This is a genomic window from Neobacillus sp. SAB-20_R2A, from assembly GCF_049568635.1.
In the GTDB taxonomy this organism is placed as follows: Bacteria; Bacillota; Bacilli; order Bacillales; family Cytobacillaceae; genus Neobacillus; species Neobacillus citreus.
In genome coordinates this window covers 1-87,500 of sequence record NZ_CP145895.1, presented here as the reverse complement: position 1 = coordinate 87,500, position 87,500 = coordinate 1, and the positions used below count along the sequence as shown (strand labels likewise).

The 87,500-nt window shown below is 43.7% G+C and carries 75 protein-coding genes, 5 tRNA genes, 7 rRNA genes, 1 other RNA gene and 1 other annotated feature (1 of these 89 running past the window's edge); of the genes, 5 read left to right on the top strand and 83 right to left on the bottom strand.

Features of this window, described 5'->3' with window-relative positions; translation table 11 throughout:
- The 43 genes from V5M37_RS00440 to metG form a co-directional block, all read right to left on the bottom strand.
- Positions 1-1,520 (bottom strand): 16S ribosomal RNA (locus tag V5M37_RS00440); it reaches 30 nt to the left of the window's first position.
- A 353-nt stretch (positions 1,521-1,873) separates the two neighbouring features.
- Positions 1,874-3,370 carry a lysine--tRNA ligase gene (lysS, locus tag V5M37_RS00435; protein ID WP_423800316.1) on the bottom strand — a complete coding sequence of 499 codons (1,497 nt, stop codon included), beginning with the start codon at positions 3,368-3,370 and terminating at the stop codon, positions 1,874-1,876.
- Between the two features lie 179 nt (positions 3,371-3,549).
- Entirely contained in the window at positions 3,550-4,551 is a 1,002-nt protein-coding gene (gene dusB, locus V5M37_RS00430; RefSeq protein ID WP_423800315.1) for a tRNA dihydrouridine synthase DusB, read from the bottom strand.
- A gap of 35 nt (positions 4,552-4,586) precedes the next feature.
- Positions 4,587-4,793, bottom strand: coding sequence for a helix-turn-helix domain-containing protein (locus V5M37_RS00425; RefSeq protein ID WP_213121119.1), 207 nt, complete (start codon positions 4,791-4,793; stop codon positions 4,587-4,589).
- Positions 4,745-5,272, bottom strand: a complete 528-nt coding sequence (gene folK, locus V5M37_RS00420; RefSeq protein WP_423800314.1) for a 2-amino-4-hydroxy-6-hydroxymethyldihydropteridine diphosphokinase — start codon at positions 5,270-5,272, stop codon at positions 4,745-4,747. Before folK ends, V5M37_RS00425 begins: the two co-directional genes overlap by 49 nt.
- A 2-nt stretch (positions 5,273-5,274) precedes the next feature.
- Positions 5,275-5,634, bottom strand: coding sequence for a dihydroneopterin aldolase (gene folB / locus V5M37_RS00415; protein ID WP_213148306.1), 360 nt, complete (start codon positions 5,632-5,634; stop codon positions 5,275-5,277).
- Positions 5,627-6,472, bottom strand: coding sequence for a dihydropteroate synthase (folP, locus tag V5M37_RS00410; protein WP_423800313.1), 846 nt, complete (start codon positions 6,470-6,472; stop codon positions 5,627-5,629). Before folP ends, folB begins: the two co-directional genes overlap by 8 nt.
- 108 nt (positions 6,473-6,580) lie before the next feature.
- Positions 6,581-7,510 (bottom strand): cysteine synthase A, encoded by a 930-nt coding sequence (gene cysK / locus V5M37_RS00405; protein ID WP_213148308.1) that lies wholly within the window; start codon positions 7,508-7,510, stop codon positions 6,581-6,583.
- Between the two features lie 163 nt (positions 7,511-7,673).
- Positions 7,674-8,573, bottom strand: a complete 900-nt coding sequence (locus V5M37_RS00400) for a peptidyl-prolyl cis-trans isomerase (protein WP_423800312.1) — start codon at positions 8,571-8,573, stop codon at positions 7,674-7,676.
- Between the two features lie 24 nt (positions 8,574-8,597).
- On the bottom strand, positions 8,598-9,476 hold the full coding sequence (gene hslO, locus V5M37_RS00395; RefSeq protein WP_423800311.1) for an Hsp33 family molecular chaperone HslO: 879 nt from the start codon (positions 9,474-9,476) through the stop codon (positions 8,598-8,600).
- A 13-nt stretch (positions 9,477-9,489) separates the two neighbouring features.
- Complete coding sequence (locus tag V5M37_RS00390; RefSeq protein ID WP_423800310.1) at positions 9,490-10,275, bottom strand: type III pantothenate kinase; 786 nt, start codon at positions 10,273-10,275, stop codon at positions 9,490-9,492.
- 111 nt (positions 10,276-10,386) lie between these two features.
- Positions 10,387-12,327, bottom strand: a complete 1,941-nt coding sequence (gene ftsH, locus V5M37_RS00385) for an ATP-dependent zinc metalloprotease FtsH (RefSeq protein WP_213148312.1) — start codon at positions 12,325-12,327, stop codon at positions 10,387-10,389.
- 135 nt (positions 12,328-12,462) lie between these two features.
- On the bottom strand, positions 12,463-13,002 hold the full coding sequence (gene hpt, locus V5M37_RS00380; RefSeq protein WP_423800309.1) for a hypoxanthine phosphoribosyltransferase: 540 nt from the start codon (positions 13,000-13,002) through the stop codon (positions 12,463-12,465).
- A gap of 25 nt (positions 13,003-13,027) precedes the next feature.
- On the bottom strand, positions 13,028-14,413 hold the full coding sequence (tilS, locus tag V5M37_RS00375) for a tRNA lysidine(34) synthetase TilS (protein WP_423800308.1): 1,386 nt from the start codon (positions 14,411-14,413) through the stop codon (positions 13,028-13,030).
- 164 nt (positions 14,414-14,577) lie between these two features.
- Positions 14,578-15,591: a protein kinase domain-containing protein gene (locus V5M37_RS00370; RefSeq protein WP_423800307.1), complete on the bottom strand. Its 1,014-nt coding sequence runs from the start codon at positions 15,589-15,591 to the stop codon at positions 14,578-14,580.
- On the bottom strand, positions 15,560-16,297 hold the full coding sequence (locus V5M37_RS00365; RefSeq protein WP_423800306.1) for a VWA domain-containing protein: 738 nt from the start codon (positions 16,295-16,297) through the stop codon (positions 15,560-15,562). The genes V5M37_RS00370 and V5M37_RS00365 overlap by 32 nt, the downstream gene beginning before the upstream one ends.
- Positions 16,298-16,390: 93 nt before the next feature.
- Positions 16,391-18,865 (bottom strand): stage II sporulation protein E, encoded by a 2,475-nt coding sequence (gene spoIIE, locus V5M37_RS00360; RefSeq protein ID WP_213148316.1) that lies wholly within the window; start codon positions 18,863-18,865, stop codon positions 16,391-16,393.
- Positions 18,866-19,197: 332 nt separating this feature from the next.
- Positions 19,198-19,635 (bottom strand): S1 domain-containing RNA-binding protein, encoded by a 438-nt coding sequence (locus V5M37_RS00355; protein ID WP_423800305.1) that lies wholly within the window; start codon positions 19,633-19,635, stop codon positions 19,198-19,200.
- A gap of 93 nt (positions 19,636-19,728) precedes the next feature.
- Entirely contained in the window at positions 19,729-20,112 is a 384-nt protein-coding gene (locus V5M37_RS00350; protein WP_423800304.1) for an FtsB family cell division protein, read from the bottom strand.
- Positions 20,113-20,124: 12 nt separating this feature from the next.
- Positions 20,125-20,757 carry a spore cortex biosynthesis protein YabQ gene (gene yabQ, locus V5M37_RS00345; protein WP_423800303.1) on the bottom strand — a complete coding sequence of 211 codons (633 nt, stop codon included), beginning with the start codon at positions 20,755-20,757 and terminating at the stop codon, positions 20,125-20,127.
- Positions 20,754-21,056: a sporulation protein YabP gene (gene yabP / locus V5M37_RS00340; RefSeq protein ID WP_213148319.1), complete on the bottom strand. Its 303-nt coding sequence runs from the start codon at positions 21,054-21,056 to the stop codon at positions 20,754-20,756. Before yabP ends, yabQ begins: the two co-directional genes overlap by 4 nt.
- A gap of 113 nt (positions 21,057-21,169) precedes the next feature.
- On the bottom strand, positions 21,170-21,448 hold the full coding sequence (locus V5M37_RS00335; protein ID WP_213148320.1) for an RNA-binding S4 domain-containing protein: 279 nt from the start codon (positions 21,446-21,448) through the stop codon (positions 21,170-21,172).
- 77 nt (positions 21,449-21,525) lie between these two features.
- The gene (gene mazG, locus V5M37_RS00330; protein ID WP_423800302.1) at positions 21,526-22,998 is read right to left on the bottom strand and encodes a nucleoside triphosphate pyrophosphohydrolase; all 1,473 of its coding nucleotides are present in this window, start codon (positions 22,996-22,998) and stop codon (positions 21,526-21,528) included.
- Between the two features lies 1 nt (position 22,999).
- Positions 23,000-24,622 carry a putative polysaccharide biosynthesis protein gene (locus tag V5M37_RS00325; RefSeq protein ID WP_423800301.1) on the bottom strand — a complete coding sequence of 541 codons (1,623 nt, stop codon included), beginning with the start codon at positions 24,620-24,622 and terminating at the stop codon, positions 23,000-23,002.
- A gap of 79 nt (positions 24,623-24,701) precedes the next feature.
- Positions 24,702-25,238, bottom strand: coding sequence for a stage V sporulation protein T (gene spoVT, locus V5M37_RS00320; RefSeq protein ID WP_423800300.1), 537 nt, complete (start codon positions 25,236-25,238; stop codon positions 24,702-24,704).
- Positions 25,239-25,460: 222 nt separating this feature from the next.
- A complete protein-coding gene (mfd, locus tag V5M37_RS00315) occupies positions 25,461-28,997 on the bottom strand; it encodes a transcription-repair coupling factor (protein WP_423800299.1) in 3,537 nt (1,178 codons plus the stop codon).
- Positions 28,998-29,083: 86 nt separating this feature from the next.
- Complete coding sequence (locus V5M37_RS00310) at positions 29,084-29,314, bottom strand: anti-sigma-F factor Fin family protein (protein WP_213148323.1); 231 nt, start codon at positions 29,312-29,314, stop codon at positions 29,084-29,086.
- A 125-nt stretch (positions 29,315-29,439) separates the two neighbouring features.
- Positions 29,440-30,003 carry an aminoacyl-tRNA hydrolase gene (gene pth, locus V5M37_RS00305; protein ID WP_423802554.1) on the bottom strand — a complete coding sequence of 188 codons (564 nt, stop codon included), beginning with the start codon at positions 30,001-30,003 and terminating at the stop codon, positions 29,440-29,442.
- Between the two features lie 238 nt (positions 30,004-30,241).
- Entirely contained in the window at positions 30,242-30,877 is a 636-nt protein-coding gene (locus V5M37_RS00300; protein ID WP_423800298.1) for a 50S ribosomal protein L25/general stress protein Ctc, read from the bottom strand.
- Between the two features lie 119 nt (positions 30,878-30,996).
- Complete coding sequence (locus tag V5M37_RS00295; protein ID WP_213121142.1) at positions 30,997-31,953, bottom strand: ribose-phosphate diphosphokinase; 957 nt, start codon at positions 31,951-31,953, stop codon at positions 30,997-30,999.
- A gap of 24 nt (positions 31,954-31,977) precedes the next feature.
- Positions 31,978-33,351, bottom strand: a complete 1,374-nt coding sequence (gene glmU, locus V5M37_RS00290) for a bifunctional UDP-N-acetylglucosamine diphosphorylase/glucosamine-1-phosphate N-acetyltransferase GlmU (RefSeq protein ID WP_423800297.1) — start codon at positions 33,349-33,351, stop codon at positions 31,978-31,980.
- 320 nt (positions 33,352-33,671) lie between these two features.
- The gene (gene spoVG, locus V5M37_RS00285) at positions 33,672-33,962 is read right to left on the bottom strand and encodes a septation regulator SpoVG (RefSeq protein ID WP_003347151.1); all 291 of its coding nucleotides are present in this window, start codon (positions 33,960-33,962) and stop codon (positions 33,672-33,674) included.
- Between the two features lie 151 nt (positions 33,963-34,113).
- On the bottom strand, positions 34,114-34,488 hold the full coding sequence (ridA, locus tag V5M37_RS00280) for a 2-iminobutanoate/2-iminopropanoate deaminase (RefSeq protein ID WP_423800296.1): 375 nt from the start codon (positions 34,486-34,488) through the stop codon (positions 34,114-34,116).
- Between the two features lie 16 nt (positions 34,489-34,504).
- Positions 34,505-35,323, bottom strand: a complete 819-nt coding sequence (purR, locus tag V5M37_RS00275) for a pur operon repressor (RefSeq protein ID WP_423800295.1) — start codon at positions 35,321-35,323, stop codon at positions 34,505-34,507.
- 54 nt (positions 35,324-35,377) lie between these two features.
- Positions 35,378-36,247: a 4-(cytidine 5'-diphospho)-2-C-methyl-D-erythritol kinase gene (gene ispE, locus V5M37_RS00270; RefSeq protein ID WP_213148329.1), complete on the bottom strand. Its 870-nt coding sequence runs from the start codon at positions 36,245-36,247 to the stop codon at positions 35,378-35,380.
- A gap of 258 nt (positions 36,248-36,505) precedes the next feature.
- On the bottom strand, positions 36,506-36,694 hold the full coding sequence (locus tag V5M37_RS00265) for a small, acid-soluble spore protein, alpha/beta type (protein ID WP_423800294.1): 189 nt from the start codon (positions 36,692-36,694) through the stop codon (positions 36,506-36,508).
- Positions 36,695-36,884: 190 nt separating this feature from the next.
- Positions 36,885-37,148: a biofilm formation stimulator Veg gene (gene veg, locus V5M37_RS00260; RefSeq protein ID WP_213121148.1), complete on the bottom strand. Its 264-nt coding sequence runs from the start codon at positions 37,146-37,148 to the stop codon at positions 36,885-36,887.
- A gap of 243 nt (positions 37,149-37,391) precedes the next feature.
- Positions 37,392-38,282 (bottom strand): sporulation peptidase YabG, encoded by an 891-nt coding sequence (gene yabG, locus V5M37_RS00255; protein ID WP_423800293.1) that lies wholly within the window; start codon positions 38,280-38,282, stop codon positions 37,392-37,394.
- A gap of 98 nt (positions 38,283-38,380) precedes the next feature.
- Complete coding sequence (gene rsmA / locus V5M37_RS00250) at positions 38,381-39,259, bottom strand: 16S rRNA (adenine(1518)-N(6)/adenine(1519)-N(6))-dimethyltransferase RsmA (protein WP_423800292.1); 879 nt, start codon at positions 39,257-39,259, stop codon at positions 38,381-38,383.
- Positions 39,252-39,812 (bottom strand): ribonuclease M5, encoded by a 561-nt coding sequence (rnmV, locus tag V5M37_RS00245; RefSeq protein ID WP_423800291.1) that lies wholly within the window; start codon positions 39,810-39,812, stop codon positions 39,252-39,254. The genes rsmA and rnmV overlap by 8 nt, the downstream gene beginning before the upstream one ends.
- A gap of 181 nt (positions 39,813-39,993) precedes the next feature.
- Positions 39,994-41,175 (bottom strand): ubiquitin-like domain-containing protein, encoded by a 1,182-nt coding sequence (locus tag V5M37_RS00240; protein ID WP_423800290.1) that lies wholly within the window; start codon positions 41,173-41,175, stop codon positions 39,994-39,996.
- Between the two features lie 237 nt (positions 41,176-41,412).
- On the bottom strand, positions 41,413-42,180 hold the full coding sequence (locus V5M37_RS00235; protein WP_423800289.1) for a TatD family hydrolase: 768 nt from the start codon (positions 42,178-42,180) through the stop codon (positions 41,413-41,415).
- A gap of 112 nt (positions 42,181-42,292) precedes the next feature.
- The gene (gene metG, locus V5M37_RS00230; protein WP_423800288.1) at positions 42,293-44,251 is read right to left on the bottom strand and encodes a methionine--tRNA ligase; all 1,959 of its coding nucleotides are present in this window, start codon (positions 44,249-44,251) and stop codon (positions 42,293-42,295) included.
- Positions 44,252-44,736: 485 nt separating this feature from the next.
- Between metG and V5M37_RS00225 the strand changes: the two genes are divergently transcribed.
- Positions 44,737-45,021, top strand: a complete 285-nt coding sequence (locus V5M37_RS00225) for an AbrB/MazE/SpoVT family DNA-binding domain-containing protein (protein WP_423800287.1) — start codon at positions 44,737-44,739, stop codon at positions 45,019-45,021.
- Between the two features lie 74 nt (positions 45,022-45,095).
- Here V5M37_RS00225 and rsmI read toward each other — a convergent pair whose 3' ends face one another.
- The 22 genes from rsmI to tadA all read right to left on the bottom strand — a co-directional run bounded on the left by rsmI (position 45,096) and on the right by tadA (position 62,268).
- On the bottom strand, positions 45,096-45,974 hold the full coding sequence (gene rsmI, locus V5M37_RS00220) for a 16S rRNA (cytidine(1402)-2'-O)-methyltransferase (RefSeq protein WP_423802553.1): 879 nt from the start codon (positions 45,972-45,974) through the stop codon (positions 45,096-45,098).
- Positions 45,946-46,239, bottom strand: coding sequence for a GIY-YIG nuclease family protein (locus V5M37_RS00215; protein ID WP_423800286.1), 294 nt, complete (start codon positions 46,237-46,239; stop codon positions 45,946-45,948). The genes rsmI and V5M37_RS00215 overlap by 29 nt, the downstream gene beginning before the upstream one ends.
- On the bottom strand, positions 46,226-46,969 hold the full coding sequence (locus V5M37_RS00210; protein ID WP_213121157.1) for a tRNA1(Val) (adenine(37)-N6)-methyltransferase: 744 nt from the start codon (positions 46,967-46,969) through the stop codon (positions 46,226-46,228). Before V5M37_RS00210 ends, V5M37_RS00215 begins: the two co-directional genes overlap by 14 nt.
- A 61-nt stretch (positions 46,970-47,030) precedes the next feature.
- The gene (yabA, locus tag V5M37_RS00205; protein WP_423800285.1) at positions 47,031-47,405 is read right to left on the bottom strand and encodes a DNA replication initiation control protein YabA; all 375 of its coding nucleotides are present in this window, start codon (positions 47,403-47,405) and stop codon (positions 47,031-47,033) included.
- Between the two features lie 13 nt (positions 47,406-47,418).
- Positions 47,419-48,246 (bottom strand): PSP1 domain-containing protein, encoded by an 828-nt coding sequence (locus tag V5M37_RS00200; protein ID WP_423800284.1) that lies wholly within the window; start codon positions 48,244-48,246, stop codon positions 47,419-47,421.
- A 2-nt stretch (positions 48,247-48,248) separates the two neighbouring features.
- Entirely contained in the window at positions 48,249-49,247 is a 999-nt protein-coding gene (gene holB, locus V5M37_RS00195) for a DNA polymerase III subunit delta' (RefSeq protein WP_423800283.1), read from the bottom strand.
- A gap of 30 nt (positions 49,248-49,277) precedes the next feature.
- Positions 49,278-49,607: a cyclic-di-AMP receptor gene (locus tag V5M37_RS00190; protein ID WP_213121161.1), complete on the bottom strand. Its 330-nt coding sequence runs from the start codon at positions 49,605-49,607 to the stop codon at positions 49,278-49,280.
- Positions 49,608-49,726: 119 nt separating this feature from the next.
- The gene (tmk, locus tag V5M37_RS00185; RefSeq protein ID WP_423800282.1) at positions 49,727-50,362 is read right to left on the bottom strand and encodes a dTMP kinase; all 636 of its coding nucleotides are present in this window, start codon (positions 50,360-50,362) and stop codon (positions 49,727-49,729) included.
- Positions 50,363-50,388: 26 nt separating this feature from the next.
- On the bottom strand, positions 50,389-51,834 hold the full coding sequence (locus V5M37_RS00180; RefSeq protein WP_423800281.1) for an aminotransferase class I/II-fold pyridoxal phosphate-dependent enzyme: 1,446 nt from the start codon (positions 51,832-51,834) through the stop codon (positions 50,389-50,391).
- Positions 51,835-51,911: 77 nt separating this feature from the next.
- On the bottom strand, positions 51,912-52,130 hold the full coding sequence (locus V5M37_RS00175; protein WP_378588543.1) for a sigma factor G inhibitor Gin: 219 nt from the start codon (positions 52,128-52,130) through the stop codon (positions 51,912-51,914).
- A gap of 203 nt (positions 52,131-52,333) precedes the next feature.
- Positions 52,334-52,450: ribosomal RNA gene (gene rrf / locus V5M37_RS00170) — 5S ribosomal RNA — on the bottom strand.
- An 86-nt stretch (positions 52,451-52,536) separates the two neighbouring features.
- Positions 52,537-55,471 (bottom strand): 23S ribosomal RNA (locus tag V5M37_RS00165).
- Between the two features lie 110 nt (positions 55,472-55,581).
- Positions 55,582-55,657, bottom strand: a tRNA-Ala gene (locus V5M37_RS00160).
- A 21-nt stretch (positions 55,658-55,678) separates the two neighbouring features.
- A tRNA-Ile gene (locus V5M37_RS00155) sits at positions 55,679-55,755 on the bottom strand.
- Positions 55,756-55,850: 95 nt separating this feature from the next.
- Positions 55,851-57,400: ribosomal RNA gene (locus tag V5M37_RS00150) — 16S ribosomal RNA — on the bottom strand.
- Together the 16S, 23S and 5S rRNA genes with 2 tRNA genes alongside form the textbook arrangement of a ribosomal RNA operon.
- A 281-nt stretch (positions 57,401-57,681) precedes the next feature.
- Positions 57,682-57,945, bottom strand: coding sequence for a pro-sigmaK processing inhibitor BofA family protein (locus tag V5M37_RS00145; RefSeq protein ID WP_423800280.1), 264 nt, complete (start codon positions 57,943-57,945; stop codon positions 57,682-57,684).
- A gap of 108 nt (positions 57,946-58,053) precedes the next feature.
- Entirely contained in the window at positions 58,054-58,272 is a 219-nt protein-coding gene (locus tag V5M37_RS00140; protein ID WP_423800279.1) for a YaaL family protein, read from the bottom strand.
- A gap of 49 nt (positions 58,273-58,321) precedes the next feature.
- On the bottom strand, positions 58,322-58,918 hold the full coding sequence (gene recR, locus V5M37_RS00135) for a recombination mediator RecR (protein ID WP_213121203.1): 597 nt from the start codon (positions 58,916-58,918) through the stop codon (positions 58,322-58,324).
- An 82-nt stretch (positions 58,919-59,000) separates the two neighbouring features.
- Complete coding sequence (locus tag V5M37_RS00130) at positions 59,001-59,318, bottom strand: YbaB/EbfC family nucleoid-associated protein (RefSeq protein ID WP_213148382.1); 318 nt, start codon at positions 59,316-59,318, stop codon at positions 59,001-59,003.
- 75 nt (positions 59,319-59,393) lie between these two features.
- Complete coding sequence (gene dnaX, locus V5M37_RS00125) at positions 59,394-61,082, bottom strand: DNA polymerase III subunit gamma/tau (protein WP_423800278.1); 1,689 nt, start codon at positions 61,080-61,082, stop codon at positions 59,394-59,396.
- A gap of 320 nt (positions 61,083-61,402) precedes the next feature.
- Positions 61,403-61,667: signal recognition particle sRNA large type (gene ffs, locus V5M37_RS00120), an RNA gene on the bottom strand.
- A gap of 91 nt (positions 61,668-61,758) precedes the next feature.
- The gene (gene tadA / locus V5M37_RS00115; protein ID WP_423800277.1) at positions 61,759-62,268 is read right to left on the bottom strand and encodes a tRNA adenosine(34) deaminase TadA; all 510 of its coding nucleotides are present in this window, start codon (positions 62,266-62,268) and stop codon (positions 61,759-61,761) included.
- A gap of 119 nt (positions 62,269-62,387) precedes the next feature.
- Here tadA and V5M37_RS00110 point away from each other — a divergent pair, with 119 nt between their 5' ends.
- The 3 genes from V5M37_RS00110 (at position 62,388) to V5M37_RS00100 (ending at position 65,312) form a co-directional block, all read left to right on the top strand.
- The gene (locus V5M37_RS00110) at positions 62,388-63,692 is read left to right on the top strand and encodes a glycosyl hydrolase family 18 protein (protein ID WP_423800276.1); all 1,305 of its coding nucleotides are present in this window, start codon (positions 62,388-62,390) and stop codon (positions 63,690-63,692) included.
- A 260-nt stretch (positions 63,693-63,952) separates the two neighbouring features.
- Complete coding sequence (locus tag V5M37_RS00105; protein WP_378585779.1) at positions 63,953-64,600, top strand: deoxynucleoside kinase; 648 nt, start codon at positions 63,953-63,955, stop codon at positions 64,598-64,600.
- Between the two features lie 10 nt (positions 64,601-64,610).
- Entirely contained in the window at positions 64,611-65,312 is a 702-nt protein-coding gene (locus V5M37_RS00100) for a deoxynucleoside kinase (RefSeq protein WP_423800275.1), read from the top strand.
- A gap of 98 nt (positions 65,313-65,410) precedes the next feature.
- Here V5M37_RS00100 and V5M37_RS00095 read toward each other — a convergent pair.
- The 6 genes from V5M37_RS00095 to guaB form a co-directional block, all read right to left on the bottom strand.
- Positions 65,411-65,503, bottom strand: a tRNA-Ser gene (locus V5M37_RS00095).
- A 100-nt stretch (positions 65,504-65,603) separates the two neighbouring features.
- Entirely contained in the window at positions 65,604-66,881 is a 1,278-nt protein-coding gene (serS, locus tag V5M37_RS00090) for a serine--tRNA ligase (protein WP_423800274.1), read from the bottom strand.
- Positions 66,882-66,937: 56 nt separating this feature from the next.
- Positions 66,938-67,160: a binding site (T-box leader), on the bottom strand.
- Positions 67,161-67,216: 56 nt separating this feature from the next.
- Positions 67,217-67,810, bottom strand: coding sequence for a pyridoxal 5'-phosphate synthase glutaminase subunit PdxT (gene pdxT / locus V5M37_RS00085; protein ID WP_423800273.1), 594 nt, complete (start codon positions 67,808-67,810; stop codon positions 67,217-67,219).
- A gap of 1 nt (position 67,811) precedes the next feature.
- Positions 67,812-68,693, bottom strand: coding sequence for a pyridoxal 5'-phosphate synthase lyase subunit PdxS (gene pdxS, locus V5M37_RS00080; RefSeq protein WP_213148390.1), 882 nt, complete (start codon positions 68,691-68,693; stop codon positions 67,812-67,814).
- A gap of 168 nt (positions 68,694-68,861) precedes the next feature.
- Entirely contained in the window at positions 68,862-70,187 is a 1,326-nt protein-coding gene (locus V5M37_RS00075; RefSeq protein ID WP_423802552.1) for a D-alanyl-D-alanine carboxypeptidase family protein, read from the bottom strand.
- 256 nt (positions 70,188-70,443) lie between these two features.
- A complete protein-coding gene (gene guaB, locus V5M37_RS00070; RefSeq protein WP_423800272.1) occupies positions 70,444-71,907 on the bottom strand; it encodes an IMP dehydrogenase in 1,464 nt (487 codons plus the stop codon).
- Between the two features lie 106 nt (positions 71,908-72,013).
- On the opposite strand from guaB, the gene V5M37_RS00065 reads away from it, so the two are divergent.
- On the top strand, positions 72,014-72,961 hold the full coding sequence (locus V5M37_RS00065) for a YaaC family protein (RefSeq protein ID WP_423800271.1): 948 nt from the start codon (positions 72,014-72,016) through the stop codon (positions 72,959-72,961).
- Positions 72,962-73,044: 83 nt separating this feature from the next.
- Here the strand turns inward: V5M37_RS00065 and rrf (V5M37_RS00060) are convergent.
- From rrf (V5M37_RS00060) to dnaA, 12 genes are all read right to left on the bottom strand, one after another.
- Positions 73,045-73,161 (bottom strand): 5S ribosomal RNA (gene rrf, locus V5M37_RS00060).
- Between the two features lie 87 nt (positions 73,162-73,248).
- A 23S ribosomal RNA gene (locus tag V5M37_RS00055) occupies positions 73,249-76,183 on the bottom strand.
- Positions 76,184-76,296: 113 nt separating this feature from the next.
- Positions 76,297-76,372 (bottom strand) — tRNA-Ala (locus V5M37_RS00050).
- Positions 76,373-76,393: 21 nt separating this feature from the next.
- Positions 76,394-76,470, bottom strand: a tRNA-Ile gene (locus tag V5M37_RS00045).
- 95 nt (positions 76,471-76,565) lie between these two features.
- Positions 76,566-78,115 (bottom strand): 16S ribosomal RNA (locus tag V5M37_RS00040).
- Positions 78,116-78,370: 255 nt separating this feature from the next.
- Positions 78,371-80,893, bottom strand: a complete 2,523-nt coding sequence (gene gyrA / locus V5M37_RS00035) for a DNA gyrase subunit A (RefSeq protein ID WP_423800270.1) — start codon at positions 80,891-80,893, stop codon at positions 78,371-78,373.
- Between the two features lie 191 nt (positions 80,894-81,084).
- Positions 81,085-83,007, bottom strand: a complete 1,923-nt coding sequence (gene gyrB / locus V5M37_RS00030) for a DNA topoisomerase (ATP-hydrolyzing) subunit B (RefSeq protein ID WP_423800269.1) — start codon at positions 83,005-83,007, stop codon at positions 81,085-81,087.
- A gap of 65 nt (positions 83,008-83,072) precedes the next feature.
- Positions 83,073-83,321: an extracellular matrix regulator RemB gene (gene remB / locus V5M37_RS00025; RefSeq protein WP_213116948.1), complete on the bottom strand. Its 249-nt coding sequence runs from the start codon at positions 83,319-83,321 to the stop codon at positions 83,073-83,075.
- An 8-nt stretch (positions 83,322-83,329) separates the two neighbouring features.
- Entirely contained in the window at positions 83,330-84,448 is a 1,119-nt protein-coding gene (recF, locus tag V5M37_RS00020; RefSeq protein WP_423800268.1) for a DNA replication/repair protein RecF, read from the bottom strand.
- A gap of 18 nt (positions 84,449-84,466) precedes the next feature.
- The gene (gene yaaA, locus V5M37_RS00015; RefSeq protein WP_423800267.1) at positions 84,467-84,682 is read right to left on the bottom strand and encodes a S4 domain-containing protein YaaA; all 216 of its coding nucleotides are present in this window, start codon (positions 84,680-84,682) and stop codon (positions 84,467-84,469) included.
- A gap of 150 nt (positions 84,683-84,832) precedes the next feature.
- Complete coding sequence (gene dnaN / locus V5M37_RS00010) at positions 84,833-85,969, bottom strand: DNA polymerase III subunit beta (protein WP_423800266.1); 1,137 nt, start codon at positions 85,967-85,969, stop codon at positions 84,833-84,835.
- 184 nt (positions 85,970-86,153) lie between these two features.
- Positions 86,154-87,500: a chromosomal replication initiator protein DnaA gene (dnaA, locus tag V5M37_RS00005; RefSeq protein WP_423800265.1), complete on the bottom strand. Its 1,347-nt coding sequence runs from the start codon at positions 87,498-87,500 to the stop codon at positions 86,154-86,156.

Below are 87,500 nucleotides of genomic sequence, written 5' to 3'. Positions count from 1 at the left end.
ACGGCTACCTTGTTACGACTTCACCCCAATCATCTGTCCCACCTTAGGCGGCTGGCTCCTTACGGTTACCCCACCGACTTCGGGTGTTACAAACTCTCGTGGTGTGACGGGCGGTGTGTACAAGGCCCGGGAACGTATTCACCGCGGCATGCTGATCCGCGATTACTAGCGATTCCGGCTTCATGCAGGCGAGTTGCAGCCTGCAATCCGAACTGAGAATGGTTTTATGGGATTGGCTCCACCTCGCGGCTTCGCTGCCCTTTGTACCATCCATTGTAGCACGTGTGTAGCCCAGGTCATAAGGGGCATGATGATTTGACGTCATCCCCACCTTCCTCCGGTTTGTCACCGGCAGTCACCTTAGAGTGCCCAACTGAATGCTGGCAACTAAGATCAAGGGTTGCGCTCGTTGCGGGACTTAACCCAACATCTCACGACACGAGCTGACGACAACCATGCACCACCTGTCACTCTGTCCCCCGAAGGGGAAATTCCTATCTCTAGGAGTGTCAGAGGATGTCAAGACCTGGTAAGGTTCTTCGCGTTGCTTCGAATTAAACCACATGCTCCACCGCTTGTGCGGGCCCCCGTCAATTCCTTTGAGTTTCAGCCTTGCGGCCGTACTCCCCAGGCGGAGTGCTTAATGCGTTAGCTGCAGCACTAAAGGGCGGAAACCCTCTAACACTTAGCACTCATCGTTTACGGCGTGGACTACCAGGGTATCTAATCCTGTTTGCTCCCCACGCTTTCGCGCCTCAGCGTCAGTTACAGACCAGAAAGCCGCCTTCGCCACTGGTGTTCCTCCACATCTCTACGCATTTCACCGCTACACGTGGAATTCCGCTTTCCTCTTCTGCACTCAAGTCCCCCAGTTTCCAATGACCCTCCACGGTTGAGCCGTGGGCTTTCACATCAGACTTAAAGGACCGCCTGCGCGCGCTTTACGCCCAATAATTCCGGACAACGCTTGCCACCTACGTATTACCGCGGCTGCTGGCACGTAGTTAGCCGTGGCTTTCTGGTCAGGTACCGTCAAGGTACCGGCAGTTACTCCGATACTTGTTCTTCCCTGACAACAGAGCTTTACGACCCGAAGGCCTTCATCGCTCACGCGGCGTTGCTCCATCAGACTTTCGTCCATTGTGGAAGATTCCCTACTGCTGCCTCCCGTAGGAGTCTGGGCCGTGTCTCAGTCCCAGTGTGGCCGATCACCCTCTCAGGTCGGCTACGCATCGTCGCCTTGGTGAGCCGTTACCTCACCAACTAGCTAATGCGCCGCGGGCCCATCTGTAAGTGTCAGCCGAAACCGACTTTCAACCTTCCCTCATGCGAGGGAAGAAATTATCCGGTATTAGCTCCGGTTTCCCGAAGTTATCCCAGTCTTACAGGCAGGTTGCCCACGTGTTACTCACCCGTCCGCCGCTAATCACCGGGAGCAAGCTCCCAGTGATTCGCTCGACTTGCATGTATTAGGCACGCCGCCAGCGTTCGTCCTGAGCCAGGATCAAACTCTCCAATAAAGTTGAGTTGATTAGCTCAAAAATGTTACGTTGGCTTCATTTCAAAAGAAATGAATAATTATTGTTTGTTGACGTTTTTGTTTGTTTAGTTTTCAAAGAACTATTTAACCCGCCGCCCAAAAGCGACTTTCTTATCATACCAAGTTATCAACTTAATGTCAACAACTTTTTTTGAAATCTTTTGTCGAAGACTTACTGTCTCGCAACAACAGATATTAATATACCACCATTAATAATTTCGTGCAATAGTTTTTATCAGTTTTTATTAACCTAAATGGAAGTTTGAATATTCACTCTATTTATTAAAAAATAAAAGGAAAAGCGCCGTCTTAACAGCACTTTTCCATTACAAGTTACTTATGACGCATTAGCGGGAATAACAGAACATCACGAATCGATGGTGAGTTTGTCAATAACATTACTAAACGGTCAATACCGATTCCTAGACCGCCTGTTGGAGGCATTCCATATTCCAATGCCTCTACGAAATCTTCATCCATCTCGTGCGCTTCATCATTACCCTGCTCGCGTTCTTTTAACTGTGCTTCAAAACGCTCACGCTGATCAATCGGGTCGTTCAACTCTGTAAAAGCATTAGCATGCTCACGGGCAACGATAAACAGCTCAAAACGGTCTGTAAAGCGCGAGTCCTCGTCATTTTTCTTCGCAAGCGGAGAAATTTCAACCGGATGGCCATATATGAATGTAGGTTGTATCAACTTTTCTTCTACTTTTTGCTCAAAGAATTCATTAACGATATGACCATACAGCATATGCTCAGTAATTTCTACACCATGTTCCTTCGCAAGCTGACGGGCTTCCTCAACGCTCGTCTCTTTCCAGAAATCAGCACCAGTGTATTCTTTGATGGCGTCAACCATGTGGAGTCTTTTCCACTCCGGCTTGAGGTCTACTTCATATTCTCCGTACTGTACAGTTGTTGTACCCAATACTTCTTGCGCAATATGAGCGATGAGGTTTTCTGTCAAACTCATAATATCGCGATAGTCAGCATATGCCTCATATAATTCGATCATCGTAAACTCAGGATTATGGCGTGTAGAAACACCTTCGTTACGGAATACCCGACCGATTTCATAAACCTTTTCAAGACCGCCGACAATCAAACGCTTCAAATGAAGCTCAATTGCAATTCGCATGAACAGCGGCATATCAAGAGCATTATGATGTGTGATAAATGGTCTCGCAGATGCTCCGCCAGCAATGGCATGCATCATCGGTGTTTCAACCTCTAGATAACCATGGTCATCTAAATAACGGCGCATTGATTGAATGATTTTACTGCGGGTAATAAAGGTTTCTTTGCTTTCCTGGCTCATGATTAAATCTAAGTAACGCTGACGGTAGCGCTGTTCAACGTCCTTTAAGCCATGGAATTTATCCGGCAGCGGGCGGAGTGCTTTCGTCAAGAACACAAAGTTATCAACTTTAACAGATAACTCGCCAACTTTCGTTTTAAATAAGGTTCCGTGTGCTGCTACAATATCGCCTAAGTCAGCTGAATCAAAAATCTCATATGACTCTTCGCCAATTGCGTCCTGTCTTACGTATAATTGAATTTGGCCAGTTAAATCCTGGATATGGGCAAATCCAGCTTTCCCTTTGCCGCGTTTCGTCATAATTCTCCCGGCAATAGCAACAGTCACATTTAGGGTTTCCAATTCCTCTTTATCAACTTCGCCATATTGACTGATTAACTCTTGACTGCTATGTGTACGATCAAAACGTTTACCAAAGGGATCTAGCCCTTTTTCCCGCATCGAATGCATTTTTTCACGTCTGACCTTTAATTGGTCATTTAATTCTTCACTCACAACTATCAACTCCATTAATCATTTTATGTAAAACGCATGTTTAACCGCGCATCTGCATACTTCTATTATTTTACACAAACTGAAGAATTCAGACATCTAAAAAAGATAGAATACAATAAAAACTGCCAGTAACCCACTGGCAGTCTTAACATCAAACAAAATAATTATAGAAAATGGCACAATTTATGTCAAATTCAGCCTACTATTGCCTGGCTTTGTTCTTTTGCCTCTGCGTCTACTACTAATTCGTTTAACAAGGAAACGAGCTGTTCACGTGTAAGACACTCATTGACGGCGTTACGCGCCTTGGCATTGCCGCGGATACCTTTTAAATACCAAGCAGCATGCTTGCGCATTTCACGGACTGCGATATCCTCGTTTTTCAACGCAATCAAACGATCGAGGTGAAGGATACAGACATCAATTTTTTCACGGACAGATGGTTCGCCCATTAAATTCCCCGTTTCTAAATATTGAACCGTACGATAAATCATCCACGGGTTTCCAAGTGCAGCCCGGCCAATCATGACGCCGTCAACACCTGTTTCATCGAGCATTCTTTTGGCATCCTGTGGTGTTTCCACATCACCGTTGCCGATGACAGGAATATTTACTGACTGCTTTACTTCACGGATAATATCCCAATTCGCTTTTCCTTCGTACATTTGGACGCGCGTTCTACCGTGCAGCGCAACAGCTTTCCCGCCTGCCTTTTCAACCATTTGTGCGTTTTTAACCGCAAAGATATGGTCTTCATCCCAGCCCATCCTCATTTTAACCGTAACAGGCTTTTCAACCGCATCTACTACAGCCGAAACCATTTCATAGATTTTATTAGGATCAAGCAGCCATTTCGCACCTGCATCACATTTTGTGATTTTTGGAACTGGACAGCCCATATTAATATCGATAATATCAGCGTTCGTATTTTTATCGACGAATCTTGCTGCCTCGACAAGCGTTTCTTTTTCGCCGCCAAAAATTTGCAGGCTCAATGGTTTTTCCCGCTCATCAATATAAAGCATGTTCATTGTTTTTTCATTTTTAAAAACTATACCTTTGTCGCTGACCATTTCGGCGCAGACCAATCCGGCGCCAAACTCTTTTACCGTAAGACGGAATGCCGAGTTACAGACTCCAGCCATAGGCGCCAAGACGACAGGGTTCTTCATTTCAATATTGCCAATTTTCAGCATTAAACGTCCTCCTTAACTAAAATTTTTCTATCCAACTATTCCTTTGGTGCTAAATCTTCCTTGGTTATTTTTAAAGACAGTGCAATTTTCTCCAGCAGCTCCTCTGCTGGCAGACGGTTGCCCCGCTCAATTTCTCCCAAAATGGAAACTGATACCCCCAGTTCCTTTGAAAAGCTCTCTTGTGTAAAACCTTTTAGCTTCCGATAGGCTCGAATCCGCCTTCCCCACTTTTCTGCTTCCATATTCGGACTCCTTCTTTATCTTGTAATTCAACCATATATGCTCTAAGAGGCTTCTTCATCCCCGAAATATGAATATCTGGATTTATTTCAAAAAGCGGAATCATCACAAACGCCCGTTCCAGCATCCGCGGGTGCGGAACGATAAGCTTCTCTGTTTCAATATTTTCGTGATTGAATGTCAAAATGTCAAGGTCAATCGTCCGCGGGCCCCATCTGATCTCCCTTTTCCTGCCAAGTTCCTGCTCGGTTTTTAAACATGTATCCAATAGTTCATTGGCGTTTAAGACTGTTTTAACCTCGATTACCATATTTAAAAATAAATCCTGATCCTCATAGCCGATAGGATCTGTCTCGTATATAGAGGACTTATTTACCAACTGAATTCCCGGATGATTGGTTAAGATTTGGATAGCCTTCGCCATATTATCATAACGGTTTCCGATATTTGAGCCAAGGGCAATAAATGCTGTATTTTCCACTTTTATCTTCTCCTTGTAATCTCGACAGCAACGGATTCGTAATGGCCGGGAATAGGAGGATCAGGCTTTATCACCTTCACCGTAACCTCTTCAACTAAAGGAAATCCTAATAAGACACTTCCGGCAATTTTCTCAGCGACTGCCTCGACCAACTTTTTAGGTTCACCCTCGACTACTTCCTTACATAATTGATAAAGCTCACCGTAATGAACAGAATGTTCAAGCGCGTCAGTTTCACCTGCTGCTTTTAAATCCAATGAGACCGACAAATCGACAGAAAAGCGCTGTCCCAATACGGTTTCTTCGGGAAAAACGCCGTGGTACCCGTAAAACTCCATACCATTAACATATATTTTATCCAAGCATGTCACCCTTTCCCATCATTGCATCCATCATTTTTGCCATCCTGCTCATTTCTTTGACATCGTGAACACGGATCATTTGGCAGCCTTTTTGAATGCCGTAACAGATGGTTGCCCCTGTACCCTCCATTCTTTCATTAACAGGCAGATTTAAGGCCTGTCCAATCATCGTTTTTCGGGAGGTTGCCAAGAGAACCGGGTAGCCAAGCATCACAAGCTTATCCAAATTTTGCATCATCAACAGATTTTCTTGATAGTCCTTAGCAAAACCAATGCCCGGGTCGAGAATAATATTTTCATCCTTCACACCCGCTTTTTTAACAATCGCGATGCTTTCATATAAATCATTGATGACATCCCTTACAAACAATTGATAATTTCGATCAGGGCGATTGTGCATGAGGATAATTGGAACATCATATTCCGCCGCAACCTCACCCATCCGTTCATCCGCCTTTGCCCCCCAGATATCATTAATAATATGGGCACCAGCTTGGATCGCCTGCCTGGCCACTTCCGCTTTGTATGTATCAATCGAAATTGGCACTTGAACTTGTTTGGCAATGGCCTCAATAATTGGAACTACCCGCTTAATTTCTTCCTCCTCAGGAACCACCGCAAAGCCAGGACGGGTAGATTCTCCTCCGATATCAATAATATCTGCGCCAGCTTCAACCAGTTTCTTAGCATGTTCAACAGCCTTGTCAATATTATTAAATCTACCGCCGTCGGAGAATGAATCTGGTGTGGCATTGAGGATTCCCATCACAATGGTTTTTTTGCTCATGTCCAATGTGTATGGCCCGCAATGGATGTTTTGTTCAAAAGCTGCATTCATCCCATTCCCTCCTAAAAACTCTTATCCTTTAATCATACAATAAAAGAGGACCAGGACACAAAAAAAAAGAGGACGCCGGCAATTGCCGACGACCCCCTGTCCGTTCACTTATTCTACATCGTATTGATATAGAGGAGTACTTAAATAACGCTCGCCGTTATCAGGTATAATTGCTAATACTTTTTTGCCTTTTCCAAGTTCCTTTGCCACTTTTAATGCTGCAGAAATAGCAGCGCCGGAAGAAATACCGCCAAGAATTCCTTCTTCTCTGGCCGCGCGGCGGGAAGCATCAAATGCTTCTTCCGTGCTAATTTGAACAACTTCATCATAAATTTCTGTATTTAATGTATCAGGCACGAAGCCAGCACCAAGGCCTTGCAGCTTATGCGGACCTGGCTTACCGCCAGATAGAATTGCTGAATCCTGCGGCTCAACAGCATAGATTTTTACATTAGGGAATTTTTCACGGATAACACTGCCGGCACCTGAAATAGTTCCGCCTGTACCAATACCGGAAACAAATCCATCAAGCTGATCCATTTGCTCGACAATTTCTTTCCCTGTTGTTTTGCGGTGAACCTCAGGGTTGGCTTCGTTTTTGAACTGTTGCGGCATAAAGTATCCGTTTTCAGCAACTAAAGCTTCTGCGCGAGCAATAGCTCCCTTCATTCCTTCTGGTCCTGGTGTAAGAACTAATTCAGCACCATAGGCGCGAAGCAGATTCCGTCTTTCTAAGCTCATTGTTTCTGGCATTACAAAAACAGCTTTATAGCCCTTTGCAGCAGCTACCATCGCAAGTCCGATACCTGTATTGCCGCTTGTAGGCTCAACAATTGTATCGACACCTGGTTTGATTAAGCCTTTTTCTTCTGCAGCTTCAATCATTGCTAATCCGATACGGTCTTTTACACTGCTACCTGGATTAAAGTATTCAAGCTTTAAATAAACATCTGCGCTATTTTCATCAACTAATTTGTTAAGCTTTACAATCGGTGTTTGCCCAATTAATTCTGTAATGGAATTTGCCACACGAACCATCTGAAATCTCTCTCCATTCTATTCCGAGTATTTTTATTGGATTTATATATATTGAATTTACCAGTTTTATACTTGTTTTGTCAATCATTTTGACTAGGGAATTTTGTGAAAATTTTCGAAACAGATTTGCCTAAAAGAAAAACACAAGATGGATTCCTGTGCTTTAATTTGTTTCGTTATTTTTCCCGTAAAACCAGTTTACCTTGGCTTCTTTCCAGAAGGAAGAAGCAGAGGCTGGGGTCTTCATCTGCTCTAAGGCCAATTGGCGGCGGACTTGTTTTTTTACCTCCTCGAAGGAGTACTTTTTACCGCTGATTTTGCCTTCCATTTTGATGATGGCGTACCCATCGTCAATCTTAAATGGTTTACTATAAGCTTTTTTCTTTAATTTTTTTGCCGTGTCAATATAACTTTCTGGGTATCGCTCATCGCCATCATTAATATATCCAATATCTCCGCCTTCATTCGCGGAGAATTCATCAATGGAACGCTCCATGGCCAAAGCTGAAAAACTCGACCCTTGCGCCAATTCTTTTATCGCCTTATTCGCTTCTTCCTTGGTTTTCACTACAATATGGGATAGATGATAAATTTCCGGAACATCGTATAAATCCTTGTTCTTTTGGTAATAGCTCTGTAATTCTTTATCAGAAATGATTACATCTTTTGTCAAAAGCTCTTGCAGGAGAAGACTGTCCTGAATTTGTTCCTTCCACCTTTTCTCATCAAGCTGATTTTTTTGGCTGAATGCGCTATTCGTGGCCTGCAGGAGCCGAAATTCACGTTCAACCTCTTGGTCTGAGATTTTAATGTCATACTTCTTTGCCATCTCACGAATAACCTTTTGGTCAATCAACTCTTTTAAGATATCTTTCCCATATCTTTTTTCCAATTCATTTAGCCATTCCTGCCTTGTAACTGACTGCTTCCCCACGGTCGCCACAGCTTCATCATTTATTGCAGTCCCGCCATCTTCGGTTCCCTTTGCCAGAAAAAAGGCGATGGTTAAACAATTCAGCATGATAAGGCCGGCGATTACCATCCACAGTTGCTTTTTCCCCAAGCCTAATTCTCTCCCCATAAACGATTATTTAGCTGATTCTTTCAATTCCTCCAGCTCTTCTTTTGTAAAGAGGTATTTCTCGTTACAGAAATGGCAATGAGCCTCTGCCTGTCCATCCTCTTCAATCATCGCGGTAATCTCATGGGCACCTAATCCGACGATGGCATCAGCAAAGCGCTGTTTTGAACAAGTGCATTGAAATTTGACGGGCATGGTCTCCAAGATTTTCACATTCTCTTGTCCAAAAAGTTCATTTAAAATTTCTTCAGGGGTTAAACCCTTTTCCACCAATTTCGAAATAGGCGGAATCGTCTTTAACCGTTCCTCCAATTTGGTAATAACAGCATCTTCTGTTCCAGGCAGGATTTGCAGGATAAAGCCGCCAGCTGCCAGAATGGAATCATCAGGATTCACCAAGACACCCACACCTACTGAGGACGGGACTTGCTCAGATGTTGCAAAATAATATGTAAAATCCTCTCCGAGTTCTCCTGAAACAAGCGGAACCTGGCCGGAAAAGAAATCCCTGAGGCCAATATCCTTTACAATCGCTAATGTCCCGTCCGTTCCGACCGCGCGGCGGACATCAAGCTTACCATGCTCGTTCGATTCAAAATCAACCTCTGGGTTGGTCACATATCCGCGCACCTCACCGCTTGCGTTACTATCGACGAGAATCGGACCAAGCGGGCCGCCTCCGTCGATTTTGATGGTCAGCTTTTCGTCGCCCTTAAGCATCGCCCCCATCATCACCCCTGCGGTCATTGCGCGGCCAAGCGCGGCTGAAGCCGTTCTCCATGTTTGATGGCGTCTTTGCGCCTCACTGACTGTTTCCGTCGTGCGGACGGCATATGCCCTTATATTTCCATCATAAGCAAGCGCCTTAACTAAATAATCGTTCATGTTAAACCCCTTTCTAGTTGCTATTCTTTATATTATCCATATTCCGTTTATAGATAAGGTGAAGCCCCTTTAAAGTTAAAAATGGATCGACTACATCTATAACGGTTGACTCTTGAGCAATTAAACTGGCAAGCCCGCCAGTTGCAATAACAGTCGGCTTTTTCTCACTATGCTCTGTCATCCGTCTGACAATGCCTTCAACCTGTCCAACATAGCCATAAACAATGCCAGCCTGCATAGCAGCAACGGTGTTTTTCCCAATAACTCCTTCCGGACGGGCAATCTCAATACGCGGCAGCTTTGCTGCTCTTGAATACAAAGCTTCAGTAGAAATGCCAATTCCCGGTGCAATCGCACCGCCCATGTACTGGCGTTCCTCATTTACATAGCAATAAGTAGTGGCTGTTCCGAAATCAACAATTACTAATGGACTGCCGTACTCATGGATCGCTGCAACAGCGTTTACAATTCTGTCTGCTCCAACCTCACGAGGGTTTTCATATTTGATATTTAGGCCTGTTTTAATGCCAGGACCAACAACCAGCGGTTTCACATGAAAATACTTATGACACATTCTCTCTAAGGCGAACATGATTGGCGGAACAACAGATGAGATAATAATTCCATCTATTTCAGAAAAAGCAAGGCCTGAATAATCAAACAAAGACTTAATATTCATCCCGAATTCATCTTCTGTACGGTTCCGGCTTGTTTCCACCCGCCAATGGTATTTGAGCTCTTCTCCTTTGTAAACACCAAGGACAATATTTGTATTCCCCACATCAATAACGAAAATCACATCTATCACTCACTTTTTAGGAAATTTTCATTTATATGCAAACATAATACCATATTTACATTGCCGGTGAAAAAAAATAAGAGTGCTTCTGCTGAAGCACTCTTCTTCATTTTATTTATTTTCAGGATCGTTAGGAGCATCTTCCTTAACGTCTTCATCCTTTTTCATGTTAATATTTACCTTCACATCATCTGCTTTTTTAGTATCTAAGCGAACAGATTCTAATTCAGCAGGATTTTCCGGCAAATGGCCATTTTCAATCAAATACTTAATTTGCTCTGCATTTAGTGTTTCCACTTCTAGCAGGGTTTTTGCAATAAGGTCAAGTTTATCACGATTTTCAGTAAGGATTTGTCGGCATCTTTCATAAGATTCCTTTATAATCCGTTGAATCTCAAGGTCAATTTCATAGGCAATGGCATCAGAATAATTCTGTTCATTATGAAGGTCACGCCCTAAGAACACCTGACCGCCTTGCGCCTGGCCAAATTGAAGAGGCCCAAGCTTATCGCTCATTCCAAACTCCGTAACCATTCTACGGGCAATGCCAGTCGCACGCTGGAAGTCGTTATGAGCGCCGGTGCTTACCTCACCAAACACAATCTCTTCTGCAACCCGTCCTCCCAATAAACCAACAATCTTATCAAGAAGTTCTGGCTTTGTCATGAAATAGCGGTCTTCTCTCGGAAGCATCACGGCATAACCGCCTGCCTGCCCGCGCGGCACAATCGTTACCTTGTGAACCATATCCGCTTCATCCAGGACTAAGCCGATAACAGTATGGCCGCCTTCGTGGAAAGCAACAATCCGTCTTTCCTTTTCTGAAATGACCCGGCTCTTTTTCGCTGGTCCAGCAATCACGCGGTCGGTTGCTTCATCGATATCAACCATCTCGATTTTCTTTTTATTTTGACGGGCGGCAACAAGGGCTGCCTCATTCAATAAGTTTTCCAGGTCTGCACCGGAAAAACCAGGTGTACGCATCGCAATATTTTTTAAATTAACAGCTTCATCCAACGGCTTATTGCGGGCATGGACTTTAAGCACTGCCTCACGGCCATTGACATCCGGACGGTCTACCGTAATCTGACGATCAAAACGTCCTGGACGAAGTAATGCAGGGTCTAAAATATCTGGTCTGTTGGTAGCTGCAATGATAATGATTCCTTCATTGGCACCAAAGCCATCCATTTCGACAAGCAATTGGTTCAATGTCTGTTCGCGTTCATCATGCCCGCCACCTAGACCGGCGCCACGCTGACGTCCTACAGCATCAATTTCATCGATAAAAATAATACATGGTGCGTTTTTCTTCGCATTTTCAAACAAATCACGCACGCGGGATGCACCGACCCCGACGAACATTTCTACGAAATCAGAACCGCTGATCGAGAAGAACGGAACGCCTGCTTCACCGGCTACTGCCCGGGCAAGCAAGGTTTTACCTGTTCCTGGAGGTCCGACTAACAGAACTCCTTTAGGAATCCGCGCACCAAGCTCAGCAAACTTACGAGGGTCTTTTAAGAATTCAACGACTTCCACTAACTCGGCCTTCTCTTCATCTGCACCGGCAACATCTCTAAAACGGACCTTTTTCTTATCGTCGTTATAAAGTCTTGCTTTTGATTTCCCAAAGTTCATAACTCGGCTGCCGCCGCCTTGGGCTTGGTTTAATAAAAAGAAGAATAAAATAAAGATAATCACAAACGGAATGATCGAAGTAAAGAAAGTTACCCAGCCGCTTGTTTCTTTAGCAGGCATTACTTCTACCTTGGAATCAGCTTTATCAATGCGATCAAGGATTTTTTCGCTGTTTGGAATATAGGTAATAAATTTTTTATCCCCAGCTTCCAACACTCCACGAACCTCATATACTCCCCGCTCAGGCTGCATCGAAAATGATTTAACTTCACCATTTTCCAGTTGTGTTACGAACTTATCATAGGAAATATGATCGGTTGGTTCATTGCTGCCATTAAAAAAACTGACTACGCCAATAATGACTAAAAATATTAATAAATAAAAGATGGTATTACGGAAAATCCGATTCATCTCTTACCTCCTCCCGCGGGTAAAGACTATATTAAATAGTATCATAGAAAATCCTGTTAATTCAAGGAATTGCCCTCGCCATAATAGGTTTTGGACAGCGAGAATAATGCCTTATTTTTTGGTTCCGATTAATGATTATTTGCTATATACTTCCGGCTTTAAAACACCAATATATGGAAGGTTTCGGTATTTTTCCATGTAATCCAAACCATAGCCTACCACAAATTCATCAGGAACAATAAAACCAACAACATCAGCTTGTATCTTGCTTTTTCTACCCGCCGGCTTATCCAGGAGCGTGACAATTTTTATGGATTTTGCCTTACGGTAATGGAATAAATCGACTAAATAGCTGAGTGTTAAACCGCTGTCGATAATATCTTCGATAATTAGGATGTCTCTTCCTTCTACAGATGTATCCAAATCCTTAATTATCTTTACCTCTCCGGAGGAAACCATCGCGTTTCCGTAACTGGAAACATCCATAAAATCCATTTCCAAATAGCAATCCATTCGTTTTAACAAATCAGCCATAAAAGGCAATGCACCTTTTAAGACTCCAATTGCAAGGGGGAAGCGATCTTTATATTCCTCGGTTAATTGAGCCGCTAACTCCTTTACTTTTTTTTGTATTTCCTCTTCTGATACTAATACTTCCTTAATATCCTGGTTCATTATTAGTGTGCCCCCTAGAAGATGTTTACTTAATATATGTAAGTAGTATATATTGTTTAGCTGACATTTCTATACCTTCAAATGATGACTTTTTAAGACCTGGCAGCCATAGGATACTCCCTTCCCTGTCTGTTATGACCGGCCATGTATCCCTGTCATGAAGCGGGATTTTTTGGTCAATAAAGATATCTTTTAACTTTTTGGAACCTGTCATCCCTTTTAAGGTCATTCGGTCGCCTTTTTTTCTTGTCCGAATGATAATCGGAAAGGTTACTCTCTCGGTGTCAAACACCGCCATGTTGACAGGAATATCAGCATTATCTAAACCGGTATACTCTACCTTAACAGTGGTGCCATTAGGCAGATTAATCATTCCAGGCTCATTCACCTCAAAAAGGTATTGTTCCACTTTAACGGGCTTAAATTCAAAGGATAATTCCTGATAAGAACGGATTACTTTTAACCCGCCTGGAAAATCCAATTTCCCCGATGGTCCGCCGCGCTGGATTAGATTAAAAACTTGGTCGATATGGATGGCTGAAAGATCTGCGCACTTTTTTTTGTAAAGATAGTTTAATATTAGTTGAATACCCCTTCTTTGTAAAGGCAAAGGCAATTCGAGAAATTTCCCAATGTCAATCAAAATTTTATCGGCTTTCCTTTGTTTTTCTACTGTATTCATTTTTTCAATCGTTAATTCCTGAAGAAACGATTCATCCGCTTGCAGGTCTTCGCTAAATCGCTGAAACTGTTCATGGACAAGAGGATTTTCCAATTTTAAAAAAGGAAGAACTTCACTGCGAAACCGATTTCTACTGTATACACCCTTTTTATTGCTTGGGTCGATTCTTGGTGTAAGCTGATGCTTTTGGCAATACTGTTCAATTTCACCCTTTGTTACACATAAGAACGGGCGAAATATTGTGCCGAAATAGAAGGGGCGGGAGAAAGGAATGCCAGCCCTGGCCAATCCTGTACTGCCCCTTGTAAAGCGCATGAGAATCGTTTCGATTTGATCATCACCATGATGTCCAAGAGCCAAATAGGGGGCTTGATACTTTTCCATAACTTGCGAATAAAAGGAGTATCGTACTTCCCTGCCAGCTACCTGTGAGCTTTTCCCTTCCTTCTTCATGATGTCCGTTACATTAACCCGGATCATTTCAAAAGGAACTCCATACTGTTGACAAAATTCCTTAACGAACATAGCATCCTCATAGGATTCCTGGCCACGAAACATATGGTCAACATGGGCAACTATAATCGTCAGGTTCTGTTTTTCCTTCTTCCTTAGCAGGAAGTCGAGCAGCGCCAACGAATCAGGCCCGCCTGAAACCCCGACAACAATTCTTTTATCTTTAAGCTTAAATGAATGCCGGTTAAGAAAGTCCTCAACCTTGGCTTCTAACATACAGATACACACTCTCTAAAATCAATGTTTTTAGAAAAACTTAAGTTTAGAATACCACTCTTTTAGAGTAACTATCAAAATTATAGGCCCGTTTGAAAAAGAAATATTTCATAAAAACCTGAACTCTTGTTATTTACGGAGAAAGAATAAAAAAGTTTCATTTTTTACAGCAGTTTTAAAAAAATATATAACCCATACAATACACTTAGGACTATGGCGATAAAGAAAAATTCCAGCCAGCCGCTTTTTTTCTTTTTCTTTCGGAAATCGCGGCGGGAAATGTTAATATTCCCTTTTGGGGATTGTGCTGAATGCTGGCCGGGTCTGACCCCTTTGGATACCGGTTTGGAATCCTTTTTTGGCTGGTCGCTGATGGTGTCCAATAGGTCTGATCTCATTTGGCTGGCACTAGGATAATGTCCCATTAAAGCCTTTAGGATAACCCGTTCATAGCGATGCAGTTCCGGTTTTAAACGAATCGCCTCCCTTAATTGCTCTATTCCGCCTGTAGTTTTTTTAAAACGCTTAGGATATGCAGTATTAATCATCATCATCGCTGCCGAGAACAAATCATAGGTTGCTTCGGCCTTTCTGGAGCCCAAGCCCCAATAGCCGCGATCATAGAACTCCGTGAATTCTTTAATGGCTCTTCCCTCAATTGTTGTTCCGCCGACATCAATGCACCTGATTTTCGGAGGAGGGCCAGTCACAATCAGGTTTTCCGGTTTTAAGTCCCCAAAAATCCAGCCGCTGCCATGCAGCCTATCCAGATCACTTAATAATTGCAGGAACAAAATCGGCATCCATGATTTTCCCTTCTGCTCTAAAAAGGAAAGCAAATCGGGTCCCTGAATATATTCCATCACATAAAACGAAATAGGGCGGGAGTTCCCTCTGCCAACTTGCCAATCATCCACATCAAACAAAGAAGGCCCAAGGGTTTCTTGGCCCTGGACCTTTGCAAAGGATTTTAAAACGTTTACCTCAGACGTGATGGACATACCGTTATCACTCATTTTTAGAGCGACCTGTGTATTATTATTCTTTGCAAGGTAGACCACCCCGTTTGCTCCAAATCCTAGTTCCTTTATGATTTTATATTGTTTGGAATGCCATCTCCCTGTAACATTTGTTCCCGGACTGATTTTATATTGATTCTTCCATGTATGATTCATCATCGTCTGATAAGAGACTCCTTAATGATCGTTTTTGATTAAAGGACGTTAAAGCAGTCCGGATGGCTGGCCCTGTCGGGGTTATTCCCCCCGTGGTCAATTTGGAAAAGATGCTTGTCAAATTTTGTAGGTTTGGCGTCCAATCCAACAATCTTTCGACATCATTCTTTTTCCCGGGAAATACATAAACAGAAAATTGGTTATCTCCTGTCCTTGCGTTTAAGCTTAGTGAAAGGTCAAGCAGCGCCTCTTTTACGGTCGGAAGCTTTTGCTTCATGCTCGCGCTTGTATCGACAAGAATCAACACCTCTAATTCGACAGTCTCGCCGAGTTCGTCGACAACCTCCATCACTTCGCCTCTTTTTTCCGGAGGCAGGTCCTCCATTGTCTTGGAACGGCCGAGGATTTGCTGCAATTCCCGATTTACCACCCCTTGGATGGTTTGGTTCATTGCTTTTCTTGTGACCATTTGAACCGTTTGTGAGAGCGCCTCTGCATAGACTATCTGGCTCACGCCGCCGCCTGAAGCAGCGATTCCTTCTATTTCTGTCATTCCTTTTTCATCAATCACATCATGCTCCATTACACCAATGACATTGACGGTTATTCCCTGTTCATGAGCTAGTGCAGCCATCGCAATCGGGTCCTCACCCTGATTGGAGCAGCCATCTGTAAATAATAGGATTTGGCGAATCTTCCCTGTGTACATAACCTTCTCCCTCCACAAATGAATTGGTATCATTGTCGACGAGGGAAAAAGTATTTATACATAAATTAGCAGAATCCAGTGTAAAATAATTAGTTACGCTTGGCGCTTCATCTTTTGAACAGGAATAGTTGCCCATTTCGGTGTATTATGTCTGATCTTTGCCACCATGACGGTCATATCATCGTCAATTATTTCCGATTTGGAGCGAATCACATCTTCTAGGATTAAATCAGCTACCTCTTGAGGGTCATCTGTTTCCAATTCAAGGATTTTCCGTTTCATCCATAAATCATAATTTTCTACATGCTTCGGCCCCTCAAAGACACCGTCGCTCATCATAATTAACAAGTCCCCTGCCTTTAACTGTTCATCCACTACATCTACCTCAAAATCTTGAAGAATTCCCATCGGCAGGTTGCTTGCCTGTATCTTAATGACTTTTTTCCCCCTTTTAATAAAGCTCGGCGTAGATCCTATTTTAAGAAATTTGGCAGATGCGTTTTTTAAATCAATCATCGCCAAGTCCAATGTCGAGAATATTTCATCCGTTGTCCGCAGTGAGAGGATGGAGTTAACCGATTTGATGGCGATTTTTTCTTCAATGCCTGATTGGAGAATTTTTTGCAACAGCTTTAGTGTTTCATCACTCTCATAATGAGCCCGTTCGCCATTACCCATTCCGTCACTGATGGCGAGTGCCATTTTTCCAAGTCCCAGTTCAATCGTGGAATGGCTGTCACCGGACACTAAACCGCCATCCTTGGCAGCATGGGCTACACCCGTGTCGACCGTATAGGCCTTTGAAGACCTAAAGACAACATGGCAGAAGCCATTTGGATAGGTTGCACATTCCTCCAATCTAACCACAATCGTTTCCCCAAGAATATCGGACAGCATGGGAGCAATTAACTTTTCACACTCCCCGTGGCCATTACAAAACGGAACAGACATTTCAATATCAACATTTCCCGGCTCCAAGCTGTAAATTTCCACCTGTTCAATATGGATGCCAAATCCTTGCATGGCCTCCATGATTTGCTCCTCCTGTTTGTAGTAATTTTCCCGTTCACGCTGGATTTCCTTGGCGAAATTGTTCATCACTTCAGAAACACCTAAAAGTTGGTCCGCAACCAGCTTTCGACTTTCGTGTACTTTTTTCTTCAATTTTATATTGGCCTGGTAAAAAGTCAGTTCCTGGGCAATTGTTTCATACACCTTTTTCGGCCGCGAACAAAGCTTTTCCCATTCTCTTGACATCCTTAAAGAAATATTGCCGTCGTTTTGATCCATTTCATGAATAATTTCCTCCATGCAGGCATAGGTTGTACTAAAATTCTTTGCCCAGCATTGTTCTTTTTTAAAGCACGTTTGGCATGTCTTTTCGGTTACATGACTCATGAAGTAATCCATTTCCCGCTCATCTTCATTTTCAACAGGAAATGCATCCGTTTGTGAAAAGCTTTTGGAGAGGGCATGAAAGACATTTGAAAATTGCGAAACCCTTTGGGCCGTTACATCGCGCATTTTTCTCATATATTTTTGCTGCTCAGCCATATGCTCGGGTGTTCCGGGTATATACTTTGCCAGTCTGGAGGTTAAGCTTTGGGGTGTTAACAGGAATAAACAAATAGCTGCCGCTGTTTCATAGATTGTCAACAGCAGTGAGCCGCCCCCTTCACCGTACATGCCAATCAGCAGGGTAGCGATAAACAAGCCGACTGATACACCAATCTTTTTCCCTTCCTTGAGAAGGCCCCCTAAAACACCTGAGAAGGCTAATAGACTCATATGATAGAAACTCGACACACTTGCCAGGCTGAAAATTAGACCAGTGACAACTCCAACCGTTGATCCGACAGTTGCCCCTGCTATAAAAGAAAAGACGAGAACCAAATAACGGGACAAGACATGTTCAAGCGATAGATCATAGACCTTCCAGCCAATCGTTCCCGTCATTATCGAGGCCAGCATAATGATTAAGCAGACGATTTCTTCTGTTTTTAATAGCTGCCTGCGTTTATTAGCCGTTAGCAGTGGAATGCTCTGCAGGAAAATCATCGTCAAAATAAAAGCAAGGCTGGCCTGAACCCCAACCATCATGACATCATAAAGGGTTATTGCTCGGGAGAGAATAAAGGCTTCAGCCAATTTCGAAAGCCCTAAAATAATTCCCACAAAAAAGGGCAGCGCTCTCATCTCATTGTTCAGCCATTTTTGACTGATACGGTAAATGAATAAGAACAGAAAAGTGACAATAAAGGTAAAGGCGGCATTTCCTAATGACAGGGTAGCAGCCCCTGTAACCAGTCCAATCAGGGCAAGCGGTGCCCGATCCTTTTTAATAAAATAAACAGCGGCAAAAAAGGGCAGACTAAACGGAGTCAGCTTTGCCAATATCAGGGCTCGTCCAAGTAAAAATCCTACGATTAATAATAGAAATCCTTTTTTAATGAAAAAGGACTCTAGCATAAATTGAAGCTTTTTAAATCCATAGTTCAAATTCCATTTTGGCGTGTGAAGATTGACTTCCCCGATCGGTTCTATTAAACTCGCATTTGGCTTTTCCATATATCCACACTCCCGATTCATTATTGTTAGAATCTATTATAAGTTTGCTAGATTTAAAAGTTTGTCAAAATAGTGAACGAGTTCAAAGAATCGTTCGACGGTTTTCACTATTTTCATTCAAATAATATTATCAATCTTAATTTGCTGTCATTATTTCAAAGTTTTTAATATATATTGGTACATAAATGAAAACTCGCCGATTGGCGAGTCCGATAGGACGAAGACAGAGGGGTAGTTGAATTTATACTTTCTTATTAGCTAAAAAAAGACAGGCCATTATGACCTGTCTTTTTGTAAAGCCTGCTCTATTTGATTAAAAAGTCTGCAGCAAGTTAACCCCGTTTAGCTCCTCTTCCGCCACGCTTGGACTCGGTGTGCCGCTTTAGGGAAGATAAACGATCTTCACTGTCTTTTAAAAATCTTGCCATTTTTTGCTCGAAGGATTCCGGCCTATTATTATTATTACGATCGTTTGCCCTTCCTTGACGAGGACGTTGTGAATGGGAATGCGAATGTTTTTTCTCTGGTTCCGGTCTATCTTTAGCCTTCTTGATGGATAGTCCAATCTTTCCATCTTTCTCAACATTAAGAACCTTCACTTCAACCTGGTCGCCAACTTTAAGATGGTCATTAATATCTTTTACATAGTTGTCTGCGACCTCACTGATGTGAACGAGTCCTGTTGAACCATCCGGCAGCTCCACAAACGCTCCGAAATTAGTAATGCCTGTCACCTTTCCCTGTAACTTGCTGCCTACTTCGATTGACATAAAAAAAATGTTCCTCCTTAAAAATTTAAAAATCAACTTACTATATATTATACAGAAGGGGAAAATTGAGTGTCAATAACACTACTTATTGGTTCATTTTTCCTTCTTTTCGTCTGGAATATTAAAGATTATTTCGTTCTTGTCCGAGAAAAAATACTCTTTGCGGGCAAGCTTCGCAATGTAATCATCATCATTTAATTTGACGATGTTCTCTTTTAATATCTTCTCTTGCTTTTTTAAATCTGCCAGCTGATGATCAAGCTTCCGCTTCTCCGCCACTTTCGCCTCCAAGATTCTTGTTTGGGAAAGATAACTGGATATCATAAAATAAGAAAGCAAACAGGCAAACACAAAAAACAGCGACAGCCTTCTAAGAAGCAGCTTTTTCCTGCGTGCTGATGCAATTTCAGCATATTCCTGCTGCTGGACATAAGCTGTTTGGATTTTTGATACTGCTTTTTGTCGTTCTGCTCCCATTTATATCCTTCCTTACTCTTTTCTTTTTCTCAACTTGTCCATCCACTTACTAATATAATTCACGATTTCCTTGGATTTTCCTGCCGTTCTATTATATAACTTCTCGACGGATTTTTTAATACCTTTCGGCAAAAGTTTCCAAAAAACAAACAAAATCTTCTTCACAATGACAAATAGCACGTTCAGGATATAAAGAAGGACCTTCCAAATAAATTTGACAAGGGATAATAACCCCCTGCCAAATGTTAAGAGGATGGCGATGACAAGCTGGATTAGTCCGACAATTGGTTTATAAATTAAGAGGAGGAAAGTTCTTTTTGTAAATTGGGAGACGGAGATGACAGTCTCAATCAAAAGCTCCAGGAGCCTCAGGTACATCGCTTTTATTAAGCTTTGATAAGCGGCGAATCCACATAGAAGAGCAATAAAAATATAGAACCGCAATTCTCCGTTATTCGCTAAAAATAACGCGTAAAATATTAGTAAGGCTTGAATCATCCAAAATAACAGATCATTTAAAAATACAATCCAGCCTTTTCGATGGGGCCTCTTTAAAAACCGATGGTACGTGTCAAGCATGGCGCCAAATAATGACCCCATGCCAATCATAGAAAGCATCGTCAGAAATTGCGTAGAAAGGGTCATTTGAATAACTTGCTAAAGAATCCCTTAGCTTTCTCCCCATGGTGTTCATCAAGATAGACCAAATCGAATATTTTCCCTTTAATTGAAACGATTCCTTTTTCAACATCGAGGTTTTTCATTTGCAGGTTTTGTCCCTTGATCGCTAAAAAGCCCATTGAAGTTTCTAATAAAAACTCCTCATTATCAAAGCTTTCCACTTGCTTTACACCGGTAATATCTAGAAGCTTTCTCCCTCTCATAATCACATCATGGTCAGGAATACTGCTTTTAGCAGGAGTATTATCATAATATTGGCTCATCCTTCATCCCTCACAATCATTTGTCCAGCTTCAGCGCCAAGGCGCTTGAGCTTTTCTATTTGTACAACCTTTTTGTACATTTCTATGTGTGAGGTAAAAGAATTAGAACATCATTAGTCGTTTTGCTCCTCGGAATAGCCAACGCGTTCTTCTTTTAGAATTGTATACATTTCCGCTGCTTCTTCCTTACGGGTAGTCTCCTGAATTCGTTCAATTTTGACGGTAATTCTCCTAGGACCGAGGCGGAGTGTTAATTCATCTCCGACCTTTACCGTGGAACTTGCCTTTGCTTCCTTGCCGTTGATTTCAATTCTTCCTTGGTCTGACACTTCTTTTGCCAGCGTTCTTCTTTTAATTAACCTTGATACCTTTAAAAATTTATCTAAGCGCATGTTAACTCTACCCCTTCTAAAACCCCTTAAATTTTGGGTTAATTCCAGCATTGATGCATGAGAACCGTCCCCATGCATCATAGCCCTTTTAATTTTGCCTCATCCCAGTATTGGTCCAATTCCTTTAGGGAATGGGCTCCGATCGCTTTTCCGCTCATTTTTACCTTCTCTTCAATGTACTGAAAACGCCGGATAAACTTTTCATTTGTTGCAAACAAAGCTTCTTCCGGATTAATTTTTAAAAATCGGGCGACATTGACAAACGCAAACAATAAATCGCCGAATTCTTTATTTGCACGGGCACGGCCTTCTTCCGTTCCATCAAGTTCGGCAATAAATTCATCCAGCTCCTCTTTAACTTTCTCCAAAGCAGGGCCGATTTCCTTCCAATCAAAACCTACCTTTGCCGCTTTCTTTTGAAGCTCATAGGCACGCAGCAAATTAGGCAGGGCCAGCGAAACTCCAGCAAGCAAGGAGACATCAGCATGTTCCTCCCCTTTTTCCTGCTTCTTAATCTCCTGCCAATTCTTGACCACCTCATCGGCATTGGCCGCTTCAGCATTTCCAAAAACATGAGGATGGCGGCGGACCATCTTCGCGGACAAGCCTTCAATCACATCCTCAATGGAAAAATATCCATCATCCTCGCCAATTTGCGCGTGCAGCATAACCTGCAACAGAACATCTCCCAATTCTTCGATGAGATGGTCAATATCCTCGCTATTAATCGCCTCAATCACTTCATACGTTTCTTCAATTAAATATTTCTTTAATGACTCATGGGTTTGTTCTTTATCCCATGGGCAGCCATTTGGTCCCCTCAAGACGGCAATAATGTTGCGCAGCTTGGGGAAGGTTCTCCATAAAATTTCTTCCTCCTGTACCGGAGGAACATAGATGGACCTTAAATTATCAATAGATAAATTCCGGTCTAATTCATATAAAGGTATTTTCATAATTGACTCTTCCTGACTGCCTGCTGCCGAGACAATATATACCTCATAATCATCCGGGAGCTGCTCCATTAAGGTTAATTTCACATTCGAAGCAACAAAGGCATCATAAACCTGGCTGATGATGATATGCTGGTCTATTTGGATCTGGCCAGCCTGAAGCGAAGTGCCGTCTAACAGCTGAAACCCGTCGATGGGGTCAATTTTTAAAGAAGTGAATAAGGCATCGATAAAGCTTTGACCTCCGCCAATGATGATTTCAACCCCGGCCTTTGCCCCATTTTCCAAAAGAATTTGGACCGTCCGCTCTGCCACAAGGGGATGCCCCGGCACAGCATAGGTTACTGATTCCGATTGCGCCTTCTCCAGCAAGGTTTCGGCAATTTCCTGATAGACATCCTCAAACTGCTCATGCTTTTCATAAACGGAATCAAACGAAGTATAAACCATTCCTTCTTTTACTAACTCTGCGACTACCGGATGCTCCTTTGTTCGCAAAAAAAGCCGCTGTCCTTTAATAAGTTTTCGATATACGCCGACCTGCAGCTGCTCCAGGTCGCCCGCACCTAAGCCGACAATTTCAATTTTTTTCGCCATATTATCTTCGATCCTTTCGAGCCATAAAATGAATGAGTTTGCTGCCAAACGGGAAAAGGGCAAGCTCTTCCTCAAGAAAAGTGCGTCCTCTAATAATAATCAACGTAAATAGAATTCCACCGGAAAATACCGCACTTAAAGACTGGATAGCTGCACCGAAGCGGCTTAATCCAAGTGGTTCTAATAGATGTTCTGCCAGAAACAGCCAGCCTTTCAAAAATAGAACCATGGCTAGCGCCGCAAAAAAAACAGTCCCTATTAAGCGAAGATTAAAAAGCGGGAAGGCCGCTATTTTTTTAAAATGAATAATTAATAAAATGATAATAATGCCAAGCGACAACAAAGTAGAAAGAGCTGCCCCCATTGTTCCTAACATTGGTACGAATATCATATTTAGTACATACTTAACGGGAAATATTGCAGCTACCGCCAAAGCTGGAAGGGCAAAACTGCCTAATCCCTGGAGAATGGCGACAATTGTTGCAATCAATGATGTAAACAAAATAACAAAACTAAGCATCCCTAAAACATCTGAACCATAATCATTCTCAAACAGCATAGTGTTGGCCGGGCGAATAATCGCCCATAATCCAGCCGAAGCCCCTACGCCAATAACGATACTTACCTTTAGCGCCAATTGAATTTTGTGTTGTAAAAATTCCGGTTTGGAAGTAAGCCTCTCGCGGCTGATCAACGGCACCAGGGTTAACGACATCGAAGAAGCTGCAATCGTTCCCAGCTGGATGAGCGGCTGACCGCGGTCAAAGATTCCTTTTAAGCTTTTTGCCATATCCCCGGGCGTTCCATTTGAAACGAGCAGAGAATAGAGGTTTAAAGAATCCGCCATTTGAATAAAAATCATCAGCATGCCGCTGACACAAATAGTAAGTCCTTGAAACGTGAGCGCCTTAAAAATCCGCTTTACCTGAAGGGCGTTTGTCTTTAAATTCCCTTTATTTGGTTCCATTAGCTTCCATTCTTTACGAATCCACAAGAACATAAACAAAATAAGGCCTGAAACCAAACTGCCTGTAATCGACCCAAACATTGCTCCCCCGCCGACAAGATAGAGAGAAACCCCCTTTTCCATTAATAGCCATGATAGAAAAAGAATCGTAACAACGCGGATTGTTTGTTCTGCCACTTGAGATAAAGCGGTCGGTACCATATCTCCTTTTCCCTGATAATAGCCCCGCAAAACGGAGACAAATGGAAAGGTTAAAAAAACGATCGAAACCACCCGGATGATGACGGCCAGATGAGGATCCTTCATCCAAATAGACAGCTGGCCGGCCCCAAAATAAAGAACAAGAAAACAAAGAAGACCGAATATCTGCAAATAGATAAACGATAAAAAAAGAAGAAGGCGAGATTTTTCCTGGTCGCCTTTTTCCAGCAGCTCAGCATACAGCTTTGATATGACAACCGGAAATCCGGTAGTAGAAAGAACAACAGCCACCCCGTAAAAGGGATAAACCTGCTGATATATGTAAAAACCGATATCCCCGACAATGTTTTGAAAGGGAATACGGTAAAAGGCACTTAAAATTTTGGTGATCAGTGCCGATAAAGCTAAAATAAAGGCCCCTTTAAACACAGCCTTTGAAGGATTGATATTTTTCACAGTTTCACCTGCCTAATAATAAGCATAAGCGGAACCATTATAACATTAAAAAAGGCAGCGCTGGCTGCCTTTTTTAATATTATTGCTCCATTTGCCTAGCGAGGAATCCTGCGGCCGTTTCAACAGCCTTTTGCTCGACCTCTCCGAGGGAGCCTTCCTTTGAAAAAATGATAACTGCTCCAATCGGGTCGCCATTTGCAATTATTGGCCCGATTGTATAAGATGTTACTGGTTCCTCGTTACCCTCAACCAAGGCAACATCGCCCTGCTGGGTACTGAGCATGGAGTTGCGATCCTCCATTGTTTTCTCGACTAAATCACTGATATTTTTATTTAAATAATCTTTCTTAGAACCGCCTGCAACAGCAATATACGCATCTCTATCACAAATTAAAACAGGATTACCGAGGCTATCAAATAGGGCTTCTGCATATTCTTTGGCAAAATCGCTTAACTCGCTGATTGGTGAATATTTTTTTAAAATGACTTCTCCGTCTCGATCCACAAAAATCTCTAACGGATCCCCTTCACGGATACGCAAGGTTCTGCGTATTTCTTTAGGAATAACAACACGACCCAAATCATCGATTCGACGAACAATTCCAGTTGCTTTCATCCAATGTTGCCTCACTTTCATCTGATGATTTTTCAACTTGGTGAGTGACTTAATTTCCTTTAATTGAAATCATCACCAACTTTGAACTTAGTATCTTTCAACTGGAAAGTTCTATTCACATAGGACATATTTTTTTCACATATTCAGGAAAGATTCCCAACATCACATAAAAGGGCATAACCCCCGCTTTAATGCGTTAATGTTGGGGTCAGGCCCTTTTCGTTAATTCACAGGATTTCCCTGTTCTTTTTTCGCCAAAGAAATTCCCTTGATCATTTCAAACACAATATTAAGCCATTGTGCAGTCTCAAGGTCCTTTGTTTTAATCATGATTTTCAGCTTACGTCCTTCCATACCCGGGGTAACGGCCCTTCCGAAGCGGTTGCCAATATGGAAAAGCTTGCTGCCTTCAATCGTGTTTGTCATTTCTTCCGATAATAAAATCGTGACATCCTGCTTGACCTGTTTAATCAGCTCTACGCCATTTTGGATGGCGTATACCTTCATTTCGGCAATTTGGAATAGGTAGCCGACCTCGTCAGGATATTCGCCAAAGCGGTCAAGCATCTCAGACTGCAGCTCTTCAATATCCTCCAGTGCCACAGCTCCTCTAAAGCGTTTATACATTTCGATTTTTTGATGGCCGTCCCGGATATAGGAATCTGGAATATAAGCATCAATTTCAAGGTCAATTTCTACTGTTGGTTTAGCCTCAGCCTTAAGGTCGCCCTTCCGTTCCTCAATTGCCTCTTTGAGCATTTGCGAATAAAGGTCAAATCCTACCGAATCAATAAATCCATGCTGTTGGGCACCAAGTAAATTTCCCGCACCTCGGATGGACAGGTCCCGCATTGCAATTTTAAAACCGGAACCTAACTCGGTAAATTCTTTTATCGCCTCAAGCCGTTTTTCAGCTACCTCTGTCAAAACCTTATCCTTTCGATAGGTGAAATAAGCATAGGCCACCCTGTTCGATCTTCCGACCCTGCCGCGGAGCTGATAAAGCTGGGAGAGTCCCATGCGGTCGGCATCATGGACAATCAATGTATTAACATTCGGTATATCGACACCAGTTTCAATGATGGTCGTACTGACAAGAACATCGAAATCACCCGCCAAGAAACCCAGCATCACTGATTCAAGCTCGTTTTCCGACATCTGGCCATGGGCAAAGGCGACCCTTGCGTCCGGGACCAGCATGGAAATTTCCTCTGCCTTCCGGTCGATATCCTCAACGCGGTTATATAAAAAGTATACTTGTCCGTCGCGGGCAAGCTCGCGCTCAATAGCTTCCCTGACTAAAGAACCGTTGTATTCCATCACATAGGTTTGCACAGGGAAACGATTTTCCGGCGGCGTTTCAATGACCGATAAGTCCCTGACGCCAAGCATCGACATATGCAGTGTTCTCGGGATCGGGGTTGCCGTTAGGGTTAACACATCAATATTTGTTTTCAGCTTCTTGATTTTCTCTTTATGTGTAACACCAAATCTTTGTTCCTCATCAATAATCAATAACCCTAAATCATGATAAACAATGTCTTTTGACAGCAGACGATGGGTGCCAACAACTATATCAACAGTCCCTGCCTTCAGCCCCTTAATTGTTTCTGTTTGTTGTTTTTTCGTACGGAACCTGCTTAATAAGCCGATATTAATCGGAAAATCTTGAAATCTTTCTCTTAATGTTTCGTGATGCTGCTGTGCTAAAATCGTCGTCGGAACAAGGAATGCCACCTGTTTACCGTCGGCAATCGCTTTAAAAGCGGCACGGATTGCCACCTCTGTTTTCCCATAACCGACATCGCCGCATAATAACCGGTCCATTGGCCGCGGCCTTTCCATATCCTTTTTGATTTCATGAATCGATCGAAGCTGGTCATCTGTTTCACGGTAAGCAAACGATGTTTCAAACTCCCGCTGCATATCTCCGTCCGGCGTAAAGGCGTAACCGACTGCCGCTTCCCGCTCGGCATATAATTTGATTAAATCGTCGGCAATATCCTCTACTGATGATTGAACCTTTTTCTTTACCTTCTTCCAATCAGTGCCGCCAAGTTTATAGATTTTCGGCTCTTTTCCTTCGGAACCGACATACTTTTGGACAAGGTCGATTTGTTCTACAGGTACATACAGTTTATCTGTCCCTTGATAGCGGATATGTAGATAATCCTTATGAATCCCGTTTATCACTAGAGTTTCAATGCCTAAATACTTTCCTATTCCATGATTCACATGAACAACATAATCGCCAATCTTCAACTCCGAGTAGCTTTTAATCCGCTCGGCATTGGATAGCTTTTGACGGCTGGAGGACCGTTTCACCCGTTTATTAAAGAGCTCTTCCTCCGTAATAACGGCAATTTTCTGAATTGAAAGTTCAAACCCTGTCTGTAGATTTCCTCTTATAATCTGAATTTTCCCCGGTAAAAGCTGCTGGTTCTCGGAGGTAATACTTGCGTCAATTTCATAGTCTTCGAGCACCCGTTCTAGCTTAGCAACTCTCTCTTCATTAGCCCCTAAAAATAAAATGGTATAATTGCCTTTTTTCCATCTATCTATTTCTGATTTCAACAAATGCATCTGCCCGTGAAAATTCTGCATCGACCGGCAGGAAATATTAATAATATTTTGCGGGCTTGTATTGGCCACATGCCGTAAAAATAACGACATATAAAGAATTGGAAATTGTTTTCTTTGCAAAAACGTCTGCAAATCGTGGGATATTTGTACATCATGGATAATTTGCCCCTCAGCAAGCAAAGCTGTATACCACTCAGCCTCCTCTTTCACAAGGGATTCATTCATCTCTTGAATCCTGCTGATTTCATCAATTATAACCAGCCCATTCTTAGGCAGATAGTCTAGTAAACTACTAGGGGTTTCATAGGCCAATGACAGGTATTTAAAAACCTGATCAGGCTTTTGGCCATTTTTCAACTGCTCGAGCTCGAAGCTGATATTTTGGCTAAGCTCAATTTTTGCTTTATCATTTTTTAATTTCCTTAGACTAATCCCTAAACCATCTTCTATTTTTCCAACCATGCGGCTATAGTGTTCTGCCTCTAATAATACCTCTGTTGCTGGTCCGATAAAGACCTCCGATACCTTTTCCTTTGACCTTTGGTCCTCTAGAGAAAAATAACGAATTGAATCGATTTCGGTATCAAACAGTTCAATCCGCAGCGGGTTTTCCTCTGTTAATGGATAAATATCAATGATGCCGCCTCTTACACTAAATTCTCCCGGTGTGGATACCATTTCTCCCCGTACATATCCCATTTGCACGAGAATGTTTAACAAGGACTCAAGATTGATATCTTCTCCTATTTTTAAGGAAAGCTGGTATTTTTCCCACAGTGATTTTGGAGGGAGGATTTTCTTTAATCCGGCAATCGGGACAATCATGATTCCCCTGGTCTGTTTGCTCCAATAATTTAAGGCTTCCATCCGCTGTGCCTTGAGCTCTGGACTGGCAATGCTCATTTCAGCAGCAATTAACTCATTTGCAGGAAAAAGAAAAACTTCCTTTTCATTCACTAAATTTGCAATGTCATCATAAAGTTTTTGTGCCTGCAGCAAATTATGGGTGACAACCATTATGGGTCTTTTCATTTTTTCGTAGATTGCAGCTGTCAGCACTGTTCTCGATGAGCCGGAAAGGCCCGCAATAAGCTGTTCCCTTAAGCCCTCTTCCACTCCGGAAATAACCGAGTAAATATCTTCCTGCTGAAGAAATAGTGATTTTAACCCCTCCAAGGTTTCTCCTCCTCCCGTACATGTTTGCTTCTATCAAGTTCATTTCTTAAATAGAAAAACGCTTTGGATTTTCCCTCCAAAGCTGGTTAATGAATAAGATAATCATATTGGTGAAAATCTGGATTCTTCTCTAATGCTTCCTGACAGTCCTCGCAAATTGCCTTTATATGAATTTCTCCCGAATTATCATAAGTAACCATATCCTGTCTCTCTTGGTCCGTTAATCTATGAAGCCCAAGCGCTTCCGAATGGATCGATGTTTGCTGAATTGAACCAAGATTTGAGCCACAATGTCGGCAATGGTAATGGATGGCCATACAATCCCTCCTGATCTCAAGATTCCCTAATAATAGTATGAACCTTGCAGGAGGAACTTATTCATTCTCCACTCTCCCGTTTCTTGTCTTTATTGTATGAGAGATACTTCTTTATCATGAACAATTCACTGATTATAATCGTTCATAACCTGCAAAAATGGCCTTTCCAGCCATGCCTCACAGGCATCTGCACTTTTTTCCACCGCTTCTTTGATTGGCTGCTGCTCTTCCGGGCGGAACCTTCCCAGCACATAGTCAGGAACACTGATTCCCGGAGGGTGCGGCCGGTCAATTCCAATCCGGATACGGCTAAAGGCTTGAGTGCCAAGATGGGCCACTGTTGATTTTATTCCATTATGACCGCCTGGACTTCCCTTTTGGCGCAGGCGGATTTTCCCAACCGGCAAATCCAGATCATCATAGATAACGACCAGATCTTCTAGCTCTATTTTATAATAATCCATCACCGCACTGATAGATTCGCCAGATAAATTCATATAGGTCAGCGGCTTTAGCAGCAATACCTTTTCCCCTTTGTGATTGCCCATGCCGTACAATCCTTTAAATTTTGACTGATTAAGGGGGATCTGCAGCCGGTTAGACAATTCGTCAATGACTTCAAAGCCGACATTGTGCCGTGTTTGGTCGTACTGCTTCCCGGGGTTGCCTAAGCCAACAATTAATTTCATAGGGACTCCCGCCTCCTCTTCCTGTTTCGCCCGCCTGTTAAAAAAATTTTTTAACATTGTCTACTCCTGTATCTATTAGTTATGTAAATGAAAACTCGCCGATTGGCGAGTCCGATAGGACGAAGACAGAGGGGTAGTTGAATTTATGCGTTAAGAACGTATAAAGCTTTCGACAGAAAGTTTATACGTTCTTATTAGCCAACAAAAGACGTAACCTAAAGCTAGGTTACGTCTATTTCTATTCTTTCCCTTCAGGCTCTGTTTCCCTGCCTTCTTCGTTGTCAGGGTGGCCGCCCTCCTGCTGCTCGCCAGCATTAATTTCCTCTTCTACCTTAGGAGGCAGAATGGAGGCAATTACTTCACTATCCTCATGATTAATCGTAAAATCAAAAGCTGGAATATCCCCCGCCAGAATAGTTTCGCCTACCTGCAAATGAGAAACATCTACTTCAATCTGCGGCGGAATATTGTCTGGTGTAGTCGTAATGGAAAGCTGATGCAATGGCTGCTGCAGAACGCCGCCGTCCTTCACGCCAGCTGCTTCTCCAGCCAGAACAAGTCTTACATCAACTGTTACTTTAGAAGACTTATCAACGGCCAGAAAATCAACATGAATAACTTCTTTTTTAATGGCATTCTCTTGGTAAGCCGTTAATATAACATCCTGTTTGCTGCCATCAACATCGAGTGAAATGATTCCGTTTCTGCCTACAGCGCGAATGGTTTTTGTAAAATCAGCCCCACTGACAAACACCGGCTTGCTCTCAACCTTTGCTCCATATACCACAGCAGGGATATTGCCGTTATCGCGGATTTTCCTCAATTCCGAACGACGCAGCTCCTTCCGCTCCTTCGCTTGTAAAACAGTACTCATGTTTAGTCCACCTTCCTAATTCATTTATCTATATAAAATTTCCCCAAAAAAGGAAGGTCTAAACATATTTGTACTGTTTCTCTTTAAAAAAGCGGGACTGTTCACCTGTTCACATTAGATTAATCAAACAATGTGCTGACTGATTGCTCTTCGTGGATGCGAATAATCGCTTCGCCGATTAATGGCGCAACAGACAAGCTTTGGATTTTTTCAATTTTCTTTTCTTCCGGAAGATCAATAGAATTTGTTACAACCAATTCTTTGATTTTGGAATTCTGAATTCTTTCAATGGCAGGGCCCGATAAAACTGGATGTGTACAGCAGGCATAAACTTCTTTTGCCCCGTTTTCTACTAACGCGTTAGCGGCAAGGGTAATGGTGCCTGCTGTATCAATAATATCGTCAATCAAAATGGCAACTTTGCCTTCAATGTTACCAACAATATTCATAACCTCTGCCACATTTGGTCTTGGACGGCGTTTGTCGATAATTGCGATAGGCGCCTTGAGGCGTTCAGCCATTTTTCTGGCTCTCGTTACGCCGCCATGGTCTGGCGAAACAACCACAATATCACCATTTAATTCTTTATTTCTAAAGTATTCCGATAAAATCGGCACACCCATAAGATGGTCGATCGGAATATCGAAAAATCCTTGAATCTGCGGTGCATGCAAATCAAGGGTCAACACGCGGGTCGCACCGGCAGTCTCAAGCAGATTGGCCACTAATTTCGAAGTGATTGGTTCACGGGCGCGCGCTTTCCGGTCCTGACGGGCATAGCCATAATAAGGCATAACAATATTGATTGTTTTGGCAGAAGCCCTCTTTAGCGCATCAATCATGATTAATAGTTCCATGATATTTTCATTTACTGGTGCGCTTGTCGATTGGATGACATAGACATCACAGCCGCGGATACTCTCTTCAATATTAATTTGAATTTCACCATCACTGAATCTTGTAACCGAGCTCTTTCCAAGCTCTACCCCAATTACCTTGGCAATTTCTCTAGCTAGTGCAACATTGGAGTTTAAACTAAATACCTTTAAGTTTGGATCTAAATATTGGTTCGACATGAGGGCCCTCCATTTTAATTTCGCTTATTTCTTTATATTAAGCTTTTCAACATAATTTTCTTTATTCACTTGATGTGCTCTGGCAATCGCCAATGCATTGCCTGGAACATTCTTTGTGACAGTGGAACCAGCAGCCACATAGGCTCCTTCACCAATCGTAACCGGGGCAACCAAGTTAGAATTACAGCCAATAAACACATGATCTTCAATCTTTGTTAAATATTTATTTTTACCATCGTAATTAACCGTGATAGAGCCGCAGCCGATATTGACGTCGCTGCCAACCTCCGCATCACCGATATAGCTGAGATGGGACGCTTTGCTTCCTTTACCGAATACAGCCTTTTTGATTTCCACAAAGTTGCCGATTTTCACCTCATCAGCAATTGCAGAATCCGGGCGGATATGGGCGAACGGTCCAATATTGACATGGGAGCCAATCGAACTATTATAAGCGGCAGATTGACGGATAACCGTCTCATTGCCAACATGGCAGTTTGCAATTTCTGTATGTGGACCAATGATGCAATCTGCCCCGATAATAGTGTCACCTTTTAGGATTGTTCCTGGATGGATAACCGTATCAGGTCCAATTTGTACATCAGCTTCGATATAGCTGTTTTGCGGGTCTATAATGGTTACCCCATTACGCATTTGGGCTTCATTAATGCGCCCGCGCATAATCCGTTCTGCTTCTGCCAAAGCCACGCGGTCATTAACCCCTAGAGTTTCATCCAAATCTTCAGTTTGGTAAGCTGTAACGATTTCTCCCTGCTTTTTCAAGATTTCAATAACGTCCGGTAAGTAATATTCTCCCTGTACATTATCATTTGAAACATTTTTCAGGGCATCGAATAAAGCCTGATTATCAAAGCAGTATGTTCCTGTGTTTATTTCATTGATTTTCCGCTCTTCTTCCGTGGCATCTTTATGCTCTACGATTTTTTCAACAAAACCGCTTTCATTGCGAACAATACGGCCATAACCGGTAGGATTATCGATTTTTGCCGTAAGAATCGAGGCTTTTGCCTTTGCTTCTACATGCTCTTTAAATAAAGCCTCCATCGTTTCTGCTTTAATGAGCGGCGTATCTCCGCATACGACTATCGTTGTTCCTTCTTTCCCCTCAAGCATGCTGGCAGCCTGCATCACCGCATGAGCTGTCCCTAGCTGCTTTTCTTGCAGGGCATACAGACTCTCATCACCTAATTGGGCCCGTACCTTTTCAGCACCATGGCCGATGATGGTCACGATATCCTTAACATCAAGTTTTTTGACTTGATCTACAACATGCTGTACCATTGGTTTTCCGCACACTGGGTGCAATACCTTATAAAGCTTTGATTTCATCCGCGTTCCTTGCCCGGCGGCCAAAATCACAGCATAACGATTAGACATGGACTGATCCTCCATTTAATTAACCTTTTTATCCCGCATTAACGGGCAGTAAGCCCCGCTGGGCCAACTGCCCGTAAAAGCCCGATTCTGTTCAACTAACAATCAGTGGGTAAAAACCACCCAATGATTGAAGTTTCACTTTATCCACTAAAAATATTATCGTATATGGGGTTTCATTTCAAGGAATGAACGAAATGTGTCTAATGTCATAATATTGCGCTTTTTTAAGATTGGGAAGATTACTTTTGAGGGGGGGATGAGAGGGAGTTTTAAATAATAAAAAGAGCCTTACTCAGAAGAAAGGCCCTAGTTGATTATCTTCAGGAAGCTCCGGCTTCTTCGAATTCTACTTCTAATTCACCTAGACGGTGGTACTCAGCCAATACAGCTTCTTGGATTTTTCCACGTGTTCCTGAATTGATTGGATGCGCAATATCACGAAATTCTCCATCAGGAGTCCGTTTACTTGGCATAGCGACAAACAAACCGTTGTTTCCGTCAATAACGCGAATGTCGTGAACAACGAACTCATTATCTAATGTGATTGATGCAATCGCTCTCATACGACCGTCAGTATTAACGCGGCGTAGTCTTACGTCAGTTACTTCCATGTGCTCACACCCTTTTCTCAATGTTAGATTAATAATTCAACAAGATTTTGCGTTTTCCTTCTTTATTTTTAAAAAATTTTTTGAAAAATTAGGGCAAATTGGTGAACATTTGTAAATTTTGGCTTTTGGCTGACAAAAAAAAACGCCCGTATTATTTTACGAGCGCTACTACTTCGATTTCAACTAAAGCGTCTTTTGGAAGACGAGCCACTTCTACGCAGGATCTGGCTGGTTTGTGGATGGAAAAATATTCTCCATAGACTTCATTAACTTCGGCAAATTCGTCCATGTTTTTGATAAAGACAGTGGCCTTTACGACGGTTTCTAATGAAGCACCAGCTTCACTCAGAACAGCCTGCAAATTGCGGAACACTTGATGTGTCTGTTCTTTTACATCCCCTGTTACCATTGTTCCTTCAGCAGTTAACGGAATTTGTCCAGAGCTGTAGAACATATTGTTTACAATAATACCTTGCGAGTATGGGCCGATTGCAGCCGGGGCTTGATTGGTTTGTACAACTTTCATCGTATATTCCTCTCCTTTACCTATCAAAAAAGTTTCCCACTTCGACATTGATACTTTTTTCTTTAACATCTACATACGATAGCTTAACTAACGATAAGTAGTCATCCACTAACCGGTCCTCAGTTTTCTCCGCTTCGACTAAAACAGCAATCCCAGCTACGTGGCCGTTGAACTCCTCAAGCATGCTTACCATACCTAAGACTGTACCGCCCGCCTTCATAAAATCATCAACAATAAGGACATTTGCCCCTTCCTTCATGCTTCGCTTGGAAAGAACCATTGTTTGTATCCTTTTGGCTGAACCTGACACGTAATTAATACTGACAGTCGGCCCTTCCGTCACTTTGCTGTCCCTTCTGACAATTACGACCGGAACATTTAATTGACTGGCAACGGCATACGCGAGCGGTATGCCTTTTGTGGCTATTGTCATGACGACATCAATTTTTGCATCCGCATAGGCCGAAGCAATGATTCTTCCTGCCTTTTGAACCACCTGCGGACTGCCTAAAATATCAGTCAAATATAAATAGCCGCCAGGCAACAGCCGGTCAGGACTGCCGATAAGCTGACAAAGTTCATTAATGAAAGGCTCAGCTTCTCTCTTGCTTACCTTGACGAAAAATTTAACACCGCCCGCTGCTCCTGGTACAGTTTGCAGCGTTCCGATTCCCCTTTCTTCAAGCGTCTCTTTGACAATGGCCAAATCTTCACTGATTGAGGACTTTGCCGAAGAATAACGCTCCGCAAAAAAGGTAAGCGGCACTAACTGGCGAGGATGATCGAGAAGATAACTTGTCATATCTATCAAACGTTCACTGCGGCGAAATTTCATAACAACCCCCCGAATCCGAATATTCTAATTAAAGGATACTATTATTGTGCGCCTTTAATCAAGCGTATGCCGTTCACCTAACATTCTTACTGCAAAAACCTGGTCACAAAATCCGCGCAGGCCATTATAAATACGATGCATTCTGGAATCGTGCTGAACCAGCCCAAAAACGGTCGGACCGCTGCCGCTCATTAATACCGCATCTGCACCGAATCGTTTCATTTGGTCTTTTATTTGTGCTACCTCTGGATGAAGGTGTAAAGTTACTTCCTCTAGCACGTTGCCAACATGCTGGCACACCTTGTGATAGTCATTTTGCCCAATGGCATTAATCATTTCGTTTATATTTGGGTGGGTGATTCCGTTTACATCCAAACGCCGATATACCTCAGCAGTTGAGACACCGATGAACGGCTTGGCCAAAATAACCCAGCATGTCGGCGGCGCTGGCAGTTCGGTGATAAATTCCCCTCTGCCCTTTGCCAGCGCTGTCCCACCGTACACACAAAAGGAGACGTCTGAACCAATTTCACTGCCAAGCTCGGCCAGTTCATCCAACGTCAGTCCAAGATTCCATAGCTTGTTAAGACCCCTTAAAGCTGCTGCTGCATCGCTGCTTCCCCCTGCCAAGCCAGCCGCAACGGGAATTGTTTTTTCAATGGAGATTGATACACCCTTCTTTACATTAAAACGGTTTTTTAGCAGCAGTGCAGCCTGGTAGGCTAAATTACGCTGGTCATCAGGCACGTACCGATTATGAGAAAGAATATGTATTTTATCCTCCTGTAACAAGGAAAGTTCAACCCGGTCGGCTAAATCAATGGTGGTCATAATCATTTCAACCTCATGATATCCATCGGGCCGTTTATGTAAAACATCCAGTGCTAAATTAATTTTAGCCGGTGCTTTAACTAAAAGCTTCACGCTCGTCCACCTACTTTTACAAATATCCTAAGAGACAGGCTCCTTTTGCCTGCATTCCTGCTTTCCGAATCCATATATTGTCCTATTTTACCACAAAACGACAATTGTAAGACGTGAATCCTATCAAATTTTATATTTTATCATAGTTTTGCTAAGAAATAAGTGATATTTTTAGCCAAGAAAAAAAGCCGGAGAAAATTCTCCGGCTTTGCTGCGGCGTTTAAGTGTTTAAATAAATAGCGGAAGTTCTTGTGGGAATTAAGATTTATGCGAGTTCCTGTTGATTAATTGCTGCTGGGCAAGCTCGATGGCCCGCTTTACCATGTTCCCTGCATCTTTTGCCCGGATGCCGCCCCAGCCCTCTTTTTGGACAACATCGTAAAATCCAAGTTCTTTTGCTAATTCTTCTTTAAAGCGTTCGGACATCATTCCTCTTCTTCTGCCCATCTAAACAACCCCTTTCCTGTCGCAGCATTATTAGTATGAGATAATTTGGGATATTAAATAATTTTTTAATATAGGTCTGTTGATTTCGCTCCAATCAACAGATAGAAGAGTCAGCAAAGGAGATTTTTAGTTCTTTATGAACAGCAAAAAGCAGTAAACCTTTGGTTTACTGCCATGCGTTGATTATATTCTAGCTTAAAGCTGCATTTCCTGCTGCCTCTTCATAGAAGGTAATTTGAACGGTTTCGGTTAAAACATCCGCATAGCTGTAGGAAACTCGTTCGAATGCATTCTCATCCTGATCCAGTTCGATGACAAAAACAGATGGGTATGTCTCTGCTAGGACACCGGAACGTTCAATTGTTTTTCGACGTCCCCCGTTGGCCTTTAGTAACAACCTTTTCCCTAAATTGGAGTCCAGGGACTTTTTAATATCCGCTAAGGTTTTAGTCATTCGGTCCACCTCACTATGTAAAGTATATCACGCTGACATACTTATGTCAAACAAAAATATAAATTATATCAGTCCGACAAAAAGATTGTCAATATTTTTTGTTCTGTTTTTTTTGCTAAATTTCAACATTTCTAGCGTTACCTGAAATGTTTGGGAATATGTATCAAGGGAAAAAATAAACCCATTAGAGCATAGCGAAAGTAGTTTAGTATTGATGACTAGCTTTTCGCCTCTCTAATAGGCCTATTCCTCCTCTTGAACGGGGTGATAGGGCATTCCGGTTCTGAGTACTCCCTTTGTTTCTATTCCTCCCAGTCCTTTTTCGCCTGTAAGTGTATTTCTCAGCACATCCCAAACGTTGATTCTTTCCATAAAAGGGGTAAAACTGATTTTGGCGACGATATAGACCGGGTCAAGAGCGTGAATGTTGATCCTAGATGGGGAGCTGGCAAAGTTTGCGCCGGCATGAATAAGCGATTCAAAATGAGATTGGCATGCGCCCGCAAAGATGACAAGCTGGTCCAAATGGGGCACTTTCCTTCGCGCTTCCCTAACCGTTTCCACAAAGTGTTTAGAATGGCGGTACGCATTGATATCGGTCATCTTCCCTTTTGCTTTTGAATAAGCATCATGTCCGGTGACAACGAGAATGTCGGGACGATAATAGTCCATGTAGCCGCCAATTTTCGCAGGCATCTCTTTTTCATTGCAATGAATCCCTAAAACAGGAACACCGATTTTTTCATATAAGGCCATGCATTTTTTTAAATAGGCAGGGTCGCCATCTAGGTGAAGGACTTTTCCGGGGATTTGAAAATAGCTGCTCGGCTTTACATAGCCGCTGGTGGCTTCGTATTCCTGCCTCTCCCTCAATAAATCGACATCCTGTGTAAAAAGCCTTAAGGATTGCTCCTCGAGCGTCCGGTACTCCTTCGTGAGCTTTAGCCGCTCATTTGGATTGATTACCATCAAATCTTGATATGGGGCATCTGCCACTAGGCGAAAATCCTCGCCATAGAGGATCACCACTGTCTGGCCGCTAATTTTTTGTATATCGATAACTCGAAAGAGAATATCGCAATTATATGAACGTCTGCCGACAATATCATTTATTTTTATATCCACTGTCGTCACTCCAATAAGACCGCAGGTAAGGCCTTCAAATAAGGTTCTTTGATAGGCTATGCATGGGTAGTTGTCCTTGTGAAAAAAAATAGACCTTTTTAAAAGGTCTATTGGAAGTATGCATATAGTTCGTCGCTCAGTCGGCCAAACTCTTCGAGGGACAGTGTTTCCCCTCTTCTTGACGGTTCAATGCCGCTGGCTGCCAAAGCCGCAAGGATTTCCTCTTTCTTTTGTTTGCCATCCGGCAGACCACTTGTTAGGTTGTTTAATAATGTCTTTCTTCTTTGGGCAAAGCTCGCCTTTGTCACCTGGAAAAAGAAGTTCTCATCCTTTACCTGGACAGCACGGTTTTCCCTCCGTGTCAGCCTGATGACCGCAGAATCGACGTTTGGCTGCGGGACAAAAACCGTTTTTGGCACAATCATGACGGTCTCCGCTTCAGTATAATACTGAACGGCGATGGATAGAGAGCCGTAGTCCTTCGTTCCAGGCTTGGCAGAGATCCTGTCCGCTACTTCCTTTTGGAGCATACAAACGATGCCGCGAATCGGCAAATGCTCTTCAAGCAGCTTCATAATAATCGGCGTCGTTACATAATAAGGCAGGTTAGCAACTACCATCAAATCGGAAATGCCAGCAAATTCAGCAGCAATAACCTCACCGACATCAGCCTTTAACACATCATTATGAATGACTTTTACATTCGGATATGGTGACAACGTATCTTGTAAAATTGGCAATAGCCTTTGATCAATTTCAAAAGCAACGGTCTTTTTGCTCGAACGCGCCAGCTGTTCCGTTAAGGCACCGATTCCTGGGCCAATTTCAATGGCCCCTGATTCGTCGGTAAGCTCCGCAAAGCTGACAATTTTTTTTAATATATTTGTATCGATTAAGAAATTTTGCCCTAGGCTTTTCTTAAAGGAAAAGCCGTATTTTTCTAAAATAGCCCTTGTTCTCACAGGGGTAGCGATATCTTTATCCATTACTCTCCTCCTGACGTACCTTGCTTAGTGCCTCGGCAAATTCCTGTTTGCTGATTTGAAACATCATAAGGCGCTTATGCAGCTGCTTACCGTTCGTATAGCCGATTTTTAATAGCTTCCCTAATTGGATTCTGCGTTCCTTAGCGCCTTCCCCGCCGATCAGGCCGGCAGTGATTAAATCATCCTGGCTGATTTCCTCTAAAATATCTTCAAGCATGACTTGTGCTTCTTTTAAAGCTGCCCTGATTGCTTCCGGTGAGGCATGCTCAACTCCGATCCCTTTATCTCTTTTTGCAAGGGCATCCTCTTTTGCCAGGAAGGCGTGTTTACAGCCCGGAACTTGCCCAGCAATCGTTTTTCTTATTTTTTCACCAGGGTAATCGGGGTCGGTAAAAATAATGACTCCCCTTGTTTCCTGAGCACGTTTTATTTTTTCAATCGTGGTTTGATTAACTGCGGAACCGTTCGTTTCAATCGTATCCGCTTCGACTGCCCGATTGATGGCAGTTGTGTCATCCCTGCCTTCCACCACGATAAACTCTTTAATTTTCATTTTTCCTCCAAAAAAAAATAAAATTGAAAAAAAGTTGAAACATTTTTGTAATGTCCATCGTCTATATTAGCGAAACCATTCATAAACTTTAGTAATCATTTGCTTAGGAGTTCGTTGTTAAGTATAAAGAAATTTTAAGAAAAAGTAAAAAAGCAGGGGTTTCCCCCTGCCGCAAAATGAATTACTGCATTATCGTAATTTTTACTTTTTTACGTCCCCATCGATATGCATCAGCTTTTGTGGGCATAAATACGTCAATTATATACCCTTTTATGGCCCCGCCAGTATCGGCAGCAACCGCATAGCCATAGCCTTCGACATAAACCTTCGTGCCAAGCGGAATGATATTTGGATCAACGGCAATTATTTTAGCGTCCGGATTAGAGCGCAAATTAAAACCAGTTGCAGTCCTTCCTGAACAGCCATTACAATAGGCTGTATACGCTGTAGACGACACATAAAGCTCTTTTCCTGCAGGTGCCTCACCGCGGGATACTTGAAGGGCTAAATCCTTCGTGCCGACAGCGACAACCCTATCCTGTTTTGCTGTAACCATCTGCTCATTGATTAACTTCCTTGATACCTCTTTACCATTTTCGATTAGGACTTCATATTGTTTCGAAACGAGCCCATTTTTTCCTTGAGAGATGGTCTGTTCTTTCCCTTTCTCAAGGCTGTCATCCCTCTTAGTAACCACGGCAAATTCAACAGGTTCTTCCACTACATCGGTGACTTTTTCTACACGAATGACGTTAACAACACCATTCTCTGCTATGGTTTCTGTTAATGGCGGTTCAACTCGGTCTAAATCATTTAGTTTAGTGCCCTGCTGCGTTAAAAAGTCAGCGACCGTAGTCGAAGTGGACCAGACTGATTGCTCTTTTCCGCCGTCAATGAAAGTCAGATGATAGGCCTCAGTGACGCCGATTTTCATCTTATTTTTGATTGCCGTTTGCGGTCCGGGTGAAACTTTATCATGCTCGTTTAAAACAATATGTTGTTCTTTCAAAGCCTCCGCTACAGTCTCGGCTGTAGTCCAAATCGTTTTCTTCTCGTTGTTCTTGACAATGGTAACCTGTTTCGCTTGCAGCCAGACGATATGTAGGTTTTCATTTACCTTCGTACTCGCCTTTGGATACAAGTAGTCTTGGGAGCGCATTGAAACATCCAGTTCATCCAATAATTCCTTAATGGTATCTGCATGCGTTTTGATGACCTTTTGTTCGCCATTAAGAGTAATTGCCACCGTTTTCTTTGATCCTTCATAAAAAAGAATTCCAAGAGTTGTAAGCAAAACTACGAAACTAGCAAAAGCAATGGTCAAATTCCTCGCACTCCAAGACCGGAAAAACAGGCTTTTCATGTTTTTGAATACGATGAAAAACGCCTCCTTTTCTTATGGAGATATAGTGAAACCATGCCGCCGGCTGTCAACCCTTGCATACCCTGAGAACATATTCCTAATTATGCACATAACTGGAAATTTTGCAAAGGAAAACTTATCGACACGGTTATCCTATGTTGAAAAGGAGACGTGTAGAACTTTTAGTTATCGGAAAAAATTTGGACAAGCTTCTTACAGTTTCGACAAATTCCCTTATCAGTTTATGGCGAAACATTTTTTAGCATTTTGTGTCGTTGCCTCAGCTACCTCTTCGTACGTTAATCCCTTAATTTCGGCAATTTGCTCGGCTACCAGTTTCACATAACTCGGTTCATTGCGTTTCCCCCGAAATGGATGCGGCGCCAAATATGGGCAGTCTGTTTCAATCAACAGCTTATCGATTGGAATCTCAGCGGCTACCTCTTTCGGTTTTTTGGCATTTTTAAAGGTAACAGGGCCGCCCAGCGAAATATAAAAGTTCATGTTCACACATTCCTTTGCAGTCTCCGCGCTGCCGCTAAAGCAATGCATAATTCCGCCTACCTCGGCCGCGCCTTCCTCTTTTAATATTTCAACGATATCTTGAGTTGCCTCACGATTGTGGATGACAATCGGCAGCTTCACTTTTTTAGCCAGCTGGATTTGCTTTCTGAACACCTCTTTTTGAATATCCTTAGGCGATTTGTCCCAATGATAATCCAAACCCATTTCGCCAATTGCGACTACTTTTGGATGTGCCGCTAACTCTTCAATCCATAATAAATCCTCATCCGTCATGTCGATCGCATCTACCGGATGCCAGCCGACACAGGCATAAATAAACTCATAGCCTTCGGCCAATTCCATCGCTCTGGTAATGGTCGGGCGGTCAAAACCAACAACCACCATATTTGTTACTCCTGCTTCCTGGGCCCTTGAAATTACCTCTTCAAGGTCCTCGTTAAACTGTTCGGCGTTTAAATGGGCGTGTGTGTCGAATAACATAAAATCCCCTTCTTTCCTTTTTCTCCAACATTTTACTCCTTTTCAGCTTAAACACGAAAAAAGGGAAATTTCCACGAAATTTGTTTCACGTGGAACATTTCCCCATTTATTTTTATTTTACCTTTGAGCCATTTGGCAGTGTTTGGTCCACTGTTGCCAGAGACAGCTGCCCGTCTTTGGAGCCAGCCAGGATCATTCCTTGTGATAATTCACCACGCAGCTTAACCGGTTTTAGGTTTGTGATGCAGATTACCTTACGTCCTACCAATTCTTCTGGTTTGTAGTACTGGGCAATTCCTGATACAACTTGGCGTTTTTCATAGCCTAAATCCAACTGAAGCTTTAATAATTTATCAGCCTTCTTAATAGGTTCTGCCTGGATAACCTCCGCTACACGCAGGTCAATTTTCATGAAATCATCAATGGCGATTTCTGCAAGTTCTTCAGGCTTCTCCTCTTTCTTTTCTTCTGCTGAAGGTGATGGAGCCGTTCCGCCTTGCATCTTAGTCTTGATAAATTCAACTTCCTCAGCGATTTCTAGTCTTGGGAACAATGGTGCGTCTTTTTCAACCTTTGTCCCACTTGGAATATTGCCGAATGTTTCAAGGCTTTCCCATGTTTTTAATGCTTCGTCGTTCATTCCTAACTGTTTAAAGACGCCATTCGGTGTCCGGGTTAAAAACGGCTGAAGAAAAATACCAATCCGGCGCAGCGATTCTGCTAAATGAACCATTACGCTCGCAAGCTCGTTTTTCTTTGCCTCATCCTTCGCTAACGCCCATGGCTGTGTTTCATCAATATATTTATTTGTTCTGCTGACTAGCTGCCAAACAGAGCTTAACGCGACAGAAAATTCCATTTTTTCCATCGCTTCTTCATACTTTGTGATGGTTTCCCGATTTGTTTGGAGCAAGGACTCATCGAATTCACCAACAGAACCGGCATAGTCAGGAATAACCCCATTAAAGTATTTTTCAATCATCGCCACGGTCCTGTTCAGGAGGTTTCCAAGGTCGTTCGCCAAATCAAAGTTGATTCTTTCGATAAACCCTTCCGGAGTGAAAACACCATCTGCTCCAAAAGGAACCTCACGTAACAGATAGTAGCGAAGCGCATCAAGGCCATAGCGGTCAATCAATGTCACTGGATCGACAACATTTCCCTTTGACTTCGACATTTTTCCATCCTTCATTAACAGCCAGCCATGGGCAAATACCTTCTTTGGCAGCGGAAGGTCGAGTGCCATCAGCATAATTGGCCAATAAATAGTGTGGAAACGGACAATTTCTTTACCGACTAAATGTACATCTGCCGGCCAGTATTTTAAGTAGTTAGCGTCGTTTTCTGTACCATACCCAAGTGCGGTAATATAATTGGAAAGCGCATCAATCCAAACATAGATGACATGCTTTGGATTGCCCGGCACCTTGATGCCCCAGTCAAAGGTTGTCCGAGATACGGCCAAATCCTCAAGTCCCGGCTTAATGAAGTTGTTGATCATTTCATTCTTGCGGGATTCCGGCTGGATAAATTCAGGATTCTCCTCATAATATTGCAGAAGTCTGTCCACATACTTGCTCATTCTGAAAAAGTACGATTCTTCCTTTACTTTTTCGACCGGGCGGCCGCAATCCGGGCAGTTCCCGTCAACAAGCTGGCGGTCAGTAAAAAAGGATTCACAAGGCGTACAGTACCAGCCTTCATATTGATCCAAATAAATATCGCCCTGCTCAAGCAGTCTGGCAAAGATTTTTTCGACAACCTGTTTATGCCGATCCTCTGTTGTCCGGATAAAATCATCATAGGAAATATCAAGCTTTTGCCAAAGCTCTTTAATTCCGCCAACAATTTCATCGACATAGGCCTGCGGGGTCACACCTAATTCTTGCGCTTTGCGCTGAATTTTTTGTCCGTGCTCATCAGTACCTGTTAGATATCTTACATCAAACCCGCGCAAGCGCTTATAACGGGCCATTGCATCCCCTGCAACCGTCGTATAGGCATGTCCAATATGTAAATTACCGCTTGGATAATAAATCGGTGTCGTAATATAAAAAGATTTTCCCGCCATTTGTATCACTCCTCTAGTAATAGACAATTAATCCCCATCTAAACATTATTGCCCTTTTTTATTGGTCTCTAACATCAAAATATACCGAAAATTACGTTTTTGTGCAAGAAACCGGCATTTCGATGAATTCCATTTTTTAAAAATTTTTTCCAAAACACACCCATAAAATCCCCACAAACTACGAAACTTATTTTTGAAATAAGATAGGATTTTGTAGAATTTTGTCGAATTGTCGAATTTATGTCCAATGACTAATATTAGTTATCTATAATGTTAATGATAGTAATTATTGAATAGAAATTCAAAAATTCCTTATTAAATCAACCTTTTGCGAATGGGTAAAAATTCCTTATTATTTTTCAAAATTAAATAATTGACGAATTTGGGAAACGCTGGTATTATGAATATATGAAATTTTTGTCGAATAATGACGAATTATAAAAGAGAAAAAATAATTGTTTAATAGTGAGAGGAGATTAAAAAAAATGAAATCTACTGGTATCGTTCGTAAGGTTGATGAATTAGGCCGCGTGGTTATTCCGATCGAATTAAGACGTACACTTGGAATTGCTGAAAAGGATGCTCTTGAAATCTATGTTGATGATGACCGCATTATTTTAAAGAAATACAAGCCAAATATGACTTGCCAAATCACTGGTGAGGTTTCTGATGATAATCTTGCTCTTGCAGGCGGAAAGTTAATCCTAAGCCGCGAAGGTGCAGAGCAGTTAATCAAGGAAATCCAAAGCAACTTTGAATTAGTAAAATAAGAAGACTTCCTTGCCAAAGGTAATCTCTTCTTTTATAAATAGACCAAGAGGCTGACATTTTTGTCAGCCTCTTTTTATGGTTCGATATGATATGCCTGGTAAACTTCCCGTTTATGTAATCCCCTGTCCTTCGCCGTTTGTTTAATGGCGTCTTTAGAGGACATATCTTTGTCAGTTATGTAGTGCCCGACATGCTCTTCAATCGTTAACTGCTCCCACCAAGCGGCCTCTTCGGGCTCCGGTATTTCGCTGGTTCCTTCAACGATGACGCAGAATTCCCCACGGATTTCCTCTTCATTAGCCCATTGTAGGGCCTCTTCGAGATTCCCCCTGATAAATTCCTCAAACTTTTTTGTCAGCTCCCGGCAAAGGGCGACCTTACGGCTGCCAAGGACTTCAAGCATGAGGGCTAACGTTTCCTTCAGCCTGTGCGGGGCTTCATAAAATATGATGGTAGCCGTTTGTCGCTTTAGTCCTTCTAATTGCTCCCGTTTTTCCTTTTTGCCGCGGGGCAGAAACCCATAAAAATAGAAAGGCTGGCAGACAAGGCCGGAGGCAATTAACGAAGTGATTCCCGCATTTGCTCCCGGCAGCGGAACGACCGTCAGCATTTCGGCTGTGGCTTGCACGACAAGCTCGTAGCCAGGGTCAGAAATGGCAGGTGTACCAGCATCACTCACTAAGGCAATTTTGGCGCCATCATTTAACCTTTGAATCAGCTTTTCCCCGCTCGTTTCTTTGTTATGTTCATGGTAGCTTACCACCGGGGTGTCAATTTCAAAGTAATTCAACAGTTTTTTTGTATTTCTTGTATCCTCAGCGGCAATCAGGTCTGCCTCTTTTAATATCCGTACCGCACGAAAGCTCATATCCTCCAGATTTCCAATCGGGGTTGGAACCAAATAGAGAATTCCCTTATGCTCCTCATTCGCAAAGCTCTTTTGCTGCCACATCATCATCACCTATCTCTCTCACTAAAAAATCCAACTTTTGTTTCCGTGTCAGCTTTTTAAAATGGTATTCCGCTCTTAGGGCATCACCCTTATTTTTAAATCCCTTATAATACGTCAGTTTAACCGGGCCGCGGCCCCTTGTATACTTGGCCCCTTTTCCATCATTGTGAAGCTGAATCCTGCGTTCTAGATTATTGGTATAACCCCCATAGAAACTGCCATCCCTGCAGGTCAGCACATAAAAATAATGCTCATTTTTCTCCATATAAAATCTCTCTTATTTCTGGGGTATATTCATCGTTATCTTGATAAACGATCAGCGGTGGAAGAATTTTCAGATCAGGACTTCCATCCTTAATGGCTTCGACTAATATCGTATTCGCTTCCTTCCCCATCTTTGGGTAAACAAATTGGATCCGCTTTGGCTCCAGCCTATATTGACGCATAAACGTTACGATATCCAATAGTCGCCCCGGACGGTGTACGAATGCCACTTTCCCACCTTGCCTGACAAGGTCGCTGGATGCCTTTATAGCATCCTCAAGCGTACAGAGAATTTCATGACGGGCGATCGCCAAATGTTCATTTGGGTTAATTTCTCCCTTTGATGGTGTCGTAAAATAAGGAGGATTGCAGGTAACCACATCAAATTTGCCGTATCCCAATTTTTTCGGCATATCCTTAATATCCCCAAGAATCATCTCCAGCCTATTTTCAAGACCATTATATTCAATACTCCTGACCGCCATATCGTAAAGGCGTTCCTGAATCTCCACCCCTGTAATTTTACCCTTAGTCCTGGCACTTAAAAACAGCGGAATAACCCCGTTGCCACTGCAAAGGTCGATAAGGTTTCCTTTTTGGATGGGGACATAAACAAACCTTGCCAAAAGGACTGCATCCAGTGAAAATGCAAATACAGATGGACTTTGAATAATCCTTAAGTTCTCGGCCAGCAAATAATCTAAGCGTTCATCATCCTTCAAGTTAATCATGTTCATTCATTCCTTATCAAAGTATGAAAATAGAGGCTGATGAAAGGTCAGCCTCTTAACGTTATTTCTTATTTAGAAAAGATAGACAGAATAAACAGTCGCCTTCCTTGCGCAAACTGCCAAAATGAAGATTGCAGATATGAAATCCCTCTTGATAAAGGCGGGCTAGATTATCATAGCCTTCTCCGACATCAAATGGCTTTACATTGGGAGATGGCGTTTGTGCCGCCTCCTCTGCTTTTTTGCTGCTATCCTTCTTTTCAGCTTCCGTGGTTACATCTAAACGGCGTCTTAAATGCTCATTTTCAAGCTTTAAACAATGATTTTCTTCTAGTATTTCAGCTAAGTGCTCCTTTAATTCCCCGAGCTGCTGGTAAAGATGGCCAATTTGTGTTTCCATATTACTTACTGATTCAAATATCTCTTTTTTATCCACGCCTTCCACCTCATTAATCTGTGGATTGTATCGAAAAGGCACCTTCTTTAATGATTTCATCTAGCGTATATTCCAGAACCCGCTCTTGTTCTGTCAATTCCACCTGAAGAACCCGCTCTAAAATATTCAAACCTACCACTTTTCCCCTGCCATTAGGAGTTTCAATGACTTCTCCCAAATCCGGCAGCTGTTCTTTAGCAGATTCGTATTCATCATTTTCATATTTTAAGCAGCACATAAGCCGGCCGCATAAACCTGAAATTTTGGTAGGATTTAAAGATAAATTTTGATCCTTTGCCATTTTAATCGACACAGGGTCAAAATCCCCTAAGAAAGTGGAACAGCACAGCATTCTTCCACACGGGCCGATCCCGCCAAGCATCTTGGCTTCATCGCGGACCCCAATTTGGCGCAATTCAATCCGTGTCCGAAAGATGGCTGCCAAATCCTTTACAAGCTCACGGAAATCAACTCGTCCATCCGCTGTAAAATAGAAAATAATTTTATTGCGATCAAATGTATATTCAACATCCACCAGCTTCATATCCAGTTGATGTTCAGTTACTTTTTCATTACAAACCTCATAGGCTTCCTGGGCCGCCTGCTTATTTTCCTCGACAATCATCCGATCCTTCTGGTCCGCAATTCTAACAACCTTTTTTAACGGAAGGACCACATCATGTTCCTCAACCCGCTTCCGGGCTATCACAGCCCTTCCATATTCCACCCCGCGGACGGTTTCGACAATGACAAAGTCATCTTTTTGAATTGGGAGGTCTCCAGGATCAAAATAATAGATTTTCCCCGCTTTTTTAAAGCGTACTCCTACAACATCATACAAATTCAAGATCCCTCCTGCAATTTAAGCACAAGCTGTTCCATCATCAGCTGAGGATTCATGTTCGCAGCAAGCTTTCTCTTCGCTTCGAGAATAGCTGACATTTGAGCCGTTAAGCGCCGCCTTGATGTTCTTAGAGCAAACTGCCGCATGCGTTCCAAATCATTTTGAAAAACAATTTGCTCCTGCTTATCTAATTGTATATATAATAAATCTTTAAAAATAAGAAGTAATAAGTCTAACCCACGTTGAATTTGTTCCTTCTCTTTAAAGTGCAAGAACCAATCGGTCTGAAGCGTGACCATCGCTTCGAGCGGATTTTTTTCTAACACCTCATATAATTTTACCACTATTTTTTGGGCTTGTGCAAACCATTCATCGACATTTAATTCTAGCGCCTCATCCAGACTATTAGTCAACTGTGCAAGTAGTGGGGCTTTTTGCGGTGTTACACCATTTTCAACCAACTGACTTACCATTTTTTGCGGCGATAGCGGTTGGAAGGTTAAAGCCTGGCATCTTGAGAGAATCGTCGGAAGGATTTTCTGAGGCTGTTCGGTTAGTAATAATGCTGCCGTTTCGGCATTTGGTTCCTCGAGAAATTTAAGGAGGCTATTGGCAGCACTTACGCTCATCTTATCAGCATGAACTAGCATATAAACCTTTTTTAAGGATTCTACTCCTTTTTTGGAAAACTCCGACTGGAGGTTTCTGATTTGTTCTACCTTAATAGATTGACCGTCCGGTTCGATAATGTGCACATCTGGGTGATTCCCGCTATTGATACGCCGGCAGCTGCTGCAGTCCTCACAAGGTTTATACCCATCAATTAATGATTCACAAAAAAGAGCCCTGGTTAGAAGTTCGGCGATTTCCTTTTTCCCCGTTCCTCTCATGCCCTCAAAAAGGTAAGCGTGAGCCACCCGATTTTTTAACAAGCTATTTTTTAACATGCGGAGGACCGCCGGCTGCAGCTCCTCCAGTTGATCCCAGGTTTTCACCAAGATTATCACTCACTAACTAAAGAATAGGATTTAAAAATGTAAAAACTGCTCAATCGGCAGCACGAAAACCGTTGCGCCGCCAACCTCGACTTCTACTGGATAAGGGACATATGAGTCGGCATTGCCGCCCATTGGCGAAACAGGTGACACTAGCTGGTCGCGGGCACGGCAGTTATCCTTAATAATCTGCAGAGCCCGGTCAACGCGAATATCTTCAGTACCGATTATGAAAGTGGTGTTTCCTGATTTTAAAAACCCGCCAGTGCTCGCCAGCTTTGTTGCTCTAAAATTATTTTCCACCAACGCCTTTGACAAACGATTGCTGTCCTGGTCTTGAACTACCGCAATAATAAGTTTCATAGTAAATCCGCCCTCTCCTTTAGAATTTCCGGCATTACTTATCCTTTATTATAACAGTTTCTTTGGGGACTTACATTCGCAATAAATTAGGAAGGTTTTCCTCGCTAGCAAAAAAAGCCTTATCGCGAAGGCTTTTTTTCTGTTAGCTTTGATTTGATTATGTCGAGTGTTTGTTGAAAAACATCCTCGATTGTTCCTGAGGCATCAAGTTTGATAATCCGGCCGGGGAATCGGTCTAAAAGGATATGATAGCCTTCTCTCACCTTTTGGTGAAACACCAGGTCTTCCAAATCCAAGCGGTTAACTTCTCTGCCTTTATTCTTATTAATTCGCTCCAGCCCAGCTTCCGGCTCAATATCAAAGTAAATCGTCAAATCCGGCATCATCTTCTCAATTGCAAATTGGTTAATCGTCCATACCTCTTCAATTCCTAATCCCCGGGCGTATCCTTGATAAGCCAGGGAGCTGTCAACGAAGCGGTCGCACAAGACAACTTTTTCCTCTTCTAAGGCAGGCATTACTTTTTCAATTAAATGCTGTCTTCTTGCGGCAGCATAGAGCAACGCCTCCGTCCGCGGGTCCATGGCCGTATTTTCTTTTGCCAAAATGACGCGGCGGATTTGTTCCGCAATATCAATGCCGCCAGGTTCCCTTGTAACCATTGCCATTGGCAGCTGCTCAGCAACCATATTGAGGATTGTAGTTTTGCCTGCCCCATCCGGGCCCTCGAATGTAATAAACGTTCCGTTCGTCATCTATGAAACCTCCAAAACTGTATATCTTAAGTTGTCCAAAAAACCTTCAGCATATTTTTTCTTAATAAGGAACCACCTTGAAACCTTGCCCCCGTTTTCATCAGCTTATGTAAGCGGCTTAGCTTTTCAGCAGTGATTCGCTCTCCTTTTAACAAAAGCGGAATCCCAGGAGGATAAGGAATAATTGTTTCCGCACAAACCTTGTCCTCTGCTTCAGAAATAGAAATTTCCAACTCCTCATAATCGCCCATCTTTTTGAAAGGAATAGCTAATTCAGAAATTCGATTAATACTTAATTGAATTTCTTCCTTTTCCTCGTCACAATCACAAAAAATACCTTTTAGAGCCTCTTTTATTTTTGCAGCCGTTTCCCTAAAGGGATACTTTTGTTCATCCTTCAGTAGTGGAAGAATGAACAGGAGATTATTTGGATCTGCTAATTCTGTATATATGGAGTATTTCTCCAGCCTTTGCTGCAGCTCGAAGCCACTTAATTTGCTTCGTGACTGAAGCGTGATTTTTAATAAATCCCCTTGCTGATTTGGATAGTCTAATATCTTTATCGCGGAAACATCAGCCAAATCCCTTTTAAATAAGGAGATCTCGCTTTGTAAAAATTCTAAATCCCTCTGCTCATAGGCTGCTAGATAGCCTCTAGCCAAATCCAGCGATGCCATGATCGGATAAGACGGGCTGCTGGACTGAAACATTTCCAAGTAACCCTTGACTTTTTTATTGTCAAGAAGACAGCTATTAAAATGCAAAAAGGACCCCATCGTCATGGCCGGGAGTGTCTTATGCGCTGATTGCACAACAATATCCGCACCAAGTTGAACAGCTGATGCTGGGAAAGGTTTTCCGAGGATAAAATGGGGCCCGTGTGCCTCATCCACTAGGACTGGGATGTTATTCCCGTGCGCCTCCTGAATAATCCCTTGCAAATCATAGACCACCCCGTAATAGTTTGGGTATGTCAATATAAGGGCTTTTGCATTCGGATACCGGGTGATGGCTTCTTTAACAGTCTCTACTGATATTCCAGAGGGAACCATCCAATCTTGGTCATATTCCGGCTCCAGAAATATGGGTCTTGCCTTGGCCAGCTGTATAGCATTCAGGACCGATTTATGGCTATTCCTTTGTACCAGGACCGTATCGTCCTCCGAGCACGCCGTTAAAATCATGGCAATATTTCCGACAGTGGAGCCATTTACAAGAAAGTAGCTTTTCTTTGCTTGATAAAGCTGCGTTAAAAGGTCTTCTGCTTCTAAAATTGCTCCTTCAGGAGAATGCAAGTCATCTAATCCAGTTAACTCAGTTGCATCTAGCTTTAGAATTTGTTTAAAATGCTCCTGCGCATTCGCATCAAAAATAAGACCATATTTATGTCCAGGAACATGAAAGGAAACTGGTTTCTTGAATTCATGCTTTATTAACGCATCATATAAAGGTGTTTTCATCTGTTTAAACATTTCCTTACATCCTTGTTAAGATTCTAACCTATTGTCTCGTTTTAGGGAAAAAAAATAAAGCCCCAATCAGGACTTTGTTATGAAAATATTTCGGGCGTTGTAATTTTTCTAAGCTGTTTCAGATAATGTTTATATTTTGGATCGCTCGTGTCTGTTTGAATTAAATCATTTTCACATTCTGTGCAAATAAAAGAAGTGTATAGATGTATGCCTTTCGCTTTAAGATTCTCACAAATAACGCATGTTTCCCCCAAATGGTTATGTGCTAAGTTTGAACTCAATCGCTCCACCTCCATACACCCATTCTGCCCGATAACAAAAATTTGTATACAATTTTTTGAATTTTCGTATCCGCAATAATAATATATGTCGCCATTCACAATTGGGTGTATGTCTAATGTCGATTTTTTATTGATGCATGGGGACGGTTCTCGTGCATCACTCACGCTTCACTTTCTAAACAAAAAAAGACAACCTGAAAATGGTTGTCTTTTTATTTGCCCGGCAGCGTCCTACTCTCACAGGGACTTGCGTCCCAACTACCATCGGCGCTGAGAAGCTTAACTTCCGTGTTCGGGATGGGAACGGGTGTGACCTTCTCGCCATTGCTACCGGACCTATTGAATTAGAGGTTTCATTCCCTCAAAACTAGATAACGCAGAAGAAGTTTAGTAAAAACGAGTTCACCTTACTTAATATGACTTGGTTAAGTCCTCGATCGATTAGTATCAGTCAGCTCCACACGTCACCGCGCTTCCACCTCTGACCTATCAACCTGATCATCTTTCAGGGATCTTACTAGCTTGACGCTATGGGAAATCTCATCTCGAGGGGGGCTTCATGCTTAGATGCTTTCAGCACTTATCCCGTCCGCACATAGCTACCCAGCGATGCCTTTGGCAAGACAACTGGTACACCAGCGGTGCGTCCATCCCGGTCCTCTCGTACTAAGGACAGCTCCTCTCAAATTTCCTGCGCCCACGACGGATAGGGACCGAACTGTCTCACGACGTTCTGAACCCAGCTCGCGTACCGCTTTAATGGGCGAACAGCCCAACCCTTGGGACCGACTACAGCCCCAGGATGCGATGAGCCGACATCGAGGTGCCAAACCTCCCCGTCGATGTGGACTCTTGGGGGAGATAAGCCTGTTATCCCCAGGGTAGCTTTTATCCGTTGAGCGATGGCCCTTCCATGCGGAACCACCGGATCACTAAGCCCGACTTTCGTCCCTGCTCGACTTGTAGGTCTCGCAGTCAAGCTCCCTTGTGCCTTTACACTCTGCGAATGATTTCCAACCATTCTGAGGGAACCTTTGGGCGCCTCCGTTACACTTTAGGAGGCGACCGCCCCAGTCAAACTGCCCACCTGACACTGTCTCCCACCCCGATGAGGGGTGCGGGTTAGAATTTCAATACAGCCAGGGTAGTATCCCACCGACGCCTCCACCGAAGCTGGCGCTCCGGCTTCTCAGGCTCCTACCTATCCTGTACAAGCTGTACCAAAATTCAATATCAGGCTACAGTAAAGCTCCATGGGGTCTTTCCGTCCTGTCGCGGGTAACCTGCATCTTCACAGGTACTATAATTTCACCGAGTCTCTCGTTGAGACAGTGCCCAGATCGTTACGCCTTTCGTGCGGGTCGGAACTTACCCGACAAGGAATTTCGCTACCTTAGGACCGTTATAGTTACGGCCGCCGTTTACTGGGGCTTCGATTCAGAGCTTCGCTTGCGCTAACCCCTCCTCTTAACCTTCCAGCACCGGGCAGGCGTCAGCCCCTATACTTCGCCTTGCGGCTTTGCAGAGACCTGTGTTTTTGCTAAACAGTCGCCTGGGCCTATTCACTGCGGCTCTTCGGGGCTATTCACCCCAAAAAGCACCCCTTCTCCCGAAGTTACGGGGTCATTTTGCCGAGTTCCTTAACGAGAGTTCTCTCGCTCACCTTAGGATTCTCTCCTCGCCTACCTGTGTCGGTTTGCGGTACGGGCACCTTTTATCTCGCTAGAGGCTTTTCTTGGCAGTGTGGAATCAGGAACTTCGGTACTATAATTCCCTCGGCATCACAGCTCAGCCTTAAGGTGAACGGATTTTCCTATTCACCAGCCTAACTGCTTGCACGCACATATCCAGCAGTGCGCTTACCCTATCCTCCTGCGTCCCCCCATCACTCAAACGATAAAGAGGTGGTACAGGAATATCAACCTGTTGTCCATCGCCTACGCCTTTCGGCCTCGGCTTAGGTCCCGACTAACCCTGAGCGGACGAGCCTTCCTCAGGAAACCTTAGGCATACGGTGGATGAGATTCTCACTCATCTTTCGCTACTCATACCGGCATTCTCACTTCTAAGCGCTCCACCAGTCCTTACGGTCTAGCTTCAACGCCCTTAGAACGCTCTCCTACCGCGGACACCACAAGGTGTCCACCCACAGCTTCGGTGATACGTTTAGCCCCGGTACATTTTCGGCGCAGAGTCACTCGACCAGTGAGCTATTACGCACTCTTTAAATGGTGGCTGCTTCTAAGCCAACATCCTGGTTGTCTAAGCAACTCCACATCCTTTTCCACTTAACGTATACTTTGGGACCTTAGCTGGTGGTCTGGGCTGTTTCCCTTTTGACTACGGATCTTATCACTCGCAGTCTGACTCCCACGGATAAGTCATTGGCATTCGGAGTTTGTCTGAATTCGGTAACCCGATGAGGGCCCCTAGTCCAAACAGTGCTCTACCTCCAAGACTCTAACTACGTGAGGCTAGCCCTAAAGCTATTTCGGAGAGAACCAGCTATCTCCAAGTTCGATTGGAATTTCTCCGCTACCCACACCTCATCCCCGCACTTTTCAACGTGCGTGGGTTCGGGCCTCCATCCAGTGTTACCTGGACTTCACCCTGGACATGGGTAGATCACCTGGTTTCGGGTCTACGACTACATACTAATTCGCCCTATTCAGACTCGCTTTCGCTGCGGCTCCGTCTCTTCAACTTAACCTCGCATGCAATCGTAACTCGCCGGTTCATTCTACAAAAGGCACGCCATCACCCATGAACGGGCTCTGACTACTTGTAGGCACACGGTTTCAGGATCTCTTTCACTCCCCTTCCGGGGTGCTTTTCACCTTTCCCTCACGGTACTGGTTCACTATCGGTCACTAGGGAGTATTTAGCCTTGGGAGATGGTCCTCCCTGCTTCCGACCGGATTTCACGTGTCCGGCCGTACTCAGGATCCACTCAGGAGGGAACGAAGTTTCAACTACAGGGCTTTTACCTTCTATGGCCGGCCTTTCCAGACCGCTTCATCTACCCCGTTCCTTTGTAACTCCATGTTGAGTGTCCTACAACCCCGAAAGGCAAGCCTTTCGGTTTGGGCTGTTCCCGTTTCGCTCGCCGCTACTCAGGGAATCGCGTTTGCTTTCTCTTCCTCCGGGTACTTAGATGTTTCAGTTCCCCGGGTCTGCCTTCAATACCCTATGTATTCAGGTAAAGATACTGCTCCATTACGAACAGTGGGTTTCCCCATTCGGAAATCTCCGGATCGGCGCTTACTTACAGCTCCCCGAAGCATATCGGTGTTAGTCCCGTCCTTCATCGGCTCCTAGTGCCAAGGCATTCACCGTGCGCCCTTTCTAACTTAACCTAAAAGGTTTTTACTCTTAAAAATAAGAGAGAAAAACTAAAATGGCGATTACTCGGTTCTTACTTGGTTACTTCTTCTTTTACGATTATCTAGTTTTCAAAGAACGATATTGGTGGAGGATAGCGGGATCGAACCGCTGACCTCCTGCGTGCAAAGCAGGCGCTCTCCCAGCTGAGCTAATCCCCCAATATTCACTGTAAAATTAAATGGTGGGCCTAAATGGACTCGAACCATCGACCTCACGCTTATCAGGCGTGCGCTCTAACCAGCTGAGCTATAGGCCCACAAAACATATTCAAAGAGAATTAACCTCTCAAAACTAAACAAACAAAAAACAGTCAACCTTATTATCAGCCCTAAAGGGCTGCATTATCCTTAGAAAGGAGGTGATCCAGCCGCACCTTCCGATACGGCTACCTTGTTACGACTTCACCCCAATCATCTGTCCCACCTTAGGCGGCTGGCTCCTTACGGTTACCCCACCGACTTCGGGTGTTACAAACTCTCGTGGTGTGACGGGCGGTGTGTACAAGGCCCGGGAACGTATTCACCGCGGCATGCTGATCCGCGATTACTAGCGATTCCGGCTTCATGCAGGCGAGTTGCAGCCTGCAATCCGAACTGAGAATGGTTTTATGGGATTGGCTCCACCTCGCGGCTTCGCTGCCCTTTGTACCATCCATTGTAGCACGTGTGTAGCCCAGGTCATAAGGGGCATGATGATTTGACGTCATCCCCACCTTCCTCCGGTTTGTCACCGGCAGTCACCTTAGAGTGCCCAACTGAATGCTGGCAACTAAGATCAAGGGTTGCGCTCGTTGCGGGACTTAACCCAACATCTCACGACACGAGCTGACGACAACCATGCACCACCTGTCACTCTGTCCCCCGAAGGGGAAATTCCTATCTCTAGGAGTGTCAGAGGATGTCAAGACCTGGTAAGGTTCTTCGCGTTGCTTCGAATTAAACCACATGCTCCACCGCTTGTGCGGGCCCCCGTCAATTCCTTTGAGTTTCAGCCTTGCGGCCGTACTCCCCAGGCGGAGTGCTTAATGCGTTAGCTGCAGCACTAAAGGGCGGAAACCCTCTAACACTTAGCACTCATCGTTTACGGCGTGGACTACCAGGGTATCTAATCCTGTTTGCTCCCCACGCTTTCGCGCCTCAGCGTCAGTTACAGACCAGAAAGCCGCCTTCGCCACTGGTGTTCCTCCACATCTCTACGCATTTCACCGCTACACGTGGAATTCCGCTTTCCTCTTCTGCACTCAAGTCCCCCAGTTTCCAATGACCCTCCACGGTTGAGCCGTGGGCTTTCACATCAGACTTAAAGGACCGCCTGCGCGCGCTTTACGCCCAATAATTCCGGACAACGCTTGCCACCTACGTATTACCGCGGCTGCTGGCACGTAGTTAGCCGTGGCTTTCTGGTCAGGTACCGTCAAGGTACCGGCAGTTACTCCGATACTTGTTCTTCCCTGACAACAGAGCTTTACGACCCGAAGGCCTTCATCGCTCACGCGGCGTTGCTCCATCAGACTTTCGTCCATTGTGGAAGATTCCCTACTGCTGCCTCCCGTAGGAGTCTGGGCCGTGTCTCAGTCCCAGTGTGGCCGATCACCCTCTCAGGTCGGCTACGCATCGTCGCCTTGGTGAGCCGTTACCTCACCAACTAGCTAATGCGCCGCGGGCCCATCTGTAAGTGTCAGCCGAAACCGACTTTCAACCTTCCCTCATGCGAGGGAAGAAATTATCCGGTATTAGCTCCGGTTTCCCGAAGTTATCCCAGTCTTACAGGCAGGTTGCCCACGTGTTACTCACCCGTCCGCCGCTAACCACCGGGAGCAAGCTCCCAGTGATTCGCTCGACTTGCATGTATTAGGCACGCCGCCAGCGTTCGTCCTGAGCCAGGATCAAACTCTCCAATAAAGTTGAGTTGATTAGCTCAAAAATGTTACGTTGGCTTCGTTTCAAATGAAACGAATATTATTGTTTGTTGACGTTTTTGTTTGTTTAGTTTTCAAAGGTCAATTTCTCCGTCGCCTTAAAACGACTTTTTAAATATATCATTTCTTGTTGTTGAAGTCAACAACTTTTTTTATTTCTTGTCTGCCGTGTTAGCGGCGACTTAAAATATATTACAGGATAATTTTATGTTGGTCAATACTTTTTTCAAAAAAAATAAACCGCTGCTAAAGAGCGGTTCTGTCTCAAAGAACCCATTGCTGAATCGCCACTAACGCACATAGGCCCGGAATTCCCAAAAACCCTGATACAGCAGACGTGGCAAAATTTATTGGAACATGAATCCCGAACTGATTTCCTGCTGTATTGAGGAAAAACAAAAATAATGCTCCTATCAATATTTTTATAACAGCTTGGCCGGCAAATCGGGCAGGCTTGAATGGCGCTCCGGTAAATAACAATAATACAATCAGTCCCCCTAAAACGGCAATCACAAACATTGGTTCCAAAAAGCGTCACCCTCCAATGGTCTCTTTACTTAAAAAGCTATGTACAAGCCCTTAAAAATAGAACAATAAAAAAACTCAAGCAATCAATTGCTTGAGTTGTAAAAATATTTATTTTGTTAATGTCACATTTCTGTATTTAGCTTCTCTTAATAGAAGAATATATTTTGCTTCTGCGACTTTTGATTGGCAAATGACCTCTTCAGAGGGATCAAGACTTCTTTCCAAAAGGAGTTTTTCCTGCCGCCAATAATCTTTATATTTATTTAACTGGATTAAAAGCTTTTCATTATATTCCTTCCGAAGCTTTCCTTTGCGCCGAAAAAACATCGCCATCCCCCCGGCATTAAAGCATTTAAATTTAATTTTAATTTTAATATTACAATTCTCTTCGCCCTTCTAATGCTTTTGATAAGGTAACCTCATCTGCATACTCAAGGTCCCCGCCTACCGGCAGTCCGTGGGCAATCCTTGTTGTTTTAATACCTGACGGCTTCAGCAGCCGGGAGATATACATAGCTGTTGCTTCCCCTTCAATATTGGGATTGGTAGCTAAAATGACTTCCTGAATAGTTTCGTCCTGAAGCCGCTTTAGCAGTCCGGGAATATTGATATCCTCCGGGCCGATGCCATCCATAGGTGAAATAGCCCCGTGCAAAACATGATACAATCCGTTGTAATCCTTCATTTTCTCCATTGCAATTACATCTTTTGGATCCTGCACTACACATATTATGCCCTTATTCCGGCGCTGATCTTCACATATGTAACATGGATCTTGATCGGTAATGTGACCGCAGACAGAGCAGTATGTTAAATTCCGCTTGGCATTCACTAATGCTTTTGCAAAATCCAAGACGGTATCCTCTTTCATACTTAAGACAAAAAAAGCCAACCGTGCGGCTGTTTTTGGCCCAATGCCAGGAAGCTTCATAAAGCTATCAATTAGCTTCGAAATCGGTTCTGGATAATGCATAATTTATGTTCCTCTCTTTAGAAAAAGCTAAAAGCGCCCTTAGCAGCATGTGGCTGCTTAAGGCGCTTAACGCTTATTGTTTTTAAAATGGCAGGTTTAATCCTTTTGTAAATTGTCCCATAGTATTATTGGAAAGCTCATCAGCTTTTTTAAGTGCATCGTTTACGGCTGCAAGGACAAGGTCTTGAAGCATTTCCACATCATCAGGATCGACTGCTTCAGGTTTAATTTGAACATCTACAACCTCTTTATGGCCTGTTACCACGACGGTTACCATTCCGCCGCCGGCAGTTCCTTCAATTTTTTCCTCACCTAATTGTTCTTGTGCCTCTGCCATTTTCTTCTGCATTTTTTGCACTTGCTTCATCATATTTTGCATATTACCCATTCCACCACGCATTGATAAATCAACCTCCAATTAAATTTAGATTATATAATCACATTGATAGCTGTTTTTGGCGTTTTCGCCTAACTTTTAATCAATTATTTCAATAAATTCTTCGCCAAATAGCTTTTTGGCTTCAGCGATATGTGGCTCCTCTTCATGGGCAGGCCCGCTGATTTCCCCTTCTTCCCCATGCTGGGTGCTTAAGAAATTTTCACGGATGGTTAACCACTGCTCTTCAGGAACTCCTAAAAGTGTGAACCTTTTGCCAGTTAATTGGTTCAAGATAGTGCTTACTGCTTCCAGGAAATCGCCTCGGCTCATCGCCATTTGACAAATCATTTCATGCTTGAATTTTAAAACAAAGGCTGCTGCAGATGCTGCAACCGGCTCTGCTTCATTTAATAAGGCAGCATGTGATTTCATGAGACTCGATCGCATTTCGCCCCAATTACCCTTGATCAGATTCAAGTCATTTTTTGTGGCTTGCTTTAGCACTTCATTTATTTTACCAACAGCCGGCTGGAAGGCGTTTCTTGAGGTTCTTTGTACCTGTTTTTGTGGCTGTGGCGCGGCATCTTGAGGTGCTGCGGCTACGCCGTTAGCTTTTAAGTGATGAAGTTCCGACTCAAGCTGCTCAATCCTCGTCAGTAGCTGCTGCAATTCCCCAGAACTCGCGGTCTCTCTTTGGCTAGTTTCCATTTGGCAAAGCTTAACAATGGCTACCTCCAGGAAAATCCTCGGGTGATTGGTCCAGCGCATTTCTTGCTGAGTCTTATTTAAGAAATCAATCAGCTGATAAATTTGCTCTGTTGGCGTTTCGTCTGCCATCAGGCGAAACTCATCATCCAGCATCACCCGCTCGAGAGATTCCTCAAGATTTGGTGCCGTTTTGTATAGCAGCATATCCCTGTAAAACAAGATCAAATCTTCGATAAAGCGCGCTGGGTCCTTTCCATGAAATAAAAGTTCCTCGAGCGCCTCCAGACCGCTTGCCACATCTTTATCCTGAAACGCCTTGGCCGTTTTATTTAAAAATGCCTGTGATGCAGAGCCTGTGACGGTCAACGCATCTTCAACTGTCACCAGGTCCTGACTGTAGGATATGGCTTGATCCAACAGACTTAATGCGTCACGCATTCCACCTTCAGCTGCTCTGGCTATCATTTGCAAGGCCCGCTCATCGCAGTCAACGCCGGTTTCCTCGACAATCAGCTTCATCCGATTAACAATAGACCCTGCGGTAATCCGTCTGAAATCAAAACGCTGGCATCTTGAAATAATCGTCAGTGGGATTTTATGCGGTTCTGTCGTGGCTAAAATAAAGATGACATGCTTCGGCGGTTCTTCCAGCGTTTTAAGTAAAGCATTAAAAGCGCTAATGGAGAGCATATGCACTTCGTCGATGATATAGACCTTATAGTTTACTGCCGTGGGGGCAAATTTGACCTTATCAAGAACATCACGCATCTCCTCCACCCGCGAGTTAGAGGCAGCGTCAAACTCCAGGACATCAGGAATCGTTCCATTCGTGATCCCGAGGCAGGCCGCACATTCATTGCACGGTTCAGCAACAGGAGCATGCTCACAATTAATCGCCTTTGCTAATATTTTAGCCGCACTCGTCTTTCCTGTTCCTCTTGGACCGGAAAATAGGTATGCATGAGAGATTTTTTGCTGAAGCAGGGCGTTTTGCAATGTCTGCGTGACATGTTCCTGTCCCACTACGTCAAAAAATTTCTGCGGACGCCAAACCCGATATAAAGCTTGATATGACACTCGACATCGCCCCCTTCAAATTAGTCTAATATATTATAACGTATTCAAATTCCTTTTTACAAAAGTAATCCTAAGAGTTCACAAAAAAACTCATCCCAGAATCTGAGATGAGTTTGGTTTGCGGTAATAGATAGTTCCATGTTATTAACATGACTACCGTCTAGCTCCAGCGTCCAGCGTCTAGTGTACTTCGCTCTTCTCCCTACGATAAGTCAACATCGAATCGCTATCGCTCTTCGTGTTTCCTTTATCTCAGTCGAAGCGCTCCAGTCCATACGCCGCTAAACGGACGCTTCCGCTTTTGTAATATGTAATAACTGCCGCGCACCTTCCGTCGACTGACGCCCATAAGCGTTACTTAAGCAGTTAGCTCGGCCCAGGCACCCCTGCGGCACATGAGAGCGTCCACTTAATGCTGCTTCCTTCCGGACCTGACATAGTTCATGGATTCCCATTGCGCAGGACCCAGGCGTCAACACCACTTACTTAAGGCAGACCCTACAGGCCATCAGCCTCGGGAAGGGATTCCGTCCCGCTAGAGCGGATTGCGGGTACAGGGCACCGCTACCTCCCCACCTAGCGCGGCAAAGTTGATACCAATTATTAGTGCGTCGTATCTGACGCCTTTTTAGTATACAAACAATCTAGCAAAAAAGCAATCGATATTAACTGTAAATTACTGTAAGTTTGTTTCTGATGCGTGCCGCTTCGACTTTTTCTCCTGCTTCTTGCGATCTCTTATTTTTTGAAAAAAAGATGAAAGCATGCTGCCGCACTCTTCTGCTAAGACGCCTTTAACAACCTCGCATTGGTGGTTAAAGCGTGAATCCTGCAAAAGATTCATTAGCGTTCCGGCACACCCGCCCTTTGGATCGCTCGCCCCGTATACCACGCGTTTGACCCTCGATAAGATAATCGCCCCTGAACACATCGGGCAAGGCTCCAACGTGACATAAAGAGTAGTATCCTCTAACCGCCATGAGCCTGTTTCCCGGCAGGCCTGGTCAATGGCCAGCAGCTCGGCGTGGGCCGTCGCATTCTGCTCGCTTTCTCTTAAATTGTGGGCCCGGGCAATAATATTACCATCATGGATAAGAACAGCCCCAATTGGCACCTCATTCAGCTCCTCTGCCTTCCTTGCTTCTGCTATGGCTTCCAGCATAAATTTCTCATCTTGGTTAGTCATCTTAATAAACCGCCTTCTATAACTAATTCCGTTTATAAGAAAATTATTAACATTATAACATGTATTAAGTCCCGCCCTCATAGAATAGTTGTAGCGCAAATGTGCAGGGAGGGATTGAGATGCAGATTCATGTGGTTAAAAGAAATGAATCGCTGACAACCATTGCAAGAGCTTACCATACAACCACCCAGGATATTATAGAGGCAAATGATTTGCCAAATCCTAATCAGCTGGTTATCGGACAATCACTTGTCATTCCGATTATCGGCCGTTTTCATTTCGTTCAGTCGGGTGAATCATTATTTACAATAGCCCGCGATTACGGCACTACCGCCCAGGAACTTGCCAATGTGAACCGCATTCCCGTTAACCAGCCGCTCAATGTCGGTCTAAGGCTTTATATTCCTCAGGGAAAAAAAAGAAATGCCGAATTCAATGCTTACGTGGAACCACGCGGGACATCTGTTGCCCCTAATTTGGAAGCAAGTGCCCGCGAGGCAGCGCCCTATATTACCTATTTAGCCCCATTCAGCTTTCAGGCCCGGCGTGACGGCACGCTAAAAGAGCCTCTATTAAATAACTTTCCGGCGATTGCAAACGCCAACCGCAATGTCTTAATGATGGTCATCAATAACCAGGAAAATGACCAGTTCAGCGATGAGCTAGGGCGGATTCTTCTTAATGACATCGCAATTCAAGATAGATTTATCAATAACATTGTCTCCACCGCAAAAAAGTACGGCTTCCGTGATATCCATTTTGATTTTGAATTCTTGCGCCCTGCTGACCGCGAGGCTTATAACCGCTTTTTAAGAAAGGCAAAGCAGCGCTTTTCACGTGAAGGATGGCTCATGTCCACTGCCCTTGCGCCAAAAACAAGTGCAACCCAGCAAGGAAAATGGTATGAAGGACATGATTATAAGGCTCACGGTCAAATATCCGACTTTGTTGTCATCATGACCTATGAATGGGGCTACAGCGGCGGTCCGGCCATGGCAGTCTCGCCAATTGACCAGGTAAAAAAAGTGTTGGATTATGCGGTGACAGATATACCATCTAACAAAATCCTCATGGGGCAAAATCTCTATGGTTATGATTGGACCCTGCCTTTCGTTCAAGGTACCGTGGCAAAGGCTGTCAGCCCGCAGCAAGCCATCCAGCTTGCTGCCCAACACAATGTCCCAATTGAATACGATACAAAAGCGCAAGCACCACATTTTAGATATAGGGATGCGGCTGGCAAAGAGCATGAAGTCTGGTTTGAAGACGCCCGCTCTATCCAGGCAAAATTTGATTTGATCAAACAGATGAATTTAAGAGGAATGAGCTATTGGAAACTAGGCCTTGCCTTCCCGCAAAACTGGCTGTTGATCGTTGATAATTTCAACGTAACAAAAAGAGGAACACGAGTATTCTCCACCTGATAACTGCCGGTCTCCGGCGGTTTTTTCTTTCTTATAAACATGTAAAAGCTTCCTCAAAAATTCCATATCCCTTCCTGTACCGATTGTGATAAAATGATGTTTGTGTCGAATTAAAGCATAATTGCTCGAATAAGTGACAAGGTGCTTGTCGCTTTTTGGCGACTTTGCAGGACAATTATTAAAAATTGCATATATATATGAACCAGACGAATCTGGAAAAGATAGAACCTGCAGGCAATTGGAGAAGGAGGAGCAGCCAAATGGGGGGTACACCCTTTATTACCGTTGAGGGACCGATAGGTGTCGGAAAGACATCTCTCGCCAAAGCCATCTCTCGGCATTTTGAGTTTGAATTATTAAAAGAGATTGTCGATGAAAATCCATTCTTAGGGAAATTTTATGAAAACATCGAGGAATGGAGTTTCCAGACAGAAATGTTTTTCCTCTGCAATCGCTTTAAACAGCTTGGAGATATTAATTCCCATTATTTAAGCAAAAATAAATCTGTAGTGGCTGACTATCATATATTTAAAAATTTAATTTTTGCTACTCGGACATTGAGTCCTGACGAATACAAAAAATATTATAAGATTTATCAAATTTTGACAGAGGATATGCCAAAGCCGAATGTCATCATATATTTGCACGCAAGTCTCGATACCTTATTAAAGCGAATAAAAATCCGTGGGCGCGAGGTCGAGAAAAACATCAGCCCGCTTTATTTAGAGCAGCTTTCCATAGATTATGAAAACACAATGGCTATTTTTGAAAAGGAGCATCCGGAAATACCGGTTCTCCGTTTCAGTGGTGATGAGCTGGATTTTGTGAAAAACGAGCAGGATCTAGACTATATCATTGAAAAGCTTGGAGTATCATTGAAAGCAAACAGTTGGACAAACACTATATAGAAACAGGGGGATGTTCGTGAGCATCGTTATTGGAGGCATGATCGGTCTCGGCAAAACGAGTGTGGCTGACACTTTAAAAGCACACTTTCAGAATAATGGCATTGACAGCAAGGTTTTTTATGAAGCGGTGGATGACAACCCGATTCTCCCGCTTTACTATGAATTAACACAGGAAGAATTGGATGCAAGAAGAATTCCCTTCCTATTGCAATTATTTTTTTTGAATAAACGGTTTAAAACAGTCAAGGATTGCATCAATTGGACAAACCCGATTTATACCATTCAGGACCGTTCTATTTATGAAGATTGGTACTTCGCCTATGTCAATAAAAATTTAGGAAGGATTTCCAGCCTCGAATTTAAAATCTATGAAGAATTAGTCGACAATATGCTGGAGGAATTAAAAGAACTTCCCAAAAAAGCTCCTGATTTGATGGTTTATTTAAAAGGATCGTTTGATACGGTGATTGATCGGATTATGGCCCGCGGCCGCAGCTTTGAAATTAACCCGGAACTGAAGGAATATTATTTCGAGGTTTGGAAGGGCTATGATGAATGGGTCATGGAGCGCTATAATGCCAGTGAGGTTTTGGTCATTGATATGGACACAACCGATGTGGTGAATAGTGAAGCTGACGCCATACGAGTATGCCAAGAAGTAGAAGACAAGCTAAAGGAAATTTTATATATAACAAAAGCACATATTGGGTAATCCCTGATATGTGCTTTTTTCTTTAAAAATAAAAAATCCGTTACAAAGGATTGTAACGAATTTTTATCTCCAGTTTTTATGCGCGTTTTTACTTGTGATGGCGGAGGAAGAGGGATTCGAACCCCCGCGCGGTTTAACCCGCCTGTCGGTTTTCAAGACCGATCCCTTCAGCCGGACTTGGGTATTCCTCCGTGACAACAGAAGTTAATTTATCATATATTTAACCCTGTGTCAACATTATTAATATGCCATTAAAAAAAGGCGCTATTCAACTTGGTTATACATTGTTTATTACGGCTTTATGACGTCGCGGCCACCCATATATGGACGCAGCACGGCTGGAATTACGACACTGCCGTCATCCTGCTGGTAGTTTTCCAGAATAGCTGCAACCGTACGGCCGATCGCGAGGCCAGAGCCATTAAGTGTATGCACATGCTCCGGTTTTGACTTAGGGTCGCGGCGGAAGCGGATGTTAGCACGTCTTGCCTGGAACGCCTCAAAATTACTGCAAGAAGAAATTTCACGGTAAGTTCCATAGCTCGGGATCCACACTTCAATATCGTATTTTTTCGCCGCAGTAAAGCCCAGGTCACCTGTACACATGCTTAACACACGATACGGCAATTCCAGTAATTGAAGAACCTTTTCGGCATCAGCAGTCAGTTTTTCCAGCTCCTGATAAGAATCCTCTGGCTTTACAAACTTCACAAGCTCAACCTTATTGAATTGGTGCTGGCGAATTAATCCCCTTGTGTCACGCCCTGCAGAACCAGCTTCAGAACGGAAGCAAGCGCTGTAGGCTGCAAAGCGGATTGGCAGCTCTTCGCCGCTTAAAATTTCATCGCGGTAATAATTGGTGACTGGTACCTCTGCGGTCGGTATTAGGAAGTAGTCCTCGCTTTCAATTAAAAAGGCATCCTCTTCAAACTTTGGCAGCTGGCCTGTTCCAGTCATGCTGGTACGATTCACCATATATGGAGGCAGTATCTCTGTGTAACCATGCTCATCGACATGGAGGTCAAGCATGAAGCTTATTAACGCACGCTCAAGGCGGGCACCAAGACCTTTATAAAAAACAAAGCGGCTGCCGGTCACCTTTCCTGCTCGTTCAAAATCAAGAATTCCCAAATGGTCAGCTACATCCCAATGCGGTTTCGCCTCAAAGCCGAACTCGCGGACCTGGCCCCATTTGCGGATTTCTACGTTATCGTCTTCTGTCTCGCCAATAGGCACAGTTTCATGGGGAATATTTGGAATGCTAAGCAATAATAGCTCTAATGTCTCCTCAACGCCTCTTAGTTCATCGTCGAGTTCCTTGATGCGGTCGCCAACCTCACGCATTTCCTTTATAAGGTGATCGGCATCCTGCTTCTCACGTTTTAATACTGCAACTTGCTGAGAAACTTCATTCCGCTTGGATTTCAGTTTTTCCGCTTCGACAATTAATTCGCGCCGTTTAACGTCTAAATCTTCAAATCGGCCTAAGTCTGTTAAATCTTCACCGCGATGCTGCAGCTTTTCTTTAACTTCGGCAAAATTGGCTCTTAAATACTTCAAATCCAACATGCTTAAACACTCCTTTATTATTTATCCGAGGGCAAACAAAAAACTCCCGCCCCTAAAACAGGGACGAGAGTTAACCCGCGATACCACCCTGGTTGACAGACGAATCTGTCCACCTTAAAAATGTAACGGTTTTTCACCGAGAGTCCTTACTAGCCTCGTGATGAGGTGTTCCGCACTCTACTCGAGGAGGGATTCACAAGTCTTATTCACCGGTTCACACCAGCCACCGGCTCTCTTTAGAATAAATCTCTTGTTACTAGTTCCTCTCATTGCTTTTGCATATTTCTAATTTGTATAACTTAGAGTACTATATTTATTTGCCAAAAGCAACCAATCTATACAGGCTGTTTTTGATTTTTTGCTTCTTTTACCATCTCAACAAAGTAAGCTGTAAGACGATGGTCATCCGTTAGTTCTGGATGAAACGAACAGCCTAAAAATTGCCCTTCACGCGCTAAAACAATGCGGCCATCATGCTTCGAAAGAATCTCGACCTCTTCGCCTGCCTCTACGATATGCGGGGCCCGGATAAAGACTGCTGGGAAGTCACCCGCGACATCTTTCACAGCGAGGTCAGCCTCGAAGCTATCCACCTGGCGTCCGAAGGAGTTGCGTTCAACCGTAACGTCCATCACACCTAGGTGAGGCTCACTGTATCCGACGATGTTTTTTGCCAAAAGAATAAGGCCTGCACAGGTACCGAACATCGGTTTACCTTCCCGGGCAAATTCCTTTAAGGAATCCATAAAATCATATTTATCGATCAGGCGGCGCATTGTCGTGCTTTCTCCACCAGGGAGAATAAGGCCATCAACGTCTTTTAATTCCTCTTTGTGTTTAATGGCAACGGCTTCGACACCACAAGCTTCTAATGATTGAATATGCTCACGAACTGCTCCTTGTAATGCGAGAACGCCAATTTTAATCATTTTACCATCCACGCTCCTGCATGCGAGCTTCAGGGGCTAATGAAGAAATTTCGATACCCTTCATTGGAGTTCCAAGATCCTTTGAAAGTTCAGCAATCAATTTATAGTCTTGGTAATGAGTTGTTGCTTCAACAATCGCTCTTGCAAATTTCGCAGGGTTTTCTGATTTAAAGATACCAGAGCCAACGAATACACCGTCTGAACCTAATTGCATCATTAACGCTGCATCAGCAGGTGTTGCAACACCACCAGCAGCAAAGTTAACAACAGGAAGGCGGCCATTGCGCTTAATTTCAAGCAATAATTCAAATGGTGCACCTAATAGCTTTGCTTCTGTCATAAGTTCATCTTCGTTCATGCTTACAACCTTGCGAATCTGTGCGTTAACCTTGCGGATATGGCGGACAGCTTCGACGATGTTGCCAGTTCCCGGTTCGCCTTTTGTACGAAGCATAGATGCTCCTTCGCCAATACGTCGGGCAGCCTCGCCCAAGTCACGGCAGCCGCATACAAATGGAACAGTAAAGTCACTCTTTAATAAGTGAAACTCTTCATCAGCAGGTGTTAATACTTCACTTTCATCGATATAGTCTACACCAAGTGCTTCAAGTACACGTGCTTCCACAATGTGGCCGATACGAGCCTTAGCCATAACAGGGATTGAAACAGCGTTAAGAACCTCTTCGACAATTCGAGGATCTGCCATTCTAGCAACGCCGCCAGCTGCACGAATATCAGAAGGTACGCGCTCTAGCGCCATTACCGCTACTGCGCCTGCTTCCTCAGCAATTTTTGCCTGTTCTGCATTAACAACGTCCATGATGACGCCGCCTTTTTGCATTTCTGCCATCCCACGTTTTACCCGATCCGTACCTGTTTTCATTTGTAAATCCCCCTTGTTTTTCCACGTCAAAAACGTTGATTATTTAGAAAATTCCTATTAATTCGATTTGAATTATTTATTCCATAAAATCATTAAAGCAACAAAAAAGGATTCCTGTCAAGACAAGAATCCTTTCCAACATTTTACTTATAGGTTCTTTAGAGCTAATTAGAACCAGCCTTTAACAGTGGAGGAGATGCCTCCCCAGACATCACCGAAAAATCCTCCGATGCCCCGCATCATTAGAACAAACCAATTTGCCTTCTCAACATCTTGGGCTGCAATGACATCTACTTGTAATTTGCTTTTGCCTTCCTCAGTTAAAAAGTTGACCTTATCGCTGTTTTTAGGCTCTATTGTTAGATAGCCGACCTTATCACCTTTTTTGATCGGTGCTGTTAGCTCACCTTTTTTGTTAATTTTATTTTTATCTAATACCAGTACCGGTTTATAATTTTCCTTTTCGCCATTTTCAATGACCATATTGATGGCTGACTTTGTATAAACTTTTACCTGGTCATTCTTCCCCTTAATAACAGGTATCGTTTTATGGCCCTTTACCTGATAGTGCTTTGGTACAATAGTTTCTTTTGTTGTATTGGCAAATGCATAGTCAAACATTTTCTTGGTCTCATCGAAGCGGGCCTTATAGTCCCCTTTGCCGCTCGCATCTTTAGCATTTTGCACAACTGTGATAAACCGTTTGCCATCACGGCTGGCAGTACCGGTAAAACAGTAGCCGGCAAAATCGGTGGTACCCGTCTTAAGTCCGTCGACACCTTTATATCCATAATCCAAAGAAGGAAGCATCCAGTTCCAGTTGATCATATTAATTGCGTCAGAAGTGCCTTCACGAAAAGTTTTCTTCGGTATGCTTGCCGTCTTTAACACTTCAGGATATTCATTAACTAGGTGGAAGGCAAGACTCGCTACCGCTCTTGGAGACATGACGTTTTCGTCTGTTTCACCGCTGCCTTCCGGATGCATGCCACGATATTCGGCATTATTTAAACCTGATGAGTTTACAAATTTATAATCCTTTAAGCCTAACTTTTTAGCTTTTTCATTCATCATTTTCACAAAATTAGTTTCAGACCCGGCAATTGTTTCGGCAATAGCAATCGTTGCTGCATTGGCAGAATAAATGACCATCGCTTCATACAACTCGCGGATTTTATATGTGCCGTCCTGGCGCAATGGAACATTCGACAATGCGCGGTCTTGGGAAATTTTATAAACAAGATCACTGACGTTATATTCCTGATCCCATTTCACTTTTCCATGTTTAATGGCATCTAGTAAAAGATATTCAGTCATCATTTTTGTCATGCTGGCAATCCCCATGACAGTATCAGCATTTTTTTCGTATAACACTTTGCCTGATTCAGCATCTACTAATATGGCACCGTCCGCGTTGATGTTTAACGCCGCGGCTGCCTCCGCTTTATCTTGGCCCATGCCGGCAAAAAGGCTGAAGAACAAAATAACGGCCATTGCACTGGCAAGATACTTTTTAAAAACATGTTTATTCACATTAACGCCCTCCATGATTTTTTACACTTTGGTTATTTTAACATAACTGCTTTATAAATCATAGAGAGAGCATCGAAGCATTCTTTTGCCAATTTTGATAGACTGCTAGAAATAGATAGGGCTTTTTACATACGTACTAGTAGTTGATTTCCGCTCCAAACAAATTTGGATAAAAAAATAGGAGCAGACGGAAAGGTCTGCTCCTGCTTCACTTAATTTACATTGAGTAGTTTGGTGCTTCTTTGGTGATTTGAACGTCGTGCGGGTGGCTTTCTCGTAAGCCGGCACCGGTCATTTTAACGAATTGCGCGTTCATTCGTAATTCTTCTAGGTTTTTCGTACCACAGTAGCCCATACCTGCACGTAAGCCGCCGACTAATTGATAAATGGTATCTGCCAATGGTCCTTTGTACGGAAGGCGTCCTTCGATGCCTTCTGGGACAAACTTTTTATTGTCCTCTTGGAAATAACGGTCTTTAGAACCCTTTTCCATTGCTGCTACTGAACCCATGCCGCGGTATACCTTAAAGCGGCGTCCTTGGAAAATTTCTGTTTCTCCAGGGCTTTCTGTTACCCCTGCAAGCATGCTTCCCAGCATCACGGCATGTCCGCCTGCTGCCAAAGCTTTGACGATATCACCAGAGTATTTAATACCACCGTCCGCAATAATCGTTTTCCCGTGTTTCATGGCTTCACCAGCACAGTCATAAACAGCTGTTATTTGCGGTACTCCGACACCAGCTACAACGCGTGTCGTACAAATCGAACCTGGTCCAATTCCAACCTTAACGACATCTACTCCGGCTTCGATTAAGGCCCTGGTTCCCTCTGCAGTGGCTACGTTTCCGGCGATAATCGCAAGGTTAGGGTAGGCAGCTCTAATTTGCCTTACAGTGTCTAGCACACCCTTGGAATGCCCGTGTGCGGTATCGACTACGATTACATCAACATTAGCCTTCACCAGCTTGTCGATCCGTTTCATCGTATCGCTTGTCACCCCAACTGCAGCTCCTGCCAATAGACGACCTTGGCTGTCCTTTGCGGAATTTGGGAACTCAATCACTTTTTCAATGTCCTTAATTGTGATTAAACCTTTTAACACTCCCTGATCATCCACAAGAGGCAGCTTTTCAATTTTATGCTTTTGAAGAATTTGTTCAGCTTCCTTCAAGGTTGTCCCAACTGAAGCAGTAATTAGATTTTCCTTCGTCATGACATCAGAGATCTTGAAAGAGTAATCCTGAATAAAACGAAGGTCCCTGTTGGTGATAATGCCAACCAGACGCTGTTCCTCCATGTTGTTAACGATTGGAACACCTGAAATACGATATTTCCCCATTAGATGCTCTGCATCAAATACTTGGTGTTCAGGAGTCAGGAAAAACGGATCAGTGATAACGCCGCTTTCTGAGCGCTTAACCTTTTCAACCTGTTCAGCCTGCTGTTCGATGGTCATATTCTTATGAATAATCCCAAGGCCGCCTTGGCGGGCCATAGCAATTGCCATTTCGGATTCCGTGACTGTGTCCATACCTGCACTTATAACTGGAATATTGAGCTTTACCGCAGGAGTTAACTCCACCTGCAAACTCACGTCGCGTGGCAGCACCTCTGATTTGCCAGGAATCAATAATACATCATCAAACGTTAATCCTTCTTTTGCGAACTTACTTTCCCACATATTAACAGCCTCCAGGTCAAAAAATATTATTTGTAGGTTATCAATTGGACAAAATACTGTCAAGGAAGAAATATTAGTAAGATTTTTCTGAAAAAGGTGATCTGCTTTGAATACGCCATTTAAAGGCTGGAAAAGCTACTCATGCTTTTTTTCAGCTGAATACTGTCAGCACTATTTGAAAAATAGCTATCTAAAGGCGAATATTGAGAATCCTGAACAAAAGAGCTATGAGAATGGATATGCCTTTTTATATTATCTCGAACATGGGCAAATCTATTATGAACAGGCAGAAAAAGCCCCGCTGGTTATTAAACCTATATTGCTTTTCTATGGCCTTGTCCATTTAATAAAAGCCTGCATCTTAACCGTAGATCCATCCTATCCGGAAACAACAGCGGTATTGGCACACGGTGTTTCCACCAGAAAAAGAAAAAAGCAAAATTATTTATTTTTTCAAGACGAAGTGAAATTACAAAAAAATGGACTTTTTCCATTTATGTCAGAAAAATTGTTTCACATGAAACAGCTTGAAGGGGAAAAAGTCCTAATGGAGGAATTACTACAGCTTATACCTGAACTCGATGAATTATTCTTCATACTTATGAGGAAAAACAGCTTTGAAAAACTACATAGCAACGGCAGCCAGCTCCATATTCCCGAGAAAATACTGGATACCTATCATATGACCGGGAGTCGATTTAAAGAGTTTCTTGCCTCGAAATTTGCTAACGGGGTGGAATTCTCTGCTGATGAAGGAATCCATTTAATTTTGAATAACAATCCGGTATCAGCCATTTCCCCTTTAAAATTTCATATGGAAGAAGGGTGCTGGACACTTCCAATAAACAAAGGGAAGCTTTTCAACTTCCCGGAACTGCTGATCCACTATTTATTGTTATACAACTTAAGCATGATCGCCCGTTATGAAACAGAATGGTGGAGCGAACTAACCAAAATGATGCCCAACCACGACTACCCCTTCATCAAAACCTTTTTACACATCACACTAAAAAAAGGGCCTTTTCTAGTCTATGACTACTTGATGGAAAAGTGAGGCACGGGGACGGTTCTCATGCATCATTCAAGCATAAATAACCAACAAAAAAAGACAACCTGAAAATGGTTGTCTCTTTGTTTGCCCGGCAGCGTCCTACTCTCACAGGGACTTGCGTCCCAACTACCATCGGCGCTGAGAAGCTTAACTTCCGTGTTCGGGATGGGAACGGGTGTGACCTTCTCGCCATTGCTACCGGACCTATTGAATTAGAGGTTTCATTCCCTCAAAACTAGATAACGCAGAAGAAGTTTAGTAAAAACGAGTTCACCTTACTTAATTATGACTTGGTTAAGTCCTCGATCGATTAGTATCAGTCAGCTCCACACGTCACCGCGCTTCCACCTCTGACCTATCAACCTGATCATCTTTCAGGGATCTTACTAGCTTGACGCTATGGGAAATCTCATCTCGAGGGGGGCTTCATGCTTAGATGCTTTCAGCACTTATCCCGTCCGCACATAGCTACCCAGCGATGCCTTTGGCAAGACAACTGGTACACCAGCGGTGCGTCCATCCCGGTCCTCTCGTACTAAGGACAGCTCCTCTCAAATTTCCTGCGCCCACGACGGATAGGGACCGAACTGTCTCACGACGTTCTGAACCCAGCTCGCGTACCGCTTTAATGGGCGAACAGCCCAACCCTTGGGACCGACTACAGCCCCAGGATGCGATGAGCCGACATCGAGGTGCCAAACCTCCCCGTCGATGTGGACTCTTGGGGGAGATAAGCCTGTTATCCCCAGGGTAGCTTTTATCCGTTGAGCGATGGCCCTTCCATGCGGAACCACCGGATCACTAAGCCCGACTTTCGTCCCTGCTCGACTTGTAGGTCTCGCAGTCAAGCTCCCTTGTGCCTTTACACTCTGCGAATGATTTCCAACCATTCTGAGGGAACCTTTGGGCGCCTCCGTTACACTTTAGGAGGCGACCGCCCCAGTCAAACTGCCCACCTGACACTGTCTCCCACCCCGATGAGGGGTGCGGGTTAGAATTTCAATACAGCCAGGGTAGTATCCCACCGACGCCTCCACCGAAGCTGGCGCTCCGGCTTCTCAGGCTCCTACCTATCCTGTACAAGCTGTACCAAAATTCAATATCAGGCTACAGTAAAGCTCCATGGGGTCTTTCCGTCCTGTCGCGGGTAACCTGCATCTTCACAGGTACTATAATTTCACCGAGTCTCTCGTTGAGACAGTGCCCAGATCGTTACGCCTTTCGTGCGGGTCGGAACTTACCCGACAAGGAATTTCGCTACCTTAGGACCGTTATAGTTACGGCCGCCGTTTACTGGGGCTTCGATTCAGAGCTTCGCTTGCGCTAACCCCTCCTCTTAACCTTCCAGCACCGGGCAGGCGTCAGCCCCTATACTTCGCCTTGCGGCTTTGCAGAGACCTGTGTTTTTGCTAAACAGTCGCCTGGGCCTATTCACTGCGGCTCTTCGGGGCTATTCACCCCAAAAAGCACCCCTTCTCCCGAAGTTACGGGGTCATTTTGCCGAGTTCCTTAACGAGAGTTCTCTCGCTCACCTTAGGATTCTCTCCTCGCCTACCTGTGTCGGTTTGCGGTACGGGCACCTTTTATCTCGCTAGAGGCTTTTCTTGGCAGTGTGGAATCAGGAACTTCGGTACTATAATTCCCTCGGCATCACAGCTCAGCCTTAAGGTGAACGGATTTTCCTATTCACCAGCCTAACTGCTTGCACGCACATATCCAGCAGTGCGCTTACCCTATCCTCCTGCGTCCCCCCATCACTCAAACGATAAAGAGGTGGTACAGGAATATCAACCTGTTGTCCATCGCCTACGCCTTTCGGCCTCGGCTTAGGTCCCGACTAACCCTGAGCGGACGAGCCTTCCTCAGGAAACCTTAGGCATACGGTGGATGAGATTCTCACTCATCTTTCGCTACTCATACCGGCATTCTCACTTCTAAGCGCTCCACCAGTCCTTACGGTCTAGCTTCAACGCCCTTAGAACGCTCTCCTACCGCGGACACCACAAGGTGTCCACCCACAGCTTCGGTGATACGTTTAGCCCCGGTACATTTTCGGCGCAGAGTCACTCGACCAGTGAGCTATTACGCACTCTTTAAATGGTGGCTGCTTCTAAGCCAACATCCTGGTTGTCTAAGCAACTCCACATCCTTTTCCACTTAACGTATACTTTGGGACCTTAGCTGGTGGTCTGGGCTGTTTCCCTTTTGACTACGGATCTTATCACTCGCAGTCTGACTCCCACGGATAAGTCATTGGCATTCGGAGTTTGTCTGAATTCGGTAACCCGATGAGGGCCCCTAGTCCAAACAGTGCTCTACCTCCAAGACTCTAACTACGTGAGGCTAGCCCTAAAGCTATTTCGGAGAGAACCAGCTATCTCCAAGTTCGATTGGAATTTCTCCGCTACCCACACCTCATCCCCGCACTTTTCAACGTGCGTGGGTTCGGGCCTCCATCCAGTGTTACCTGGACTTCACCCTGGACATGGGTAGATCACCTGGTTTCGGGTCTACGACTACATACTAATTCGCCCTATTCAGACTCGCTTTCGCTGCGGCTCCGTCTCTTCAACTTAACCTCGCATGCAATCGTAACTCGCCGGTTCATTCTACAAAAGGCACGCCATCACCCATGAACGGGCTCTGACTACTTGTAGGCACACGGTTTCAGGATCTCTTTCACTCCCCTTCCGGGGTGCTTTTCACCTTTCCCTCACGGTACTGGTTCACTATCGGTCACTAGGGAGTATTTAGCCTTGGGAGATGGTCCTCCCTGCTTCCGACCGGATTTCACGTGTCCGGCCGTACTCAGGATCCACTCAGGAGGGAACGAAGTTTCAACTACAGGGCTTTTACCTTCTATGGCCGGCCTTTCCAGACCGCTTCATCTACCCCGTTCCTTTGTAACTCCATGTTGAGTGTCCTACAACCCCGAAAGGCAAGCCTTTCGGTTTGGGCTGTTCCCGTTTCGCTCGCCGCTACTCAGGGAATCGCGTTTGCTTTCTCTTCCTCCGGGTACTTAGATGTTTCAGTTCCCCGGGTCTGCCTTCAATACCCTATGTATTCAGGTAAAGATACTGCTCCATTACGAACAGTGGGTTTCCCCATTCGGAAATCTCCGGATCGGCGCTTACTTACAGCTCCCCGAAGCATATCGGTGTTAGTCCCGTCCTTCATCGGCTCCTAGTGCCAAGGCATTCACCGTGCGCCCTTTCTAACTTAACCTAAAAGGTTTTACTTACTCTTAAAAATAAGAGAGAAAAACTAAAATGGCGATTACTCGGTTCTTACTTGGTTACTTCTTCTTTTACGATTATCTAGTTTTCAAAGAACGATATTGGTGGAGGATAGCGGGATCGAACCGCTGACCTCCTGCGTGCAAAGCAGGCGCTCTCCCAGCTGAGCTAATCCCCCAATATTCACTGTAAAATTAAATGGTGGGCCTAAATGGACTCGAACCATCGACCTCACGCTTATCAGGCGTGCGCTCTAACCAGCTGAGCTATAGGCCCACAAAACATATTCAAAGAGAATTAACCTCTCAAAACTAAACAAACAAAAAACAGTCAACCTTATTATCAGCCCTAAAGGGCTGCATTATCCTTAGAAAGGAGGTGATCCAGCCGCACCTTCCGATACGGCTACCTTGTTACGACTTCACCCCAATCATCTGTCCCACCTTAGGCGGCTGGCTCCTTACGGTTACCCCACCGACTTCGGGTGTTACAAACTCTCGTGGTGTGACGGGCGGTGTGTACAAGGCCCGGGAACGTATTCACCGCGGCATGCTGATCCGCGATTACTAGCGATTCCGGCTTCATGCAGGCGAGTTGCAGCCTGCAATCCGAACTGAGAATGGTTTTATGGGATTGGCTCCACCTCGCGGCTTCGCTGCCCTTTGTACCATCCATTGTAGCACGTGTGTAGCCCAGGTCATAAGGGGCATGATGATTTGACGTCATCCCCACCTTCCTCCGGTTTGTCACCGGCAGTCACCTTAGAGTGCCCAACTGAATGCTGGCAACTAAGATCAAGGGTTGCGCTCGTTGCGGGACTTAACCCAACATCTCACGACACGAGCTGACGACAACCATGCACCACCTGTCACTCTGTCCCCCGAAGGGGAAATTCCTATCTCTAGGAGTGTCAGAGGATGTCAAGACCTGGTAAGGTTCTTCGCGTTGCTTCGAATTAAACCACATGCTCCACCGCTTGTGCGGGCCCCCGTCAATTCCTTTGAGTTTCAGCCTTGCGGCCGTACTCCCCAGGCGGAGTGCTTAATGCGTTAGCTGCAGCACTAAAGGGCGGAAACCCTCTAACACTTAGCACTCATCGTTTACGGCGTGGACTACCAGGGTATCTAATCCTGTTTGCTCCCCACGCTTTCGCGCCTCAGCGTCAGTTACAGACCAGAAAGCCGCCTTCGCCACTGGTGTTCCTCCACATCTCTACGCATTTCACCGCTACACGTGGAATTCCGCTTTCCTCTTCTGCACTCAAGTCCCCCAGTTTCCAATGACCCTCCACGGTTGAGCCGTGGGCTTTCACATCAGACTTAAAGGACCGCCTGCGCGCGCTTTACGCCCAATAATTCCGGACAACGCTTGCCACCTACGTATTACCGCGGCTGCTGGCACGTAGTTAGCCGTGGCTTTCTGGTCAGGTACCGTCAAGGTACCGGCAGTTACTCCGATACTTGTTCTTCCCTGACAACAGAGCTTTACGACCCGAAGGCCTTCATCGCTCACGCGGCGTTGCTCCATCAGACTTTCGTCCATTGTGGAAGATTCCCTACTGCTGCCTCCCGTAGGAGTCTGGGCCGTGTCTCAGTCCCAGTGTGGCCGATCACCCTCTCAGGTCGGCTACGCATCGTCGCCTTGGTGAGCCGTTACCTCACCAACTAGCTAATGCGCCGCGGGCCCATCTGTAAGTGTCAGCCGAAACCGACTTTCAACCTTCCCTCATGCGAGGGAAGAAATTATCCGGTATTAGCTCCGGTTTCCCGAAGTTATCCCAGTCTTACAGGCAGGTTGCCCACGTGTTACTCACCCGTCCGCCGCTAACCACCGGGAGCAAGCTCCCAGTGATTCGCTCGACTTGCATGTATTAGGCACGCCGCCAGCGTTCGTCCTGAGCCAGGATCAAACTCTCCAATAAAGTTGAGTTGATTAGCTCAAAAATGTTACGTTGGCTTCATTTCAAAAGAAATGAATATTATTGTTTGTTGACGTTTTTGTTTGTTTAGTTTTCAAAGGTCAATTTCTCTATCGCTCAGAAGCGACTTTATAAATATACCACCCGTCTAAGTTAAAGTCAACATGTTTTAATCATTTTTTACTATATAAATATAATAAATTCAAAAGTACTGTTAAATACAGAAAACGGAGCACCTATTACAGTGCTCCGTTTATGTTATTCTTCATCAGAATTGAGATTCACATCTGAGTTTTCACCTGATGCGTCTTCTTCTGTTTCCTCTGTACTTTCATTTTCCTGGACTTCTTCTTTTTCTACTTTAGCTACGGTTGCCACATATTCATTCTTTTCATCACCAAGGCTGATTAGTTTTACACCCTGTGTATTCCGGCCCATTTTAGAAATGCCGGCTACATCAATACGAATTAAGACCCCGCCTGTTGTAATCAACATCAAGTCCTCTTCGCCGGTCACCGCTCTCATCGAAACAAGCTCACCGTTCTTATCTGTAATATGACAGGTCTTAATACCTTTCCCGCCGCGGCCTTGAATGCGGTACTCAGCAGCAGCAGTCCGCTTTCCATAGCCATTTTTCGTTACAATCAGCACTTCATTATCTTCCTCAAGCACTTCCATGCCGACAACCTCATCATCACTGTCCAAGGTAATGCCTTTTACACCTGTGGCGGTGCGGCCCATCGAACGGACATCTGTTTCCGGGAAGCGGATCAGCATACCTTTACTCGTACCGATAATAATATGCTTGCTGCCGTCGGTCATACGGGCAGAAATAAGCTCATCGCCCTCACGCAGACTTATGGCGATTAGTCCGTTATTCCGGATATGAGCAAAGGATGACAGCGGTGACCGCTTGGAGACACCTTCTTTTGTGGTAAAGAACAGGAACCAATCGTCCACAAATTCTTCAACAGGGATAATTGCATTTACCCATTCACCTTTTTCGATACCCAGCAGATTGATAATCGGAATGCCTTTCGCCGTGCGGCCGTACTCCGGAATTTCGTAACCTTTGGAACGATAAACCTTCCCCTTATTAGTAAAGAAGAGAATCGTATCATGGGTTGAAGTTGTGATCAAATGCTCAACAAAATCATCCTCATTGGTGCCCATACCTTGGATTCCGCGGCCGCCGCGTTTTTGTGCGCGGTACGTGGAGACAGGGAGACGCTTAATATAACCGTTATGAGTTAATGAGATGACGATGTTTTCGCGTGGAATCAAATCCTCGTCCTCAATGTTTTCAATTCCGCCTGCTGCGATCTCAGTGCGGCGTTTATCATTGAAACGTTCTTTTATTTCAAGAAGTTCTTCGCGGATAATTTCAAGGACTTTTTCCTCGTCCGCTAAAATGGCTTTTAACTCTGCAATGAGTTTTACAAGCTCCTGATATTCATCTTCAATCTTTTCTCTTTCCAAGCCTGTTAGACGCTGCAAGCGCATATCAAGGATGGCCTGGGCTTGTTTTTCTGAAAGATTAAATTGGGTCATTAACCCTTCACGGGCGATATCTGTCGTTTGCGAGTTGCGGATTAACGTAATGATAGCGTCAATATGGTCAAGTGCGATCCGCAGACCTTCTAAAATATGTGCCCTTGCTTCGGCCTTACGCAATTCAAATGCAGTACGGCGGCGAATGACTACCTTTTGATGCTCTAAATAATAGACTAAACATTGCTTTAGGCTTAGCACCTTTGGCTGCCCATTCACAAGTGCTAGGGTGTTAATTCCAAAGCTGGTTTGCAGGGCAGTCTGCTTGTATAAATTATTCAACAGAACATTGGCGTTGGCATCCTTACGAACTTCAATGACAATCCGCATTCCGCGGCGGTCTGATTCATCGCGCAAGTCAGTGATGCCATCAATCTTTTTATCACGGACCAATTCCGCTATTTTTTCAATCAGTTTTGCCTTATTTACCTGGTAGGGAAGCTCATTAACAATAATGACCTCTTTACCATTAGACTTCTGCTCAATTTCCACTTTAGCCCTTATTGTAATAGAACCCCGTCCGGTTTCATAAGCCTTGCGGATGCCGCTTCGGCCTAAGATGATCCCTCCAGTAGGGAAATCAGGCCCCGGGATGATCTCCATCAGCTCCTGAGTGGTAATGTCAGGGTCATGGCTGACAGCCAAGACCGCATCGATCGTCTCGCCAAGCTGATGAGGCGGGATGTTGGTTGCCATCCCAACGGCAATTCCGGTTGTACCGTTCACTAATAGGTTAGGGAACCGCGCTGGCAAGACAACCGGTTCTCTTTCCTCACCATCATAGTTATCTTGATAATCAATCGTGTCTTTGTTAATATCTCTTAATAATTCCATTGAGATTTTCGACATTCTTGATTCAGTGTAACGCATCGCCGCAGCTGCATCACCGTCAACCGACCCGAAGTTCCCGTGGCCATCGACAAGCATATAGCGATAGTTGAAATCCTGCGCCATCCGGACCATTGTTTCATAAACGGCGGAGTCACCATGCGGGTGATACTTACCAATAACATCGCCGACAATACGGGCTGACTTTTTATATGGTTTGTCCGCATGAATTCCTAGATCGTGCATAGCATAAAGAATACGGCGGTGAACTGGCTTCAGGCCATCACGAACATCCGGAAGGGCACGTGAAACGATAACACTCATTGCATAGTCAAGAAACGAAGATTTCATTTCTTGGCTAATATTAATTTCTTTTACCTGAGAATTTGGTGTTTCAGCCATAATTGGTACCTCCTATTAGGGTGTCACCTAAAATAAAAAAGGAGGATAGTGGACACCTCTACCCTTTTTCCCTTTTTTTAGCTAATAGGAAATTATAAATTTCCACAAATTATAATTTCCTAACGCATAAATTCAACTACACCTCTATCTTCGTCCTATCGGACTCGCCAATCGGCGAGTTTTCATTTATGTTATATATCTAAGTTTTTCACGTATTGAGCGTTTTCTTCGATAAAATTCCGACGTGGTTCGACCTTTTCCCCCATCAGCATATCGAAGGTGTCATCCGCTTCGATTGCATCTTCAAGACTTACCTGAAGCATCGTTCTCGTACCTGGATCCATGGTTGTTTCCCATAACTGTTCAGGATTCATTTCTCCCAAACCTTTATAGCGCTGAATATTAGGCTTAGGCTGACTTGGCAGCTCGGCAAAAATCTTGTCAAGTTCCTTGTCGTTATAGGCATATTCTATCCGTTTCCCCTGTTGCACTTTGTAAAGAGGCGGCTGGGCGATATATACATAACCCGCCTCGATAATTTTCCTCATATAGCGGTAAAAGAAGGTCAGCAGCAGCGTACGAATATGGGCGCCATCGACGTCCGCATCTGTCATGATGATGACTTTATGGTAGCGGGCTTTTCCAATATCAAAATCCTCACCAATCCCAGTGCCAATGGCTGTAATCATTGCCCGGACTTCATTATTGGAAAGAATCCGATCAAGACGAGCCTTTTCAACGTTCAGAATCTTACCGCGAAGCGGCAGGATTGCTTGGAAATGACGGTCGCGTCCTTGTTTCGCTGAACCACCTGCTGAGTCACCCTCAACGATATATAATTCGCTTTCTGATGGGTCTTTAGAAGAACAGTCTGCCAATTTCCCGGGTAAACTAGATACTTCTAGCGCACTCTTGCGGCGGGTCAATTCCCTTGCCTTTTTGGCAGCGAGCCTTGCTCTTGCCGCCATTAGACCTTTATCGACAATCTTTTTAGCAACCATCGGATTTTCTAACAAGAACTTTTCAAAATGCTGAGCAAAAACGGTATCTGTTATCGCCCTGACTTCAGAATTTCCGAGTTTCGTTTTCGTTTGCCCCTCAAATTGCGGGTCCGGATGCTTAATCGAAACAATCGCTGTCAGGCCTTCGCGAACATCCTCACCGGAAAGGTTTGCATCGCTTTCTTTAATCAGATTGTTTTTCCTGGCATAATCATTAATAACCCTCGTTAATGCCGTTTTAAAACCAGATTCGTGGGTACCGCCTTCGTACGTATGAATATTATTGGCGAATGAGTAGATGTTATCTGTATAGCCTTCATTGTATTGCAGGGCAACCTCAACGCTGATTCCATCCTTTTCGCCCTCCATGTAGATAGGCTCTTCAAGAATGACCTCTTTTGTCCGGTTTAAATGCTCCACATAGGATTTAATTCCGCCCTCATAATGATACTCATTGCGTTTATTTTCGACACGCTTATCTTCTATGGTGATTTTGATTCCCCGGTTAAGGAATGCAAGTTCACGAAGGCGTGTTGCCAGAATGTCAAATTCATACTCAAGTGTTTCTGTGAAAATTTCTCCGTCCGGCCTAAAATGGGTGATGGTTCCAGTTTTGTCGGTTGTTCCAACCACCTTTAGTTCAGAAGCGACATTACCGCGTTCAAATTTTATTTCGTGAATTTTGCCGTCACGATGTACATAGACTTCCAGCTCAGTAGATAGGGCATTAACAACCGATGCACCAACACCGTGCAGTCCGCCTGAAACCTTATAACCTCCGCCGCCAAACTTTCCTCCGGCATGGAGAACTGTCATAATGACCTCAACGGCAGGTCTGCCCATTTTTTCTTGGATGTCGACTGGAATACCGCGCCCGTTATCCGTTACCGTAATGCTGTTATCTTCTTCAATCGTGACATTGATTTCGTCACAGTAACCTGCAAGTGCCTCGTCAATACTATTATCAACGATTTCCCAAACAAGATGGTGAAGCCCTTTGCCGCTTGTTGAACCGATGTACATACCCGGTCTTTTCCTTACAGCCTCCAGGCCCTCCAACACTTGTATCTGATTGGCATCATATGCCTGCTCCTGAACTGCTTTTTGATCCATTGTCACTTGATTCACCTGCACTTTCTGCCAAATAAATCCTTATTTTTTGAAAAATTATTATGCTATTAAAATTCTTGTAAATGCATTTGGCTGGAACGTCTTTTTAACGTTCCGGAGGCTATCGGGGACAAATACACTTTGTCAAATGTAATCACAACTGATTTAAAAGGATTTTTTGAGAGGTTGATGACCTTATCCTGATGCCGCTGCAGGAATTCCCCAGCCAACTCAGAATTTTTCACACTATCTTTGTCCAATATGGAGATAATATCCTTTGCCCTAATATTGAGATCTTCCCCGATATGAATATACATGTTCCACCTCAATCTACTTTCTGAATAATACCGGACGAAACCTGGAAGGTTGAGGCTTCCTTTAATGTCTGGTGGTCTATGCCATCAACACTAGTTGTGGTAACAAAGGTTTGAACTTTACCCTGGATGGTATTTAATAAATGCGATTGCCGATAATCATCCAATTCCGACAACACATCATCCAACAGTAAAATTGGGTACTCACCAATTTCCGCCTGAATTAATTCAATTTCAGCGAGCTTTACCGACAGTGCAGTCGTCCGCTGCTGTCCTTGTGATCCGAACGTTTGCACATCTCTTCCGTTTACGAAAAACAATAAATCGTCCCGATGTGGGCCAAATAGGGTAGTACCGCGTTCGATTTCTTTTGTCTTCACCTTTCCGAACTTTTCTTCAAAGCATGTTACCATTTTCGACAACTCTTGTTCTTCTAATACCTCTACGGAAGGTTTATAGTTGATTTCAAGTGTTTCCAGGCCCCTTGATATCCCTTTATGAATCGGACCAGCCCATTTTGCAAGCAAGTGAAGGAATTCAAATCTCTTCGCAATAATCTTTACAGCAACTTGAATAAACTGCTCTGTTAAGATCTCGAGCATTGTTTGGTCCGTTTGTTTTTTTATCTGAAGCATTTTCAGATAATGATTGCGCTGTTGAAGTATTTTTTGATATTGGCTCATATCATGTAAGTAAATAGGGGATATCTGGCCAATTTCCATATCAATAAATCGCCTGCGCACCTGCGGACTTCCTTTTACCAAATTAAGATCCTCAGGAGCAAACATGACAACATTCATATTCCCGACATACTGGCTTAATTTCTGCTGCTCAATATGATTAAGTCGTGCTTTTTTTCCCTTTTTTGAAATAACTAATTGTAAAGGCAATGAGCTGTACTGTTTTTGAACCCTACCCTCTATTTTAGCATACTCCTCGTCCCAGCGAATAAGTTCTTTATCATTAGAGGTCCGGTGGGACTTAGCCATAGCCAAAACATAAATGGATTCCATCACATTGGTTTTGCCTTGAGCATTTTCACCTAATATGACATTTACTTTATTTTCAAATTCAATAAATAACTCTTCATAATTGCGATAGTTTTTTAACGCTAATGCTTCAATATACATTGACTTTTCGTCCTTTACCTATTCGGTAATCACAAATTCTCCAATACCGGGAATTTGGACTTTGTCACCGGCGCGAAGTTTCCTTCCTCTTCTTTGATCCTGTTCGCCATTTATAAACACTTCATGCTCACTTAAAAACCACTTGGCCATTCCGCCAGTAGAAATAACATCGGCAATCTGCAAAAACTGTCCCAATGTTATAAATTCCGCTTCGAGCTTTACTTTTTCAGGCATCCGCATCACCTAATTCTTAAAAAGTCTCAATACTTTATTTTACTAAAAAAACGGAACAGTTACAAAGGAAACCAAAAATAAACTTATGTTTGTCAAAAAGAAGACCGCCAGTGGAAGAAAGGCGGCCTATGAATAAGAGCTTATATATGTTTAGTACGTTCTTACCGGCAAGATAAGCTGTAAAATCGTTTCATCATGAAGCGGGCGGATCAGGAATGGACGCATGGCCCCAGTAAAGCTCACTCTAATGTCCGTTCCTTCAAGAGCCTTCAACGCATCCATCATGTATTTAGCACTGAAAGAAATTTTTAAATCTTCTCCCTCAATCGATTCACTTTGGATTTCTTCGACAACCTTCCCGATTTCTGGAGTATTGGAGGAGATTTCAATGATTCCTCCCTCAATGGTAGATAGCTTAACCACATTATTTCTGCCTTCGCGTGCTAAAAGGGAAGCACGATCAATAGCATGTAAAAATTCCTTTGTGTTGACAGTGACATCCGTTTTGCTTTCATTCGGAATCAATCTTGATGTATCAGGATAGTTTCCTTCCAACAATCTTGAGAAAAATAAAAGGTGCTTTGCTTTAAACAAAATTTGATTCTCGGTAATGACAATATCAATTTGCTCATTCGAGTCATCAATAATTTTGCTAAGCTCATTCAGGCTTTTTCCTGGAATGACAACGTTGTAGCTATCACTCGTTTCCATTTCTACTTTAGCTTTGCGGAGTGCAAGGCGATGGCTATCTGTTGCAATACAGGTTAATTCGCCATTCTCAATTCGCCAGTTTACACCTGTCAAGATTGGCCGTGTTTCAGATGTGGACACCGCAAAATGAGTTTGTCTGATCATTGCCTTCAATAGGTCAGTGGCAATATGGAATTTATTATTTTCTTCAATCTGTGGCAGGTGTGGATATTCCTCTGCATCCAAACCAATCAGGTTAAATTCTGATTTACCGGAACGAATAACGGTTTGCAGGTGGTTTAATACCTCAATTTCGACAGAATCCGTTGGCAGCTTTTTCACGATTTCGCTAAAAAACTTCGCCTGCAAAACAATGGAGCCTGTTTGTTTAATTTCGACAATCTCATCGCCGGCGTCTTCTTTAGGGATAAAGGATTCAATGGAAATATCAGAATCACTCCCAGTTAAGGTTACTCCCTCGTCATTTGTGGTGATTTTAATCCCCGTTAAGATTGGAATGGTTGTTCTCGATGTGACAGCCTTCATTACATCCTGGACACTTTGAACTAAGCGGTCGCGTTGGATTATAAATTTCATGTTTAAATCCTCCGTTTTAGGAATATTTTTTAATGCAATTACATATAATATTTTTTTAAAAAAATTAGTAGAAGTACTAGTAGGGCTTGTTAACATGTGGATAACTAACTTTTTCAAAGGAAACACAGCCTATCCACATGTGGACAGACTGTGCATACATTCTCGTAAGTTATTCACAATAAGTCTAAATTTTCAACAGGTCATTTAGTTCTTTAATTTGCCGTTGCAGTTGAGAATCAGTTAGCAGCAGCTTTGAAATTTTTTCATGAGCATGAATAACAGTGGTGTGGTCTCGGCCGCCGAATTCTTCTCCTATTTTCGGCAAAGAATAATCGGTTAATTCACGAGATAAGTACATGGCAATCTGCCTTGGAAAGGCAATTGACTTTGTCCGCTTTTTCGCCTTAAAGTCTTCAAGCTTAATGCTAAAATGTTCGCCAACAATCTTTTGAATCTCATGAATGGTAATTACTTTTGGCTTAGAGGAAGGAATAATATCCTTCAATGCCTCCGCTGCCAGATCAGCATTGATATCCTTATTGATTAACGAAGAATAAGCGACAACTCGGATCAGTGCCCCTTCAAGCTCACGAATGTTGGAATCAATTTGATTCGCAATATACAGCATCACTTCATTAGGAATATCGAGGCCCTCTGCCTTCGCTTTCTTTCGCAAAATGGCAATTCTCGTTTCCAAATCTGGAGGGGTGATATCTGTGATTAAGCCCCACTCAAAGCGTGAACGCAAGCGGTCCTCCAAGGTTGGAATTTCTCTTGGCGGCCGGTCACTGGAAATGACGATTTGCTTACTTTCTTCATGAAGGCTGTTAAAGGTATGGAAAAATTCCTCCTGGGTTGATTCTTTTCCAGCCAAAAACTGAATATCATCTATAAGGAGGACATCCACGTTTCGATATTTATTGCGGAAATTCTCAGCCTTGTTGTCACGAATCGAGTTAATAAATTCATTTGTAAATTTTTCTGATGATAAATAAACTACTTTAGCTGAAGGATTATGGTCTAAAACATAATGGCCGATCGCATGCATTAAGTGCGTTTTTCCTAATCCGACGCCTCCGTAAATAAATAAGGGATTGTATGCTTTGGCCGGGGCTTCCGCAACGGCAAGTGAAGCAGCATGGGCAAAGCGGTTTCCGGATCCAATTACAAAAGTATCAAATATATATTTTGAATTTAAAATATTGGAAGGAAAATCGTTATGCTCATCATCCTTTTTCGCCTTTTTTGGCGGTGTCGGGATTTCAAGCTCCTCTTCCTTCTGATTTTGCGGAATGATAAACTTTACAGCTAATTCTTCCCCTGTAATATCGTAAAGAATTCCTGAAATTAGCTGAGAATAGCGTTCCTCCAGCCAATCGCGGGCAAACTCATTTGGCGCTGTGATGACAAGCAAATCGCCCTGAAGGGAATGAGCCTTTGTTGATTTTAGCCAAGTATCAAAGCTTGGTTTGCTGATTTTTTTCTCTATATTGGCAAGGGCCGCATGCCAAAGATCCGCAATATTTTCCAC

Coding starts and splice junctions, on each gene's coding strand:
- lysS (WP_423800316.1), bottom strand. CDS start 3,370: ATGGAGTTGATAGTTGTGAGTGAAGAATTAAATGACCAATTAAAGGTC.
- dusB (WP_423800315.1), bottom strand. CDS start 4,551: ATGCTGAAAATTGGCAATATTGAAATGAAGAACCCTGTCGTCTTGGCG.
- V5M37_RS00425 (WP_213121119.1), bottom strand. CDS start 4,793: ATGGAAGCAGAAAAGTGGGGAAGGCGGATTCGAGCCTATCGGAAGCTA.
- folP (WP_423800313.1), bottom strand. CDS start 6,472: ATGAATGCAGCTTTTGAACAAAACATCCATTGCGGGCCATACACATTG.
- cysK (WP_213148308.1), bottom strand. CDS start 7,510: ATGGTTCGTGTGGCAAATTCCATTACAGAATTAATTGGGCAAACACCG.
- hslO (WP_423800311.1), bottom strand. CDS start 9,476: ATGAACGATTATTTAGTTAAGGCGCTTGCTTATGATGGAAATATAAGG.
- ftsH (WP_213148312.1), bottom strand. CDS start 12,327: ATGAATCGGATTTTCCGTAATACCATCTTTTATTTATTAATATTTTTA.
- hpt (WP_423800309.1), bottom strand. CDS start 13,002: ATGAACCAGGATATTAAGGAAGTATTAGTATCAGAAGAGGAAATACAA.
- tilS (WP_423800308.1), bottom strand. CDS start 14,413: ATGTTAGAAGCCAAGGTTGAGGACTTTCTTAACCGGCATTCATTTAAG.
- V5M37_RS00370 (WP_423800307.1), bottom strand. CDS start 15,591: ATGATGAATCATACATGGAAGAATCAATATAAAATCAGTCCGGGAACA.
- V5M37_RS00365 (WP_423800306.1), bottom strand. CDS start 16,297: ATGTACACAGGGAAGATTCGCCAAATCCTATTATTTACAGATGGCTGC.
- spoIIE (WP_213148316.1), bottom strand. CDS start 18,865: ATGGAAAAGCCAAATGCGAGTTTAATAGAACCGATCGGGGAAGTCAAT.
- V5M37_RS00355 (WP_423800305.1), bottom strand. CDS start 19,635: ATGTCAATCGAAGTAGGCAGCAAGTTACAGGGAAAGGTGACAGGCATT.
- V5M37_RS00350 (WP_423800304.1), bottom strand. CDS start 20,112: ATGGGAGCAGAACGACAAAAAGCAGTATCAAAAATCCAAACAGCTTAT.
- yabQ (WP_423800303.1), bottom strand. CDS start 20,757: ATGACCCTTTCTACGCAATTTCTGACGATGCTTTCTATGATTGGCATG.
- yabP (WP_213148319.1), bottom strand. CDS start 21,056: ATGAGCCAATATTATGATAATACTCCTGCTAAAAGCAGTATTCCTGAC.
- V5M37_RS00335 (WP_213148320.1), bottom strand. CDS start 21,448: ATGCGCTTAGATAAATTTTTAAAGGTATCAAGGTTAATTAAAAGAAGA.
- mazG (WP_423800302.1), bottom strand. CDS start 22,998: ATGGCGAAAAAAATTGAAATTGTCGGCTTAGGTGCGGGCGACCTGGAG.
- spoVT (WP_423800300.1), bottom strand. CDS start 25,238: ATGAAAGCAACTGGAATTGTTCGTCGAATCGATGATTTGGGTCGTGTT.
- V5M37_RS00310 (WP_213148323.1), bottom strand. CDS start 29,314: ATGGCCATCCATTACCATTGCCGACATTGTGGCTCAAATCTTGGTTCA.
- pth (WP_423802554.1), bottom strand. CDS start 30,003: ATGAAATTAATTGTTGGCTTAGGCAACCCCGGGAAGCAGTACGACCAA.
- V5M37_RS00300 (WP_423800298.1), bottom strand. CDS start 30,877: ATGAGTACTGTTTTACAAGCGAAGGAGCGGAAGGAGCTGCGTCGTTCG.
- V5M37_RS00295 (WP_213121142.1), bottom strand. CDS start 31,953: ATGTCGAACCAATATTTAGATCCAAACTTAAAGGTATTTAGTTTAAAC.
- glmU (WP_423800297.1), bottom strand. CDS start 33,351: ATGTCTAATCGTTATGCTGTGATTTTGGCCGCCGGGCAAGGAACGCGG.
- spoVG (WP_003347151.1), bottom strand. CDS start 33,962: ATGGAAGTAACTGACGTAAGACTACGCCGCGTTAATACTGACGGTCGT.
- ridA (WP_423800296.1), bottom strand. CDS start 34,488: ATGAAAGTTGTACAAACCAATCAAGCCCCGGCTGCAATCGGCCCATAC.
- purR (WP_423800295.1), bottom strand. CDS start 35,323: ATGAAATTTCGCCGCAGTGAACGTTTGATAGATATGACAAGTTATCTT.
- V5M37_RS00265 (WP_423800294.1), bottom strand. CDS start 36,694: ATGGGCAGAAGAAGAGGAATGATGTCCGAACGCTTTAAAGAAGAATTA.
- veg (WP_213121148.1), bottom strand. CDS start 37,148: ATGACTAAAACCTTAGCGGATATTAAAAAGTCCCTGGACTCCAATTTA.
- rsmA (WP_423800292.1), bottom strand. CDS start 39,259: ATGGATAAAGATATCGCTACCCCTGTGAGAACAAGGGCTATTTTAGAA.
- rnmV (WP_423800291.1), bottom strand. CDS start 39,812: ATGAAAATTAAAGAGTTTATCGTGGTGGAAGGCAGGGATGACACAACT.
- V5M37_RS00240 (WP_423800290.1), bottom strand. CDS start 41,175: ATGAAAAGCCTGTTTTTCCGGTCTTGGAGTGCGAGGAATTTGACCATT.
- V5M37_RS00235 (WP_423800289.1), bottom strand. CDS start 42,180: ATGTTATTCGACACACACGCCCATTTAAACGCCGAACAGTTTAACGAG.
- metG (WP_423800288.1), bottom strand. CDS start 44,251: ATGGCGGGAAAATCTTTTTATATTACGACACCGATTTATTATCCAAGC.
- V5M37_RS00225 (WP_423800287.1), top strand. CDS start 44,737: ATGAAATCTACTGGTATCGTTCGTAAGGTTGATGAATTAGGCCGCGTG.
- rsmI (WP_423802553.1), bottom strand. CDS start 45,974: ATGTGGCAGCAAAAGAGCTTTGCGAATGAGGAGCATAAGGGAATTCTC.
- V5M37_RS00215 (WP_423800286.1), bottom strand. CDS start 46,239: ATGGAGAAAAATGAGCATTATTTTTATGTGCTGACCTGCAGGGATGGC.
- V5M37_RS00210 (WP_213121157.1), bottom strand. CDS start 46,969: ATGATTAACTTGAAGGATGATGAACGCTTAGATTATTTGCTGGCCGAG.
- V5M37_RS00190 (WP_213121161.1), bottom strand. CDS start 49,607: ATGAAACTTATTATTGCGGTAGTTCAAGACCAGGACAGCAATCGTTTG.
- tmk (WP_423800282.1), bottom strand. CDS start 50,362: ATGACGAACGGAACGTTTATTACATTCGAGGGCCCGGATGGGGCAGGC.
- V5M37_RS00180 (WP_423800281.1), bottom strand. CDS start 51,834: ATGTTTAAACAGATGAAAACACCTTTATATGATGCGTTAATAAAGCAT.
- V5M37_RS00175 (WP_378588543.1), bottom strand. CDS start 52,130: ATGGAGGTGGAGCGATTGAGTTCAAACTTAGCACATAACCATTTGGGG.
- V5M37_RS00140 (WP_423800279.1), bottom strand. CDS start 58,272: ATGTTTTTTCGGCGCAAAGGAAAGCTTCGGAAGGAATATAATGAAAAG.
- recR (WP_213121203.1), bottom strand. CDS start 58,918: ATGCATTATCCAGAACCGATTTCGAAGCTAATTGATAGCTTTATGAAG.
- V5M37_RS00130 (WP_213148382.1), bottom strand. CDS start 59,318: ATGCGTGGTGGAATGGGTAATATGCAAAATATGATGAAGCAAGTGCAA.
- tadA (WP_423800277.1), bottom strand. CDS start 62,268: ATGACTAACCAAGATGAGAAATTTATGCTGGAAGCCATAGCAGAAGCA.
- V5M37_RS00110 (WP_423800276.1), top strand. CDS start 62,388: ATGCAGATTCATGTGGTTAAAAGAAATGAATCGCTGACAACCATTGCA.
- V5M37_RS00105 (WP_378585779.1), top strand. CDS start 63,953: ATGGGGGGTACACCCTTTATTACCGTTGAGGGACCGATAGGTGTCGGA.
- V5M37_RS00100 (WP_423800275.1), top strand. CDS start 64,611: ATGTTCGTGAGCATCGTTATTGGAGGCATGATCGGTCTCGGCAAAACG.
- serS (WP_423800274.1), bottom strand. CDS start 66,881: ATGTTGGATTTGAAGTATTTAAGAGCCAATTTTGCCGAAGTTAAAGAA.
- pdxT (WP_423800273.1), bottom strand. CDS start 67,810: ATGATTAAAATTGGCGTTCTCGCATTACAAGGAGCAGTTCGTGAGCAT.
- pdxS (WP_213148390.1), bottom strand. CDS start 68,693: ATGAAAACAGGTACGGATCGGGTAAAACGTGGGATGGCAGAAATGCAA.
- V5M37_RS00075 (WP_423802552.1), bottom strand. CDS start 70,187: ATGGCCGTTATTTTGTTCTTCAGCCTTTTTGCCGGCATGGGCCAAGAT.
- guaB (WP_423800272.1), bottom strand. CDS start 71,907: ATGTGGGAAAGTAAGTTCGCAAAAGAAGGATTAACGTTTGATGATGTA.
- gyrA (WP_423800270.1), bottom strand. CDS start 80,893: ATGGCTGAAACACCAAATTCTCAGGTAAAAGAAATTAATATTAGCCAA.
- gyrB (WP_423800269.1), bottom strand. CDS start 83,007: ATGGATCAAAAAGCAGTTCAGGAGCAGGCATATGATGCCAATCAGATA.
- remB (WP_213116948.1), bottom strand. CDS start 83,321: ATGTATATTCATATCGGGGAAGATCTCAATATTAGGGCAAAGGATATT.
- recF (WP_423800268.1), bottom strand. CDS start 84,448: ATGTATATTGAAGCATTAGCGTTAAAAAACTATCGCAATTATGAAGAG.
- yaaA (WP_423800267.1), bottom strand. CDS start 84,682: ATGCCTGAAAAAGTAAAGCTCGAAGCGGAATTTATAACATTGGGACAG.
- dnaN (WP_423800266.1), bottom strand. CDS start 85,969: ATGAAATTTATAATCCAACGCGACCGCTTAGTTCAAAGTGTCCAGGAT.